68 protein-coding genes and 3 tRNA genes (1 of these 71 only partly in view) are annotated in these 84,768 nt (G+C 63.0%); 26 read left to right on the top strand and 45 right to left on the bottom strand.

The window, feature by feature from the left end; translation table 11 throughout:
- Window positions 1-66 precede the first annotated feature (66 nt).
- Together ACFUCV_RS05145 and rpoB are read right to left on the bottom strand one after the other, a co-directional pair.
- Window positions 67-3,969, bottom strand: coding sequence for a DNA-directed RNA polymerase subunit beta' (locus ACFUCV_RS05145; protein ID WP_380812780.1), 3,903 nt, complete (start codon window positions 3,967-3,969; stop codon window positions 67-69).
- 100 nt (window positions 3,970-4,069) lie between these two features.
- Window positions 4,070-7,588, bottom strand: coding sequence for a DNA-directed RNA polymerase subunit beta (gene rpoB, locus ACFUCV_RS05140; RefSeq protein WP_380812777.1), 3,519 nt, complete (start codon window positions 7,586-7,588; stop codon window positions 4,070-4,072).
- Between the two features lie 400 nt (window positions 7,589-7,988).
- Between rpoB and ACFUCV_RS05135 the strand changes: the two genes are divergently transcribed.
- Together ACFUCV_RS05135 and ACFUCV_RS05130 are read left to right on the top strand one after the other, a co-directional pair.
- A complete protein-coding gene (locus ACFUCV_RS05135) occupies window positions 7,989-9,188 on the top strand; it encodes an acetyl-CoA C-acetyltransferase (protein WP_380812775.1) in 1,200 nt (399 codons plus the stop codon).
- Window positions 9,185-9,670, top strand: a complete 486-nt coding sequence (locus ACFUCV_RS05130) for an aminoacyl-tRNA deacylase (protein WP_380812772.1) — start codon at window positions 9,185-9,187, stop codon at window positions 9,668-9,670. The genes ACFUCV_RS05135 and ACFUCV_RS05130 overlap by 4 nt, the downstream gene beginning before the upstream one ends.
- 75 nt (window positions 9,671-9,745) lie before the next feature.
- Here ACFUCV_RS05130 and rplL read toward each other — a convergent pair whose 3' ends face one another.
- From rplL to ACFUCV_RS05090, 8 genes are all read right to left on the bottom strand, one after another.
- Window positions 9,746-10,120 carry a 50S ribosomal protein L7/L12 gene (gene rplL, locus ACFUCV_RS05125; protein WP_380812769.1) on the bottom strand — a complete coding sequence of 125 codons (375 nt, stop codon included), beginning with the start codon at window positions 10,118-10,120 and terminating at the stop codon, window positions 9,746-9,748.
- 123 nt (window positions 10,121-10,243) lie between these two features.
- The gene (gene rplJ / locus ACFUCV_RS05120) at window positions 10,244-10,840 is read right to left on the bottom strand and encodes a 50S ribosomal protein L10 (RefSeq protein ID WP_380812766.1); all 597 of its coding nucleotides are present in this window, start codon (window positions 10,838-10,840) and stop codon (window positions 10,244-10,246) included.
- Between the two features lie 363 nt (window positions 10,841-11,203).
- On the bottom strand, window positions 11,204-12,292 hold the full coding sequence (locus ACFUCV_RS05115; RefSeq protein ID WP_380812764.1) for a GNAT family N-acetyltransferase: 1,089 nt from the start codon (window positions 12,290-12,292) through the stop codon (window positions 11,204-11,206).
- A gap of 282 nt (window positions 12,293-12,574) precedes the next feature.
- Window positions 12,575-13,282, bottom strand: a complete 708-nt coding sequence (gene rplA, locus ACFUCV_RS05110; protein WP_380812761.1) for a 50S ribosomal protein L1 — start codon at window positions 13,280-13,282, stop codon at window positions 12,575-12,577.
- Between the two features lie 153 nt (window positions 13,283-13,435).
- Entirely contained in the window at window positions 13,436-13,867 is a 432-nt protein-coding gene (rplK, locus tag ACFUCV_RS05105) for a 50S ribosomal protein L11 (RefSeq protein WP_380812758.1), read from the bottom strand.
- A gap of 131 nt (window positions 13,868-13,998) precedes the next feature.
- Window positions 13,999-14,802, bottom strand: coding sequence for a transcription termination/antitermination protein NusG (gene nusG / locus ACFUCV_RS05100; protein WP_380812755.1), 804 nt, complete (start codon window positions 14,800-14,802; stop codon window positions 13,999-14,001).
- Window positions 14,803-14,887: 85 nt separating this feature from the next.
- Window positions 14,888-15,178 (bottom strand): preprotein translocase subunit SecE, encoded by a 291-nt coding sequence (secE, locus tag ACFUCV_RS05095; RefSeq protein ID WP_380812751.1) that lies wholly within the window; start codon window positions 15,176-15,178, stop codon window positions 14,888-14,890.
- A gap of 106 nt (window positions 15,179-15,284) precedes the next feature.
- Window positions 15,285-15,357: transfer RNA gene (locus ACFUCV_RS05090), tRNA-Trp, on the bottom strand.
- Between the two features lie 249 nt (window positions 15,358-15,606).
- On the opposite strand from ACFUCV_RS05090, the gene ACFUCV_RS05085 reads away from it, so the two are divergent.
- Window positions 15,607-16,842 (top strand): pyridoxal phosphate-dependent aminotransferase, encoded by a 1,236-nt coding sequence (locus ACFUCV_RS05085; RefSeq protein WP_380812748.1) that lies wholly within the window; start codon window positions 15,607-15,609, stop codon window positions 16,840-16,842.
- Window positions 16,843-16,896: 54 nt separating this feature from the next.
- On the opposite strand, the gene ACFUCV_RS05080 is transcribed toward ACFUCV_RS05085, so the two are convergent.
- On the bottom strand, window positions 16,897-17,553 hold the full coding sequence (locus ACFUCV_RS05080; protein ID WP_380812745.1) for a LuxR C-terminal-related transcriptional regulator: 657 nt from the start codon (window positions 17,551-17,553) through the stop codon (window positions 16,897-16,899).
- Entirely contained in the window at window positions 17,550-18,830 is a 1,281-nt protein-coding gene (locus ACFUCV_RS05075; protein WP_380812743.1) for a PspC domain-containing protein, read from the bottom strand. The genes ACFUCV_RS05080 and ACFUCV_RS05075 overlap by 4 nt, the downstream gene beginning before the upstream one ends.
- A gap of 114 nt (window positions 18,831-18,944) precedes the next feature.
- Here ACFUCV_RS05075 and ACFUCV_RS05070 point away from each other — a divergent pair, with 114 nt between their 5' ends.
- The 4 genes from ACFUCV_RS05070 (at window position 18,945) to ACFUCV_RS05055 (ending at window position 22,612) form a co-directional block, all read left to right on the top strand.
- Window positions 18,945-20,309, top strand: a complete 1,365-nt coding sequence (locus tag ACFUCV_RS05070; protein ID WP_380812739.1) for a PspC domain-containing protein — start codon at window positions 18,945-18,947, stop codon at window positions 20,307-20,309.
- A gap of 70 nt (window positions 20,310-20,379) precedes the next feature.
- Complete coding sequence (locus ACFUCV_RS05065; RefSeq protein WP_380812734.1) at window positions 20,380-20,643, top strand: hypothetical protein; 264 nt, start codon at window positions 20,380-20,382, stop codon at window positions 20,641-20,643.
- Window positions 20,644-20,804: 161 nt separating this feature from the next.
- Entirely contained in the window at window positions 20,805-21,830 is a 1,026-nt protein-coding gene (locus ACFUCV_RS05060; RefSeq protein WP_380812731.1) for a 6-phosphofructokinase, read from the top strand.
- Between the two features lie 56 nt (window positions 21,831-21,886).
- Window positions 21,887-22,612, top strand: a complete 726-nt coding sequence (locus ACFUCV_RS05055) for a GNAT family N-acetyltransferase (RefSeq protein ID WP_380812728.1) — start codon at window positions 21,887-21,889, stop codon at window positions 22,610-22,612.
- Here the strand turns inward: ACFUCV_RS05055 and ACFUCV_RS05050 are convergent.
- The 4 genes from ACFUCV_RS05050 to ACFUCV_RS05035 all read right to left on the bottom strand — a co-directional run bounded on the left by ACFUCV_RS05050 (window position 22,551) and on the right by ACFUCV_RS05035 (window position 26,828).
- Window positions 22,551-24,056, bottom strand: a complete 1,506-nt coding sequence (locus ACFUCV_RS05050; protein ID WP_380812726.1) for a DHA2 family efflux MFS transporter permease subunit — start codon at window positions 24,054-24,056, stop codon at window positions 22,551-22,553. The two genes, ACFUCV_RS05055 and ACFUCV_RS05050, sit on opposite strands and share 62 nt — an antisense overlap.
- A gap of 55 nt (window positions 24,057-24,111) precedes the next feature.
- Entirely contained in the window at window positions 24,112-25,209 is a 1,098-nt protein-coding gene (locus ACFUCV_RS05045) for a YgfZ/GcvT domain-containing protein (protein ID WP_380812724.1), read from the bottom strand.
- A gap of 96 nt (window positions 25,210-25,305) precedes the next feature.
- Window positions 25,306-25,908: an FABP family protein gene (locus tag ACFUCV_RS05040; RefSeq protein WP_380812721.1), complete on the bottom strand. Its 603-nt coding sequence runs from the start codon at window positions 25,906-25,908 to the stop codon at window positions 25,306-25,308.
- Between the two features lie 185 nt (window positions 25,909-26,093).
- Window positions 26,094-26,828, bottom strand: coding sequence for a permease (locus ACFUCV_RS05035; protein ID WP_380812719.1), 735 nt, complete (start codon window positions 26,826-26,828; stop codon window positions 26,094-26,096).
- Between the two features lie 140 nt (window positions 26,829-26,968).
- Here ACFUCV_RS05035 and ACFUCV_RS05030 point away from each other — a divergent pair, with 140 nt between their 5' ends.
- The 8 genes from ACFUCV_RS05030 (at window position 26,969) to asd (ending at window position 36,274) form a co-directional block, all read left to right on the top strand.
- Complete coding sequence (locus ACFUCV_RS05030) at window positions 26,969-27,667, top strand: winged-helix domain-containing protein (RefSeq protein ID WP_380812716.1); 699 nt, start codon at window positions 26,969-26,971, stop codon at window positions 27,665-27,667.
- A gap of 270 nt (window positions 27,668-27,937) precedes the next feature.
- The gene (mshD, locus tag ACFUCV_RS05025; protein WP_380812713.1) at window positions 27,938-28,924 is read left to right on the top strand and encodes a mycothiol synthase; all 987 of its coding nucleotides are present in this window, start codon (window positions 27,938-27,940) and stop codon (window positions 28,922-28,924) included.
- A gap of 162 nt (window positions 28,925-29,086) precedes the next feature.
- Complete coding sequence (locus tag ACFUCV_RS05020; protein WP_380812711.1) at window positions 29,087-31,258, top strand: RNA degradosome polyphosphate kinase; 2,172 nt, start codon at window positions 29,087-29,089, stop codon at window positions 31,256-31,258.
- Window positions 31,258-32,223 carry an NUDIX domain-containing protein gene (locus ACFUCV_RS05015; RefSeq protein ID WP_380812708.1) on the top strand — a complete coding sequence of 322 codons (966 nt, stop codon included), beginning with the start codon at window positions 31,258-31,260 and terminating at the stop codon, window positions 32,221-32,223. Before ACFUCV_RS05020 ends, ACFUCV_RS05015 begins: the two co-directional genes overlap by 1 nt.
- A 181-nt stretch (window positions 32,224-32,404) precedes the next feature.
- Window positions 32,405-33,421, top strand: a complete 1,017-nt coding sequence (locus ACFUCV_RS05010) for an isopenicillin N synthase family dioxygenase (protein WP_380812705.1) — start codon at window positions 32,405-32,407, stop codon at window positions 33,419-33,421.
- Window positions 33,422-33,455: 34 nt separating this feature from the next.
- Window positions 33,456-34,274 (top strand): thymidylate synthase, encoded by an 819-nt coding sequence (locus ACFUCV_RS05005; RefSeq protein WP_380812703.1) that lies wholly within the window; start codon window positions 33,456-33,458, stop codon window positions 34,272-34,274.
- The gene (locus ACFUCV_RS05000) at window positions 34,271-34,843 is read left to right on the top strand and encodes a dihydrofolate reductase (protein ID WP_380812699.1); all 573 of its coding nucleotides are present in this window, start codon (window positions 34,271-34,273) and stop codon (window positions 34,841-34,843) included. Before ACFUCV_RS05005 ends, ACFUCV_RS05000 begins: the two co-directional genes overlap by 4 nt.
- 297 nt (window positions 34,844-35,140) lie before the next feature.
- Window positions 35,141-36,274, top strand: coding sequence for an aspartate-semialdehyde dehydrogenase (asd, locus tag ACFUCV_RS04995; RefSeq protein WP_380812696.1), 1,134 nt, complete (start codon window positions 35,141-35,143; stop codon window positions 36,272-36,274).
- A 49-nt stretch (window positions 36,275-36,323) separates the two neighbouring features.
- On the opposite strand, the gene ACFUCV_RS04990 is transcribed toward asd, so the two are convergent.
- The 8 genes from ACFUCV_RS04990 to ACFUCV_RS04955 all read right to left on the bottom strand — a co-directional run bounded on the left by ACFUCV_RS04990 (window position 36,324) and on the right by ACFUCV_RS04955 (window position 43,272).
- Complete coding sequence (locus ACFUCV_RS04990; protein WP_380812694.1) at window positions 36,324-37,439, bottom strand: winged helix DNA-binding domain-containing protein; 1,116 nt, start codon at window positions 37,437-37,439, stop codon at window positions 36,324-36,326.
- A 61-nt stretch (window positions 37,440-37,500) separates the two neighbouring features.
- Complete coding sequence (locus ACFUCV_RS04985) at window positions 37,501-38,625, bottom strand: fatty acid desaturase family protein (RefSeq protein ID WP_380812692.1); 1,125 nt, start codon at window positions 38,623-38,625, stop codon at window positions 37,501-37,503.
- Window positions 38,626-38,778: 153 nt separating this feature from the next.
- Window positions 38,779-39,375, bottom strand: a complete 597-nt coding sequence (locus ACFUCV_RS04980; protein ID WP_380812689.1) for an NADPH-dependent FMN reductase — start codon at window positions 39,373-39,375, stop codon at window positions 38,779-38,781.
- Between the two features lie 63 nt (window positions 39,376-39,438).
- A complete protein-coding gene (locus tag ACFUCV_RS04975; RefSeq protein ID WP_380812686.1) occupies window positions 39,439-40,530 on the bottom strand; it encodes a UDP-N-acetylmuramate dehydrogenase in 1,092 nt (363 codons plus the stop codon).
- Window positions 40,531-40,539: 9 nt separating this feature from the next.
- On the bottom strand, window positions 40,540-41,790 hold the full coding sequence (locus tag ACFUCV_RS04970) for an MFS transporter (protein ID WP_380812683.1): 1,251 nt from the start codon (window positions 41,788-41,790) through the stop codon (window positions 40,540-40,542).
- Complete coding sequence (locus ACFUCV_RS04965) at window positions 41,787-42,218, bottom strand: MaoC family dehydratase (protein ID WP_380812680.1); 432 nt, start codon at window positions 42,216-42,218, stop codon at window positions 41,787-41,789. Before ACFUCV_RS04965 ends, ACFUCV_RS04970 begins: the two co-directional genes overlap by 4 nt.
- The gene (locus tag ACFUCV_RS04960) at window positions 42,218-42,667 is read right to left on the bottom strand and encodes a MaoC family dehydratase N-terminal domain-containing protein (protein ID WP_380812677.1); all 450 of its coding nucleotides are present in this window, start codon (window positions 42,665-42,667) and stop codon (window positions 42,218-42,220) included. Before ACFUCV_RS04960 ends, ACFUCV_RS04965 begins: the two co-directional genes overlap by 1 nt.
- Window positions 42,668-42,705: 38 nt before the next feature.
- Window positions 42,706-43,272, bottom strand: coding sequence for a TetR/AcrR family transcriptional regulator (locus ACFUCV_RS04955; RefSeq protein ID WP_380812674.1), 567 nt, complete (start codon window positions 43,270-43,272; stop codon window positions 42,706-42,708).
- 78 nt (window positions 43,273-43,350) lie between these two features.
- Here ACFUCV_RS04955 and ACFUCV_RS04950 point away from each other — a divergent pair, with 78 nt between their 5' ends.
- On the top strand, window positions 43,351-44,904 hold the full coding sequence (locus tag ACFUCV_RS04950; RefSeq protein WP_380812671.1) for an MFS transporter: 1,554 nt from the start codon (window positions 43,351-43,353) through the stop codon (window positions 44,902-44,904).
- 51 nt (window positions 44,905-44,955) lie between these two features.
- Here the strand turns inward: ACFUCV_RS04950 and ACFUCV_RS04945 are convergent, their stop codons facing one another.
- The 3 genes from ACFUCV_RS04945 to ACFUCV_RS04935 are packed head-to-tail and all read right to left on the bottom strand — an operon-like array spanning window position 44,956 to window position 47,058.
- The gene (locus tag ACFUCV_RS04945; RefSeq protein ID WP_380812668.1) at window positions 44,956-45,201 is read right to left on the bottom strand and encodes a DUF3188 domain-containing protein; all 246 of its coding nucleotides are present in this window, start codon (window positions 45,199-45,201) and stop codon (window positions 44,956-44,958) included.
- Window positions 45,202-45,256: 55 nt separating this feature from the next.
- Complete coding sequence (locus ACFUCV_RS04940; RefSeq protein ID WP_380812665.1) at window positions 45,257-46,180, bottom strand: DUF2797 domain-containing protein; 924 nt, start codon at window positions 46,178-46,180, stop codon at window positions 45,257-45,259.
- A gap of 5 nt (window positions 46,181-46,185) precedes the next feature.
- Entirely contained in the window at window positions 46,186-47,058 is an 873-nt protein-coding gene (locus tag ACFUCV_RS04935; RefSeq protein ID WP_380812662.1) for an HpcH/HpaI aldolase/citrate lyase family protein, read from the bottom strand.
- 367 nt (window positions 47,059-47,425) lie between these two features.
- On the opposite strand from ACFUCV_RS04935, the gene ACFUCV_RS04930 reads away from it, so the two are divergent.
- From ACFUCV_RS04930 to ACFUCV_RS04915, 4 genes are read left to right on the top strand one after another with little or no spacing between them, the layout of a single operon-like run.
- Window positions 47,426-48,457: an ABC transporter substrate-binding protein gene (locus ACFUCV_RS04930; RefSeq protein WP_380812659.1), complete on the top strand. Its 1,032-nt coding sequence runs from the start codon at window positions 47,426-47,428 to the stop codon at window positions 48,455-48,457.
- Window positions 48,458-48,459: 2 nt separating this feature from the next.
- Window positions 48,460-49,344, top strand: coding sequence for an ABC transporter ATP-binding protein (locus ACFUCV_RS04925; RefSeq protein ID WP_380812656.1), 885 nt, complete (start codon window positions 48,460-48,462; stop codon window positions 49,342-49,344).
- Window positions 49,344-50,243, top strand: coding sequence for an ABC transporter permease (locus ACFUCV_RS04920; protein ID WP_380812653.1), 900 nt, complete (start codon window positions 49,344-49,346; stop codon window positions 50,241-50,243). Before ACFUCV_RS04925 ends, ACFUCV_RS04920 begins: the two co-directional genes overlap by 1 nt.
- 39 nt (window positions 50,244-50,282) lie before the next feature.
- Entirely contained in the window at window positions 50,283-51,629 is a 1,347-nt protein-coding gene (locus ACFUCV_RS04915) for an LLM class flavin-dependent oxidoreductase (RefSeq protein ID WP_380812650.1), read from the top strand.
- An 82-nt stretch (window positions 51,630-51,711) separates the two neighbouring features.
- Here ACFUCV_RS04915 and ACFUCV_RS04910 read toward each other — a convergent pair whose 3' ends face one another.
- From ACFUCV_RS04910 to araB, 5 genes are all read right to left on the bottom strand, one after another.
- The gene (locus tag ACFUCV_RS04910; protein ID WP_380812647.1) at window positions 51,712-53,283 is read right to left on the bottom strand and encodes a Na+/H+ antiporter; all 1,572 of its coding nucleotides are present in this window, start codon (window positions 53,281-53,283) and stop codon (window positions 51,712-51,714) included.
- Between the two features lie 30 nt (window positions 53,284-53,313).
- On the bottom strand, window positions 53,314-53,976 hold the full coding sequence (locus tag ACFUCV_RS04905) for an NAD(P)H-binding protein (RefSeq protein ID WP_380812644.1): 663 nt from the start codon (window positions 53,974-53,976) through the stop codon (window positions 53,314-53,316).
- A gap of 169 nt (window positions 53,977-54,145) precedes the next feature.
- Window positions 54,146-55,666: an L-arabinose isomerase gene (araA, locus tag ACFUCV_RS04900; RefSeq protein WP_380812641.1), complete on the bottom strand. Its 1,521-nt coding sequence runs from the start codon at window positions 55,664-55,666 to the stop codon at window positions 54,146-54,148.
- Between the two features lie 32 nt (window positions 55,667-55,698).
- A complete protein-coding gene (locus tag ACFUCV_RS04895; protein ID WP_380812638.1) occupies window positions 55,699-56,433 on the bottom strand; it encodes an L-ribulose-5-phosphate 4-epimerase in 735 nt (244 codons plus the stop codon).
- On the bottom strand, window positions 56,430-58,124 hold the full coding sequence (gene araB, locus ACFUCV_RS04890) for a ribulokinase (protein WP_380812635.1): 1,695 nt from the start codon (window positions 58,122-58,124) through the stop codon (window positions 56,430-56,432). The genes ACFUCV_RS04895 and araB overlap by 4 nt, the downstream gene beginning before the upstream one ends.
- 359 nt (window positions 58,125-58,483) lie before the next feature.
- Here araB and ACFUCV_RS04885 point away from each other — a divergent pair, with 359 nt between their 5' ends.
- The 4 genes from ACFUCV_RS04885 to yjfF all read left to right on the top strand — a co-directional run bounded on the left by ACFUCV_RS04885 (window position 58,484) and on the right by yjfF (window position 63,127).
- Window positions 58,484-59,461 carry an ABC transporter substrate-binding protein gene (locus tag ACFUCV_RS04885; protein WP_380812632.1) on the top strand — a complete coding sequence of 326 codons (978 nt, stop codon included), beginning with the start codon at window positions 58,484-58,486 and terminating at the stop codon, window positions 59,459-59,461.
- A 107-nt stretch (window positions 59,462-59,568) separates the two neighbouring features.
- Entirely contained in the window at window positions 59,569-61,095 is a 1,527-nt protein-coding gene (locus tag ACFUCV_RS04880) for a sugar ABC transporter ATP-binding protein (RefSeq protein WP_380812629.1), read from the top strand.
- A complete protein-coding gene (locus tag ACFUCV_RS04875) occupies window positions 61,092-62,123 on the top strand; it encodes an ABC transporter permease (protein WP_380812626.1) in 1,032 nt (343 codons plus the stop codon). Before ACFUCV_RS04880 ends, ACFUCV_RS04875 begins: the two co-directional genes overlap by 4 nt.
- Entirely contained in the window at window positions 62,123-63,127 is a 1,005-nt protein-coding gene (gene yjfF, locus ACFUCV_RS04870) for a galactofuranose ABC transporter, permease protein YjfF (protein ID WP_380812623.1), read from the top strand. The genes ACFUCV_RS04875 and yjfF overlap by 1 nt, the downstream gene beginning before the upstream one ends.
- 38 nt (window positions 63,128-63,165) lie before the next feature.
- Here yjfF and ACFUCV_RS04865 read toward each other — a convergent pair whose 3' ends face one another.
- Entirely contained in the window at window positions 63,166-64,203 is a 1,038-nt protein-coding gene (locus tag ACFUCV_RS04865) for a LacI family DNA-binding transcriptional regulator (protein WP_380812620.1), read from the bottom strand.
- Between the two features lie 134 nt (window positions 64,204-64,337).
- Here ACFUCV_RS04865 and ACFUCV_RS04860 point away from each other — a divergent pair, with 134 nt between their 5' ends.
- Window positions 64,338-65,282: an aldose 1-epimerase family protein gene (locus ACFUCV_RS04860; RefSeq protein ID WP_380812618.1), complete on the top strand. Its 945-nt coding sequence runs from the start codon at window positions 64,338-64,340 to the stop codon at window positions 65,280-65,282.
- Between the two features lie 82 nt (window positions 65,283-65,364).
- On the opposite strand, the gene ACFUCV_RS04855 is transcribed toward ACFUCV_RS04860, so the two are convergent.
- The 10 genes from ACFUCV_RS04855 to ACFUCV_RS04810 all read right to left on the bottom strand — a co-directional run bounded on the left by ACFUCV_RS04855 (window position 65,365) and on the right by ACFUCV_RS04810 (window position 81,272).
- Window positions 65,365-68,229 carry an alpha-L-arabinofuranosidase C-terminal domain-containing protein gene (locus ACFUCV_RS04855; RefSeq protein WP_380812615.1) on the bottom strand — a complete coding sequence of 955 codons (2,865 nt, stop codon included), beginning with the start codon at window positions 68,227-68,229 and terminating at the stop codon, window positions 65,365-65,367.
- Between the two features lie 70 nt (window positions 68,230-68,299).
- Window positions 68,300-69,682 carry a family 43 glycosylhydrolase gene (locus ACFUCV_RS04850; protein WP_380812613.1) on the bottom strand — a complete coding sequence of 461 codons (1,383 nt, stop codon included), beginning with the start codon at window positions 69,680-69,682 and terminating at the stop codon, window positions 68,300-68,302.
- Between the two features lie 211 nt (window positions 69,683-69,893).
- Entirely contained in the window at window positions 69,894-72,494 is a 2,601-nt protein-coding gene (locus tag ACFUCV_RS04845) for an immunoglobulin-like domain-containing protein (RefSeq protein WP_380812610.1), read from the bottom strand.
- A gap of 721 nt (window positions 72,495-73,215) precedes the next feature.
- Window positions 73,216-73,292, bottom strand: a tRNA-Met gene (locus ACFUCV_RS04840).
- Between the two features lie 64 nt (window positions 73,293-73,356).
- Window positions 73,357-73,428: transfer RNA gene (locus ACFUCV_RS04835), tRNA-Thr, on the bottom strand.
- Between the two features lie 263 nt (window positions 73,429-73,691).
- Entirely contained in the window at window positions 73,692-75,635 is a 1,944-nt protein-coding gene (locus ACFUCV_RS04830) for a DEAD/DEAH box helicase (RefSeq protein ID WP_380812608.1), read from the bottom strand.
- Window positions 75,636-76,183: 548 nt separating this feature from the next.
- Window positions 76,184-76,849: an MOSC domain-containing protein gene (locus ACFUCV_RS04825; protein WP_380812606.1), complete on the bottom strand. Its 666-nt coding sequence runs from the start codon at window positions 76,847-76,849 to the stop codon at window positions 76,184-76,186.
- 86 nt (window positions 76,850-76,935) lie between these two features.
- The gene (locus ACFUCV_RS04820) at window positions 76,936-77,622 is read right to left on the bottom strand and encodes a response regulator (protein ID WP_380812604.1); all 687 of its coding nucleotides are present in this window, start codon (window positions 77,620-77,622) and stop codon (window positions 76,936-76,938) included.
- Window positions 77,619-80,159 (bottom strand): DUF4118 domain-containing protein, encoded by a 2,541-nt coding sequence (locus ACFUCV_RS04815; protein ID WP_380812602.1) that lies wholly within the window; start codon window positions 80,157-80,159, stop codon window positions 77,619-77,621. Before ACFUCV_RS04815 ends, ACFUCV_RS04820 begins: the two co-directional genes overlap by 4 nt.
- Before the next feature lie 363 nt (window positions 80,160-80,522).
- Window positions 80,523-81,272, bottom strand: a complete 750-nt coding sequence (locus ACFUCV_RS04810; RefSeq protein WP_380812599.1) for an SDR family oxidoreductase — start codon at window positions 81,270-81,272, stop codon at window positions 80,523-80,525.
- 103 nt (window positions 81,273-81,375) lie between these two features.
- Here ACFUCV_RS04810 and ACFUCV_RS04805 point away from each other — a divergent pair, with 103 nt between their 5' ends.
- Entirely contained in the window at window positions 81,376-82,734 is a 1,359-nt protein-coding gene (locus ACFUCV_RS04805) for an amidohydrolase (protein WP_380812597.1), read from the top strand.
- A 120-nt stretch (window positions 82,735-82,854) separates the two neighbouring features.
- Here ACFUCV_RS04805 and ACFUCV_RS04800 read toward each other — a convergent pair whose 3' ends face one another.
- Both ACFUCV_RS04800 and ACFUCV_RS04795 read right to left on the bottom strand, forming a co-directional pair.
- The gene (locus ACFUCV_RS04800) at window positions 82,855-83,556 is read right to left on the bottom strand and encodes a transglycosylase family protein (protein WP_380812595.1); all 702 of its coding nucleotides are present in this window, start codon (window positions 83,554-83,556) and stop codon (window positions 82,855-82,857) included.
- Window positions 83,557-84,150: 594 nt separating this feature from the next.
- On the bottom strand, window positions 84,151-84,768 hold the 3' portion of the coding sequence (locus ACFUCV_RS04795) for a cystathionine gamma-synthase (RefSeq protein ID WP_380812593.1). Its footprint extends 543 nt past the window's final position; only the last 618 of its 1,161 coding nucleotides appear in the window; its start codon lies off the right edge, out of view; the stop codon is at window positions 84,151-84,153.

Below are 84,768 nucleotides of genomic sequence, written 5' to 3'. Positions count from 1 at the left end.
CTGGTTTCGCAGGGAAACCAGCCAACCGCCGTCGGACCTTGGCAATGCAGGGTGTCTGCTCCGGGATTAGCCGGAGAAGTTGGTGCCCAGATCGTAGTCATCCAAGGGGATGGCACGGAACTCGGCGCCCAAATCGCCCGCGCCGCCCACGTAGTCAAAGTCGCTGAACGCGCTCGGACCTGTGAACAGGTTGGCTTTGGCTTCCTCCGTGGGCTCCACCGTGACGTCGGTGTAGCGCGGCAGGCCGGTGCCGGCGGGGATCAACTTACCGATGATCACGTTTTCCTTCAGACCCAGCAGCGGGTCCGACTTGCCTTCCATGGCGGCCTGCGTCAAGACGCGGGTCGTCTCCTGGAAGGAAGCGGCGGAGAGCCATGATTCGGTGGCCAGGGAGGCCTTGGTGATACCCATCAGCTCGTTACGCCCCGAAGCAGGCTTCTTGCCCTCGGACACGACGCGACGGTTTTCCGTCTCGAAGCGGCCGCGCTCGGCAAGCTCGCCGGGGAGCAGCTTGGAATCGCCGGACTCGATGACCGTGACACGGCGCAGCATCTGACGGACGATGACCTCCACGTGCTTGTCGTGGATGCCCACGCCCTGGCTGCGGTACACGCCCTGAACTTCCTCAACGAGGTGCTTCTGGGCGGCACGCGGGCCGAGGATGCGCAGAACCTGCTTGGGATCCACGGCACCCACAATGAGCTTCTGGCCCACTTCCACGTGCTCGCCGTCGGCGACGAGCAGACGTGCACGGCGGAGGACCGGGTAGGCGATCTCCTCGGTGCCGTCGTCCGGAGTCAGGATCAAACGCATGGTCTTCTCGGACTCATCAATGTTGATGCGTCCGGCAGCTTCAGCGATCGGAGCAACACCCTTGGGGGTACGTGCTTCGAAGAGCTCCTGAATACGGGGCAGACCCTGGGTGATGTCCTCGCCACGGCTGGCCGAAACGGCACCACCGGTGTGGAAGGTACGCATGGTCAGCTGGGTGCCGGGCTCACCAATGGACTGTGCGGCAATAATGCCCACGGCCTCACCAATGTCCACGGTCTTGCCGGTGGCCAGGGAACGGCCATAGCACAGTGCACAGGTACCAACGGTGGACTCACAGGTCAGCACGGAGCGGACCTTGATCTCTTCAATGCCGGCTGCGAACAGCTTGGCAATGAGGACATCCCCCACATCGTCGCCGGCCTCAGCCAGCACGGTGCCGGAGGAGTCCACCACTTCCGCGGCCAAGGTGCGTGCGTAGACGCTGTTCTCGACCTCTTCGTGGAGCACAATGGCGCCATTGGCGTCGACCACTGCGATGGGCAGGGCCAGGCCGCGCTCGGTGCCGCAGTCGTCTTCGCGAACGATGACGTCCTGTGAAACGTCCACCAGTCGACGCGTGAGGTAACCGGAGTTGGCCGTACGCAAAGCAGTGTCGGCCAGACCCTTGCGGGCACCGTGGGTGGCAATGAAGTATTCCAAAACCGACAGGCCCTCACGGTAGGAGGACTTGATCGGGCGCGGAATGATTTCACCCTTGGGGTTGGCCACCAGGCCACGGATGCCGGCAATCTGGCGGACCTGCATCCAGTTACCACGGGCACCGGAGGAAACCATGCGGTTGATCGTGTTGGACGCGGCGAAGGACGCCCGCATGGAATCAGCGATCTCGTTGGTGGCCTGGTTCCAAATGTCAATGAGTTCCTGGCGGCGTTCCTCATCGGCAATCAGACCCTTGTCGTACTGGGCCTGAACCTTGGCGGCCTTGACCTCGTACCCTTCAAGGATGGCCGGCTTGGATTCCGGAACCTTGATGTCGGAGATGGCAACCGTGATGCCTGAGCGGGTGGCCCAGTAGAAGCCGGCATCCTTCAAGTTATCCAGCGTGGCAGCCACAACAACCTTGGGGTACCGCTCGGCGAGGTCATTGACGATCTCTGAAAGCTGGCCCTTGTCGGCGACGGACTCAACCCACGGGTAATCCGTCGGCAGGGTCTCGTTGAAGATGACCTGTCCCAGGGAGGTTTCAATGATGGCCGACTGGCCGGCTTCGAAACCTTCCGGTCCCGTACGTTCCGGTCCGGGAACAAAGCTTTCCAGACGGATCTTGACCTGTGAGTTCAAGTGCAGCTCACCGGCGTCGAAGGCCATGACGGCTTCGGCGGCGGTGGAGAACACACGGCCTTCGCCCACTGAACCTTCACGCTTGGTGGTCAAGTGGTACAGGCCGATGATCATATCCTGCGACGGCAAGGTCACGGGACGGCCATCGGAAGGCTTGAGAATGTTGTTGGAGGAGAGCATCAAAATGCGCGCCTCTGCCTGCGCCTCGGGGCTCAGCGGCAGGTGGACTGCCATCTGGTCGCCGTCGAAGTCGGCGTTGAAGGCACCACACACCAGCGGGTGAAGCTGGATGGCCTTGCCTTCAACAAGCTGGGGCTCGAACGCCTGGATGCCCAAGCGGTGCAGGGTTGGTGCACGGTTCAGCAATACCGGGTGCTCGGTGATGATCTCTTCGAGAACGTCCCACACCTGGGGGCGGAAACGCTCCACCATGCGCTTGGCGCTCTTGATGTTCTGTGCGTGGTTCAAATCAACCAGGCGCTTCATCACGAACGGCTTGAAGAGCTCCAGGGCCATCTGCTTGGGCAGACCACACTGGTGCAGCTTCAGCTGCGGACCAACAACAATCACGGAACGGCCGGAGTAGTCAACGCGCTTGCCCAGGAGGTTCTGGCGGAAGCGGCCCTGCTTGCCCTTGAGCATGTCAGAAAGCGACTTCAACGGACGGTTGCCCGGTCCGGTGACGGGACGGCCACGGCGGCCGTTGTCGAACAGCGAATCCACAGCTTCCTGCAGCATGCGCTTTTCATTGTTGACAATGATTTCCGGAGCACCCAAATCAAGCAGGCGCTTGAGGCGGTTGTTGCGGTTGATCACGCGGCGGTACAGGTCGTTCAGGTCCGAGGTGGCGAAACGGCCACCGTCGAGCTGGACCATGGGGCGCAGTTCCGGCGGGATCACCGGGACGGCATCCAAGACCATGCCCAGGGGGCTGTTGTTGGTGGTCAGGAATGCGTTGACCACCTTCAGCCGCTTCAGGGCGCGGGTCTTGCGCTGACCCTTGCCGTTGGCAATGATGTCGCGCAGGATCTCAGCCTCGCCTGCCATGTCGAAGTTCTCGAGACGGCTCTTGATGGCTTCGGCACCCATGGCACCTTCAAAGAACATGCCGTAGCGCTCCCGCAGTTCGCGGTAAAGTGCTTCGTCACCTTCCAGGTCGGCAACCTTCAGGGCCTTGAAACGGTCCCAGACCTGCTCAAGGCGGTCAATGTCGGCGTCGGCGCGCTTGCGCACATTGGCCATCTGACGGTCCGCGGAATCACGGGCCTTCTTCTTGTCCGCCGCCTTGGCGCCTTCACCTTCGAGGCGCTGCAATTCGCCTTCCAGGTCACGGGCAATGGTGGCAATGTCGTTGTCACGGGTGTCGATCATGCGCTTCTTTTCCAGATCATGCTCGATCTGGAGGTTCGGCAGCTCTTCGTGACGCGCTTCATCGTCAACGCTGGTGATCATGTAGGCAGCAAAGTAAATGACCTTTTCCAGGTCCTTCGGTGCCAGGTCCAAAAGGTAGCCCAAGCGCGAGGGGACGCCCTTGAAGTACCAAATGTGGGTTACGGGAGCGGCAAGTTCAATGTGGCCCATGCGCTCGCGGCGCACCTTGGCGCGGGTGACTTCCACGCCACAACGCTCACAAATGATGCCCTTGAAGCGCACACGCTTGTACTTGCCGCAGTAGCACTCCCAGTCGCGGGAAGGTCCGAAGATCTTCTCGCAGAACAGGCCGTCTTTTTCCGGCTTGAGCGTGCGGTAGTTGATGGTTTCCGGCTTCTTGACTTCGCCGTGGCTCCAGTCGCGGATGTCTTGCGCGGTGGCCAGGCCAATCTGCATGAGGCCGAAGGAGGATTCGCTGGACATATGGGTCCTGTTCTCTCTAATTCTCTAAAGTCTGTTTCGGGTACGGGAGGAAGAGAAGGTCCGAGGTGCGGCACGGCTGGGGTGCCGCACCTCGAAGCTCCTAGACTTCTTCGACAGAGTTCGGCTCGGCCCGTGAAAGGTCGATGCCCAGCTCCTCCGCGGCCCGGAAGACTTCTTCATCCGAGTCACGCATCTCAATCGTGGTGCCGTCGGTGGAAAGGACTTCCACGTTCAGGCACAGCGACTGCATTTCCTTGATAAGAACCTTGAAGGATTCCGGGATGCCCGGTTCCGGGATGTTCTCGCCCTTGACGATTGCCTCGTAGACCTTCACGCGACCGTGAATGTCATCGCTCTTGATGGTCAGCAGTTCCTGCAGGGTGTAAGCGGCGCCGTAAGCCTCAAGTGCCCAAACTTCCATCTCACCAAAGCGCTGGCCACCGAACTGGGCCTTACCGCCCAGGGGCTGCTGGGTGATCATGGAGTACGGGCCCGTGGAGCGGGCGTGGATCTTGTCGTCCACCAAGTGGTGAAGCTTCAAGATGTACATGTAACCGACGGAGATCGGGTCCGGGAACGGCTCGCCGGAGCGGCCATCGAACAGACGCGTCTTACCCGAGGAATCAATCAGGCGGTCACCGTCACGGGTCAAGGTGGTGGAATCCAACAGGCCTGTGATTTCCTCATCACGGGCACCGTCGAACACGGGGGTGGCAACCTTGGTCTGGCCGATTTCACGCGGCAGGTTCGGCAGCTTGGAAAGCCATTCCGGCTCACCCTCGATCTTCCAACCGTTCTTGGCAACCCAACCCAGGTGAATTTCCAGCACCTGGCCCACGTTCATGCGGCCGGGAACACCCAGCGGGTTCAAGATGATGTCAACGGGCGTGCCGTCGGCCAGGAAGGGCATGTCCTCGATCGGCAGGATCTTGGAAATGACACCCTTGTTGCCGTGACGGCCAGCCAGCTTGTCACCATCGGTGATCTTGCGCTTGTTGGCCACGTAGACACGAACCAGCTGGTTGACGCCGGGGGGCAGGTCGTCGTCGGAATCACGGTCAAAGACGCGCACGCCAATGACTGTTCCGGACTCGCCGTGGGGTACCTTCAAGGAGGTGTCGCGGACTTCGCGGCTCTTCTCACCGAAGATGGCACGGAGCAGACGCTCCTCCGGGGTCAGTTCGGTCTCACCCTTGGGGGTGACCTTGCCTACCAGGATGTCGCCGGCTTCAACCTCGGCACCAATGTGGATGATGCCGCGCTCGTCCAGGCCGGCCAGGATTTCCTCGGAAACGTTCGGGATGTCCCGGGTGATCTCCTCGGCGCCCAGCTTGGTGTCGCGGGCATCAATTTCGTGCTCTTCAATGTGGATCGAGGACAGCACGTCCTCAGCCACAATGCGCTGCGAGAGGATGATGGCATCCTCGTAGTTGTGCCCTTCCCAGGACATGAACGCGACCAGCAGGTTCTTGCCCAGGGCAAGCTCGCCCATGTCGGTTGCGGGGCCGTCGGCAATGATGCCGCCAACTTCCAGCCGCTGGCCTTCGGAAGCGAGCACGCGCTGGTTGTAGGCGGTGCCCTGGTTGGAACGCTGGTACTTGGCGATCGGGTAGCTGATCTCCGTGCCGTCGTCGTTCAACATCACCACGACGTCGGCGGAAACCTCCGAAACCACACCTGCCTTCTTGGCAATGACGACGTCGCCGGCATCCACTGCCGTGGCGCGTTCCATGCCGGTGCCCACGAACGGGGCCTCGGACTGGACCAGCGGCACGGCCTGGCGCTGCATGTTCGCACCCATAAGGGCACGGTTGGCATCGTCATGCTCCAGGAACGGAATCAGGGCAGTTGCCACCGACACCATCTGGCGCGGGGAAACGTCCATGTACTCGACCTCGGCGGCCGGGATCAGGACGGGCTCGCCGCCACCGCCGCGCTGACGGACCAGCACGGACTCCTCCACGAAGTGGTTGTCGTCATCGAGCGGCGCGTTGGCCTGCGCAATCACAACTTCCATCTCGTCATCAGCGGTCAGGTAGTCAACGCTGTCGGAAACAACGCCATCCTTGACCCGGCGGTACGGGGTTTCAATGAAACCGAAGGGGTTGATGCGCCCATAGGAAGCCAAGGAACCAATCAAACCAATGTTGGGGCCTTCAGGGGTTTCAATGGGGCACATGCGGCCGTAGTGGGAGGGGTGGACGTCACGGACTTCCATGCCTGCACGGTCACGGGACAAACCACCCGGGCCCAGCGCGGACAGGCGGCGCTTGTGCGTCAGACCGGCCAACGGGTTGTTCTGGTCCATGAACTGCGACAGCTGGGACGTTCCGAAGAACTCCTTGATGGCTGCCACCACGGGACGGATGTTGATCAGGGTCTGCGGCGTTATGGCTTCGACGTCCTGGGTGGTCATCCGCTCGCGGACAACGCGCTCCATGCGGGAAAGGCCCGTACGGATCTGGTTCTCAATCAGCTCACCCACGGCGCGGATGCGGCGGTTGCCGAAGTGGTCAATGTCGTCGACGTCGACGCGCAGGTCAACCTCGGCGCCGTCGCGCATGCCCTTGGTGGTCTTGTTCCCGGCGTGCAGTGCCACCAGGTACTTGATCATGGCAACAATGTCATCAACGCTCAACACCGAGGCTTCGGGGCTGCTCAACGGCATGTCAATGCCCAGCTTGCGGTTGATCTTGTAACGGCCAACCTTGGCCAGATCGTAGCGCTTGGAGTTGAAGTACAGGTTGTGCAGCAGCGCGTCGGCGGCGTCAACGGTGGGCGGCTCGCCCGGACGCAGCTTGCGGTAGATGTCCAGCAGGGCATCCTCGCGGCCGGTGGTGGCATCCTTTTCCAGGGTGGCCCGGATGGAGTCGAACTCGCCGAACTCTTCCAGGATCTGGCCTTCGGTCCAGCCCAGCGCCTTCAACAGCACTGTGACGGACTGCTTGCGCTTGCGGTCAAGGCGGACGCCAACCTGGTCGCGCTTGTCAATCTCCAGCTCGAACCATGCGCCACGTGAGGGGATGATCTTGGCGGTGAAGATTTCCTTGTCGCTGGTCTTGTCCGCAGTGCGCTCAAAGTAGGCGCCGGGGGAACGGACCAGCTGGGACACAACAACACGCTCGGTGCCGTTGATGACAAAGGTGCCCTTGTTGGTCATGAGCGGGAAATCACCCATGAAGACTGTCTGCTGCTTGATTTCACCGGTCAAGTTGTTCATGAACTCGGCCTTGACGTACAGCGGGGCGGCGTACGTGGCGTCGCGGTCCTTGCACTCGTCAACGGTGAACTTGGGGTCAGAGAACTCCGGCTCCGTGAAGGACAGGGACATGGTGCCCTGGAAATCCTCAATCGGGGAGATCTCTTCAAAGATGTCGGCTAGGCCCGAGGTGACGGCCACACTGTCATCGCCGGCATCCACTGCGCTTTGCATGCGTTCCTGCCAGCGCTCATTACCAACGAGCCAGTCAAAGCTCTCGGTCTGGAGGGCAAGCAGATTCGGCACGTCAAGCGGCTCGTGGATCTTTGCGAATGAGAGGCGACTCTTAGCACCGTCGGTGCTGTTTGAATCGATAGCGGTTGCAGCGTTATTTACATTAGAGGTGCTCGAGGCGACCAAGAGGGATCCTTCCACAGACCTGCAGGCTTGTTCATGCGATCCCCACCCGATCCGCCCTGGGTCATCAAACCCGGGCGAACGCTAGTCGAAATGCCGCGAAAAAAGCCGTTCCAGGGCGCTGACGGCCCGGCACTGCTGTTCTTCGGCGGCCTCTGACCTAGACAAAGCCCACCGCTATATGAAGGCTGAAGGTTAAGAGGGATACGCAAAGAACTACACTACACCCTTAAGTGCGGGCGCGTCTACTCCACCTTTCTAAAAATGGCAAGCGGGGTCTGTTCAGCGGCCCCCTCCCCCGCACGCCATGCGGTCCACTGGATTCGGAGCTGTAGGATTCCAAGGGGACAAGTGCAGCTCAACGACGTGTTGCACGGCATAGCTTTCAAGGAGCACGACAGCCATGAGCGCACATTCACAGGACGTGGTAATTCTCGCCGGAGCCCGCACACCGCAGGGCCGGCTCAACGGGCAATTGGCGCAGTTCACCGCCGTCGAACTCGGCGCCGAGGCCATTGCCGCGGCAGTGGAACGTGCCGGTGTGGAGCCTGCCGACATTGACCAGGTCATCATGGGCCAGGTGCTGCAGGCCGGTGCCGGCCAGAATCCGGCACGGCAAAGCGCCATTGGCGCCGGGCTGGGGTGGCAGATCCCCGCCATCACGCTGAACAAGGTCTGCCTCTCCGGGCTGACAGCCGTCATTGACGGTGCGCGCCTGATTCGCAGCGGCGAAGCGGCGGTGGTGGTGGCCGGCGGGCAGGAATCCATGAGCAACGCCCCGCACGTACTGCCCGGATCCCGGCGCGGCTGGAATTACGGGACCGTCGCCGCATTGGACGCCGCGGCCCACGATGGCCTGACCGACGCCTTTGACGGTGACTCAATGGGCCTTTCCACCGAGCGGGGCAATCTCCGGCTCAACATTTCCCGTGCAGCCCAGGACGAGGTGGCCGCCGCTTCCCATCAACGCGCCGCAGCGGCCGTGGATGCCGGGGTGTTTGATGCTGAAATCATCCCTGTGACAGCACCCCGGCGCAAGGGTGAGCCTGCGGTGGTGACGGCCGACGAGGGCATCCGGGCGCAGACCACCGTGGAGACCCTGGCCGGGCTGCGTCCGGCCTTCACCGCCGACGGCGCCATCACCGCAGGCAATTCCTCCCCCCTTTCCGACGGCGCCGGTGCCGTGGTGCTCGCCTCGCGGGAATATGCCCAGGCGCACGGCCTGCCGTGGCTTGCCGTGGTGGGCTCCCCCGGACAGGTGGCCGGACCGGATAATTCCCTGCACTCCCAGCCTGCCAACGCCATCCACAAGGCGCTCGCAACAGCCAATTGGTCGGTTTCGGAGCTGGATTTCATTGAAATCAATGAGGCATTCGGCTCGGTCGCGGTGCAGTCGCTGCGGGATTTGGGCCTGCCTCTGGACAAGTGCAACATCCATGGCGGGGCCATTGCCCTGGGGCACCCCATTGGCGCCTCCGGGGCCCGGCTGCTGCTCCATGCCGCGCTGGAGCTGAAACGGCGCGGCTCCGGCAAGGCTGCCGTCTCCCTGTGCGGCGGTGGCGGCCAGGGCGAGGCGCTGCTGCTGTTCCGGGACGGCGAATGAGTTCCGCAGCGGCGCCCGCGGGACGCGCACGCGTTGCTGCGGACGCCTTGGCCAGGGAACTGGACATTGAAATTATTGCCCGGCCTGCAGCCGGCTCACTCGCCGAAGCCGCTGAGCTCATGGGCCTTGCCGCCAAGGACATTGTCAAGTCCCTGGTGGTCAAACGCAGCGACGGCACTTTCCTGTTTGCCCTGGTTCCAGGCGGCCGCGCCATTTCCTGGCCCAAGTTGCGCACGGTGGTGGGCGTGAACAAGCTCCAAATGCCCGCCGCCGAGGTGGCCTTTGCCGCCACCGGGTATGAACGCGGCACCATCACCCCGCTGGGCAGCACCACGGCTTGGCCCGTCTACGTGGATGAGCGCATCCGCGGTGCCCGCGTGGCCCTGGGGGCCGGGGAACACGGCTTCAGCATGTTCGTCCAGGCCGATGGGCTCATTGCCGCCCTGGACGCCACGGTGGCTGACATTTCAATCCCGGAATAGTCCTTGCGGGGCCGCACAGGCCTTAACGCACAAAAGGCCCCGCAGCATGCGGGGCCTTTTGAAAGAGCTAAGTGATTACTTGACGGTAACCGTGGCGCCGGCAGCCTCGAGGGCTTCCTTTGCCTTCTCAGCGGCTTCCTTGGTGGCGCCTTCCAGGACAGCGTTGGGAGCTGAGTCAACAACAGCCTTTGCTTCCTTCAGACCCAAGGAGGTGATGGCACGAACTTCCTTGATCACTGCAATCTTCTTGTCGCCAGCGGCTTCAAGGATTACGTCGAATTCGGTCTGCTCTTCAGCTTCTTCAGCTGCGCCACCGGCAGGGCCGGCAACTGCAACAGCAGCGGCGGTGACTTCAAAGGTCTCTTCGAAGAGCTTGACGAACTCGGAGAGCTCGATGATGGTCAGTTCCTTGAAAGCTGCAATCAGCTCGTCGTTGGTGAGCTTAGCCATGAGTGGCGCTCCTTCTGTGTTCTTGCCCCAAGGGGCTAATCCAAAACCTGATTCCAATTGGTGCCAGGGAAAAACTAATGCTGTGGGCCTGCGGCATACTGGACATCCCTGCGGATGTGCCGGTTACGCTTCGGTGGCCTCTGCTGCAGGTGCTTCCTCAGCGGCCGGAGCCTCTTCGACGGGTGCATCTTCTGCCGCGGGTGCTTCCTCAGCGGCCGGAGCCTCTTCAGCGGGAGCATCTTCAGCCAGCTTCACGCGCAAAGCCTCGATGGTGCGCGCAACGGCGGCCATCGGAGCCTTCAGGATGCCGGCAACCTTCGCCAGCTGCAGCTCACGCGACTCGAGGGCTGCCAGTGCGGCGACCTCTGCGGCGTCCAGTGACTTGCCCTCGAACAGACCGGTCTTGATGACCAGCTGCTTGTTGGCCTTGGCAAAATCCGTGAGGCTCTTTGCTGCTGCAACAGCGTCACCCTTGATGAAGGCAATTGCGGTGGGACCGGACAGCTGACCTTCGAAAGCGTCAACACCAGCTTCCTTGGCCGCAATGGCTGTCAGGGTGTTCTTTACAACCGAGAACTTGGTGTCCTGGCCGAGAGAAACGCGCAGCTCCTTGAGCTGAGCAACGGTGAGCCCACGGTATTCGGTTAGGACTGCGGCAGTTGAATCATTGAAATCCTGTGTGATTTCTGCAACTGCAGCCACCTTTGTTGGCGTTGCCATAACCCTCCTTCCGGGAAATTAAAGCCGGTCCTTCCAATCCCTGTCCGGTGCAACAATGTGCTGGGACAAAATAAAACGCCCCGCACAGATGTACGGGGCGTTTTCGCGGTGGACTCCCAGGTTGACACCCGGGTTCAACACCGCTCATAAGCTTTGTGCACCTGCGTTGGCCGTCCTGTTCAGGACTTTCGGATGCCACCTGCCCGATTCCAAGTCAAATCCAGTGCATGCTGCACCGGCTGAGTGGGGGTGGTTTACATCGACCGACGGTCTTTGGTACTTCAAGGCTACAGAAAAGCGCCGGGGAATCCAAATCGACGTCCACCACCGCACTCTTGTGCCTGCAGGAACGCCTGGCCGGCTCTAGTAGGCGTTAAAGTCCTTGCGCCATTGGGCAGTAATGCCCGCAGAGATGAACCCCAGTTGGGCATTGACCTCCAGCAACTGGGAATTTCCAGGCGCGTTCCAGGTGTAGATGGTGCGGACTTCCGGAAATTCGCGCATGACCTTGGTCATGTTTGCCTCCTTGATCCGCAGGCCCACGCCCTTGCCTTTATGCTCCAGTTCAACAAAGGTCTCGTCTTGAAAGGCAACATCCTGCCGGTGGTTCAAAATTGAAATGGAGGTGAACCCAATGAGGGCATCATCTGCCACACACTCGGCTGCGGTGACTATGGTGCGCCGACCCGTCAGTGCGGAAAATTCCTCAGCTTCACGTAGTTTGGCAATGTCCCAATCCCCGTGCCCCGGGCTTTGTCCCCGGTCAAGGCATTGTTCCAAACGGGCAATATCCCCCGCCCAGCGGTCAGGGCAGGCATCGAGCCACTGATGGACCCGGTACTTTGACCGGTGCGGCGCATGCGTGGCTTCCATGTTTTGGGCAATAAGGGCTTCATCCAGGGGAATGGCGCAGGAACTGAACCGCTCCACCCTTTCCAGCTCATAGCCGGCGCTGAAGGCAAAACGCGCCTCCCGGCTGCTCAGCGGCAAATAGCCGGTTCCCGAGGTGGGATGGATTTGCTCAGCCTCGTTGGCAGCGGCGGCCAGGGCAGATGCAGCATGATTGGTTTCCACCAGCACGGACTTGCGATTTTCGCCGCGCACGAACTGCTCCGCAGCCTCCAGCAGTTTGCGCCCCATGCCCCGGCCTTCCGCCTGGGGCAATACATCCAAGGTGACGTGGGCCAGTTCGGTATTGTCATCCAGCGGCATGGCAATGCCGGCACATCCCTCAATGACACCATTGACCCGGGCGATGAGCATGACATTCCACTCATAGGGGTCGTGGCATTGGGCGAGCAACTCCCCGGCGGTGTAGGCGAGCTCGTCATTTCCCCAGGTATGCATGCGGACAAGCCGGGAAATCTCCACCACCCGCAGGAAGTCAGCCGCCTCGGGACCGGTTAAGGCCTCGGGGATCCGCAGTTGCTCAATGTCAATATTTTCTTCCATAGCTTCAGTGCCCCACAATCGTCCACAACAGAACCGCATTGGGCGCTAAATCGCGCCCCGGCCCGCTCCCCCAATGGGAAGCAACTGCCTACCACCATGTTTCCACCGTACCCGCGGGGGCGTGGGGGAACGTAACAATGCGCCCATTTCACCGTGAAGGTGTGCGCAATCCGGGCACTCCAAGGTGGCGGGCAAGCAATCTGGCACGCAAAAGGGAGCCACCGCGGCGTTATGCCACGGTGGCTCCCTTGGTTCAGGCCCTGCAAGTGGACCTGGGAAAAACTATGCCTCGATGACGACCTTGGTGGCGGCCGGATCAACCGAGATGCCGGGGCCGAACGTCGTGGAGACGGTGGCCTTCTGCAGGTAGCGGCCCTTGGAAGCGGACGGCTTCAAACGAAGCACCTCTTCCAGAGCTGCCGCGTAGTTCTCAGCCAGCTTGGTTTCCTCGAAGGAGACCTTGCCGATGATGAAGTGCAGGTTGGCGTGCTTGTCGACGCGGAAGTCGATCTTGCCACCCTTGATGTCATTGACGGCCTTGGCCACGTCATTGGTGACGGTGCCGGTCTTGGGGTTGGGCATGAGGTTGCGGGGACCCAGAACCTTACCCAAACGGCCCACCTTGCCCATGAGGTCAGGGGTGGCCACGGCTGCGTCGAAGTCGGTCCAGCCGCCCTGGATCTTTTCGATCAAGTCGTCGGTGCCAACGAAGTCGGCGCCTGCTGCAATGGCAGCCTCGGCACGTTCACCGGTTGCGAAAACCAGGACGCGGGCGGTCTTGCCGGTACCGTGCGGCAAGTTGACGGTTCCACGGATCATCTGGTCGGCTTTGCGGGGGTCTACACCCAAACGGAAAGCAACCTCAACGGTGGCGTCGAACTTGGACGGGTTTGTTTCCTTGGCCAGCTTGATGGCGTCGAACGGTGCGTAAACGCTGTTCGCATCGATCTTTGCCTGGGCTGCCTCATATGCTTTACTGCGCTTTGCCATGCTGCGTTTCTCCTTGTGCAGTTGTGGTCGTTAGGACCGCGCGGGCCCTGCCACTACGTCCGCCGCGATCACCCAAAGGTGGGTTGTCCGGCGTCGTTTTTGATGAATGGTTCTAACTGGCGGTGTCGACAGGCGCCACCACCAAGGGGAAGCCTAGGCTTCTACGGTGATGCCCATGGAACGGGCGGTGCCGGCGATGATCTTCTCTGCGCCTTCAATGCTGGTGGCATTGAGGTCAACCATCTTCTGGGTGGCGATCTCATTGACCTGTGCGCGGGTCAGCTGGGCAACCTTGACGGTGTGCGGGGTGGCTGAACCCTTGGCGACGCCTGCAGCCTTTTTGATGAGCTCTGCAGCCGGCGGGGTCTTGGTGATGAACGTGAAAGAACGGTCCTCGTAAACCGTGATCTCAACGGGGATGACGTTTCCGCGCTGGGATTCCGTTGCAGCGTTGTACGCCTTGCAGAATTCCATGATGTTGACGCCGTGCTGACCAAGTGCAGGACCGATCGGCGGGGCCGGGTTGGCGGCGCCTGCCTGGATCTGCAGCTTAATAAGGCCGGTGACCTTCTTCTTGGGAGCCAATGTAGGGTCCTTTTCTTTAATATCTTTGCCTGGGACGACGGAGCGCGTGCCAGGTGGGTGGCCGGATGGCGTCCGGCCGAACGTTCCGCGAAGGGGTAAAGCAGTTCCCCGCGGAACGAAAATTGGGGCAACTAGATCTTGGTGACCTGGTTGAAGGCCAGGGTGACGGGCGTTTCGCGCTCAAAGATGGACACGAGCACCACCAGCTGGCCGGCTTCGGGCTTGATTTCGGAGATCGACGCCGAGAGGCCTTCGAAGGGGCCATCCTTGACGATGACGGCTTCGCCGACTTCAAAGTCAATGTCGGCATCGGCCGGATCGTGCCGCAGCGGGACGCCTGTTTCCTCGGCCTGCTGTTCCTCGAAGATCGGGGCGAGCATGGAGAACACTTCATCCAGACGCAGCGGCACCGGGTTGTGGGCATTGCCCACAAAGCCCGTCACGCCGGGGGTGTGGCGGACGACGCCCCACGAGGCGTCGGTGAGATCCATGCGCACGAGCACATAGCCGGGAATCCGCACGCGGTTGATGACCTTGCGCTGCGCGTTCTTGATCTCCACGACTTCTTCCATGGGGACCTGAACTTCGAAGATGTAATCTTCCATGTTCAGCGACAGGCTGCGGGACTCCAGGTTGACCTTGACGCGGTTTTCATAGCCGGCGTAGGAGTGGATGACGTACCAGTCACCCTCCTGACGGCGCAGCTTGGCCTTGAACTCCTCGGCCGGATCCACCTCGGGCTCGGCGGGGGCGTCAACTGCGTCGGCGGCTTCCGCCTCTACATCGGCGTCCGCGTCATCTGCATCGGCGGCTTCCGCCGCTGCGTCATCGGCGTCTTGCGTAACGGCATCAAGGTCGGCACTGATGGCAGCATCAGCAACCACAGTGTCCTGGTCCTGCTCACTGTTTGTTGCCTCGGGCTCCAGCTCAGACACGAATTTCCTGCTTTCCTTGTGCGTTCTTAAATAGCTCAAACCGACCTCACGCCTTGCGGCGTTGGTCGGGACGGGCTTGAGCTTCTTACTGCTCGACGTTTACGTTTCCACCGAAAATCCAGAGCACTGCCTGGCCGAATCCCAAATCAAGGACTGTAACGATGGCCATCACGATGACAACGAATACCAGCACCACGGCGGTGTAGTTGATCAGCTCTTTCCGAGTGGGGGTGACTACCTTCTTCAGCTCACCGATGACCTGGCGAAGAAAAAGAGCAATCCGGGCAAAGAATCCGGGCTTGCCAGCCTTCGTGGCCTTCTTTACGGGGCCCTTGGAGCTGCTTGCCGCAGTTTCGGTCACCAGTGCCTCACTCATCAATAGTTGGGGAACTACGCAAATTACGTGGATTCGGTTTTTGCAATGTGAAATTTGTTCGCCGAGTTTCCCACGGACCGTGTAAACAATCCGTTAAACCCATGCGCAGGGCAGACAGGACTCGAACCTGCAACCTGCGGTTTTGGAGACCGCTGCGCTACCAATTGCGCCACTACCCTTTGAAAGCCGCCTTTGGAAATTTTCACAATTTCCCAAGTGACGTTCCTGTGGTGTCAATAACCATGAACAACCTACCGTCTGGCGGCTGCGATTCCAAACCCGTTTCAAGGCGTGGGAGCCCATGGCGACTGAACACCGGTTATCCATTCTACGCATTCAAGGTGCCGTTCGTCGAACTGGGTGTTCCATGGCTCTAAAGTAGACCCTGACGATGTTTGCACTTGCGCCCCACAGTAGAAAGAATCCTGATGCCTGCCGACCAGACAGCTGAGCAAGTTCCCGCCCGCCGCGTATCCGCCCGGATCGCGGCGATTGCTGAATCCGCAACCTTGGCCGTGGACGCCAAGGCCAAGGCCCTGAAGGCTGCGGGCCGGCCTGTCATTGGCTTTGGTGCCGGCGAACCCGACTTCCCCACCCCGGATTACATTGTGGAGGCCGCCATTGCAGCCGCGCGCCAACCCAAATTCCACCGCTACTCCCCCGCCGGCGGCCTGCCGGAGCTGCGCAGCGCCATTGCCGAAAAAACCATGCGTGATTCCGGCTACGCCGTGGACACTGCCCAGGTCCTGGTCACCAACGGCGGCAAGCAGGCCGTCTACGAGTCCTTCGCCACCTTGCTGGATCCAGGGGATGAGGTCATTGTCCCCTCCCCCTTCTGGACCACCTACCCCGAGGCCATCCGCCTGGCCGGTGGCGTCCCGGTGGAAGTTTTTGCCGGACCGGAGCAGGGCTACCTGGTCACCGTTGAACAGCTTGAGGCGGCGGTGACCGCACGCACCAAGGTGCTGTTGTTTGTCTCTCCGTCCAACCCCACCGGCGCCGTCTACACCGCGGAGCAGACCCGGGAGATTGGCCTGTGGGCGGCGGACAAGGGCCTGTGGGTCATCACGGACGAAATTTACGAGCACTTGACGTACGACGGCGTGCCCTTCACCTCGATTGCGACGGCGGTCCCCGAGTTGGCCGACCGCGTGGTGGTCCTCAACGGCGTGGCCAAGACCTACGCCATGACCGGCTGGCGGGTGGGCTGGATGATTGCACCCCTGGATGTCACGAAGGCCGCCACCAACCTGCAGTCCCATGCAACCTCCAACGTGGCCAACGTGTCCCAGATGGCGGCCCTGGCTGCCGTGTCCGGGCCGCTGACGGCGGTGGATGAGATGAAGGTCGCTTTCGACCGGCGCCGCAAGGCGATGGTCTCGGCCTTGAACGTGATCGACGGCGTTCAGTGCCCCACCCCCCACGGCGCCTTCTATGCCTACGCCGACGTGCGCGGGCTCCTGGGCCGGGAAATCTCCGGCATCCGCCCGGCCACGTCCGCGGAACTGGCGGCCTTGATCTTGGAGCAGGCCGAGGTGGCAGTGGTTCCCGGCGAAGCCTTTGGACCCAGCGGCTACCTGCGCCTGTCCTACGCCCTGGGCGACGACGACCTTGCCACGGGCGTGGCCCGGCTGCAGGAGCTGCTCGGCTCGGCCAAGGCCTAGCGGCAGGCGGCGTGCCCCGGGGACGGGGGCACGGGGCACGCCGCCATCCGGGCGCTACAGCAGGCGCCGGTCCGCGGCCCATCGGGTCAGTTCATGCCGGGACGACAACTGCAGTTTTCGCAGCACCGCCGAGACGTGGCTTTCCACAGTCTTTATGGAGATGAACAGGGCCTTGGCCACTTCCTTGTAGGAGTAGCCGCGGGCAATGAGGCGCATGACTTCCAGCTCACGGGCCGAGAGCTTGTCGAGTTCGTCCTCCACCGCAACTTCGGCGGTGCCAAAGGCATCCAGGACAAATCCCGCCAGCCGGGGCGAGAACACGGCGTCACCGCCGGCCACCCGGCGGACGGCGTCGGAAATTTCGGTTCCCGAAATGGACTTGGTGACATAGCCGCGGGCTCCGGCGCGGATCACCGAAACCACATCTTCGGCCGAGTCGGAGACGCTCAGCGCCAGGAACCTGGTGGTCGCCAGCAACGCGGCGCAGCCGGCAATCACTTCCCGCCCGCCCTGGCCGCGTCCCCCGGGCAGGTGTACGTCCAAAAGCACCACCTCGGGCCGGTGCGCTGCTATGGCGGCAATGGCTTCTTCCACGGTGGCGGCTTCGGCCAGGACAGTTATGTCCGGGGCAAGGTCGGCCTTCAGCCCGGAGCGGAAGATTGCATGGTCATCCACTATCACCACGTGGATCGGTGGTGGCTCTGCTGTCATTTGGCGTCCTCCATGGCGGGCTTGTGATGCGGCAGGTGAAGACGGACTTCGGTGCCGTCGGCGTTACTTATGATCTCAGCGCTCCCGCCATTGCGTTGCATCCGTCCCACCACCGACTCCTTGACGCCCAGCCTGTCAGCCGGCACGGCAGCCATGTCAAAACCTGGCCCGCGGTCCTTGATGAACACATCCACCCCCTGGACCCCGGCCTCCACATAGACCGAGACGGTGGTTCCACCGTGGCGGACCCCGTTCAGGACTGCTTCGCGCACTGCCTGCACCAGCGCGTGGCTACGTTCATCCAGTTCGGCATCCCCCACCGCCACGACTTCAACGGCTGTTCCATGGAGGTCCTCCACTTCGGCGCAGACGGTCTTGACCCGCTCCACCAGCGCCCCCGGGCCATGGGTGCTGTCCTGGTAGATCCATTCCCGCAACTCCCGTTCCTGTGCCCGTGCCAACCGGGTCACGTCGGCGGAGGACGTGGCGCTTTTTTGAATCAACGCCAGGGTCTGCAACACCGAATCATGCAGGTGGGCGGCAATCTCCGCCCGTTCAGTGGCCCGTACGCGGCCGGCCCGTTCCTCCTGAAACTCCCGCCAAAACTTCAAAGCCCAGGGTGCAAGAACCAGCCCCACCCCCGCCAGGACGGCCAGGGAAGCCACCATGGACGTCCAGACCAGGGACCACGAGCCGGAACCGGCCACAATGACAATGACTCCGGCAATGACCAGGGCCAGGCCGCCGCCCAAACGCAGCAGCGCCATGGGCGTGTTCATGCGCGCTGCACTAAGCAGACCCACTCTGCGCGTGTTGTCCAGCTGCATCCAGGTCAGCACGGCACCTAAAATAATGATCAGCAGCGGCAGCACCGTGCCAAGCTGCAGATTCCACCCGGACTGCCGGCCAAAGAGTGCAACGGCCGCAATGACCAGCCCACCGCCAATGAGGACTTCCTTGAATCCGAGGGGAATCTGCTGCCGGGCCGGGGCCAGCTGCCCGCCGTCGAGGTGTTCATGTCCGGGGCCCGGACGGAACAACTGCAGCCGGGGGTTGCCGTCGGCGTCGAGCCAGGGGCTGTTGTCCTGGGCAGTGTCCCCGGCCATGGGCACCAGGAGCCACAGCCAGCCGTAAAAGACCAGGCCGGCTCCCAAAAAGACGCTGGAACCAATCATGATGGCCCGCACCAGGCCCACCCCAATGCCGAGGTGCTCCGCGAGTCCCCCGCACACCCCCGCGACCATGCGCTGCTGGGAACGGTACATCTTTGCGCTCATGGTTCCATCCAAACACGTCAGGGGGAAACCCACCCCACAACTTGGGGGCAGTTCAGGGTTCTTTCAGGGTGGCACCTGATGGTTTGCACGCCCCGGTGCGGACACCATGGATACATGACCACCTCAGCAGACCTCCCGGAACAACCGCACGATCCAAAAACCCCCCCTGCCGCTTTACCGCCTGCAGAACCTCCAACGTCAGCACGCTTCTTCCAGTGGATCCGTTCCCTGGGCGTCCAACGCAGCAGCAACCGTTGGGTTGGTGGCGTGTGCGGCGGCCTGGCCGCCAAATGGGGCATTGATCCTGTCATAGTCCGCGGCCTGGCAGTGGTGCTGACGCTGTTCTTCGGCATTGGCCTGCTGGCCTACGGCGCGGCCTGGGCCCTGTTGCCTGAGCCCGACGGCAGAATCCACAGCGAAGAAGTGTCCCGTGGCCGGTGGTCCACCGGCATGACAGGTGCCGCCATTGCCACCTTGTTCGGCTTGGGCGGCCCCGGCAGCGGATTGTTCTGGGGCGGAAATGACGGCTGGTCCCTGTGGTCCGTGGTGTGGATTGGCGGCATTGCCTGGCTCATCTACTGGAGCATCAACCGCAGCAAGTCCAAGGGGCCGCTCCGTCCGGGGCAGCAGGGTCCGGGGCAGCAGGGTCCGGCCGCCCCGCGGACGTCCACCCAGCCGTGGCAGGGGCCCCTGCAGCCCCCGGAGCCCGGGGCCCCGGCGCCGCAGGGCGGGGACCACGGAGTGCAGGGGGCGTACCCGTGGTCGCAGAATCTGCAGAGCACGCCGGCGTTCCAACCCAATCCGGCCCTCTACGTCAAAAACAAAGCGGTCAAGACCACCCCGCATCTGGGTGCGGCCGGAACTTTTCTGGCCATGGGGCTGGCAACGGTCATTGGTGCGGCCGTGCTGCTGCTGGATGCCTCCGCCATCATTGACCTGCGCGGTTATGAAGCCGGCGTTGCCGCGGCGGCCGCGGCTGTTGCCGCGGGGATCGGCATTGTCATCGCCAGCCTGTTGGGCCGCACGGCCGGGGGGTTGGGAACCTTCGGCACGGTGGCCCTGGTCTTTGCCGGACTGCTCTGCCTTGACTTGGTGGACACCAATTTTTCCAGCTTTGAACAATCCACCTGGGCACCGGCCACGGTGGATGCCGCCGAAGCAGGAAAATCCTTGGCCTTTGGCAACGCCACCTTGGATTTGACGAAGCTCGACGGCGGCACGGCCCTGCGTGCGGACGTTGAAGTTCCCTTGAACATTGTGGCGTCCAATGCCAAGGTGCTGATCCCGGAAGATGTGCCCGTTGAGCTTAAAAGCGAACTGGCCGCGGCCTCGCTCATAGTCGATGGTGAAAACATTGCCAGGTCCATTGCCGAGAATTTCACCACCGAACTCAACCCCGACGCCCAGGGAAAAACCCTGGTGATCACCTTGCAGGGGGCGGCCAGCAATGTGGAACTCGTGGTGGACCATGCACCCTGACCGGTCGGCAGCACAACCCACACCGCCAAGCACTTTCTTCAGCCACTGAACAACCCCCATGGAGCCCATCATGCAATCCCCCACAGCACACCCCACCCCCAGCGAACGTGCCACCGGCAATGAATTCACCGGTGGCCTCAGCAAGCACACCCTCCGCGCAGGAACCCTGGTCTGGGGCGCCGTCATTGTTGCCGCGGGCATCCTCATCATCCTCAGCACGCAACTGGACATGGCCCTGGACCCCGGGCTGACAGCAATGTGGATGCTGCTGGGGGCCGGAGCGCTGATGGTTGCCGCCGGAGCGTGGAAGCTGTTGATGAAAACCCGCCCGTGACGGCCCTGCGGTGACAGGGGCGGGAAAACCATGCAGGAGTCCACTGTGCGGTCCTTCGAGTTGCCGGGATCACATCAACGCATAGAATGTTCAACAGAGGAGCTCGATGATGCGCTCAACACATTGACACTGACTCGATCCCTCGAAGGACCAAAAGACTTATGAAGATTGGAATTCTCACCAGCGGCGGGGACTGCCCCGGCCTCAACGCCGTCATCCGCGGCATTGTGCTCAAGGGCATCAAGGTTCATGGCCACGAATTTGTTGGCTTCCGTGACGGCTGGCGGGGAGTGGTTGAGAGCGACGTGATGGATTTGCCCCGCCACATGGTGCGCGGCATCTCCAAGCAGGGCGGCACCATTTTGGGCACCTCCCGCACCAACCCCTTTGAAGGCAACGGCGGTCCCGAGGTCATCAAGGCCAATATGGAACGTTTGGGCATTGACGCCATCATTGCCATTGGCGGCGAAGGCACCCTGGCAGCCGCCCGCCGGCTCACCGACGCCGGTCTGAAGATTGTGGGCGTGCCCAAGACCGTGGACAACGACCTTGATGCCACGGATTACACCTTCGGTTTTGACACCGCCGTGCAAATAGCCACCGAGGCCATTGACAGGTTGCGGACCACCGGCGAATCACACCACCGCTGCATGATTGCAGAGGTCATGGGGCGCCATGTGGGCTGGATAGCCCTGCACGCCGGCATGGCCACCGGCGCCCACGCGGTCCTCATCCCCGAGCAGAAGACCAGCATGGATCAAATTGTGGAATGGGTCAATGAAGCCCATGACCGTGGCCGCGCGCCCCTGATCGTGGTCGCCGAGGGTTTTGTCCCGGACCATCAGGACTCGGCGCATTCCGAGCGCGGCCTGGACACTTTTGGCCGGCCGCGGCTCGGCGGCATCAGCGAACAGCTGGCACCGGAAATCGAGGCCCGCACAGGCATTGAAACCCGCGCCACCATTTTGGGCCATATCCAGCGTGGCGGCGTCCCCTCCAGCTTTGACCGCGTCCTGGCCACCCGCCTGGGCATGGCCGCCGTGGACTCCGTGGTTGAGGAACGCTGGGGCACCATGGTGGCGTTGAAGGGCACGGAAATTGAACATGTTCCCTTCGAGGCCGCGCTGGGAAACCTCAAGACAGTCCCGCAGCACCGTTACGATGAGGCCAAGATCCTCTTCGGTTAAACTCCGCACCCCCTTGCGCCCCGTGCCCCGCTGCACGGGGCGCTACCGTTTAAGCCATGACCTTTAACAGCAGCTCCGCGGCCATTGTCCTGCTCGCCTGGGAGCGCGGCCTAGGCTTGCCGGAAAATTCCCTTTTGGAGGGCCACGGGCGCATTACGCATGTCGCCAAGGTGCCCACGCTGACGTTTTTGCAGCTGTGGGACCGCTCCGTCCTGACCGGGCCGGCCCAGCTGCTCACGGCCGCCGGTGAGCTCAGCGATGCCGAGCTGGGCCACCTTGCCACGCTGCTGCGGCTGACCAGGAACCACGGCGGCCGCGGCCTGGGCACGCACAAGCTCTACTACGCAGACGAGCTGGAGCTGAAACAACCGGCAGACACCGTGCACGTCTCCACTTTCGAGCAGCAGGCCGCCGCGCTGCAGGCCCTGTGTCCGCCCGATGACGTCAACGATGCGGCCCTGAACCTGCGCAGCCAGCGCTTCACCGTGATGGAAACCGGGGAACCCGACGCCGCCCCGCTGGCCTGCAGCGGCTGGGGCGAGTACCAGGGGCTGCTGGCTTCCCTCGGCACGCTGGTGGCGCCGGCTTCGCGGCGGCAGGGGCTGGGCACCTTGGCCACCAGCATTGCCGCGCATGAGGCCCTGGCCGCCGGGCTCATTGTGCAGTGGGGCGCGGAGCCGGACAATGCCGGCGCCCGGGGCGTGGCGGACGCGCTTGGCTTCAGCGCTGCTGGATCGCAGACTCGGGTTTCTCTGCAGAGTCATCAAAGTCGGCATATATAGCCGAGACGGGCTTGGGCTTGGCAAACAAGATCGCCGCCGCAGCCCCGAGCAGCACTGCTGCGGCCGGGAGCAGGGTGGATTGCGCCATGGCCAGGGAGAACCCTGCGTGCAGGGCCTCCGGGAGCGGGCCTGAATACCCCTGCACCCCGCCACCGGCACCGGCGGGCAGCTCGGCCGTCAGGCGGGCGGCTATGAGCGCCGCAATGGCTGCGCTGCCCAAAACCGAACCTATTTGCCGGGTGGTGTTGTAAATCCCGGCTCCGGCTCCGGCCTCTCGGGGGGCAAGGTTGCGGGTGGCCGTGGTGGACAGTGGTGCCCAAATCCCGGAACTGGCAATGCCCAACAACCCGCTGGGCAGCAGGAACAGCCAAATGGGTGTGTCGGGGCGCATCAGCAGGGCTGTCCACCCCAGTGCGGCGGACATCAGGATGAAGCCTGTGCAGGCCACATAACGTGGATTGACCCGGTCCACGAGCTTGCCCACAAAGGGGGCCAGAGCGCCGGAAAACAAGGCCATGGGAATCATCATGAGCGCCGACTGGGTTGGTGTCATGCCCCGCACCAGCTGGTAGTAAAAGAACAGTGGCAGGCTCATGGCCGTCACGCTGAAGCCCATGGTGGTGATGGCCAGGTTGGCGAGGGAAAAATTACGCACCTTGAACAGCCGCAAGGGCACCAGGGGCTCGCCCTTGTTCACGGCCTGCCACCAGATGAAGGCAAGGAGCAGAACAATGCCGGCAATGATCATTGACCCCACGGAGAGGGGACCGGCAATGGTGCCCCAGTCGTAGCTCTCCCCCTCCTGGATGCCAAACACCAGCAGGAAAAGGCCCACGGAACTCAGGACAACACCCAAGACGTCAAACTTGTGCTCGTGGGTCTGGAGCTTGGGGACCAGTTTCCAGGCCAGGATGAAGGCCACCACGCCCACGGGAACATTGACAAAGAAAATCCATTCCCATCCCAGCCCGTCCACCAGCACCCCGCCGGCAATGGGGCCCACCAGCATGGCAACCCCGGCAGTGGCACCCCACAGCCCCATGGCGGGACCGCGCTTGTCGGGGGCAAAGATGCGGGTGATCACGGCCATGGTCTGCGGTGTCATCATGGCAGCACCGAGGCCCTGCGCCACGCGGGCCAGGATCAACATGTTGATGTCATTGGCCAAACCACACCACAGGGAGGCGGCCGTGAAGACGCTCAACCCCACCAGGTAAAGGTTTTTGGGCCCGTATTTATCCCCCAGGCGGCCAGTGACCAGCAGCGGCACGGCATATGCGAGCAGGTAGGCGCTGGTCACCCAAATCACTGAGTTGATGTTGGTGTTCAGGCCCTCCATGATTGCCGGATTGGCCACTGAAACAATGGTCGAGTCCACCAAAATCATAAAGAAGCCCAAAACCAGCGCCCAAAGCGCCGGCCAGGGTTTGGCCACTGTTTCCATCGGTTGTCCTTTGTTTTCAGGCCGTGGCTGGCACGGGGCTGGAGCGTTGGCCGGTTTAGCGGGGCGCGCGCAGGAAGCCGCTGGGGCGCCCCACCACCTGTCCCGCATCCGTGGCAACAATAATTTCCTGGTTGGCCGGGTACTGCTCACCGTCATCATTGACGCTGAGCACCGCATCCGGGTCCACTGAACGCTTGACGAGCGCCAGGGCAATGGGCCCCATTTCATAGTGTTGGGCCACGGAGGTGACAACGCCCACCACGCGCTCATCCAACACCACCTCGCTGCCAGCGGCCGGCAGGGTGTGCAGCGATCCGTCCAGCTGCAGGAAGACCAGACGCCGGGGCGGGTGGCCCAAATTGTGCACCCGCGCCACTGATTCCTGGCCCTTATAGCAACCCTTGGCCATGTGTACCGCCGTGCGCAGCAGATCCAGTTCATGGGGGATGGTTTTTTCATCCGTCTCCGCCCCGCGGCGCGGACGCCAGGCGGCCACGCGCAAAGCCTCCGCAGCCCACACTCCGGCCAGCGGACGGGTGCCAATGGCGTCAACCAGTTCAGTGGCGGGGATCAAGTACTCACGCCAGGGCCGTTCGAATCCTGGGTGGCTTTCCTCGGCAATGGCCGTGTAGCTGTAGCCGCCGGCACCAACCTTCGGCCACGGATCCACCCAGACCAGACGCTGCCCCCATTCCGGGACCTCCGCCACGGAACCCAGCACCGCCCAGTCGGCGGAGACATCGGCCACCTCGACACGCAGCATGAACTTCATGGATGTCAGCCACTGGGTCAGCGGTTGGGCCTCATCCCTTTCCACAATCAACCAGGTGCCCTCACCGTCGTCGACCACACGGGCGTCAAATTCAATGCGGCCCTGCACGGTGAGCAGCAGCAGCTCCGTGCCCACGTGCGCCGGCAGCGACGTCACTTGTTGGGAGGAAAGCGTGTTGAGCCAGCTCAGACGGTCGGCTCCGGTGACTTTCACCACCCCGCGGTGTGAAAGGTCCACCACGGCGGTCCCTGGCTTTCCCAGATAGCCGGCCAACAGGCGCTGCTCACGGTTGGGTTCGCCGTAGTGGGCGGCAACTCCGGCATCCAGTCCGCCGGCCTGGACGGCACCGCTGCGGTTCAATAAGGGGCTTAAATAGCTCATACGGGGTGCAACGCCGCTTACGGACCGGCTATTCCATGACTGTCAGGGAACTGTCCGGGCCGCAAGCCGGCGGTGGGCAAGGTTGTTGCAGCGGCGTCAGCTGCGGTCTTTTTGCAGCGCCGCCGAGGCATGCGCGGCCAGGGCCTTGCCCTGGGCAGCCACGTCCCAGCGCCAAAACAAGTCACCATTGACCAGGCCAAAAATCCGGGTGGCGGCCGTATAGTCCTTCGACCCTGCCCCGCGCATGACGGCATCGGTGGAAAGTTGAATTTGCGGACCCTTGATGGAGCCGTAGTACAGCTCCGAAATTCCGCCGGGGTGGACAATGTTGACCATAATGTCAAAACCGCCGTCGGCGTTGCGCAGCGCCTCGACGTCATCGGCCGTGCGCAGGGCCGGGACAATGTCCGCCGGGCTCATGCCGGGGCCGCCGTCGGACTCGGTCAGGGGACGGTCCAGCTGCCAAAAGCCGGTTTCCACGGCCAGGGGACGCAGCACTGTCCCCTGCTCGTCCGTCAGCCAGGACTGGGACGAGTACTGCAGATATGGCAGGCCGTTGGAGGTGAAGCTGACGGTCTGTTTGAAGTACTCGGAGTCGGCTTCACCGGCGCCCAGCCGGCCCGCACCACTCCAGGTGCCCAAAAGCCACGACAGCGGCACCAGTTCGGGGGTCAGGTCGGTGGGTATTTCAATGGCCATGGCAGTTTACTGCTGACCTTTGAAAAGTCGCCACACCACCAGTCCGGCAAACCAGGCCATAGCCACGCCAGCCAGGCCCAAGAGACACAAGAAGAAGATTTCCAAGGCAAGTACGCTCATGCTGCCATCCTACAATGCTCCACGCGGCATTGGGCGCAGTGCGCCGGACAGTGGCAGCGGCGCCTTTAGGACACGAACAGCTTTTCCACGAAATACACCAAAGATCCCAGGGCAAGCAGCGGGGCCAGGACCACGGCCACCTCGCCGAGGACGTTCGCCGGTGCCCCGGCCATGACACGCAGCCGCCTGGCCGCTGCCATGACGGCCCCGGCAATCAACCCCATGACAAAGGCCGGCAGCACTTGTCCGTCCAGAAAAAGGTAGGCGGACAGCGTGCTGGCCAGCGCGGCCAAGGCAATGGTTAAAGGTGCCAGCACCCGGTCCGGCCAGGCAAGCATGCCCAATAACAATGCCAGCACCGCAGCAATGGCCACGCTCAGCGTCAGGCCTGGTTCTTCGAGCAGCCTCCAGGAGGCCACCCAGCCGCCGGCGAAGCCTGCCACAGCCACCCCGGCACCTGCCCCCAGGGTTGATTCCAGCCTGCGCAGCTGCCCGGTTCCGCGGATCACTTGAATCATCATGACCGCAGCGAACCCCACAGCAATGTAAATGGGCGTCCATGCCAGGTGCTCGGTGCCACCGGACAAGCCGGCGCTCAGTGCCGAGGCCGCCCCGGTGAGGGCTATGACGGCCCCGAGCGTTTTCCTTGCCGGAATGGCCAGGGCGTGTGGCCAGCCAAGGCCAAAGGCGACAGCCAAAACAATGGCCGCGCCCACAGTCCAGTCAAGGCCCAGCGCGGCCGCTGCCACCAGCAGGGCCAGGGCAAGAATTCCAACGAGTCCAGCAATGTATGACTTCACACATCAATCCTGCCCTATTCTGCCGGTACACTGTGGATCACCACTACGGGCGGGGCGTCTTGACGGCGCCAGTGCCGCAGTGAAAGTCCGCAGTTGTTCCGTCGCTCAAAGATGCGCGCTTTTGACCCGGTGAGGACATCATGTCGCAGATCCTGTTGCTGACCAATAACCACGGCACGTCCGTGGATGTTTTGCCCGCCCTGGAACTGTTGAGCCACCATGTGCACATTCTGCCGGCCGTTGCCACGGCGCTTTTGGATGCCCGGCCCGCGGACATCATCATGGTGGATGCCCGCCGGGATCTGGCCGGATCGCGTTCATTGACCCAGCTGCTGCGTGCCACGGGCATCAGCGCGCCCTTGCTGTTGGTTCTGACCGAGGGTGGCATGGCCGCCGTCACCGCATCCTGGGCCGCCGATGACGTCATTGTTGATACGGCCGGTCCTGCCGAAGTGGAGGCGCGGATCCGGTTGGCCTTGACCCGTGCCACCGCGTCCGAGGACGGCGCCAACCAGGAAATCACTGCCGCGGGGATCGTCATTGATGAAGACAGCTACACGGCCCGTGTGCATGGTGCGCCGTTGAACTTGACCTACAAGGAATTCGAGCTGTTGAAATACCTCGCACAACACCCCGGGCGCGTTTTCACCCGCGCCCAGCTGCTCAACGAAGTCTGGGGTTACGACTATTACGGCGGCACCCGCACAGTTGACGTGCACATCCGGCGCCTGCGCGCCAAGCTGGGTTCTGAACATGAGAGCCTGATCAGCACCGTGCGCAATGTCGGTTACCTGCTGACAGCTGCCAAAAGCAACGATGAAGCCATGTCCGGCGCCTGAGGCAAAAAAATGACCCGCAGCCAGGCTGCAGGTCATTTTTTTCACTTCTTCGTGGAGGACATACGGGTCGAACGTATCGAGGACACCCCACTGGTGCATCCCCCCGGTCAAGCAACAACCGCCCAGGCGGCTGTGCTGCTCATAAACTGTATGCCAGCTCCTGGCCGCATGCAAACCGCCGTGGAGCCCCTGCAGGGGAAACGGCGCAGCCCCCCGAAGGATCCCCGGCACCCCTCGCCCTGGCATGCCGGCTCCCACTAGGCTGATCCCATGAGCTTCGCAAAAACTGACAACTGGCCCGTTACGGTGATATCCGGCGCGCCCGAACCTGAAATTCTGGCGCAGATCCAGTCAGTGGTTGATGCTGCGGAGGATGCGGACGGCAACCCGCCCTTTTCAGAGCAGACGCTGGTGGATTTAAAGTCGGCCCAGGCCGGCCCTCGGAATCTGCTGACATTGCTTAGCCACGCCCCTGAGGATGCCTCCCCTTCCGCCGGTGAGGATGTGGCGGGCGTGGCAGTGGTGGTGCTGGACGGACCTGAGGGCGTTTTGGAAATTGTGGTGCATCCGCATTACCGCAACGAAGGCGTCGCTGCGCTGCTGGTGGACAAACTGGTGGAAGTCCGCGGCCTGCACGGCATCAAGGCCTGGTCCCACGGCGACCACGAGGCGGCGGCGGACCTTGCCGCGAGCTACGGCTACCGGGCCATCCGTGAACTGTGGCGGATGCGCCTGGTGCGGCAGGCGCCGTCGTCCGAGGAACTTGCCGAACATCACGACCTTGGCAAGGAGCTGCCCGACGGCGTGCGCCTGCGCACCTTTGTCCCGGACCAGGACGAACAGGCCTGGCTGGCAGCCAACGCCGCCGCCTTCGCGCACCACCCCGAGCAGGGCTCCATGACGCTGGCCGATCTGCAGGCCCGCATGGCGGAACCTTGGTTTGATCCTGCCGGATTTTTCCTGGCTGTCAACAGTGCCGGTGACATTCTGGGCAGCCACTGGACCAAGGTGCATCCGGCACGGGCCGGGCAGGAAGCCATGGGTGAGGTGTATGTGGTGGGTGTGACGCCCGCCGCCCAGGGTTTGGGACTGGGCAGAATTTTGACCAGAATGGGAATGGCCCATCTGCAACAGTGCGGGCTGCGGGCCATTATGCTCTACGTTGACGCCGACAATGAGGCGGCCGTGGCGCTTTACCACAAGCTGGGTTTCACCAAGTGGGATTCCGATGTGATGTACGGGCCAATGTCCGCTTAGTCCGCATTTCGCGAAAGTCATCGCAGTGATTGTGCTCCGCGGCTTATATGGTTGTTCTACAGGGCACTACTGACGGACGAGGATTTGTTGATGAAGCGCGAACTAAGGCCATCTTTGAACAGCTTGACGCCCAATGGCCAGAAACGTTTTGTTTCCAAGGAGATGCCGGCGTCCAGGGCCACCCAGGACCGGATTGAAATCCCCGAGTTTGAGCCCACGCTGGTGCCCGAGGGGGACATCAGCGCCGACAGGTTCCTTGACCGCGAACTGAGCTGGCTGGCGTTCAACGCCCGGGTGCTGGAGCTTGCGGAGGATCCTGATCTGCAGCTGCTGGAGCGGGTGAGCTTCCTGTCAATCTTTGCCTCAAACCTTGACGAGTTTTTCATGGTGCGCGTGGCCGGGCTAAAGCGGCGCATAGCCGCCGGATTGGCGGTTCCCTCACCTGCCGGGCTGAGTCCGCTGGAAGTTTTGGAACAAATCAGTGATGCCGCCCATGAGCTGCAGACCCGGCATGCGGACGTCTTTGCCTCCCAGATCCGTCCCGCCTTGGCGTATGAACACATTCATCTGGTCCGCTGGGACGAGCTTGATGATGCCTCGAAGATCCAACTCTCCACCATGTTCGCCAAGAAGGTGTTCCCCATCCTCACGCCTTTGGCGGTGGATCCGGCGCATCCCTTCCCGTACATCTCCGGCCTGTCCTTGAATCTGGCGGTCATTGTGCGCAACCCCGCCACCGGCAAGGAGCTCTTTGCACGCCTGAAGGTGCCGGATCTGCTGGACCGCTTGATTTCCGTCGACGGGCCTCGGGCCGGCACCGTGCCTGGCCGGGTGGCACGCTTCATCCCCCTGGAAGAGGTCATTGCCCAGCACCTTGACCAGCTTTTTCCGGGCATGGAAATTGTGGAGCACCACACCTTCCGGGTGACCCGCAACGAGGACCTGGAAGTGGAGGAGGACGACGCCGAGAACCTGCTGCAGGCCATGGAGAAGGAGTTGCTGCGCCGCAAATTTGGTCCTCCCGTGCGCCTTGAAGTGGCGACGGACATCAATCCCAGCGTGCTGGAGCTGCTGGTGCGGGAGCTGGATGTGGAGGAACCGGAGGTGTATGCGCTCTCGGCGCCTCTGGATCTGCGCGGCTTGTCGATCATTGGCGGCATTGACCGCCCCGATCTGCGTTATCCCAAGCATGTGGCCCACACCTCCCGGAACCTCAACGCCTCGGAAACGTCCAAGGCCGCCGATGTGTTTGCCGCCATGCGCCGGCGCGACATCCTCCTGCACCACCCCTACGATTCCTTCTCCACCTCGGTGCAGGCGTTCCTGGAACAGGCTGCCGCCGATCCCAAGGTGCGCGCCATCAAGCAGACCCTGTACCGCACGTCCGGGGATTCGCCCATTGTTGACGCCCTGGTGGACGCCGCCGAAGCCGGCAAGCAGGTCTTGGCGCTGGTGGAGATCAAGGCCCGCTTCGATGAACAGGCCAACATCACCTGGGCCCGTAAATTGGAGCAGGCCGGCGTGCATGTGGTGTACGGCATTGTGGGCCTGAAGACCCACTGCAAGCTTTCCCTGGTGGTCCGCCAGGAGCAGGAGGGGTTGCGCCGTTACTGCCACATCGGCACGGGCAACTACCATCCACGCACGGCCCGGTACTACGAGGACCTGGGTCTGCTCACCGCTGACAACCAGGTGGGCGAGGACCTGTCCAAGTTGTTCAACCAGCTCTCAGGATACGCACCCAAGACCTCCTTTGACCGGCTGCTGGTGGCACCGCGCTCGGTCCGCTCAGGCCTCATTGACCGCATTGAAACGGAAATCGCCAATAAAAAGGCAGGACTGCCGGCCCGGGTGCGCATCAAGGTCAACTCCATGGTGGATGAAGCCATCATCGACTCCCTGTACCGGGCCTCGCAGGCCGGGGTGGAAGTGGGCGTCATTGTGCGTGGCATTTGTTCGCTCCGCCCGGGTGTGCCGGGTCTGAGCGAGAACATCACCGTCAGATCGGTGCTGGGCCGCTTCCTGGAACACTCACGGATCTTTGCCTTCGCCAATGACAGCGACCCGGTGGTGTACATAGGCTCGGCCGACATGATGCACAGGAACCTGGACCGCAGGGTTGAGGCCCTGGTGCAACTGTCCAACGCTGATGACATCGCCGATGTGAACGCACTCCTTGACCGGTACCTTGATCCGGGAACGGCCACCTGGCACCTGGACCACAACGGCCAATGGAAACGCCACCACCTTGATGAGGAAGGCAAGCCCCTGCTCGACATTCAAGCCATGCTGCTCGCCCGGCGGACACGTCAACGATCTGCCCTGCTGCGTTAATGCGCACTACGGAACACCTTGACGGCGGCAAGGGCGGCGAGGGCGAAATTTCCATCCAGGCCGCCGGCGCCCTCTGTTGGCGGGTGAAGAAGAAGAAGCTCGAAGTCCTGCTCATCCACCGTCAGCGCTATGACGACTGGTCATGGCCCAAGGGGAAACTGGACAAGGGCGAGACCTTGCCCGAATGCGCCGTGCGGGAGGTGTACGAGGAGGTGGGGCTGCCCATCCTTTTGGGCATCCCCCTGCCGTCCATCCGCTACAGGGTGAAGTCGGGCCTGAAGGAGGTGCATTACTGGGCTTCGGCGGTGGATGACCTGCCTCCCATCCCTGATGGAAAAGAGGTGGACACCATTCTTTGGTGCAGCCCCGAAAAGGCTCAGGAGTTATTGTCAAACCCTTCTGATGTTGTGCCATTGCAGGCACTCGTGGCAGCCCACGAGGCACAGGCCCTGGAGACCTGGCCCCTGCTGATCATCAGGCATGCCAAGGCCAAGCCCCGTTCGGCATGGACCCGCGCCGAGGGCGAGCGTCCACTGGCGGCGACGGGGAAGCGGCAGGCGCTGTACCTGCAGCGGCTCATGATGGCATGGCATCCGCGCCGCATCTACACCAGTGGTTGGATGCGGTGCATCTCCACCATTGCCCCCTATGTCAAGGTCACCAAGGCCAAGGTCAAGGTGGTGCCCTGGTTGACGGAAGCAGACCATGCCCGCCATCCTGCCCGGGTGTCAGGGGTGGTGGAGAAGGCGCTGCTGCGTACAGGGGCCACGGCTCTGTGCACGCACCGGCCGGTGTTGCCCACGGTCCTGGCCTCCCTGGCGTCCCACATGAACCCCGCGATGGGCAGCTCGCTGCCCCTAAGCGATCCCCACCTGTCCCCCGGTGAAATGTTGATTGCCCATGTCTGCGTGGCCGTTCCGGGCCGGATCGTGGCATTTGAGCAGCACAAACCCTACGAGGACTAAAACGTACTAAAAGCCTAGGCTTTACAGGCTCCGGGCCGGCATGCTGCTGCACCCGGGGCCTTTCCCATGCACTGAAAGTCGCATTTCTTCATCTTCGTGGTGCTCCATTGATGGCGGGTACGTAACATTGAAGCGAAAACAGGGTTCCGCTTGCCAGCAACACCACAAAGGATGTATGGACATGTCGACACTTGAATCTTTGCCCGTCCTGGACTTTTCCCGCCTGAGTGCCGGAGAAGGGGAGGCCAACGCCTTCCGCAACGAACTCCGGGACGCCATGCACAATGTGGGGTTCCTCTACCTTGCCGGCCATGGCGTCCCACAGGAACTCACCGACGCCATGCTCAACATTTCCCGCCGTTTCTTTGAACTCCCCGAAGAGTCCAAGCTGGCAGTGGAGAACATCCACAGCCCCCAGTTCCGCGGCTACACACGCATGGGCGGGGAATTGACGGACGGCGCCGTGGACTGGCGCGAACAAATCGACATTGGTGTCGAACGCGGTGAAGTGGCCCCCGGCCCGGACGTGGCCCCCTACTGGCGGCTCGAGGGGCCCAACCAGTGGCCCGCGGACATGCCGGAGATGCGCTCAACAGTCACCGAATGGACACAGCGGCTCAGCGCCATTTCCCTGGAGCTGCTGCGGGCGCTCGCCGTCTCTTTGGGCGCACCCGAAGACACCTTTGATGCAGCCTTTGCCTCCCGCGCCTTTCCCATGCTCAAAATTGTCAGGTACCCGGGTGAATCGGATCCCGATCCCGTTCAGGGCGTGGGTTCACACCGGGACGGCGGCGTGATCACGCTGCTGCTCGTGGAGCCCGGCAAGGGCGGCCTGCAGGTGGAATACCAGGGCAAGTGGATTGATGCACCGCAGGTGCCGGGGACCTTTGTGGTCAACATTGGTGAGATGTTGGAGCTGGCCACCAATGGCTACCTCAAGGCCACGCTCCACCGGGTCATCTCCCCGCGCCGCGGGACCGACAGGATCTCCCTGCCGTTCTTCTACAACCCGGCCCTGGATGCCACCATGCCGCAGCTGGCCGAAAACCCTGAATTTCAGGAAAAGGCCCGCGGGCTGTCGGCGGACCCCGGCAACAGCCCCATCCTGGGAACCTACGGCGACAACGCCCTGCGTTACCGCCTGCGTGCCCACCCCAATGTGGCGGCCGTCCACTACCCGGAGCTTGCCAAGGCCTAGCGGCGGCGGGGCTGTGCGCGCGTAGACTTGGGCCGTGACTATTTTGACCCCCTATGAGGACCTGCTGCGGGAGGTGCTGGCCCATGGCACCCCCAAGGGCGACCGCACCGGAACGGGCACCCGCAGCGTTTTTGGCCGCCAGCTGCGCTTTGACCTTGGCGAATCTTTTCCGCTGATCACCACCAAACGGGTGCATTTCAAGTCCGTTGCCCTGGAGCTGCTGTGGTTCCTGCGCGGGGATTCCAATGTGCGCTGGCTGCAGGACAATGGCGTGAAGATTTGGAATGAGTGGGCCAACGACGCCGGTGAGCTGGGTCCGGTCTATGGCGTCCAGTGGCGTTCCTGGCCCACCCCGGACGGTGGGCACATTGACCAGATTGCCCAGGTCATGGCGTCCCTGCGGGAGAATCCGGATTCGCGCCGGCACATTGTCTCGGCGTGGAATGTGGCGGAGCTCAAGGACATGGCGCTGCCGCCGTGCCATGCCTTTTTCCAGTTTTACGTTGCCCCCACCGAAGATGGCCGCGGGAAGTTGAGCTGCCAGCTGTATCAGCGCTCGGCTGACATGTTTTTGGGTGTCCCCTTCAACATTGCCTCCTATGCCCTGCTGACGTTGATGATGGCCCAGCAGCTGGACATGGAACCGGGAGAGTTCATTTGGACGGGCGGGGACGTGCACATTTACGACGACCATGTTCAGCAGGTGGCCGAACAGCTCACCCGGGACCCCCACCCTTACCCCCGGTTGGGCTTCACCCGCAAGCCGGATTCCATTTTTGATTACACCTTTGCAGATTTCGAGCTGGTCAACTATCAGCACCACCCAGCAATTAAGGCACCGATAGCCGTATGAGCACCCCCGCCACCTACCACTTCAGCCAGCCCATCATTGGCATGATCTGGGCCCAGACCAACACCGGTGTGATTGGCGCCGACGGCGGCATGCCCTGGCATCTTCCCGAAGACATGGCCCATTTCAAACGGGTCACCACGGGCCACCCCGTCATCATGGGCCGGCGGACCTGGGAGTCCTTCCCGGAGAAGTTCCGCCCGCTTCCGGAGCGGACCAACATTGTCCTGACCCGCCAGTCCGGGTGGGCCGGGACGCCCGAGGCAATTGGCGCCGTGGTGGTTGACTCGGTGGAGGAGGCCCTGGTGGAGGCCCAGTTCTCACCCGGTGGCAACGAGGTGTGGGTCATAGGTGGCGGCACTGTTTATGAACAGGCCGCCGAGCACTGCAATGTGGCCGTGGTTACAGTCATCAACTCCGACGCGGCCGGGGACACGCAGGCCCCCCACCTGGGACCGGACTGGTCCTTCCGGGGCGCTTCCCCGCTAAAGGGGTGGCACACGTCCACGAACGGCACCGAGTACCGGATCACCCTGTGGGCCAAGGGCGAGACCGAGTTCCGCCCCGAATAGCAACTGATGGAAAGCACGCCCCATCCTGGCGGCTTGCATGTCCCGGTTCCCTGCAAGGTGCCTCGGTCCCTGTCCCCAATCTTCGACAGCCGTCATCGCTGAAATGTTGGGTGCAGAGGGCGCGCACGCGCAGCCGAAAAGCCCGCCACCAGTGCCGGCGGGCTCCTGGTGCTTGCCTTGACCATGTCTGCTTTAAGCGTCTTTGGTGCCATAGGCTTGACGATCCGGCGCCGTCGTCCCTGTTCATTGGATGACACGAACTTCAGCCGATTTGCCCCTCACCTCTAAACTGGAAGCATGACCAATAACAGTGCTCCCTCCGTCGGCCTGGTTGGCTGGCGCGGCATGGTCGGTTCCGTTCTGGTGCAGCGCATGCAGGACGAAGGCGACTTCGGCGATATCAACCCCGTCTTCTTCTCCACCTCGAACGCCGGCGGCAAGGCCCCGGCAATCACCGGCGGCGACGCCGGCAGGCTCGAAGACGCCTTTGACATTGACACGTTGGCCAAGCTGCCCATTATTGTCACCGCCCAGGGCGGGGACTACACCACGCGCGTCCACACCGAGCTGCGCAAGCGCGGCTGGGACGGCCTGTGGATGGACGCGGCCTCCACGCTGCGCATGAATGACGACTCCATCATTGTCCTTGACCCCATCAACCGTGACGTCATTGACGCCGGCCTGGCCAGCGGCACCCGCGACTTCATCGGCGGCAACTGCACCGTCTCCTGCATGCTCATGGGCCTGGGTGGGTTGTTTAAAAACAACCTGGTCCAGTGGGGCACCGCGATGACCTACCAAGCGGCCTCCGGCGGCGGCGCCCGCCACATGCGCGAGCTGTTGAACCAGTTCGGCACCCTCAACACCGAGGTTTCCAGCGAACTGGACAACCCGGCATCGGCCATCCTGGAAATTGACCGCAAGGTCCTGGCCCACCAGCGCGAGGGCATCGACGCCAGCCAGTTCGGTGTGCCGCTGGCCGGCTCCCTGATCCCCTGGATCGACGCCGACCTGGGCAACGGCCAGTCCAAGGAGGAGTGGAAGGCCGGGGTGGAGACCAACAAGATCCTGGGCACCACCGCTGAAGACAAGGTCATCATGGACGGCCTCTGCGTCCGGATCGGCGCCATGCGCTCCCACTCACAGGCCTTGACCCTCAAACTCCGCGAAGACCTCCCGGTGGCCGAGATCGAGTCGCTGCTGGCCAATGACAACGAATGGGCCAAGGTGGTGCCGAACACCAGGGAAGCCTCCATGGCTGAGCTGACCCCGGTGGCCGCATCCGGCACCCTCGAGGTGCCCGTGGGCCGCATCCGCAAAATGGAAATGGGCCCGGAGTACATCAGCGCCTTCACCGTGGGCGACCAGCTGCTGTGGGGCGCCGCGGAGCCGCTGCGCCGCATGCTCAAGATTGCCGTGGGCACGCTCTAGTTTCACCGGCACTGCCGCGCGTTGCCTGCAGGCGGCGCGCGTCAGTGTTTTAATGCCCCAGAAACTGCGCGTACGCAGCTGCCGCCTTGTCCAAGGCCCTGTCCTGGGCAGGGCGTAGCACAGTAAAAGGTTCGGCAAATACGGCTCCGGCCCGCTGCCTCTCGGATGCGCTTTGCGCCTTCCGCCAGGTTCCGGCCACGCGGCCGCCGGCCACCACGGTGGCCTTGAACATGCCATTTTTGCCGGGAACAATCAACGCAGTATGCCCGGGGGCCAGGGCTGCACTGCGGTCAGTGTAGCCCAAAAGGTACTCATCAAAGCCTGGCAGGAGCACCACCGAACGCGCACCGGGCACGGTCCCGCTGAGAAGTTCAGCCGTCTCGGGGGCCAGCCAATATCTGACCCCGTTGCATTCGAGGGATTCCAGCTGGTCCGCAACCAGTGCCATGCCACATTTGATGTCAGCCATGGTCAGCTTGGTCCACCACTGAAAGTCCTTGACGGTGGCGGGCCCGTGGCTGCGGAAGTAGCGCAGCGCCAGTTCCGCCAGCGCCTGCCCGCGTTCCAGGGTGCGCGGATGCCTGATCCAGTGGTCAGTGGGCACAAAGAACTGGGTGTTGCCATTGCCTGCCGGATTAATGGGGCCCTGCACCAGGGTTCCCTGCAGGCACAGCATGAAAACCAGGTGGGTCCCGCGCTGGCTGGCGGTGCGTTGCCCCGCGCGTTCAAAGGCTGCAAACAGCTCATCCCGTGTTGCCCGGCCGGGGCCGCTGCCCAACAGCTCAAGCGCCGCTTCCCTGGCCTGATCCACGTCCGTGGCAGTGATGTCCAGTTCCCGGTGCCGGGCGGCCAACCCCGCCGCAGTCCGTTGCCCGGTCAGGGCCAACAGCCACCCCAGGTCTTCGGCCAGCGTCACGTGCAAGGTGCCCCGCATGGGCCAGGAACGCACCACTGCTGCGCTGTCAAAGGCGGCCGCCACCTGGGTGCGGGTGCTGCCGGGTGCGCGCAGGCCAATGGAGAACAGCACACCGGGAAAGTCCTGCCCCTGCAGGGCTGTCTGCCAACGCACAACGTCCACCGGCCCCGGTGTGGGACTGATGGACGTTGGCAGGATTCTTTGGGCCGCCAGCCGGAGCTGGGCCAGCGTTGCAGCGGAGATGTTCATGCCCCCACTGTAACTTCAGGAAGCCGGTGCCGCCGTGCGCAGCCGGGGCAGCTTCAAGGCCTCAGCGGGCCGTGCGCATGGAGGCGGTGATGGGGCACTCGAAGGGGTCACGCTGACCCAGGCCAACACGGTTCAGGTAGCGCATCACGATCATGTACGACTGGCCCAGCGTGGTCTCGGTGTAGGTGATGTTGCGTTCGGCGCAGTACTGCCTGACCATGGGCTGCACGGCCTTGAGGTTCTTGGAGGACATGGTGGGGAACAGGTGGTGCTCAATTTGGTAGTTCAAACCGCCCATGCCAACATCCACCCACCAGCCGCCGGAAATGTTTCGGCTCATCAGGGTCTGGCGGCGCATGAAGTCAATCTTGACGTCCTTGGGCACCAGCGGCATGCCCTTGTGGTTCGGCGCAAAGGCGCATCCCATGTACAAGCCCAGCGTCATGACCTGCACGGCCACAAATGCCAGACCAATGCCCCAGCCCAAAAAGACCACAGTCAAAATGGGCAGCAGCAGCAGCCGGGTGGCCAGCAGGATGATTTCAACGGTGCGCTTGGGCACGATCTGGTTTTTGTCGGCGAGGCGGCGCACCGAGGCAATTTGCAGGTCCAGGCCGGCGAGGGTCAGCAGGGGGAAGAAGAACGCGCCTTGGCGTTGTGCAAACCATTTGGCCACGCCTGTGCGCTTGGCGGCGCTTTCGGGGTCAAAGACCAGGGCACCTGCGGCAATGTCACCGTCGACGCCGATTTTGTTCGGGTTGGTGTGGTGTTTGCCGTGCTTGTTCATCCACCAGCCGTAGCTCATGCCCACAAACAAGTTCGCCGTGATGCGGGACAGCCAGGCGTTCGCCTTCGCCGATTCATACACCTGGCGGTGTGCGGCGTCGTGGCCAATGAAGGCCGTCTGCGTGGTCAAAAAACCCAGCAGGACTGCCGTGACCATTTGCCACCAGCTCTGGCCCAGTGTGAGGAACAGTGCCAGGATGGCCACATATCCCAGGCCCTGCCGGATCAGGCGCCAGGTGTACCACTTGACTTCACGTTGCATGTAGCCGGCGGCGCGGACCTGCTCGGTGAGGGCAATGAAATCCGTGACATGCCGGTCCCGTGCGGGACGCTTGCTTGCGGTTTTGGCTGCGGGTGCGCCGGCCAAAACTTCGGTGGCGTCCAGGGTAGCTGATGACATTGCGCTCCTTATGCTTTACTGATGCCCAATCATCACGTAAATGAAAAAATCCTTGACTCTATCTTCAAGATTACGTAGCTGAAGGGTTGGCGCACATCACACTGTGGAGCCGTTCTGCACCCCTACCCGGGTAGGGGTGCAGCTGCCATTGTGCTAGCCCGCGGGGTCCCGGTCCCCAATGTGGCCTGCAGCATTGGCGTCCAGCACGCGCTCCACAAACGCGGCAAATTCGCTCATGTAGTGGCGCAGGAACTTGGCTGTGGACTCGTCGGAGACGTTCCCGTCGGCGTCGTAAAAATCGGCGTTGAAGGCAATGTAGGCCTCGGGCGAGTTCAGTTGCGGGGCGTCCAGGAAGCTGAGCACGCTGCGCATGCTTGACTGCATCACGGCGGTGCCAATGGCACCGACGGAGGCACCAATGATGGCGCTGGGCTTGCGGGCGAAGGAGTTGGTGCCCCAGGGCCGTGAGCCCCAGTCAATGGCGTTTTTCAAGGCGCCGGGGATGGAGCGGTTGTACTCCGGGGAGATGAACAGCAGGCCGTCGGCCGCTTCAATGGCCTGCTTCAGGGCAGTGCCCTCGGGAGGGAAACTGGCATCAAAATCGTAGTTGTACAGCGGCAGATCCCTTATGGGGATCTCGGTGAATTTCAGCGTTTCCGGCGCCAGCTTGATCAACGCCTTGGACAGCGTGCGGTTAATGGAGCGGGTGGACAGGGAACCAACAAAATAGCCAATGTTGTAAGTGGTCATGGGATCAGTCCAGCACGGCTGCCGCTGCACAGTCCAGAGCTTTTGTAGCATTGGGCCCCGTTGCTACAGGGAGCAGCCCACCAGGACGGGCTCGGGGACCAAGGTGATGCCAAAGCTGCGTTCGACGCCGTCGCGGACCTTGCGCGCCACGGCCAGGATGTCCCGGGTGCGGGCGCCGCCACGGTTGGTGATGGCGAGGGTGTGTTTGGTGGACAGGGACGCCGCGGGCGGCGTGCCGGCGCCGCTGCTGTCATGGTCCGTCAGGAGTTCACCGGCCAGACCGTAGCCCTTCGCGAAGCCGGACTGCTCAATGAGCCATGCGGCACTGAGCTTGACCTGCTCCCCGGTTTGCCAGCGGGGCGCGTCAGCGGGCAGGGCGGCCGCCACCTCGGGCGCCACCAGGGGGTTGGTGAAGAAGGAGCCGGTGGAGTAGGTGTCGCGGTCCTCCGGGTCCAAAACCATGCCCTTGGCTGCCCGCAGCGCCAATACCGTGCGGCGCAGTTCCAGGGAGTTGGCGCGCCTGCCCACCTCCACCTCAAGGCGGCGGGCCAGTTCCGCGTATTTTACCGGGGCGCTCATCCGCCCCAGCAGCAATTGAAACTCCACCGTCAACACTACATAGCGCGGGGAGCCATTGCTGGTGGCTGCCTTGAGCATGGAATCGCGGTAGCCAAACTTCAGCTCGGAGTTGGTGAAGGTGCGGACAGCCTTTTGTTCGCGGTCCCAGGTGCGGACGGCGGCAATGGTCTGGGACACCTCACAACCGTAGGCACCGACGTTTTGCACGGGCGTGGCACCGGTGCTGCCCGGAATCCCCGACAGTGCCTCCAGGCCGCTCCAGGCGTGAAGCACGCTCTGGTGGACAAAGTCATCCCAGTCATGGCCGGCCTGCACCACCACGGAGGCGCCACCGCAGGAGTCTGCGGAGTTGCTTGCGTAGCCCTCGCTGGCGATTTTCACCACCGTGCCGGCAAAACCTTCATCGGCCACCACCACATTGGAACCGCCGCCAATGATCAGCAGGGGCTCACCGGCGTCGTCGGCTGCCTTGACGGCGGCAATGATCTCCGCCTCGGTCCGGGCTGTGACGAAATTCCGGGCCGGGCCTCCCACTTCGAGGGTTGTCAGGGAGCTGAGGGCTGGTTGCGCATTCACAATTCAACACTATCCCTTTGCGCCGGCCATGGCTGTTTGCGCCAACGACGCCGGTTTGCGCACCGCCGGGGTCAGGAAGAAGGCAATGAGCAGCATCACCAGGACCGCCAGCAGCGAATGCAGCACTCCCACGTGTTCGGCAAGCAGCCCCAGCAAGGGCGGACCGCCCAGGAACGCGCCGTATCCCAGGGTGGACACCACTGACACCCGGGCCGCCGCATGCTCCATGTCGTCGGAGGCTGCGGACATGGCCACGGGGAAGCCCAGGGCTGAACCAAGTCCCCACAACAGCAGCGCGGAGAGCGCAATTTCAACGCCCGGAGCAAAGACAAAGAGGGCCAGGCCCGCCACGGCCAAGGCGGCACTGACGCGCAGCACGGCCACGCGGCCAAACTTGTCCAACACCACCGTCCCGGCAAAGCGGCCAATGGTCATGGCGGAGACAAAAATGCCATAGCCAATGGCTCCGATGGCCGCCGTGGAACCGTAGCCATCCACGAAGGCCAGGGCCACCCAGTCACCGGCGGCGCCTTCGGCCAGCCCCAGACCCAGGACCAGAACCCCCAGCAGCAGTGTTCGCGGATCACGCCAGGCGGCGGCAATTTTTGCCTTGCCGGCCTTCTTCGCCGCCGCGGCCCGGGCCGGTTCCGCGGCGTCGTCGGCGAGGTCCACCGCCACGGGAGGGGCCAAGAGTTTGTCTGCCTGGTAATGTCCCGTGCCAATCCACACCGCGAGGCAGACCACCAGGGCAATGGCCCAAAGGTGCACGGCCACGGGCACATGCCAGGACGCCGCCAAGGCGCCGAGCCCGGCACCGGCCACCGTGCCAATGCTGAAGGAGCCGTGCAGGCGCGGCATGATGTGCCTGCCCAAGGCCCTTTCCACTGCGGCACCTTCAATGTTGGAGGAGGTGTTCCAACTGCCCGTGCCCAGCCCCACCAGGACAAGGCCGACACCCACCACCAGGGGGTCGGCCAAGGCCGTGGCCCCCAGCCCCATGATGAGCACGCCCAAGGTCAGCACCACCACGCACAGCCGTGAAGTCAGCTTGGAACCCAGGCGCAGCACCACCAGAGACGATGCCGCCACGGAACTGAAGGACCCCAGGGACATGCACAGCAGCATGATGCCCACCTGGCCCGGCGTCAACCCCAGATCGTCACGGATCGCCGGAATGCGCGAGACCCAGCTGGCAAAGATCAATCCTGAACCGGCATAGGCGGCCACCACGCCATTGCGCCACGCGGTGACGTTGTTCACGCCACGCGGACCGTTGCTTGCGCCTTCATCAGCACTTTTTGTCCCTCAAGTGTCACGGTGAGATCAATGCGAACCGTGCCGGCCGCCAAATCCTGAGCACCCACCACGCCGGTCAGCTGAACGACTGCTCCGGGCGCGGGATCAAGGTCCGCCACGGGTACCGGCTTGCTGAAACGGGTGCCGTAGGAGACTATGGCCGAGGGGTCGCCAATCCAGTCGGTCACCAGCTGCACGGCTGCCCCCATGGTGAACATGCCGTGGGCTATGACACCTGGAAGTTCCACTTCGCGGGCAAAGCGCTCGTTCCAGTGAATGGGGTTGAAATCCCCCGAGGCTCCTGCGTACTTGATGAGATCGGCCCGGGTAATCTCCAGCGACCGGGCGCCCACTTCGGCGCCCACAGCCAGATCCGCCATGTTGACGCGCATCACTGTCCCTCCCCGCGGACCAAAATGGCGGACACGGTGGTGGCCACCGCCTCACCGCTGGGCGTGGATATTTCCGCCCGTGTGGTGATCATGGCGCCGCCGCCCATGCCGCGCACGCCGTCCACGTGCAGCTCGGCCACCAACTCATCCCCGGCCACAATGGGGCGGTGGTGGGTGAAGCGCTGTTCGGCGTGGACCACGCGGGAAAAGTCGATCCCGGATTCCGCGTCGTTGATCAACAGGGCATCTGCACGCTGGGCCACAATGATGGCGTAGGTGGGCGGCGCGAGAAGATCGGCATACCCCAGGGCCTGGGCCGCCTCGGGCTGAAAATGGGCTGGGTGGGAGGCTTTGACGGCTCGTGCGAAGTCACGGATGGACTCTCGTCCAACACTGTAAACGTCGCCGAGGCGGTAGCTGCGCCCCTGCAATTCGGGATTGATGGTCATGTTTCCAAGCCTAGCGCCCCCCGCGGGGCCACCAGGGGTTAAGACCGCGCCTGCGGCCTGAGTTTCTCCACAATCTCCAACAGGGCATCCACCGTGACGCCGTCCTGCGTTTCCTTGCCAAAGTGCACGCCGGTGGGGAAGCCAAAGAGCGCCGCGTTGTAGTACAGCCCGTCGCCGAGCAACATCACCGCATGCGCCGTGGCGGCGTCCTTGAGGTCGGTGAGAATGAGCTCGTACCAGCGCGCATGCAGTCCGGCGAAGACCTGCCGGACGGAATCGTCGTCGCCCTGTATCAAGCGGTGGGCTGCCACAATGGCCCTGTCAAAGGGCGTATTGCCAAACACGCTGGTGCGGACATAGTAGGCCGCACAGCCCTGCGGCGCTTGGGCCATGGCGGCAAAATCGGCTTCCGCGTACTCGCGCAGCTGGGCCAGCAGGCCTTCAACCAAAGCCTCCTTGCTCTTGAAGTGGTACAGCAGGCCGCCTTTGGACACCCCGGCCGCGGCCGCAACCGCGTCCAAGGTTGCCGCCGAGGGGCCGTCACTAATAAGCAGATCCTGATACGCAGCCAGAACGCGTCCGCGGGTGGAGGGTTGGGAAGTCATTGTTCCAGCCTACAAGAAGTGATGGACTACACCGTCCAGACGGTACACTAAAGCTGTTTTGCCAGCTAGTCTTTAACCATGGCCATGACATCTTTGAAAACCGGCACCCCACTGACCGCCCCGCGCGCCACAGCCCGCACCTGGGTGGCTTTGGCAGTTCTCATGCTCCCGGTGCTCCTTGTCTCGGTGGACAACACGGTGTTGAGCTTTGCCGTCCCCTCGATCTCCCTGGCGCTGGTGCCCTCAGCCTCGGAACTGTTGTGGATCATTGACGTCTATCCCCTGGTTTTGGCAGCCTTGCTGGTGCCCATGGGGAGCCTTGCCGACAAGTTTGGCCGCCGCCGCCTGCTCCTCATTGGCAGCACCGGCTTCGCAGTGGTGTCGGTTTTCGCAGCCTTTGCCCCCAATGCCGGCACCTTGATTGGATACCGCGCATTGCTGGGCTTTTTCGGCGCCATGCTGATGCCCTCCACGCTGTCATTGATCCGCAATTTGTTCCTGCACCCGGACCAGCGCCGCAGGGCGATCGCCGTGTGGGCTGCAGGCTTTTCCGGCGGCGCGGCCCTGGGTCCCATTGTGGGCGGTTTCATCCTTGAGCATTTTTGGTGGGGAGCGGTGTTCCTCATCAGCGTTCCCATGTTGATTCCGCTGCTGATCATGGCACCGCTCTTTGTGCCCGAATCCAAGGACCCGAACCCGGGCAGGATCGACATTGCCAGCATTGCGCTCTCCTTTGGCGCCATGGTTCCGGCCATCTTTGGCATCAAGGAGCTTGCGCAGTCGGGCTTCTCCGCCGTCTATGCCGGCCTGATACTGCTGGGCCTGGGGCTGGGGGTGGTGTTTGTCCGCCGGCAGCTGGGCCGCGCAAACCCCATGATGGACGTCTCCCTGTTCAAAAATCCAGTGTTCAGCGGCAGCGTCGGCGCCAACCTGCTGAGCATCTTTGCCCTCGTGGGATTTTTGTACTTCATCACCCAGCACCTGCAGCTGGTGGTGGGGCTCTCCCCCACGCATGCAGCCTTCGTCCTGGTCCCCGGACTGGCCGTGACAATTGTGTCCGGGCTGGTGGCGGCATCCCTGGCCAGCCGTTTCCGGCAATCCTGGCTGGTGGCCGGCGGTTTGCTGCTGAACGCCTCGGCCTTCCTCATTGTGGCCCTCAACAGCAGCGGGTCCGTGGCCGGCATCATTGCCGCATTTGTGGTGCTGGGAGCCGGGGTGGGCATGGCCGAGACCACCTCCAATGACCTCATCCTCTCCGCCGCACCGCCGGCCAAGGCCGGAGCCGCCTCGGCAATTTCCGAGACCGCCTATGAGGTGGGCTCGGTGTTGGGAACAGCCATTCTGGGCAGCATCCTGGCGGCCGCCTACCGCCTCAATGTGGTGGTGCCCGACGCCGTCCCGGCTGCGGATCGTGCCAGCGCCTCCCAGACGCTCGGCGGGGCGATCGACGTTGCAGCGAACTTGCCGGCGCAGCAGGCGCAGGAACTGCTGGTCTCCGCACGGCACGCCTTTGATTCCGGCTCCAGCACGGTCGCCTTGCTCAGCATGGCCTTGATGCTGGGCGCATCCCTGATGTGCCTGTGGACATTGCGCACGGCGGCGCCGTCCGCTCCGGGGGAACAGCAGCACTGAGCACCCGTCCCCGCAGCGCGGCCGGTGCCGCCACTGGGCACGGGGAGCCGTTTAGTTCTTGTTGCGCTTCTCCGCGGCCTTCAGTGCCTTGCGGATGTTGTGTCCACGCAGTCCCAGCGAGGTCATATGCGCCAGCAGCCCCACCCCAATGAACGGCAGCGCCACAAAGGTCATTGACGGTGTGGCGGTGATGGCACCAATGACAATGATGACAATGCCAATGAAGGTCAGCGCCATACCGCCAAAGACGGCGTATTTGTAGGCTGGCGGGGCAGTTTCCCAAAAGTCATTAAGCACCCGCCCAGTCTACCGGCCACGGAGCTTCAAGGGGCCCGGTGACGGGACGGAGGCGCTAAAAGAGCGATTCCTGCAGGGCCGGAATCTCTGTGGCGAAATTGCCAAACTGGATTTTTTTGCCGCGGAGGGTGCCGAGCCCGGCCAAAAAGGCCGCTTCGGCGCCGTCGAGCGTCACCAAAGCGTTGGAGCCCAGCATGGACTCCAACAGCAGGCCGTGCGGGCCGGCGTCCAAGGGCTGGGGGTACGCAATGCGGGCCCGGTTGCCGAGCAGTCCGCGGGAAAATTCGCTGCCCTGCCAGCTTTGGTCCACCACCGTGAAACCGGGCTGGGAACTGTTGGCCAGAAAGGCGCGGACAGCATGGGCAACGTCCTGATTGCGCTGTTCCAGCTCAGCGGCGGGCCGGGGGTTGAGAAGCGCCGCCGCCTTCGCCGCCGCACGCACAAACTGTGTTATTCCCTCGTGCCGGCTGACGGCGTCCTCCAGCAGCCGCACCACTGTGCCATCCTTGGCCTGCGCCACATACTGGGCTGCCACCGCGCCCTGCTCCGCCAGCCTGCTCCACTTGCTTTGCTGCGAAGCGGTGCCCACCTTGGTGGTGCCGTCGGCGAAGCTGGCAATGTAGAGCCAGTGCGGCTGCGCCAGATAGCTGCGCAGGCCCGCGGGCACAAAGCCGCCGCGGTGGACCTCGTGCATCGGGCGCATTTCATCTTTGGCAAAGCAGGCCCCGCACTGGTAACCGCGCACCGCGGCCTGCGCTGTGGGACAGGGATGGTGCGCCGTGCCGTCCGGCCCCTGGACGCCCATGAATCCCAGGCAGTGCCGGGCGGGCACGCCAGCACCGGCGATGACATGAAAGCGCAGCCACGCTCCGGGCAACAGCGGCAGGCGGGCTGCGCCCTGCCCGGCCGTGGTGAGCAAGAGCTCCGGCCCCTGCCGGGTCCACGCCACCCCACGGACCAGGACCGCGGCTTCAGCCACGGGCTTTAGAGCACCGGCTGGACGCCGTAGGCGATGGCCAGCTTCAGGATCTTCTCCGCCCGGCCCAGGCGCGGCAGGTCGGAGCCGTCGCGGATGACGCCGCCACGGGCATTGAAGTCGTTCATGAAGTCCGTGGCCCAGGCAACGTCCGTGGGGGTGGGGCTGATGACTTCGTTGATGATGTCGGTCTGGTCGATGGCGAGGCAAAGCTTGCCCGTCATGCCCATGGACACCGTAATGGCCGATTGTTCACGCAGGATGGGGTGGTTGGTGCCCACCGTGGGGCCGTCAATGGGGCCGGGCAGGTTGCCCACGCGGCTGGCGACGACGAGCTTGGCGCGGGGGTAGGCCATGGCTTCACGGTCGGCGGCCATGCCTGTGTCGCGGCGGAAGTCACCAGAGCCGAAGGCGAGGCGGAAGGCGCCTTCGGCGCGGGCAATGTTGTTGGCTTCCTCAATGCCCACCGCTGATTCCACGAGCGCCAGCACACGGGTTTTGCCGTCCAGGCGGTGATACGTTTCCTTGACTTGTTCGGCGTTCTCGGTCTTGGCCAGCATGACACCCAGCAAACCGGGCACATTGCGCAGCCCGGCAACGTCATCTGCCCAGAAATCCGAGTGGACGTCATTGATCCTGACCCAGGCCTGGCCGCCACCGCGGAACCATTCAACGACGTCGGCGCGGGCCTCGTCCTTCTTTTTGGGATCCACGGCATCTTCAATGTCGAGCACCACGGCGTCCGCGCGGGACGCCAGCGCCTCGTCGAAAATCTCGGGCCGGGTCCCTGGCACCAGCAGCCAGGAGCGGGCAATTTCCGCCGGGATGTTCCGGGTGCGGGCAGGCGTGTGGGCGGCTTCGTTGCCAACAGAGTTCGACATGCTTCCACCGTATACGGCCGGAGCCGTAAATTCGATGTGCCCTCCTACAACCATTGCCTGGAATCACTGGCCGAATGCACCAATGAAGACCCAAAGAATTGCCCCGCTTCAGGCGCAGACGGCGCAGGCGGCGGCAGCTGCGGCAATGAACCGGCTCGTGGCTGCGGCAGCGCGGTGCCCATGACTTCCACGCAACCCATGTGACCCAACATGTCCGTACGTTGTGCCATGTTTCCCACCGTTTCCCCCGGTGTCGGAAGTCATTGCACCGGCCCGGGAAGTCCGTTTACATCGTTCACACCAGAGAGAAAAACACCCGCCCTGCTGCCGTGATCCCGGCGCAGGCCAACCCCAGGACAGGCCCCCCATGAAACGCATCGTTCCCCTCGCCCTCGCAGCGGCCGCAGTCATCCTTTCCATGGCAGTGTCCGCCTGCGGCGGCCCGGCAACTGCCGGCGGCGGGGCGGAGGTCACCACCTTGAGGTACCAGGGAAACGCCAATACAGTCACCCTGCCCGAACTCGCAGCGGACCTTGGCTACCTCGAAGACCTGACGTTGGAGTGGGTTGGGAACACCATCAGCGGCCCACAAGACATCCAGTCGGCGGCGACCAACCAGACAGACTTTGGCGGTGCGTTCACCGGGGCCATCGTGAAGCTGGCCGACGCCGGTGCCCCCATCACGGGCGTGGTGAACTACTACGGCTCCGACGACAAGTCATTCACCGGCTTTTACGTCACCGCGGACAGCCCCATCCGCACGGCCCGTGACCTGCAGGGCAAAAAGATCGCGGTCAACACCTTGGGCGGACAATCGGAGGCCGTCATCCACAGCTATTTGTTGAACAGCGGATTGACGGAGGATGAGATCAAGACGGTGCAATTGGTGGTCCTGCCGCCCAATGACACCGAACAGGCCATCCGGCGCGGCCAGGTGGACGCCGGAGCCCTCGGTTCCGTTCTGCAGGACCGGGCAATTGCCGCCGGCGGCCTGCGCCCGCTCTTTACGGACGTGGAATTCTTCGGCTCCTTCCCCGGCGGCCAGTACGTCTTCCGGGACGAGTTCATCCAGAAAAATCCCGCCACCGTCCGGACCTTCACCACGGGCATTGCCAAAGCCATCCAGTGGGAGACCACCACGCCCCGGGAGGAAGTCATTTCCCGGTTCAGCAAAATCATCCAGGAACGCGGCCGCAGCGAAAGCACCGACGTGCTGAAGTACTGGAAGAGCGTGGGCGTGCCCAACGCCGGCGTGGTGGAGGACAAGCACTTCACCCTCTGGGAGGACTACCTCAAGGACACCGGAGTCATTGAAGGAGACCTGGAGCCGGCCAAATACTACACAAACGAATTCAACGAGCTGGCCGGTGGCACCACCGCCCCGGCGCCGAAAGGATGACCATGACCGCCAAAATAAGCCTCCAACACGTTCGCCAACAATTCAACGTCCGCACTGCCAAGGGGCGGCCAGCGGCCGGCAGCGGCCCACTGGTGGTGCTCGATGACGTCAACCTCGATGTGGCGCCAGGGGAGTTCCTCACCATTGTTGGCCCCAGCGGCTCCGGCAAGACCACACTGCTCGATCTTCTGGCCGGGCTGACCCGTCCGGCCGCTGGAAAAATCTTGGTCGATGGCAGGGAAGTCACCGGCCCCGGCCATGACCGCGCCGTGGTCTTTCAGCAATACGCGCTTTTCCCGTGGCGGACAGCATCAAAAAATGTCTCCATTGGCTTGGAAGGCACCGGGCTGAACCGCCGGCAGCGCGCCCAAAAGGCCCACGAGTATCTGGATTTGGTGGGCCTGACGGGTTTTGCCGACCGCTATCCCCATGAGCTTTCCGGCGGCATGAAGCAGCGCGTTGCCATTGCCCGCAGCCTCGCCTATGAACCCGACATCCTGTTGATGGACGAGCCCTTCGCGGCCCTTGACGCCCAGACCCGCGAACAGCTCCAGGACGAACTGCTGCGCATTTGGCAGGACACGCAGAAAACCATCATCTTCATTACGCACGGCATCGACGAGGCCGTCTACCTGGGCCAACGCGTTGCCGTGCTGAGCTCCCGGCCGGGCCGGTTGAAGGCAGTCGTGGACGTTGACCTGGGGGAACGAGCCGGCGGGGCGGATCTGCGCTCCACCGCCAAATTCGTCGAACACCGCCACAAGGTCTGGACCCTGCTCCACGACGAGGTCCAAGCCGCCCAAAGCGCCGGTCACCGCAAGGTCCGCCCCGACGGGACCGCCCCGGATGAAGTGCCGGCAACAACCACCCAGAGGAGGGCGGCTTGATGAGCTCGCTGATCACACACCGTCCCGAAGCTGCCCAGGAACCCCCGGTGGAGCAACGCTCCCCTGCCCGGGCCCCGTCCGTAGCCGCGCAGCCGGGCACGACGGCGGCGCTGGCCGTGCGCCGAAGCGTTGCCACGGCAGGCGGCTGGCTCTGGAAGTGCGCCGCGATCATCTTGTTTCTGGCTCTCTGGGAACTGGGCCCAAAATACCTGGCCGGCGATGCAACGCGTGTTTTCCTGCCGCCGCTGCACCAGGTCCTGGCCGCCGGCGGCGGGCTCATTGCCAACGGGCAGCTGCAAACCCACATTGGCGCCAGCCTGACACGTTCGGCCGCCGGTTTCAGCATCGCCGTCACCCTCGGGATCTCGCTGGGCCTGGTGATTGCCTGGTACCGGCCCCTGCACTCCTTCCTGAATCCGCTGCTGGAGCTGTTCCGAAACACGGCCGCCCTGGCACTTCTGCCCGTGTTCACCCTGCTGCTGGGCATCGGTGAGGAATCAAAGATCTCCATCGTGGCCTTCGCCGCGTTCTTCCCTGTTCTTTTGAACACGCTTGCCGGGGTCCGCACCGTGGATCCATTGCTGGTGCGGGCGGCCCGTTCCCTGGGCCTGGGCAATCTGGCCCTGTTTTGGAAGGTCATCCTGCCCTCGGCCGTGCCCACCATATTCACCGGCATCCGGATGGCCGGCACCTCCGCCATCCTGGTCCTGATAGCTGCGGAAATGGTTGGCGCCAAGGCCGGTTTGGGCTACCTCATCACGAATGCGCAGAACAGCTTCCTGATTCCGCAGATGTACGCCGGCATTCTCACGGTCTCCCTCCTGGGACTGCTGGTCAACCTTGCCCTGGTGGCCGCCGAACGGCATTTCTCCCGCTGGCGCACCTCCATCAACGGCTAGTACACCTTTTCGCCTCAACGACCCCTTAAGGAACTGATCATGACCAATGAAAAGAAACCCCGCGAACTGCACCTGAACGCCTTCATCCACGGCACCGGACACCATGAGGCTTCATGGCGCCACCCGGACGTGGACCCCCAGGCGGAGCAGGGTCTTGAGCACTACATCAACATCGCCAGGACCGCCGAACGGGGCAAACTCGATTCTTTGTTTTTAGCGGACGGCCTGGCCATCTCAAGCAACATCCGGTACAACGCCCACAGCTCCTTCGAACCCCTCACCCTGCTCTCGGCCCTGGCAACAGCCACCGAGCGGATCGGGCTGATCGCCACTGCCTCAACCACCTACAACCAACCGTATTCGTTGGCCCGGGCGCTGGCCTCAGTGGATCGGATCAGCGGCGGCCGGGCCGGCTGGAACATTGTCACCTCTGCCGGCCAGGAAGAAGCGCAGAATTTCAATCTACAAAACCGTCCCGCCCACACCGTGCGCTATGAAAGGGCCCACGAGTTTCTCGAAACGGCCAAGGCCCTGTGGGACAGCTGGGCCGACGACGCCGTGGTGGCCAACAAGGAGAGCGGAATCTACAGCGACGCGGAAAAGATCAACACGATCGACCATCAGGGCAGGCATTTCCAGGTCAAGGGTCCGCTTAATCTTCCACGCCCCGTTCAAGGCCATCCGCTGCTGGTCCAGGCCGGTTCCAGCGAGGCCGGCAAGGAGTTCGCCGCCCGGCATGCCGAAGCGGTCTTCACCGCCCATCTAAGCGTGGAATCCGCCCGCGAATTCTATGCGGACTTGAAGGGCCGCCTGCGTGCCTTTGGCCGCTCTCCCGATGAACTGTTGATCCTGCCAGGCATCAGCGCCTACATTGCCGACACGGAAGTGGAGGCCCGTGCCAAGTATGAGCTCCTGAACTCCCTGGCCAACCCGGAGTATGGGGTCCACCAATTGTCGGCGCAGCTGGACTTTGACCTCTCCGGCCACCCCCTTGATGCCCAGCTGCCGGAGATTCCGGAGGGAACGGACGGGGCCCAGAGCCGCAAGAAACTCATTGTGGATGCGGCCAGAAAGGAATCCCTGAGCATTCGCGAGCTGACCCAAAAGTTGGCTGGCGCCCGTGGACATTTCACGTTCATCGGCACTCCCGCCCAGGTCGCCGACGAGATTGAACTGTGGTTCACCACGGGGGCTGCGGACGGCTTCAACATCATGCCGCCAACCTTTCCGGGCGGCCTCGACGACTTTGTTGACAAGGTGGTCCCGTTGCTGCAGGAACGCGGACTGTTCCGCACCCGCTACAGCGGCAAAACGCTCCGTGACCACTACGGCCTGGCCCGTCCCGAAGCGGCGCGGACCCAGCAACCCCTCACCCTCTCCGCCTAGGACATCACCGCGGTCCCCGCCGGCGCCGCTCTGCCCGCCGGCGGGCAGTGCGGCGCCGGCGGGCAGTGTGGCGCCAGAGATCTCAGTCCGGCATGATCATGGTGCGAAGATCAAGTTGGCGCAGCACTTTGTCAGCAACCTCCGGATCCGTGTCAGCTTCATTGCGGGCCAGCAGCACTTCTGTCCGGGCGGCATCCAGGGCAATGGTCTGCGCGGCAATGACCAGTTCGCGGCCCCGGCGGCGGCGTTCCACCTCGTCTCCGGTGCCCAGGTTCTCCTGCAGCAAATCCACCCGCAGGCGCCGCATCTTGGACTTGAGCCAGGCAGTCTTTTCCGGCGGCAGATTGGCCATCATTGCATGGTCCCGCAAAGCCGCCACGGCTGCTTCCTGGGCGCGGCATGCCATGAGCTTGGTGGCCTCACGCTCCTGGACGCCGTCGTCAGTTGCCTTGAGAACGCGCATCAACCAGGGCAGGGTCAAACCGGGGAGCACCAGGGTGGTCAGCAGCACGGCGCAGGCCGCGACGATGATCTCGTGCCGGCCGGGAAATGCTTCACCGCTGGGCAACACCGTGGGCAGGGCCAAGGCCAGGGCCAAAGTGGCCAGGCCCCGCATGCCGCACCAACTAAGAATGATGACGTCCTTGAAGCTGGTGGGAGGCAGCGAGCCCCCACCCCTGCGGGAAAACAGTGCCATCAGGGAAAACCACAGGAGGCGGACCAGGATCACCAGCACGCTGACACTGATGGCCAGGGGCAGCATGGCCCAAATGTCGGCCCCTTCCATGCGGATCACTTCCCTGACCTCCAAACCCACCAGGCCGAACGCCAGACCCGTCGCCAGCAACTCCACCACATCCCAGAATGCCGCGCGGGTAATGCGCTCGGTGGCATCCTCGGCGCGGGCAAGCCGCTTGATTTCCAGTGCTGTGACCACCACGGCAATGACCCCGGAGGCATGGACCTCTTCGGCCAAAATATAGGCCCCAAAGGGGACAATGAGCGTCACGGCGCTGCGCGCAGTGGAGGAGGTGATGATTTTGGTGATGGCGGCGGTCACCCAGCCCATCAGCATGCCCACGGCAATGGCAAGGGCTGCGCCCACCAGGAAGCTGCCCAGCACGCCAGGACCAAAGGTCTGCCCATCCATGGCGCTGGCCACGGCGGCCTGAAAAATCACAATGGCCGCGGCGTCGTTGAAAAGCCCCTCGCTTTGCAGCACCGTCACCAGGCGGCGCGGCATGTGTACGCGCCCGGCAATGGATTCCACGGCCACCGGATCCGGCGGTGCGCACATGGCTCCCAAGGCCACTGCCGCAGGGATGCCCACGCTGGGAATGAGGATCCACGCGGCCCCGGCAACAACTGCCGTGGAAACCACCACCAGCGCCACCGCCAAAAGCAGCAGCGTGCGCCACCTGACCCGGAACACCGACCAGGAGCTCTTCTGCGCGGTGGCAAAGAGCAGCGGCGGCAAAAAGATGGGCAGGATCAGTTCCGGGTCAATGCTCAGATCCGGGAAGCCGGGGATGAAGGTCAGCGCTCCGGCCATGATGAGCATGATGACCGGATAGGGCAGCCGGAGCTTGTCCCCCAGACCCACGGCAAGGACGGTGGCGAATAGGAGCCCAATGATCAATATCAGCTGTTCCACGCTGTTTATCCTATGGGCCGGCTGCCCCTGCTAGCGCGTCAAGGCTTCTGCAATGGGCACTTCGCCGTCACTGAACTCGACGGTGCGCATGATGGTCCCGGGCGTTTGCAACACTGCAGCGATGACGTGTGCCACGTTGGCCCGGGAGGTTTCATTGGCTGCCCCTTCCGGCCGCCCGGCCGCCGGGGTGGGGTCAATGCGGTGTGTGGGCTCCGCCAAGGTCAACGCTCCGGGGGCAACAATGGTCCACGCCAACTGGCTGCTCTGCAAATGGGCGTCGGCGTCTGCCTTGGCCTGCGCGTAGGCGTGGAAACTGTTGTCCTCCGGCACGCCGTGATCTTGGCCCGCGCCCAAATAGGAGACCATGACGTAGCGCTGCACCCCTGCCGCGGCTGCGGCATCCATGGAGGCGATGGCGGCGTCCCGGTCCACGGCGTAGGTGCGTTCGGGGCTGCCGCCGCCGGCTCCGGCGGTCCATACCACGGCATCCTGGCCGGCCAGCAGATCGGCCAGTTCCGCAACTGAGGCGGAAGCGACGTCATGCACCACGGCAGTGGCTCCGGCAGCGGCCACATCATCAATGTGGGCTGCGTTGCGGATGACGGAGGTGACTTCCATCCCCGCCTCCTGCAACAATGGCGCCAGTAACAGGGCGACTTTCCCGTGTCCACCAATAATCAAAACCTTGTTCATGGTTGCTCCTTCACTAGGGTGATGGTTTCACTCGGGAGCCTACTGCACCAGGCCGGTGGCATGCGTTTTGTGCAGCGCGCTTTCACCTCCAAGCACAAACAGCAGCGCCCCTCCAGGGTGGAAGAACGCTGCTGCGTGCCAGGCTGCGGCCAGCTTCGGGTAGCTGGCGCTAGAATCCCTGGGCCAGGCGGTAGTAGGCCTGGTTCCAGCGGATTTCCCGCATGAAGCCGCGCTGGGTGGTGTCTTCGTCAATCACCAGCAGCTCTGCCGCGAAGATGTCGGCGAAGTCCTGGAAAGCCTCGATGCCGACGGCGGTGCTCATGACGGTGTGGTGGGCGGCTCCCGCCTCCAACCAGGCGGCGGCGGAGGTGGCAAAGTCCGGCAGCGGCTTCCACACGGCCCGGGCAACAGGCAGATTCGGCAGCGGCTCATCCAACGGCACCACCTGGACCTTGTTGGCTGTGAGGCGGAAGCGTTCGCGCATGTCCGAAAGCGCGACGACCACGCCGGCACCGGGATCGGCGTCGAACACCAAACGCACCGGATCCTCGCGGCCGCCAATGCCCAGGGGGTGCACTTCCAGCGAGGGCTTGGTGGTGGTCAGCGACGGGCACACCTCAAGCATGTGGGCGCCCAGGATTTTTTCCTCCCCGGGAACCAGGTGATAGGTGTAGTCCTCCATCAGGGAAGCTCCGCCGGGCAACCCCTCCCCCATGACCTTTGCGGCGCGGATGAGCACTGCCGTCTTCCAGTCACCCTCGGCCCCGAAACCGTAGCCGTCGGCCATGAGCCGCTGCACGGCCAGGCCCGGGAGCTGGCGCAGGCCGCCAAGATCCTCAAAATTGGTGGTGAAGGCACCAAAGTCCCCGGCCTCGAGGAAGCTGCGCAGGCCCAGTTCAATTTTGGCGCCGTAGCGCAGGGAGTCATGGCGGGCGGCTCCGGGGTGCAGTTCCGGTGCCACGTTGTACAGGCGCAGGTATTCTTCAACCAGGGCATCAACATCGGCTTCCGAGGCGGCGTCCACAGCTTCCACCAGTTCGTTCACCGACCAGCTGTTCACGGAGACGCCAAAGCGGATTTCGGCTTCGGTCTTATCTCCTTCGGTGACTGCCACATTGCGCATATTGTCACCGAAGCGGGCAACCTTCAGGCTCCGGATCTGGGCCACGGCCGCGGCTGCGCGCGTCCAGGTGCCAATCTTTTCACGCACCAAAGGATTGGACACGTGGCCAACCACGGTCTTGCGGGCCACGCCCATGCGCGATTGCATGTACCCGAATTCCCTGTCGCCATGCGCGGCCTGGTTCAAATTCATGAAGTCAAAGTCAATGTCCGCCCACGGCAGGGCCACATTGGCCTGCGTGTGCAGGTGCAGCAGCGGCTTGTTCAGCTCGCTCAGCCCGCGGATCCACATTTTGGCCGGCGAGAAGGTGTGCATCCAGGCAATGAGCCCAATGACCTTCGAGTCGGCGTTGGCGTCAATGGCTGCGCGGCGGATGGACTCGGAATCCTTCAGCACGTCCTTGAAGACCACGCGGACAGGGATCTCGGCGGAGTCCTGCAGGGTCTTGACCACTTCGGCCGACTGCTCAGCGACCTGGCGCAGGGTTTCCTCGCCATAGAGGTTCTGGCTTCCGGTGAGGAACCAGACTTCGTATCCGGACAGGGAGTTGTTCAACTGCAAAGACATGTTCATTCCTTCAAGGCACGGCGGTGGGTGGATTACTGTCCGTAGACGTTTTGGTAGCGCTGATGGAGCTGGTCAATGTGGGCGTCATCGATGGGAATCATGGGGCCCAGTTCCCGGGAGAGGTGGACTGTGCGTGCCACTTCCTCACACAGCACCGCAGCCTTGACAGCTGCCTTGGCGGTGGCGCCGATGGTGAAGGGCCCGTGGTTTTGCATGAGCACGGCCGGCGAGCGCGATCCCTTCAGTGTCTGCACAATGCCGCGGCCGATTGAATCGTCACCAATCAAGGCGAAGGGGCCAATGGGGATTTCCCCGCCAAATTCGTCCCCCATCATGGTCAGTACGCAGGGAATGGGTTCGCCCCGCACGGCCCAGGCCGTCGCATAGCTGGAGTGGGTGTGCACCACCCCGCCCACTTCGGGCAGATGCCTGTACACGTAGGCATGCGCTGCGGTGTCGGACGACGGCGTCAGTGCGGGATTGCCCCAGCCGCGGTCCACGGGGGTGCCGTGAAGATCAGTGACCACCATGGATTCCGGGGTGAGATCGTCATAGTCCACCCCGGAAGGCTTGATGACCATCAGCTCCTCCCCGGGGACCCTGGCCGAGATGTTGCCTGCGGTCCACACCACGAGTTCGTAACGGACCAGTTCGGCATGCAAACGAACAAGGTCGGTCCTGATGGCCGCGATGGCCGCCAGGGTTTCCGGCGTTGCGCCGTGGCCGGGTTCGGTGCGTGCGGCCTTGGTTTCCGGTGTGCCGCTCATCCCTGCACCCCCGCAGCAACTTTTTGCACGTCGCGGTGCGCTTCGCGGGCAATGGCCTTCAGACGGTGCATGACCTCATTGGCGCCACGGCCAAAGTAGTCGTGGAGGAGACGGTATTCTGCGAAAAGGGCGTCATAGGCGGCCACATTCTCCGGGATGGGCTGCACCACGGCGCGGTTCAGCCTGCCCATGGCGGCCGATGCGGCCCTGATGTCCGGGTAAAGGCCGGCCGCGACGGCGGCGTGGATGGCCGAGCCAAGGGCCGGGCCCTGGCTCGAACCAATGGTGGACAGCGGCATGTTCAGCACATCGGCATAGATCTGCATGAGCAGGGGGTTCTTCATGAGGCCACCGGCCACAACAAATTCCGTGACCGGGACTCCGGCGGCATTGAAGGTTTCCACAATGACACGTGCCCCGTAGGCGGTGGCTTCCAGCAACGCCCGGTACCCGTCCTCCGGCCGGGTGGCCAGGGTCTGGCCCACCACCACTCCCGAGAGTTCATGGTCCACCAGCACCGAACGGTTGCCGCTGTGCCAGTCGAGGGCGACGAGCCCGTGCTGACCAATGTTTTGGCGTTCGGCCAGGGAGGTCAGGTACTCGTGGATGCCAAGTCCCTTTTTGGCGGCCATGTCCACATACGCCGCAGGCAACGAATTTTTAATGAACCAGCCAAAGATGTCGCCCACCCCGCTCTGTCCGGCTTCGTAGCCGTACAGGCCGGGCACTATCCCGCCGTCCACCACACCGCACATGCCCGGAACTTCGCGCAGTTCCCGCGAACTCATGACATGGCAGGTGGAAGTGCCCATAATGGCCACCATCTGGCCGGGCTCAACAGCCTTGGCGGCCGGTGCAGTGACATGCGCATCAACATTGCCCACGGCAACGGGGATGCCTTCGGGCAGGCCCGTCCAGGCCGCCGCTTCCGCACTGAGGCCACCGGCGCGGTCCCCAAGATTTCCGATGGGGTGCTCCACCTTGTCCACCACAAAGCGGGCAAAGTCCGGGTTCAAGGCCGCAAGGAATGCCGCGTCCGGGTACTGCCCCTCCTGCCGGATGCCTTTGTAGCCGGCGGTGCAGGCATTGCGGACATAGCTCCCCGTCAATTGCCAGACTATCCAGTCGGCGGCCTCAACCCAATGGTCCATGGCTGCATACACCTGGGGGGCTTCTTCCAGCATCTCCAGGCCTTTGGCGAACTCCCATTCGGAGGAGATCAGCCCGCCATAGCGCGGCAGCCAGCTTTCCCCGCGGGACCGGGCCAGTTCATTGATGCGCTCCGCCTGGGGCTGGGCCGCATGGTGGCGCCACAGCTTCACATAGGCGTGGGGTTCACCGGCCCACTGCGGCAGCTCCGACAGGGGCGTGCCATCCGCCGTGGTTGGGACCATGGTGCAGGCGGTAAAGTCCGTGCCAATGCCCACCACATCCGCCGGGTCGATCCCGGCCTGGGCGACGGCGGCCGGGACAGCCTTTTTCAATACCTGGCGGTAGTCCTCCGGGACCTGCAGCGCCCATTCCGGCGGCAGCTTGTCCGTGGAGCCGGGCAACGACCGCTCCACCACCGCGTGGGGGTACTCCACCACGGCGGAGGCGAGCTCGGCCCCATCCCGTACCCGCACCACCACGGCCCGCCCTGACAGGGTGCCGTAGTCAATGCCAATTACGTAGGATTCCTGCGCCTTCATGATTTCCCTTCGATACGGTGCACCGGCGCCGTGCCAGCGGCGGCAAAAAACTCTTGTGAACGCTAACAATTGCATAATCGAGGAGGCTCGTCAAGGACTCAAAGGTCTCGAATGAGCATCTGTTTCGCTTAGGCCATTTTTCGCCCCTTCCGCAGCAAGACGCGGAACACCGCCATTTACGTCCAAAGGAATTGTCGCGGGAAGGTCACATTCAAGTGGCGTTGCACAGGCGCTTGACAAAGTAGCTGTGAACGCTAACAATTGAGACGCGGGTCACGATGGCCTGCTCTTGTAGCAACGACGGTACAGTCCTGGGACTTTTCCTCTGCTGCGAGAGACTGACGTACCAGGAGGTTAAGTTGTTCAAGAAATCTTTGGTGGCCGTGGGACTCGCCGCAGCGTTGGCCCTCACCGGCTGCGGTGGCGGCACAGGCGACAATGCAGGATCAGGTGGTTCCGGGGACATCACACTGGGCTTCGCCCAGGTTGGTGCGGAAAGCGGCTGGCGGACAGCCAATACCAAGTCCGTGCAAGACTCGGCTAAAGAAGCCGGAATTGATCTGAAGTTCTCCGATGCCCAGCAAAAGCAGGAAAACCAGATCAAGGCGATCCGCTCCTACATTCAGCAGAAGGTGGACGTGATTGCGTTCTCGCCCGTGGTTGAGTCCGGCTGGGACACAGTCCTTAAAGAAGCCAAGGATGCGGAAATTCCCGTCATCTTGACTGACCGGGCCATTGATTCACCGGATAAGACCCTGTACAAGACATTCCTGGGCTCCGATTTTGTTCTCGAAGGTGAGAAGGCTGCCGAGTGGCTGATCAAGGACCAGGAAGCAGCCACCGGGGACGTGAACATTGTTGAACTGCAGGGAACCACTGGCGCAGCGCCGGCCAATGACCGCATGTCGGGTTTTGCCGATGTCATCAAGGCGGAGCCGAAGTTCAAAATGATTGCGTCCCAGACGGGTGACTTCACCCGTTCCGGCGGCAAGCAGGTCATGGAAGCATTCCTGAAGTCCAACCCCACCATTGACGTTGTCTACGCCCACAATGACGACATGGCGCTGGGCGCCATTGAAGCCATCGAAGCTGCCGGCAAGGTGCCGGGCAAGGACATCACCATCATTTCAGTTGACGCCACCAAGGACGGCATGACTGCTGCTGCGGACGGCAAAATCAACTTCATTGTTGAGTGCAACCCGCTGCTGGGCGACCAGCTGATGGACCTGACCAAGAAGGTTGTGGCCGGTGAAACCGTTCCCGAACGCGTAGTCACCGAGGAAACCACCTTTGATTCCGAGCAGGCCAAGGCAGCCTTGCCGGAGCGCGAATACTGATCCGGAGCGGCCTGCAACGCTCACAGTAGCGCCAGCGCCAGCCACAACAGCAGAACGTGGGTGGACGGGGAAGGCCCGTCCACCCACCTCAGCAAAGGTGAAACACCATGAATGAAGACATACCAGTGGTGACCATGGAGGGCATCTCCATCGAATTCCCCGGTGTCAAAGCCTTGGATTCGGTGGATTTCCGCCTGTTCCAAGGAGAGGTCCACGCCCTTATGGGCGAAAACGGAGCCGGCAAATCCACACTGATCAAGGCCTTGACGGGCGTCTACGGCATTGATTCAGGCAAAATTGTTGTGCTGGGCAAGGAAGAACAGTTCAATACCCCCGCGCAGGCGCAGGAAGCCCGGATTTCCACCGTCTACCAGGAAGTGAATCTGTGCTCGAACTTGAGCGTGGAGGAGAACATCCTGCTGGGCCGTGAACCCCGCCGCGGCGGGCGCATCCATTGGAAGGCCGTCCGCGCCCGTGCAAGCGAAATCCTTTCCCGCATGCACCTTGACATTGACCCCGGCTCTGAACTCGCCAGCCATTCAATTGCGGTGCAGCAGCTGGTGGCCATTGCCCGCTCCGTCGAGGTGGACGCCAAGGTTTTGATTTTGGACGAACCCACCTCCTCCCTCGACGCCGGTGAAGTCAAGCAGCTGTTCCGGGTCATCCGGGAACTGCGCGATTCAGGTGTGGCCATCCTTTTTGTCTCCCACTTCCTGGAACAGATTTACGAGATTTCAGACCGGTTGACCGTGCTGCGCAACGGCGCGCTGGTGGGCGAATACATGACCCGTGAGACGCCCCGCCTTGATTTGATTTCCAAAATGATCGGCAAGGAACTCGACGCCCTGGACGCCCTGGACGACGAACCCCCGGCCGTGCGTGAACTCGCAGGTTCCGACGCCGTGCCCGTCATTGCCGCCGACGGCGTGGGACGCAAGGGCAGCATAGAACCCTTCAACCTCTCCATTTACCCCGGGGAGGTCATCGGGTTGGCCGGACTGCTCGGTTCCGGACGCACCGAGCTGGCGCGCCTATTTTTCGGTGCAGACAAGCACGACTCCGGATCCCTCACCATTGCCGGGGCGCCGGCAAAGATCCGCGCTCCGCGCCATGCCATCGACGCCGGCATTGCCTTCAGCTCCGAAGACCGCAAGAAGGAAGGTCTGATCGGGGACCTGTCGGTCAGGGACAACCTTGTGCTCGCCATGCAGGCCAGCCGCGGCTGGCTGCGCCGCATCCCGCGGCGCCAGCAGGATGAACTGACGGACAAGTACATCAAGGCCCTGGACATCCGCCCGGCCAACCCCAACTCGCTTATTCGCAACCTCAGCGGCGGAAACCAGCAAAAAGTGTTGTTGGCGCGCTGGCTCATCACCTCGCCGAAGCTGCTGATCCTGGATGAACCCACCCGCGGAATCGACATTGGCGCCAAAACCCAAATCCAAAAGCTGGTGCTCTCGCTGGCCAAGGACGGGATGTCCATATTGTTCATATCCGCAGAACTGGAGGAAGTGATCCGCCTGTCCAACCGCATCGCCGTGCTGCGCGACCGCGAAAAAATTGCCGAACTCATCAATGACAGCGTCAGTGTCACAGACCTCATGGAAACCATCGCAGGCGGAACCACATCATGAAAACCTTTCTTCGCGGGCATCTCCTTTGGCCGGTGGTGGCACTTGTTGCCCTGCTGCTGTTCAACCAGATCATGGCCCCAGACTTCTTCTCCCTGCGCGTCCAGGACGGCCACCTCTACGGCAGCCTCGTTGACATTCTGCGCAACGGTGCACCCACCGTTTTGATTGCCCTGGGCATGACCTTGGTCATTGCCTCACGCGGCATTGACTTGTCCGTTGGCGCCGTGGTGGCCATCGCCGGCGCAGTTTCCTGCACCTACATTTACAACTCCCCGGATCCAGGTTCCCTGACCACCGCCATCATCGCCATCATCCTGGCTGTGGTTGTTGGTCTGGCCATGGGCGTGTGGAATGGTTTTTTGGTGTCAGTCATTGGCATCCAGCCCATCATTGCCACGCTGGTGCTGATGACTGCCGGACGCGGTCTGGCCCAGCTGGTCACGGGAGGGCAGATCATCTCGGTCTCCAACACGCACTTCAAGGCCATTGGTGCCGGGTACTTCCTGATGCTTCCCATCTCCATCCTGATCACCGTTGCCGTCTTTGCCCTGACAGCACTTTTGACACGCAAAACAGCGTTGGGAACACTCATTGAATCAGTGGGCATCAACCCGGAGGCCAGCCGTTTGGCAGGCATCAACGCCCGCACCCTGACGTGGATCGTGTACATTTTCGGTGCCCTCTGCGCAGCCTTGGCCGGATTGATGATCAGCTCCAATGTCACAGCCGCCGATGCCAACAACGCCGGCCTGTACATTGAAATGGACGCTATTCTCGCCGTCGTCATTGGCGGGACCTCGCTGGCCGGGGGCCGCTTCAGCCTTGCCGGCACCGTGGTGGGCGCCTTCATCATCCAAACCCTGACCACCACCGTCTACACGGTGGGCATCGCGCCGGAAATCACGCTTGTCTTCAAGGCGCTTGTGGTCATCATTGTCTGCCTGCTGCAGTCACCCAAAATGCGGGCCCTGTTGAAGAAGCCCACCAGGAAAACCGTGACAGCCCCGAAAGTGATGGTGTCCAACTAATGAGTGTTTTGACCCGTTACCCCGTCGCAGCCGGATCCGGAGCCAAACGCTCCCTGACCACTTCAAAGTACTTGCCGGTGATGGTCACCCTGGCCTTGTTTGTGCTCATGTTTGCCGTGGGATCGCTGATCTTTCCGGGCTTCTTTTCCGGCCAGGTGATTTTGAACCTGCTCGTTGACAACGCCTTCCTGCTTGTCCTCGCCGTGGGCATGACCTTCGTGATTTTGACTGGCGGAATTGATTTGTCAGTTGGTGCCGTGGTGGCCCTGAGCATGATGATTGCCGCCAGCCTGCTCCAAGCGGGCTGGTCGCCGGCAACCACCATCGTCATTGTGCTGGTGGTGGGTGCCGTGTTTGGCCTGTTGATGGGCCTGGCCATCCAATACTTTGACATTCAGCCGTTCATTGTCACCCTGGCCGGCCTGTTCCTGGCACGCGGGTTGTGCTACGTCATCAGCCTGAGCTCCATCACCATCACCGACAGCTTCTTTACCACCATGGCACAGACACGGATCAAGTTTCCGGGTGGATTGTTCATCTCCCCCAGTGTTGTCATTGCGCTGGCCGTGGTGGTCATTGCGGTCTTCATCCTGCACCACACCCGCATGGGCCGCACCGTCTACGCCATTGGCGGCAATGAGCAGTCGGCCGTGCTGATGGGCTTGGCGGTCCCCCGGACCAAGGTGCTCGTGTACGTCATTAGCGGCCTGTGCTCCGCCATTGCCGGCATCCTGTTTTCCTTCTACAGCCTCTCCGGCTACAGCCTGGCAGCCCAGGGCATGGAACTGGATGCCATTGCAGCCGTCGTCATTGGCGGCACGCTGCTCACCGGGGGCGCAGGTTTCGTGATGGGTTCGGTGGTGGGCGTGCTCGTCCTTGGCATTGTCCAGACCTTCATTTCCTACGACGGCACGTTGAGCTCCTGGTGGACCAAGATCGTCATTGGTTCACTATTGCTCGTGTTCATCGTGCTTCAGCGCATCTTTGTGCGGCGGAAATCCTGAGCCACACCCTGGCATGCTGCAAGCAACACTGCCTGACCCTAACTGCGGGCCAGCGCCACAGGCCTCGGCCCGGTGCTGGCCCGCACTGTCAGGTGGGACTGGATGCGTACCGAAAACAAGGGGTCATTGCCGGAAATGCCGTCGAGGATCATGGCCACGCAGCGGCGCCCCAGCTCCGCAAAGTCCTGACGAATGGTCGTCAGAGGCGGGAAGTAGAAGCCGGATTCGGGGCTGTCGTCAAAACCAACAATGGACAGGTCCCGTGGCAGCCGCAGATTGCGTTCATGCGCTGCCCGCATCACACCCAGGGACATCTGGTCATTGGCGGCAAATACTGCCGAACAATCACTGTTGGCCAGCAATTTCCTGCCCGCCGCATATCCGGATTCGGCACTCCAGTCCCCCACCAGCAGCGGCCCCGGCTCCAGCCCGGCAGCAGCCAAGGCGGCTTCCCAGCCCCGCCGTCGGGCCTGGGCGTCGAGCCAGCCCGTGGGTCCCATGATGTGGGCAATCTTGCGGTGGCCGAGCTCAATCAAGTGCGTGGTGGCCAGCCATCCACCGCGCTGCTGGTCAACACCCACGCTCTGGACCCCCGCCGTGCCAATGTCCCCGATGGCGACCAGCGGAACCCCGGGATGCAACCGCTCAATGCCCCGGACAATTTCTTCCTGCGGCGCGATGACCACCAAGGCGTCCACTTGGTGCGCAAGGTGGTACTCCACCGTTTCAATGATCGCTTTTTCGCCTGCATCGGGAAGCCCCACGGTGTTGACGGCATAGCCGGCAGCATGCGCGGCCTCCTGGATGCCCAGCAGAATGTGGGCGGGACCAAAGTGATCCATGTTGTGGGCAACCACGCCAAAGGTATCCGAACGGCGCGTGACAAGTTGCCGCGCCGCAGTGTTGCGCCGGTACCCCAGTTCAAGGATCGCAGCTTCCACCACCTTGCGGGTCTTTGCACTCACATTGGGATGGTTGTTGATCACCCGTGAAACAGTTTGATGTGAAACCCCCGCCTTGGCGGCAACGTCCTCCATGACGGGAGGGCGGTGGTTCGAGGAAACTCTGTCAGTCATGGTCAGCCTGTTCTCCGGCGCGTCCGGCATGGTTGACGCCGCGGAGATGGTTTCCGCACGCTGCGTCCAACTTCAAAAATCTGCACTTGCTACAACCCTAAAACCGTTTTCACCATTGTCTCAGAGGAGAAGCCATGCCCCACAAATCCATCCACCCGGCCTCGGGAGCCCAGTTCAGCATTGAATCGGGCCAGTACCAGGCCGTGATCACCTCGGTCGGTGCCACCCTGCGGTCGCTTACCCATGCCGGGCGGGATCTGGTGGTTCCTTTTCAGGCCGAGGAGGTACGTCCCCTTTACCGTGGCGCCAACCTTGTGCCTTGGCCCAACCGCATTGCCGACGGAGCCTACAGCTGCAATGGCAAAGACGAGCAGCTGCCGATCAATGAAGTGGACCGCATGACCTCGCTGCATGGTCTGGTGTTGTGGAACAACTGGGAGTTGCGGGCAGAAACACCGTCCAGCGTGACGCTCGGCGCCGTGGTGGAACCACAGGCGGGCTACCCGCACCGTCTTGAGATTGAGGCCGCCTACACGCTTACTGACGAAGGGCTCACTTGGCGCGTCTCCGCGGTCAATGTGGGTACCGGAGCCGGCACCCTGCCCGCCCCCTACGGTGTGGCGCCGCACCCTTATTTGGTCGCCGGCGACGGCAGGGTCGATGCTTGGACCCTGACGCTCCCCGCCGCCGAGGTCCTCCAAGTCACGGCCGAGCGGTTGCTGCCCACCGAATTGGCTGACGTGGCGGTGCACGACGGCGGGTACTTCGACTTCCAGCAGGCGCGGGAGTTGAGGGCCACTAAAATCGATCACGCCTATACGGCGCTGCCGGACGCGGCATTGGCCGAAGTCCGGCTGAGCAGCCCTGACGGAACAGGGGTGCTCATGCGCTGGAACCCGCAGGTGCTGCCGTGGGTGCAGATCCACACCGCCGACCGCCCGGAGAATGCCTGGAACCGCATTGGTTTGGCGGTGGAGCCCATGAGCTGCCCGCCAGATGCCTTCAACTCCGGCAAGGACCTCATCACTCTGGCGTGCGGGGAACGCCATGATGCGAGCTGGATCATTGCCGCCCTGTAAACGGGGCACCGGGTGAAAAAGGCGGTCCGCAGCTGTTGCTGCGGACCGCCTTTTCATGGTGCATCCGCCATGGCGTTGCGGTCTACTGGTGGCGCCTGGTTCGGCGTCGGCCCATCAACACCGCTCCCAAGCCGGCCAGGGCAAGCCCCCCGGAAAGCCACAGCAAGGTTGCAGCCGTGGATCCGGTGTGGGCCAAGTCCCCGGAAGCGCTGCCACCGGCCGGAGTGGGCGTGCCTGCTGCAGTCTCCGCGGGGGTGCTGGTGTCAGCCCCTCCAGCCGGTGTGGTTGCCGGGACGGTCGCCGGCACGGTGGCCGGGGTTGTTGCAGGCGTGGTGGCCGTAGCACTGGGTTCGGGTGACTCTCCGGGCACGTTGCCGTCAGCGGCTGCCTTCAAACGCAGGAACGTCACCGAACTCGGTTCGAATTGGTAGGTGAATTCATTGCCTGCAGCAGCAAAGACCGTCTCCGATTGGGTCATGTTGGTGGGGCTGGTGCCCACCAGGGTGGACACGGAGGCATCCGTGGCGACCTTCATGCTGCCGTCCACCTTGATGTCGACCGTGGCGGAATGCGGTGCGGCATTGACCACCTTGACAAGGGTCTCGTTCGTGGCCTCATCTTGGGTGACCACTTGGTATACCGGGTCCACAGCCTCTTCATTGACGGTTCCCCAGAGCTCGCCGTCCAGGTACAGATTGGCGGTGCGGCCTGTGACCTCGATCTTGATGTCGTAGCTTTGGCCATCCACAATGCGGGTGTCCTTCTCCAACACGTTGGTCTTGGTTCCGCCAGTGGCCTTCTCCACGAGGGAACGGGTGTTGTTGAAACCACCCAGGTTCCACCAGTAGTAGTCGTCCTGGCCCTCGACGCCGAACCCGATCAGGAAACCTTCAGCCCCGGCCAGCTTTGTGGCCTTGGTCTGGAAGGTGTAGTTGTTCCACGAGGCATCCCCGGCCGTGACCAAGGTGTTCTCGGCAGTGGTGCTGCCTTGCACGTATGCGCCGTCAGTGACGGCCCAACTTCCGTTGCCGTTGCCGGTCCACTGTCCGGCACCGTTGGAGAAGTCGTCCTGCAACAGCACCGTGCCGTCAGCGGCGGTGACCACGACGTCGTCGTACGCGGCGCTGGTGAGCCAGGTGGACAGGCCCACCTTGCCGGTGATGGGTGTCTGCACCACAGGCGCGGCCGTGAGCTTGCTCGGCACCACGGAAGTGCCCACATTGTTCATGAACATTTTTTGCACATCATAGTTCGGTGTGGTCCAGGACTTGCCATTGTCAAAGAAGATCATGTCCGGGGACCACTGGGTGTTTCCCTGCGCGGCGAGCAACGGTGCGTAGGAGGCCATTTGAACCATATCGGCATTGCGTTCCAGGCCTGTCATGTAGGCGGCTTCGGCCAAGGCATTGTTCACACCGTTGCCCTTGGAAGCGTACTCACCCAAAAACACCTTGGGATCCTTGCGGTCGTAGCTGTCGTAGCGGGTGGTGTTTTGCAGGAACCATTCCGGATCGTTGTAGTAGTGCTCATCCACCAGGTCCATGTCCTGTTCCCGGGAGTAGTCCCACAGGTCATCAAACCACTGCCCGGAGGAAAAGGCCCCTGAGGTGCCAATGATTTTGATCTCGGGGTATTTGGCGCTGATGGCGTCACGGAACTTTGGGAAGTTCTCAAAATACTTGGGGAACCCCTCCTCATTGCCCAGCCCAATGTATTTCAGGTTGAACGGCTCCGGGTGCCCCAATTCGGCCCGCTTGGCGCCCCACACCGTGTCGACACCGCCGTTGGCAAATTCAATCAAGTCCAAGGTGTCTTGAACGTAGCGGGCCACGTCCGCGTCACTGGCATAATTTTCCTGCCCACACGCCGTCAAGCCCACGGACACCACCGGCAGCGGTTCCGAGTTCATGTCCTCGGCAAACTCAAAATACTCCATGTAGCCCAGACCGTACGTCTGGTTGTAACCCCAGAAGTTCTTGTTGGCGGGACGGGATTCGACAGCTCCAATAGTCTCCTTCCATTGGTACACCCGATCGCGCGGGAAGCCGTTCGCTTCCGTGTAGGCGCCGTAGTTGCCACCCGTGTTGGTCACGCAGCCGCCGGGGAAGCGCAGGAATCCGGGATCAAGGTCGGCCACTTTTTGGGCCAGGTCCTTGCGGAGTCCGTTTTCACGTCCCATGAACGTGTCCTGCGGGAAAAGGGAGATCATGTCCAGCCTCACCTGCCCCGTGCCACCTGCCAAGGTGGTGAGCCGGCCCGAGGTGGTGCTGGCCGTGGCCGTCACTTCAGCGGTGTATTTCACCCAGCTGTCACCTTTGACCGTGATGGGGGCGGTGCCGAGCACATCACCGGGGGCGTTTTCCAAATTGATGGTCAGGGGTGTGCCCTCGGGCGCGGTGGTGCGGGCAAAGACCGAGTAGTTGTAGCTTTTGCCGGCTTCGTACGCCTGTCCGCCGCTGAATCCCGTGTTGCGCACGGCCATGCCGCCGTTGCCCGCGGCGCGGCTCAGGTTCAGGTTCAAATAGTTGCGGTTCATCTCGTTCAAACGCTGGGCGTCGTCAACGACCGTGGCCGTTCCCTCGGCCCCGCCACGCGGGGATATGTCCCAGGCAGTCAGGGCATTGAAGGAGGCGTGATCCACGGAGGAAAACTCAAAGGACCGGTTCCTCACGAGCTCGGCGTAGAGGCCACCGTCGGCTGCCTGGTTGATGTCTTCGTAGAAGATGCCGTACTGCGTGGGGGAAATGTCCGGGCCAATGGCATCGGAGTCAATGGTCAGGACCCGGTTTCCGCTCGGATCATCAACAGCCACGGCGGGCTGCAAAGACAGTGAAGCAGGGAGTGTGGCCGACCCCAGCACCGTGGCAAGGGCCAGAAACGCGGCGCCGCCGGATATGCGGGCACGCGGCCCGGCGGTTCGGGGGCGGACAGGTGGTGTTTTCAACATTATTCCTCATCGTCAGGTCATGAAATGTGGCGCGGAAGTGAACAGGGCCGGGGCCGGGATCAGGGACAAATCAGCGCAGGAAGAACGTGGCCATCCTTCGTTCCCCAGCCGTCTTGACGGTGCCGCTGTCCAGCTTGGCCCCGGCACGCAGGAACGTCCCCGGCGCCCGCGCCACTTCCAGCGAGATGCCCTGGTTGTTGGACAGGCCGGGGCGCTTGGTGAAGCTGGCGGAGTCGGCAAATGCAGCCGTTCCTGCCTGCGGTTCCAAGGTGACGGCCCCGCCGCGGGCAGCGAGGAACCAGCCGGGTTTAAGCACGGCTTCCAAGGCCACGGATTTGGGCCCGGCAAAGCCCTGGACCAAACGGAACTGGGTGGACGCCAGGGGCGCTTCGGGCCCTGCCACAATGGCAGCAGTGTCGGTGATGCCCACATGCCGGGTCAGCGAGCTGGCCAACTGCAGGCGGTTGGGCAGGACACCTTCCCCGACGGGGATCCCAAAATTGGGCATACCGTCGGCGTTCCAGTAAAGCCGCTGAGCGCGGGCGTGGCGGTTGGGATCGAACAGCGGGTCACCCACAATGGTCTTATAGTCGCGGGCGTGATAGATGACCATGTCAGTGGTGCCGTCGTCGTCCACGGTAAAGCTGTTGTGGCCGGGTCCGTAAAGGCCGGTGACCTCCGATGAGGTCAAAACGGGCGCCGGCTGCTTGACCCAGGAGGCGGGGCTGAGCAGATCGGAGTTTTTGTCCGCCGAGAGCAGGCCCATGCAGTAGTTCGCATCGGTGGCGCTGGCTGAATAGGAAATGAAAATGCGGCCATTGCGTTTAAGCACTGCGGCGCCTTCATTGACCTTGAACCCGATGACCTCCCAAGGCAGGGTGGGCACAGCAATTTCAACGGGCGTGCCAATGGTGGTGGGTGTCAGCAACGGTGCAATGTACAGATTGCTTTCCGGGTTCTTCTCCGCCCACACCAAATACTGCGTACCCCGGTGTTCAAAGGTGGTGGCATCCAGGGCAAAGGAATTCGCAGGGGTGACGACCTGCCCAGCCACCTTCCACGACCCTTCCAGGGGATTGGCGGCTGAGTTCTCCAGCACGTACATGCGGATGTGCCAAACATCGCCGGAATCGCTGGCGGCAAAGTAGACGTACCACTTGCCGCCGATGCGGTGCATTTCCGGGGCCCAAATGAAACCGGCCATGGAGCCGCTGGCGGGCTGCTGCCAGATGACTTTTTCCGTGGCCGTGGAGAGGCCGGCAAGGGTGTCCGATGCCCGCAGCACCACGCGGTCATATTCCGGGACGGAGCCGGTGAAGTAGTAGCGGCCATCGGTATGGCGCAGCACGTACGGATCCGCGCGCTGGAGCACCAGGGGGTTGTTTACGGCTGGCCGGGTGGCAACAGCTGAGCGGTTGGAGCTGGTGTTCGCGGCCAGTGCATTGCTGGCCATAAACGGGGCGCCTGCCATGCCAACACCGGCTGCTACGCTGCCGCGCAGCAGAGTCCGCCTGCTCAGCAGGGGATGTGCGGAATTGTCGCCTGGGAAGTTTGGGCCTTGTTGTTCCGGGTTGTCAATGGGCATTTTTGCTCCTCACGCAGGGAAAATGGGCGTGTTGCAGTAGGGATTTGTTCCGGGTGGTTGTGGAGGTCTTGCGGGGTGGTTAGTGCCGGCTTCGTTTCCGGCGGCTGTGCAGGGCCAGAACCAAACCTGACAGCAGGGCCATCGCCCCCATGGCCGCAAGCATCGTCTGGTTCCAGCCTGTGTTGGCAAGGCCGCTGTCCGTGGCCGCTCCCGGATCTGCGGCCCCTGCTGCGGATCCCGAGGTGCCAGCGGTGGTGCCGGTGGTGGTGCCGGTGGCCGCTCCACCCGGGGTGGTGCTTTCAGTGGCCTCCGACGTGACCGGCGCTGTGGTGGGGTCGGCCGTCGGCGTGCCCGTGGGGTCCGCCGTCGGTGCTGTGGTGGGGTCCGCCGTCGGCGTGCCCGTGGGGTCCGGCGTCGGGAGAGGTGTTGGGGTTGCCGCGGGTTGGCCAATGGCCGCCAAAGCCGCCATTTCCGCAGCCGTGACGGGAATGACGCTGCCGTGGCGGGGAGCTGTGGGCATTGTGTATGCAGCCGACGGCGTCCACGTGCCGCTGTCGAGGTCGGTGGTTTCAAACGGCACATAACCGCGTCCGCCGAACTCGTCGATGAACAGGTACCACTTTTCCTCGGTGTTGGATTTGAAGACCGTGGGGCCTTCTCCGGCATTGATGGTGCCAGTGCCAATCCCGGTGGCCAAGGTGGTGAAGGAGTCCACGTCCAAAATGCCGGCGCCGCGCTCCATGAAGATGGTCTTGCCGTCGGGCGATTCGGCGGTCCGGTTGCGCTCGTCCTTGGTAAAGCGGTAGATGTTGCCCTCGTTTTTGATCATGGTGGTGTCAATGACCTGGTATCCGGGGTTGTAGTACTCCTGTGGGTCCGAGAACGTCACAAAGTCGCGGGTGGTGGCGTACATGATGCGGTTGTTGTTGCTGTCGGAGTGGTCCGCCGTGGTGTAGATCTTGGAGGACCAGAACACCACGTAGGCGCCCAGTTCGTCGTCGTAGTAGGCTTCCGGGGCCCAGGTGTTGCCGGCGTTTTCATCCGACACCTGCACGGAGCGCTGCTCCGACCACGTGAGAAGGTCGGTTGATTCCCAGACCATCAAGTTGCGGCTGCCCCATGTTTGGGCCTTGCCCCAGTCACCGCTGCCATGGATTTTCAGGTCCGTGGCAATCATGTAGAACTTGTCGCCCTCCGGGGAACGGATGACAAAGGGGTCGCGGACGCCCATTTCACCCAGTGTGGAGGACAGGACGGGTTCGCTGTTGTTTACGTCTTCCCACTGCAGTGGATCATTGCCGATGCTTTTGCCAAAGTAGATTTGCTCGCCCGTTGCGCTTCCCTCGCCCTTGAAGTAGCTGAAGGCGTAACCTGCATATTCCGTCTCGGCAGGAGCAACACGTACGACGGCGGTGAATTCCCTCATCCCCTCCACGCCGTTGCGTTCCACCGTTGCGCTCAAGAGCACCGTGGTGTCTTCTGTCCCGGGGGCGGGCCGGACCACAATGCCGTCGCTGGAGACCACGGCAGGGTTCGACGACGCCCAGCTCACCCAGGTGTCGTTCAGGCCCTGGCCGGGCAAGTTGAGGTTGCCGCGCACATCCTCAATGTTGACAACCTCCAACGCGGCCAGGGCCGCTTCGACGGCGTCGGCATCAGCTCCCGATCCCGTCTTGACAGTGGCCTGGAACGTCGTGGTTTCGGTTAGTGAACCGTGGCTGATGGAAGCCGTCAAGGTGACGGCTGCATCGGGTTCCCCGGGCGCGGGCCTGACAACGGCACCGCTTTCGCTGATCACTGCCGGGTCACTGGAAGTCCAGCTGATGACAGATCCATTGGCCCCCTTGAGGGGCAGATTGAGTGAGGCAACCACTGCGGACAGGTCCCCGAGGTCCAGCGCTGCCTTGTCCGCCGCTACCTGGGCCTGGTTGACCGGCAGTGCCAGGGCGTCCACCTCGGCCGTCGTGACGGCACGGTCGTAGATGCGGAAGTCGCGCATTTTTCCCTTCAGATTTTTATCTCCGGTGTAGACCGATTTTCCCAGGTAGTTGGCGCTGGTCTTGCCCCCACCTATCGATGCCGGCGTGACGGTGACCGCTGGATTGCGTGCCACCTCGATTCCGTCAATATAAAGCACACCAGCTTCAGCTTCCTGGGTGTAGGCGGTGTGGACCCAACGGCCGCGGTCGAGGTTTTTCCCCGGGGTTCCGGTCACTTGTTCGGTGGACCAGTTTCCGGAGGCAATGGTGGCCCGATTGAAGTTTCCGGTGTTGAACAAGTAGCCGTCCCCGGCGTTGTCGGTTGTGTTGCCGAGTCCGTAAATGAAGTAGGGGGTCGCTTGATCGGCATCGACCCAGACATCGTAGGAAATGGTGACTGCCTCATGGCCGGCAAGGAGGTCGTTTGGCAGGGCCACGTAGGAATCAGTGCCATCAAGCGCCACGCCCTGCCCCGGCTTGAACGCTGCCTTGCCTTTAAGTTGGGCATCAGGATTTTTTCCTGTGGCATCCTTGGCCAAAGTCCCGGCGGCTTCATCGAGCTTGTACCAGGCGGTGAGGCCGGCAGCGACGCCCGCAGCCGGCTTGTCAGCGGACTGGGCCGGCATGGAGCCGAGCCCCAGCGAACCGAGCAGCAGCGCCCCCAGCGCGGCTGAAGCGACGAACTTTTTTCTCATGGACATGGACTCCGTTGTACTTGGCACGATGATTGATCCGCTGCAGGGCGGGCATGGGACTTGCAAGCTTGTTGGCGGCACCGCAGGCTTGGCGCCTGTCATGACCACGGCAACCCTGCCCTCTTTGGCGGAAATGCCGTGCTGGTACAAAAGAATTGTGAGCGCTAACAATGACTTGTGGTTCCCATCCTGAAGCCTTCGGGTTCGGCTGTCAAGATGATTACATGGTCCACATCACAATTAGCCTTTTGGCCAGGTGTGCCGCCGTACCGTCGCCTCCCAGGCCCCGCAGGGACTCTTGACCGCGGCGGCGGCGTTTTCCCCCGGGCGCCAGCCACTGGTGTCCACTGCAGGCCCGGATGGGCCTTCGCTGCCCTCGTGCGGCTGCATGGCCACCTCGGAGCGGAGGCGGGGCGCCGGAGCCGGCATCAGGGGAAGCAGGCCTGTGAAGCCGCTGTGCCTGCCGGGCAAGAGGGCCTGCGGCCCGCAGCCGCCCGGGCGGATGGTCCTGCGCACTGGCACCAAGGCGGCACAGCTGCGCTAAGGGAAGTTGGTCGTGGAGCCGCAGGGCCTGCAGGAGGTGCGGAGCTGCGTGCAGGAGCTGCGCCGATGTTCGCTGACACGCCGGCAACCCGGCGCGGACCACGGCGGATTGGGGGATAGCAGGCTGGTGCGCAGTCGGCAGGGGCGGGAACCAAAAAGATCCCTGCCGAAGCAGGGATCTGGATGGTAGCGGCACCGGGACTCGATCCCGGGACCTCACGATTATGAGTCGTGCGCTCTAACCAACTGAGCTATGCCGCCATAAATGAGTATGGCCCGTGCCGCCCCGGACAAAACCGTCTTGACACGAGCCTTCTCATTTGCGAGCCCCCCACCGGAATCGATCCGGTGACCTCGTTCTTACCAAGAACGCGCTCTACCACTGAGCTAGGGGGGCAACGAGAGAATACTTTACCAGTGCTTTTGCCGGATACGAAATCGGGGTGTGGCCTGCCAGGCCAGGGAGTCCGGCTGGGAAGCTTTTTGCCGGATTCCATGGCCTGCCGCCGCCAAAAGAACCCCTGAAATTCAAGGCAAACAGGGGCGGGAGACCACCATCATGAATTGCATCACACCGTGATGATGCGCCTTCTGCGGCAGCAAAACGGCCAGCCTCCCCCAGGGATGGCCGGCCGTTTTTACTGCAAAGGAAAGCGGTGTTTACCACTTGCCCTTGGCGTTGAAGTTTTGTCCACCTTCGTGACGGGGGCGGCGGTCGCCACCACCGTGGCCGGTGTGGCCCTGGGTACGCTCGCTGCTGAAGCCGCGGTCACTGCCACGCTCTGCGCCGCGGTCGCCACGGAAACCGCCGCTGCGGTCGCCGTCGAACTTCTTCTTGAAGCCGCCCTGGCCGCGGTCATTGCGCTCTTCGCGGGCCTTGTACGGCGCTCCCGTGGCACCGCCGGAGGGGCGGCGGCCCTTGTCGAGCTCCAGGTTGATGAGCTCGCCGCTGATGCGGGTCTTGCTCAAGGCACGCCACTGGTCCTTGCTCAGCTCCGCGGGCAGCTCCACCAAGGTGTGGTCGGCGCGGATGTCAATGCCACCGATCTGCGAGGAGGACAGGCCGCCTTCGTTGGCAATGGCGCCAACAATGGAACCGGGCATGACGCGCTGGCGACGCCCCACCGAGATGCGGTAGGTGGCGTTGCCCTCGGTCAGGGTGCGGGTCGGGCCACGTGAGCCGAAGCCGTCCTTGGAGCGTTCCTTCTTCTGGTACTCGGGAGCTGCCGGCAGGTCATTGACCAGCAACGGCTGCCCGCCCTGTGCCATGACAGCCAAGGCTGCGGCAATTTCCGAGGCAGGCACATTGTGCTCCTGCTCGTAGGAGGCAATCAAGTCACGGAACTTGGCAACATCCTTCGTCGCCAGGGTGTCGGTGATCTTTTCAGCGAACTTGCCAAGGCGCAGGGAGTTGATGGTCTCGGCGGAGGGCAGGTGCATCTGATCCACCGGCTGGCGCGTGGCCTTCTCGATGGCGCGCAGCAGGTACTTCTCCCGCGGGGTCATGAACAGGATCGCGTCGCCGGAGCGGCCGGCACGGCCCGTACGGCCAATGCGGTGCACATAGGACTCGGTGTCGTGCGGGATGTCGTAGTTGATCACGTGCGTGATGCGTTCCACGTCCAGACCGCGCGCGGCGACGTCCGTGGCCACCAGGATGTCGATCTTGCCGTCGCGCAGCGCCTCGATGGTGCGCTCGCGCTGCTGCTGCGGGATGTCACCGTTGATGGCCGCGGCCTGGAAGCCACGGGCCTTGAGCTTGTCAGCGAGATCCTCTGTGGCCATCTTGGTGCGCACGAAGGCAATGACGCCTTCGAAGTTCTCCACTTCAAGCACACGGGTCAAGGCATCGAGCTTGTGCGGGCCCATGACCTGCAGGTAACGCTGACGGGTGTTGGCACCGGTGGTCGTCTTGGACTTGACGGTGACCTCGGCCGGGTTGTTCAGGTACTGCTTGGAGATGCGGCGGATCTGGCCCGGCATGGTGGCGGAGAACAGGGCAACCTGCTTCTCGGCCGGAGTCTGGGAGAGGATCTGCTCAACATCTTCAGCGAAGCCCATGCGCAGCATCTCATCGGCCTCGTCCAGAACCAGGTACTGCAGGTTGGAGAGGTCCAAGGATCCCTTGGAGAGGTGGTCGATCACGCGGCCGGGGGTGCCGACAACCACCTGTGCGCCGCGGCGCAAACCGGCAAGCTGCGGGCCGTAGGCGGAACCACCATAGACGGGGAGCACGGAGAAGTTGTCCATGTGCTTGGCGTAGGAGGTGAAGGCTTCAGCAACCTGCAGGGCCAATTCACGGGTCGGCGCCAAGACCAGGATCTGGGTGTCCTTGGTGGGGCCATTGAGGTCCATCAGCTCGGCCATGCGGGACAAGGCGGGAACGGCGAATGCTGCCGTCTTGCCGGTGCCGGTCTGGGCCAGGCCAACAACGTCGCGGCCCTCGAGCAGCAGCGGGATGGTGGCTGCCTGGATGGGTGAAGGCTTTTCGTAACCCACGTCGCTCAGGGCAGACAGCACACGGCCGTCAATACCCATGTCAGCGAAGGTGACTTCGTTTTCTTCCACGGCTTCCGGGGAAGTTTCATTCAAGTTTTCGGGCATGGTCAAAGTGTCCTCATTCATAGGGCCAGGCGGCTGGGAAAGCCGCGGTGGAGGAAATCCAGCCGCTACTCGGCATCCCGGGCAGGATCTCGCGCCATGTGATGCGCCGCGGGTACGGCCGCCGGTGCTGTTGTTGCCAACACCGCATGGCGTTTCTTTGCCGGCAATCCCCTATGAACGCTACTTGCCCGCACATTTTGCTTGCGGGCCCCAAACACTTCAGGCTCCTGCCTCAAAAATTGGGCAGAAAATAAAAGGAGATACCGGAGTGGGGGATGTTTCAAGTATACGTCATTCCGCGTGGCCGCCAAGGGGTGGCAGCAAGGGATCTTCCGTGAGCTTGGGCACAGGGGGTGCCCCGGCGCGATCACTGCGCTGAATTGGGGCGCGGCAGTGCGCATGGGCTTTCATCGCGTCCGGCATGCGTTCCACCCGCCACCAGTTCGGCGCATGGCCACACCAGGCGCAAAACCCGAAGCGGGTTTGGCGCATGCGGGCACCGGCTTTGCTTCGGCGCCGCGCAGGACGCCTGGCTGGCTTTTGCGGCGTCAGCTCCCCGACTTGGCCAAAATTTTGGGGAACCTTGTGTAAAAATGCTGGGACAGCGTCAATTCCCCGCTCTCCTCCAGCGCCTGCAAACGCTGTACGTCGGCGGCGGTGGGATCGCTGAAGAACTTGCCCACGGTAATGCCGTGGCTGGGCAGGTGTTCCACCACAATGGCGTCCCCGGCCTGCGCCTTTCCCCGTTCCAGCACCCGCAGATAAGTTCCCACCCGCCCGGCCTGGGTGAACCGTTTGACCCAGTGCGGCTCGGCCATGCGTTCACCAAAGGTCGCACAGGGCACGCGGGGGCTGGTCACTTCCAGCAATGCCGCCCCCACCCGCCACCGTGTGCCAATGACAGCGTCCGTGGTGGCCACACCCTGCGTGCGCAGGTTTTCGCCAAAAAGACCCGGCGGGATGGGCCTGCCCAACTCGGCCTCCCAAAAATCGGCATCTTCCTGCGAGTAGGCGTAGACTGCCTGGTCGGGACCGCCGTGATGCTCCGAATCCCCTTGCAGATCACCAAAAACACCGTAGCGGCGAAGACTCACAGGGCCCGCCACGGGGCGTTTGTCAATGGCCGTGACACCAAATCCGGTCTTGGTGGCGGCAATTTGGTGGACCCGGCAAATGGCCAGGACGCTGCCGCCGGGATGGGCTGTTTCACTCATGCAACTACCCTATGACAGAAGGAACCGGGGCGTGGCCGTCAGCGGAACCGCCGCCATGCCCGTCAGCGGAACCGCCGCCATGCCCGTCATTGCCCGGGGTACCGCACAAATCTGTAGCCCATTCCGGCCTCGGTCAGCAGGTGCACGGGAGCAGCAGGATCGCGCTCCAATTTTCGCCGCAGCTGGGCCATATAGACGCGCAGGTAGTGGGTTTCCTTGGCATAGGCGGGGCCCCAGACCTCGGACAACAACTGCTGCTGGCTGAGCAACCGGCCTGGATTGCGCACCAGCAATTCCAGCAGGCTCCATTCGGTGGGGGTCATCCGGATCCGCTGCCCGGCACGCATCACCACCTTGTTGGCCAGGTCCACGGAAAATTCATCCGTGTCCACCACCGGCTCATCGCCCTGCACCCCCACCCGCCGTGTGGCCACCCGAATCCTGGCCAACAGTTCATCCAGTCCAAACGGTTTGGTCACGTAGTCGTCAGCACCGGCGTCGAGGGCATCCACCACATCGTCGGAGCCGTGCCGTGCGGAGAGCACAATGATGGGCACCTCGCTCCAGCCCCGCAGACCGGAAATCACCTCAAGACCGTCCATGTCCGGCAGCCCCAAATCAAGGACGACGACGTCGATCGCCTGTGTTTGTGCAGCGGCCAGCGCCGTGGCACCGTTGGGCGCGGCGGCCACCTGGTAGCCGTGGGCATGGAGGGTGATTTGCAGGGCACGCAATATTTGAGGTTCGTCCTCGACCACCAGGACTGTTGTCACGGCAGGGTCCTCGCGATTCCCGTGGACAGGGGCATGCGGACAATCATGGTCAGTCCGCCTCCGGGGGTGTGTTGAGGTTCGAGCACCCCGCCCATGATTTCAGTGAAACCTTTGGCCACCGCCAAGCCCAGGCCCACGCCCGTTCCACCGCTTGACCCATAGGAGACGTCGTCCAAACGTTGAAAGGGCTCGAACATGGCCATGACATTGGCGGCGGGGACGCCCTTGCCGTGGTCCACCACACGCAGCTCGCTGGCGGGATGGCCGTTGATGGTGGCGCTGCCGCTGCCGCCCACTGACCCGACCACCACAATTTCCGACTCCGGTGCGTACTTCACGGCATTTTCAACAATGTTGGCGATGACGCGCTCCAAAAGGCCGGAATCGGCGTCGATGGCGGGCATGTTGGGCGGCAGTTCAAGGCGTACCCGCCCGCGGGGAACCCCGTGCAGGGCCGCGGGCAACACCTCCTGCCAAGACACCGGACCCACCACCGGGCTGACCATATGGGCACTGAGCCGGGACATGTCCAGAAGATTGCCAACCAGCACCTCCATCCGGTCCGAATAATGCTCAATGGTGGCCAACAGTTCCGCCTCCTCCGCGGGGCTGAACGTCACGTTCCCCTGGCGCAGGCTGCCCGCCGCCAGCTTGATGCCGGCCAGCGGGGTGCGTAAATCATGGGACACGGCCCGCAGGACCGAGGTGCGGATATTGTTGTCCTGGCTGAGCCGCGCATTTTCACGCTGGGTCCGCATCAAGGCCTCACGCTGCTCCAAGGCCATGAGATGGGCTCCGAAGGCACTGAGCAGCCGCCGCTCCCGGGCCGGCAGGATTCTTCCGGACAGGCCCAGCAAGCAGCGCTCCGACACTTCTTCCACGGTGTCTGCCTCTGCCGGTGTGCCGGGGGGACCTTCGCCCACCGCAGCTTTCACCGTCCACGGGCTGCCCGGGGCGGCATTGTTGCTGAACAATGCCACGGCGCGCATCCCAAAATGGTCCCGGAGCTGTTCCAGGAATACCTGCGTGGTGTCATGCGCGGCCAGCATTCCCCGCGCCAGCTCGCTGAGGGTGGCCGCCTCCGCACCGGCCCGCCGGGCTTCCTGCAGGCGCCGCGCCGATTGATCCACGGCCAGGGCCACTGCCACGGCCACCGTGAGGAATGTCAGCAGCGTCAACAGGTTTTCCGGATCATTGATCCGCAAGGTGCCCACCGGCGGTGCCGAATAATAGTTCAGGATCAGGATCCCCCACACCGCGGCCAGCACGGCGGGCCACAATCCGCCCACCAGTGCCACGCCAATGGTGGCGGCAAGTTGCACCACCATGATGGTCTGCAAATTCAATGTCCCCGTCAAAAGCTGCACCACAATGGGCAGCAGTGCAGCCAGAACAAAGCCGGCAATGACGCGTTTTTTGCCCAGTTCACCGCGGTGACGCACCGGTCTGGCAGAACCGCTGAGCGGGTGCGGGACAATGTGCACATCCATGTCCCCGGCCCCGCGCACCACCCGGGCCCCCACTCCGGTGCCGAAGAGGAAGCCAAAACGGGGTTTGTGCCGCGAGGACCCAATGACGATTTGAGTGGCACCGGCATTCCGTGCAAAGTCCAGCAGCGCGCCGGCAGGATCTTCGCCCCCCACGGTGTGGTAGCTGCCGCCCAGATCCACCACCAGTTGCCGCTGTACCTCCAGGGCCGACGGCGCGTTCCCTGCCACGCCGTCGGCCCGGGGCACATGCACCGCCAACAGTTCCCCGCCGCTGACACGGCTGAGGATGCGGGCTGCACGGCGCAACAACACCTCGCCTTCCCCTCCGCCAGGCAACCCCACCACCACCCTTTCCCTGGTGGGCCAGCTGGCGTCAATGCCGTGGCTGTGGCGGTAGGCGGCGAGTCCGTCCTCCACCCTGTCCGCCAGCCACAAAAGTGCCAGTTCGCGTAGGGCGGTGAGGTTGCCCCATCTGAAGTAATTGGCAAGGGCGGCATCAATTTCGCCGGCTGCGTACACTTCTCCGGTGCGCAGCCGCTGCCGGAGCAGCTCCGGTGGAATGTCCACCAGTTCAATTTGTTCGGCCCGGCGCACCACCTCGTCGGGCACAGTTTCATGGTGGCGGACCCCGGTGATCGCGGCGACCACGTCACCCAGTGACGCCAGATGCTGGACGTTGACGGTGGAGTAGACATTGATGCCGGCGGCAAGGAGCTCCTCCACGTCCTGCCAGCGTTTTGCATTCCCTGCCCCCGGGACATTGGAATGGGCGTATTCATCCACCAAGACCAACTCCGGACGGCGCGCCAGCACTGCCGCCAAATCCAGTTCCAAAAAGTCGGCACCCCTGTATCTGATGGTCTGCGCCGGCAAGGATTCCAGGCCAAGCAGCCGCGTTTTGGTTTGCCCACGCCCATGGTCCACGACAATGCCCGCCACCACATCCACCCCCGCGGCGGCCTGGGCATGGCCCTCCTCCAACATGGAGCAGGTCTTGCCCACACCCGGGGCCGCCCCCAGAAAAATCCGCAATATGCCGCGCGTCATTATTTTATTCTCGCAGGCCCGTGGAGCTTTCCTTTACCACATCCAAGGCGCCATTCCAGGCAGTGGCGCCGGGGGCTTGCCCCGGAAAACGTCCACACCGGAACTGGCCCGCCTTGCCGGCAGTTCGCGCAGCGTCCCCCCGCCGAGCCGCTCACCGGCAGCCAGCAGGTCCATGGGCAGGACCAACCCCGGAAGTCCCGTGTGGCCGCGCCCCAGGACCCGCTTTTACCTGGTGCCTTGATGCCTGTGCCCGCCGCATGCCGCATGCCGCAGGTGGATCAGCGGGGCTGGTTTTTACGGCTTCCCAAGGTGAAGCCAACACTGATCTTGACGCATTCCCAACACCGCATTCAGAGCCGGCACTCAAGCAGAGAAGCCGCCGTCGGCCTTGATCAGCTGTCCGCTCACCCAGCGCCCCGCCGGGGAGAGAAGAAACGCCACAACAGGAGCAACGTCGGCCGGGGTGCCCAAACGTCCGCCAGGCTGCAGGGCTGTGAGTGTGGTCCGGGTGGCCAGATCCATCCAGCCGGTGTCCACCGGGCCCGGATTTAACACATTGGCGCTGATTCCCTGGCCGCCCAGCTCCCGCGCGGCGGCAATGACCATCCGGTCCAAGGCACCCTTGGATGCCCCATACGGAAGGTTAAACGCTGTGTGGTCACTGGTCAGGGCAACCATTGCACCGCCCTCCGAGGTGGTTTGGCGGGCGAAAGCGGCCATCAACTGCCAGCTGGCCCGCGTGTTCACCGCAAAATGCCGCTCAAAACTTTCCAGGGAGGTGTCCAAAATTGCTGAATCCACCGACTCGCTGTGGGACAGCACCATGCCCTCCACCGTCCCCACCTCCTTGGCAATGCGCGCAAAGAGCCGTTCCACCGCAGATGGCTCGCTTAAATCCGCCGGCAGCGGCCATACCGTGGCACCACAGGCTTCAAGCTCCGCGGTGAGCGTGGCGACGTCGTCGGGCTGGATTCCCCACGGCATGCGGCTGTCATAGGCCTGCCAGTAATTCAGGACCAGATCCCAGCCGTCAGCGGCCAGGGCCCGGGCAATGCCCGCCCCAATGCCCACAGTTCTGCCCACACCGGTGATTAACGCCGTCTTTTTCCGCATTCCATCAGCCTAAATGGTCCAGCCGCGGCCGGGACCGGGGACACGTCCCCAAGCAAAGGGGGTAGCTTGAAGAGGTCCACCCATTGGTCCTTGAAAGGCAAACATGAGCAGCACGCAGCCCACCCCGAATCCTGGATTTGTCCCTGGGCGGGTGACGCGCAGGGCAGCCGCTCCGGCGGGCAAACCCGGCTCGTTGCCAGCGGCCAAAGCGCAGACCGCCGGCAAAGCAGGCAAAAAACCGGTGCCGACGGCGGCGGGCAAGCCCGATGCGGCCAGCATCAGCGCTGCCATTCGGGAAGCTGCCGCAGCTGCCAAACGACGCGTGCTGGCCATCACCAACGCCCATGTTGTCCCGGTGGAGGGCGGGCCCTTTAATGGCACTGTCCTCATTGAGGGCGGAAAGATCGCGGCGTTGGGAGCTGCCGTGCCCATCCCGGATGGCGCCGACGTGCTGGACGCGAAGGGACAATGGCTGCTGCCGGGCTTCATTGATGCCCATGTGCATTTGGGCATGCACCCCGAGGGTGAACTGGGTTCCACCAGCGACGTCAATGAAATGACGGATCCGCTCATGGCGGCGGTCCGCGCCATTGACGCTGTGGACCCCTTTGATCCCGGTTTCAGCGATGCCCTGGCCGGTGGCATTACTGCTGTCAACGTAAATCCGGGCTCGGGCAATCCCATTGGCGGTTTGGCCGTGGCCATGCACACCCATGGGCGGTACGTCGAGGAAATGGTGCTTCGCTCCCCCAGTGGCCTGAAGTCGGCACTGGGGGAAAATCCCAAGACAGTTTACGGCGAGAAGAACAAGACGCCCTCCACCCGGCTCGGCACGGCACTGGTGATCCGCCAGGCATTCATGGCGGCGCAAAACTGGCTGGCCCTGCCGGAGCCGCGGCCCCGCGACGCCCACATGGAAGCGCTCGCCATGGTGCTGCGCCGCGAAATTCCCTGGCGCCAGCACTGCCACCGCGCCGATGACATTGGCACGGCACTCCGGCTGGCCGACGAATTTGGGTACGAGTTGGTCATTGATCACGGGACCGAGGCGCATCTTCTCGCCGACGTCCTGGCCCAACGGGGCATTCCGGTGCTGATTGGCCCGTTGTTCACCACCAAGTCCAAGCCGGAACTTCGTGGCCGTTCACTGGCCAATCCCGGCAAGCTGGACGCGGCCGGGGTGGAAATTTCCATCATCACCGACCACCCCGTGGTGCCCATCGGCTTTTTGGTTCACCAAGCCACGCTGGCCGTCAAGGAGGGTCTGGACCGGGACGCCGCCCTTCGCGCCATCACCATCAATCCTGCCAAGGTGCTGGGTTTGGCCGGGAAGATCGGTTCCCTGAAAGTGGGCAAGGACGCCGATCTGGTGTTGTGGAGTGGAGACCCCCTGGATGTCATGCAACGTGCCCTGCAGGTGTTCATTGGGGGCAAGCAGGTCTACAACCACTCGGAGCATTAGTGCCGGCCGCGGGTTCAGGACGCGGCAGCTTAACGCAGATGGCCCGCCATCATGACGCAAAAGGCTCCTGGGAGGAACTTTTGCCCCATGACGGCGGGCCATTCTTCAGCGTGCCGCTGTTTAGGCGGGAAGCTGCAGAACTGCGCCGGTGAAGATCAAATCCGGGTGGATGATGGTGTCAGCATTGGCCTGGTACAGGGCTTCCCAGCCACCTGCCACACCCAGCTTCTGGGCAATAATGCTTAGGGTATCGCCGGATTCAATGGTGTAGCTCTCTCCGCTCAAAGCCACCTGCACCGGAGCCGGTGCTGCCGCAACAGGAGCCTGCTGGACCTCCACCTGCGCCTGCTGCACCGGGGCCTGCTGAACCGGAGCCTGCTGCACCGGGGCCTGCTCCACCGGAACAATGCCGCTGGACTGCGCCACGACGGGAGCTGGCTGCGCCGGAACTGCTGCCGGTGAGTAGGCTTGTCCGCCACCGCCGCTCAAACCAAGCTGCGCTGCACAGGAAGGCCAGGCGCCCCAGCCCTGTCCGGCCTGAACATTCTCAGCCACGGCAATTTGCTGCTCGCGCGTGGCGTTTTCCGGAGCTCCGGTGCCGCCGAAGGCTGCCCAGGTGCTCGGAGTGAACTGCAGACCGCCGGAGAATCCATTGCCGGTGTTGATGGCCCAGTTGCCACCGCTTTCACACTGCGCCAAGGCGTCCCAGGTGCCGCCGTCGGCAGCGTTGGCACTGGTGCCGGCAACTGCCAGGCCGCCACCAACGAGAGCGCCAACCGCCAGGACACGGCCAATGTTTTGGGTTGTTTTGAAGTTTTTCATCGATGCGTTCTCCTGAAGGCCACCTACGCTCCGCCCGTCCCCGGACATCCGTGCGCCACCGTCGAACCTTGAAAAATGGAGGTCGTTTCCGGTGCCTTCTACTTGACGGTGCGTGGTGCGAGAAGGTCCGGGCAATCGTTGGGGGCAAAGACATGCCACCCGCCCTGAGGGCATGATCCACCCTAAAACGAGATCCAATTGATACGCAAATCAGCAAACTGTTACCAATTTGTCATGGAATTTACCAGATTCATAGTGTAGGCATCTCCAATGGTCTGATCATCACCGCCCCGTTGTAGCTACCATGCGGGGCGAAATCAAGACCAAAAGGCCTGAGCTGCCGCGCTCCGCCGCAAACGTCCGACGACGGCGCCTTCCCGTGGGCGGCCAATTGCGTCCGGGGAACCTTCCTAAGGGTCTTCGATGTGACTTATCTCACACAATAGGCACCTTCGAGGCCGAATACCCACCCCGGCAGCGGCACCGAAGGCCCTGCCTTTTGCGCGCAGGGAGGCCCGAACAACCATGACGGCGCTGCCGCGGACACCGCCGCGGTGGCGCCGTCGCGGTGGCGCCGTCGGGGCCTGCGGACCCTTACAGCGTGTTCAGGGCCCGCTCCAGGTCAGCAAGCAGATCCGCCAGGTCCTCAATGCCCACGGACAGGCGAATCAAATTCTCCGGCACTGCCAGCTCGGTGCCCTTGACAGAGGCATGCGTCATCTCCGAGGGGTAGTTCATGAGTGATTCAATCCCCCCCAATGATTCGGCCAGCGTAAAGACGTGCGTTGACTCGGCAACCCTGCGGGCGGCGTCGGCCCCGCCCTTGAACTGCACCGAAATCATGCCACCAAAGCCACGCATCTGCCTGGCCGCCAGCTCGTGGCCTGGGTGGTCCGGCAGACCCGGGTAGAGCACCCGCTCCACCTCGGGACGTTCCAGCAGCCACTCGGCGATGGCCTGCGCATTGGAGCAGTGCCTGTCCATGCGAACGCCCAAAGTCTTAAGTCCGCGGGTGGTCAGCCAGGCCTCCATGGGGGCCGACACCGCTCCCACGGCGAACTGCACAAAGCCAATCTTCTCGGCGGCTTCCGGATCGGACAGGACCACGGCGCCACCGGAAGCATCGGAGTGTCCGCCAATGTATTTGGTGGTGGAATGCACCACAACGTCGGCACCGAGCGCCAGCGGATTTTGCAGGTATGGGGAGGCGAA

The organism is Specibacter sp. NPDC057265, from assembly GCF_042668835.1.
GTDB lineage: Bacteria > Actinomycetota > Actinomycetes > Actinomycetales > Micrococcaceae > Specibacter.
This window is presented reverse-complemented; position numbering and strand designations above follow the sequence as displayed.

Bases quoted from the DNA above. Each gene is read 5' to 3' on its own strand.
- ACFUCV_RS05050 (WP_380812726.1), bottom strand. From the start codon at position 24,056: ATGGAAACAGTGGCCAAACCCTGGCCGGCGCTTTGGGCGCTGGTTTTG.
- ACFUCV_RS05045 (WP_380812724.1), bottom strand. From the start codon at position 25,209: ATGAGCTATTTAAGCCCCTTATTGAACCGCAGCGGTGCCGTCCAGGCC.
- ACFUCV_RS05040 (WP_380812721.1), bottom strand. From the start codon at position 25,908: ATGGCCATTGAAATACCCACCGACCTGACCCCCGAACTGGTGCCGCTG.
- ACFUCV_RS05065 (WP_380812734.1), top strand. From the start codon at position 20,380: ATGCAATCCCCCACAGCACACCCCACCCCCAGCGAACGTGCCACCGGC.
- ACFUCV_RS05010 (WP_380812705.1), top strand. From the start codon at position 32,405: ATGTCGACACTTGAATCTTTGCCCGTCCTGGACTTTTCCCGCCTGAGT.
- mshD (WP_380812713.1), top strand. From the start codon at position 27,938: ATGAGCTTCGCAAAAACTGACAACTGGCCCGTTACGGTGATATCCGGC.
- ACFUCV_RS05015 (WP_380812708.1), top strand. From the start codon at position 31,258: ATGCGCACTACGGAACACCTTGACGGCGGCAAGGGCGGCGAGGGCGAA.
- ACFUCV_RS04830 (WP_380812608.1), bottom strand. From the start codon at position 75,635: ATGCCCGAAAACTTGAATGAAACTTCCCCGGAAGCCGTGGAAGAAAAC.
- ACFUCV_RS05080 (WP_380812745.1), bottom strand. From the start codon at position 17,553: ATGACAGCAGAGCCACCACCGATCCACGTGGTGATAGTGGATGACCAT.
- ACFUCV_RS04965 (WP_380812680.1), bottom strand. From the start codon at position 42,218: ATGCGCGTCAACATGGCGGATCTGGCTGTGGGCGCCGAAGTGGGCGCC.
- ACFUCV_RS04850 (WP_380812613.1), bottom strand. From the start codon at position 69,682: ATGGCCAGCAATGCACTGGCCGCGAACACCAGCTCCAACCGCTCAGCT.
- ACFUCV_RS04935 (WP_380812662.1), bottom strand. From the start codon at position 47,058: ATGTCGAACTCTGTTGGCAACGAAGCCGCCCACACGCCTGCCCGCACC.
- ACFUCV_RS05130 (WP_380812772.1), top strand. From the start codon at position 9,185: ATGAGTTCCGCAGCGGCGCCCGCGGGACGCGCACGCGTTGCTGCGGAC.
- ACFUCV_RS04990 (WP_380812694.1), bottom strand. From the start codon at position 37,439: ATGAACATCTCCGCTGCAACGCTGGCCCAGCTCCGGCTGGCGGCCCAA.
- ACFUCV_RS05070 (WP_380812739.1), top strand. From the start codon at position 18,945: ATGACCACCTCAGCAGACCTCCCGGAACAACCGCACGATCCAAAAACC.
- ACFUCV_RS05000 (WP_380812699.1), top strand. From the start codon at position 34,271: ATGAGCACCCCCGCCACCTACCACTTCAGCCAGCCCATCATTGGCATG.
- ACFUCV_RS04980 (WP_380812689.1), bottom strand. From the start codon at position 39,375: ATGACCACTTACAACATTGGCTATTTTGTTGGTTCCCTGTCCACCCGC.
- ACFUCV_RS04955 (WP_380812674.1), bottom strand. From the start codon at position 43,272: ATGACTTCCCAACCCTCCACCCGCGGACGCGTTCTGGCTGCGTATCAG.
- ACFUCV_RS04925 (WP_380812656.1), top strand. From the start codon at position 48,460: ATGACCGCCAAAATAAGCCTCCAACACGTTCGCCAACAATTCAACGTC.
- ACFUCV_RS05030 (WP_380812716.1), top strand. From the start codon at position 26,969: ATGTCGCAGATCCTGTTGCTGACCAATAACCACGGCACGTCCGTGGAT.
- ACFUCV_RS04905 (WP_380812644.1), bottom strand. From the start codon at position 53,976: ATGAACAAGGTTTTGATTATTGGTGGACACGGGAAAGTCGCCCTGTTA.
- ACFUCV_RS04815 (WP_380812602.1), bottom strand. From the start codon at position 80,159: ATGACGCGCGGCATATTGCGGATTTTTCTGGGGGCGGCCCCGGGTGTG.
- asd (WP_380812696.1), top strand. From the start codon at position 35,141: ATGACCAATAACAGTGCTCCCTCCGTCGGCCTGGTTGGCTGGCGCGGC.
- ACFUCV_RS05145 (WP_380812780.1), bottom strand. From the start codon at position 3,969: ATGTCCAGCGAATCCTCCTTCGGCCTCATGCAGATTGGCCTGGCCACC.
- ACFUCV_RS05135 (WP_380812775.1), top strand. From the start codon at position 7,989: ATGAGCGCACATTCACAGGACGTGGTAATTCTCGCCGGAGCCCGCACA.
- ACFUCV_RS04895 (WP_380812638.1), bottom strand. From the start codon at position 56,433: ATGAGCGGCACACCGGAAACCAAGGCCGCACGCACCGAACCCGGCCAC.
- ACFUCV_RS04875 (WP_380812626.1), top strand. From the start codon at position 61,092: ATGAAAACCTTTCTTCGCGGGCATCTCCTTTGGCCGGTGGTGGCACTT.
- ACFUCV_RS05055 (WP_380812728.1), top strand. From the start codon at position 21,887: ATGACCTTTAACAGCAGCTCCGCGGCCATTGTCCTGCTCGCCTGGGAG.
- ACFUCV_RS05085 (WP_380812748.1), top strand. From the start codon at position 15,607: ATGCCTGCCGACCAGACAGCTGAGCAAGTTCCCGCCCGCCGCGTATCC.
- ACFUCV_RS04930 (WP_380812659.1), top strand. From the start codon at position 47,426: ATGAAACGCATCGTTCCCCTCGCCCTCGCAGCGGCCGCAGTCATCCTT.
- yjfF (WP_380812623.1), top strand. From the start codon at position 62,123: ATGAGTGTTTTGACCCGTTACCCCGTCGCAGCCGGATCCGGAGCCAAA.
- ACFUCV_RS04845 (WP_380812610.1), bottom strand. From the start codon at position 72,494: ATGTCCATGAGAAAAAAGTTCGTCGCTTCAGCCGCGCTGGGGGCGCTG.
- araB (WP_380812635.1), bottom strand. From the start codon at position 58,124: ATGAAGGCGCAGGAATCCTACGTAATTGGCATTGACTACGGCACCCTG.
- ACFUCV_RS04800 (WP_380812595.1), bottom strand. From the start codon at position 83,556: ATGAAAAACTTCAAAACAACCCAAAACATTGGCCGTGTCCTGGCGGTT.
- ACFUCV_RS04855 (WP_380812615.1), bottom strand. From the start codon at position 68,229: ATGTTGAAAACACCACCTGTCCGCCCCCGAACCGCCGGGCCGCGTGCC.
- ACFUCV_RS04865 (WP_380812620.1), bottom strand. From the start codon at position 64,203: ATGACTGACAGAGTTTCCTCGAACCACCGCCCTCCCGTCATGGAGGAC.
- ACFUCV_RS04825 (WP_380812606.1), bottom strand. From the start codon at position 76,849: ATGAGTGAAACAGCCCATCCCGGCGGCAGCGTCCTGGCCATTTGCCGG.
- ACFUCV_RS05020 (WP_380812711.1), top strand. From the start codon at position 29,087: ATGCCGGCGTCCAGGGCCACCCAGGACCGGATTGAAATCCCCGAGTTT.
- ACFUCV_RS05060 (WP_380812731.1), top strand. From the start codon at position 20,805: ATGAAGATTGGAATTCTCACCAGCGGCGGGGACTGCCCCGGCCTCAAC.
- secE (WP_380812751.1), bottom strand. From the start codon at position 15,178: ATGAGTGAGGCACTGGTGACCGAAACTGCGGCAAGCAGCTCCAAGGGC.
- araA (WP_380812641.1), bottom strand. From the start codon at position 55,666: ATGTCTTTGCAGTTGAACAACTCCCTGTCCGGATACGAAGTCTGGTTC.
- ACFUCV_RS04810 (WP_380812599.1), bottom strand. From the start codon at position 81,272: ATGCGGAAAAAGACGGCGTTAATCACCGGTGTGGGCAGAACTGTGGGC.
- rplA (WP_380812761.1), bottom strand. From the start codon at position 13,282: ATGGCAAAGCGCAGTAAAGCATATGAGGCAGCCCAGGCAAAGATCGAT.
- ACFUCV_RS04950 (WP_380812671.1), top strand. From the start codon at position 43,351: ATGGCCATGACATCTTTGAAAACCGGCACCCCACTGACCGCCCCGCGC.
- ACFUCV_RS04920 (WP_380812653.1), top strand. From the start codon at position 49,344: ATGAGCTCGCTGATCACACACCGTCCCGAAGCTGCCCAGGAACCCCCG.
- ACFUCV_RS05115 (WP_380812764.1), bottom strand. From the start codon at position 12,292: ATGGAAGAAAATATTGACATTGAGCAACTGCGGATCCCCGAGGCCTTA.
- rplL (WP_380812769.1), bottom strand. From the start codon at position 10,120: ATGGCTAAGCTCACCAACGACGAGCTGATTGCAGCTTTCAAGGAACTG.
- ACFUCV_RS05075 (WP_380812743.1), bottom strand. From the start codon at position 18,830: ATGAGCGCAAAGATGTACCGTTCCCAGCAGCGCATGGTCGCGGGGGTG.
- rplJ (WP_380812766.1), bottom strand. From the start codon at position 10,840: ATGGCAACGCCAACAAAGGTGGCTGCAGTTGCAGAAATCACACAGGAT.
- ACFUCV_RS04960 (WP_380812677.1), bottom strand. From the start codon at position 42,667: ATGACCATCAATCCCGAATTGCAGGGGCGCAGCTACCGCCTCGGCGAC.
- ACFUCV_RS04985 (WP_380812692.1), bottom strand. From the start codon at position 38,625: ATGTCATCAGCTACCCTGGACGCCACCGAAGTTTTGGCCGGCGCACCC.
- ACFUCV_RS04860 (WP_380812618.1), top strand. From the start codon at position 64,338: ATGCCCCACAAATCCATCCACCCGGCCTCGGGAGCCCAGTTCAGCATT.
- ACFUCV_RS04880 (WP_380812629.1), top strand. From the start codon at position 59,569: ATGAATGAAGACATACCAGTGGTGACCATGGAGGGCATCTCCATCGAA.
- ACFUCV_RS04915 (WP_380812650.1), top strand. From the start codon at position 50,283: ATGACCAATGAAAAGAAACCCCGCGAACTGCACCTGAACGCCTTCATC.
- ACFUCV_RS04805 (WP_380812597.1), top strand. From the start codon at position 81,376: ATGAGCAGCACGCAGCCCACCCCGAATCCTGGATTTGTCCCTGGGCGG.